This is a genomic window from Caulobacter sp. 1776 (assembly GCF_040545685.1).
In the GTDB taxonomy this organism is placed as follows: domain Bacteria; phylum Pseudomonadota; class Alphaproteobacteria; order Caulobacterales; family Caulobacteraceae; genus Caulobacter.
This window is the reverse complement of record NZ_JBEPMI010000007.1, coordinates 56538-171880: the sequence shown is the minus strand read 5'-3', so window position 1 is coordinate 171880 and position 115343 is coordinate 56538. Positions and strand designations below refer to the sequence as shown.

The 115343-nt window shown below is 66.9% G+C and carries 92 protein-coding genes, 1 tRNA gene and 1 pseudogene (2 of these 94 cut by a window edge); 50 read left to right on the top strand and 44 right to left on the bottom strand.

Going from position 1 to position 115343, the window contains the following annotated elements; genetic code table 11:
* Together ABIC66_RS19415 and ABIC66_RS19410 are read left to right on the top strand one after the other, a co-directional pair.
* On the top strand, nucleotides 1–703 hold the 3' portion of the coding sequence (locus tag ABIC66_RS19415; protein ID WP_354072271.1) for an HlyD family secretion protein. Its footprint begins 542 nt before the window's first position; 703 of the gene's 1245 nt are visible here — the last part of the coding sequence; its start codon lies off the left edge, out of view; its stop codon occupies nucleotides 701–703.
* Complete coding sequence (locus ABIC66_RS19410) at nucleotides 661–2871, top strand: peptidase domain-containing ABC transporter (RefSeq protein ID WP_502910376.1); 2211 nt, start codon at nucleotides 661–663, stop codon at nucleotides 2869–2871. The genes ABIC66_RS19415 and ABIC66_RS19410 overlap by 43 nt, the downstream gene beginning before the upstream one ends.
* Before the next feature lie 1491 nt (nucleotides 2872–4362).
* On the opposite strand, the gene ABIC66_RS19405 is transcribed toward ABIC66_RS19410, so the two are convergent.
* Entirely contained in the window at nucleotides 4363–7203 is a 2841-nt protein-coding gene (locus ABIC66_RS19405) for an ATP-binding protein (protein ID WP_354072268.1), read from the bottom strand.
* Between the two features lie 208 nt (nucleotides 7204–7411).
* On the opposite strand from ABIC66_RS19405, the gene ABIC66_RS19400 reads away from it, so the two are divergent.
* The 4 genes from ABIC66_RS19400 (at nucleotide 7412) to ABIC66_RS19385 (ending at nucleotide 10325) form a co-directional block, all read left to right on the top strand.
* Nucleotides 7412–8209 (top strand): type 1 glutamine amidotransferase domain-containing protein, encoded by a 798-nt coding sequence (locus ABIC66_RS19400; RefSeq protein ID WP_354072266.1) that lies wholly within the window; start codon nucleotides 7412–7414, stop codon nucleotides 8207–8209.
* A 55-nt stretch (nucleotides 8210–8264) separates the two neighbouring features.
* Nucleotides 8265–9023 (top strand): alpha/beta hydrolase, encoded by a 759-nt coding sequence (locus ABIC66_RS19395; RefSeq protein WP_354072265.1) that lies wholly within the window; start codon nucleotides 8265–8267, stop codon nucleotides 9021–9023.
* A gap of 41 nt (nucleotides 9024–9064) precedes the next feature.
* Complete coding sequence (locus tag ABIC66_RS19390) at nucleotides 9065–9361, top strand: putative quinol monooxygenase (protein WP_354072264.1); 297 nt, start codon at nucleotides 9065–9067, stop codon at nucleotides 9359–9361.
* A gap of 139 nt (nucleotides 9362–9500) precedes the next feature.
* Complete coding sequence (locus ABIC66_RS19385; RefSeq protein ID WP_354072262.1) at nucleotides 9501–10325, top strand: MBL fold metallo-hydrolase; 825 nt, start codon at nucleotides 9501–9503, stop codon at nucleotides 10323–10325.
* Nucleotides 10326–10782: 457 nt separating this feature from the next.
* On the opposite strand, the gene ABIC66_RS19380 is transcribed toward ABIC66_RS19385, so the two are convergent.
* Genes ABIC66_RS19380 through ABIC66_RS19360 form a run of 5 tightly spaced genes read right to left on the bottom strand, consistent with a single transcriptional unit; the run spans nucleotide 10783 to nucleotide 17201 of the window.
* The gene (locus ABIC66_RS19380) at nucleotides 10783–12006 is read right to left on the bottom strand and encodes a pectate lyase family protein (protein WP_354072261.1); all 1224 of its coding nucleotides are present in this window, start codon (nucleotides 12004–12006) and stop codon (nucleotides 10783–10785) included.
* Between the two features lie 26 nt (nucleotides 12007–12032).
* Entirely contained in the window at nucleotides 12033–15152 is a 3120-nt protein-coding gene (locus ABIC66_RS19375) for a glycoside hydrolase family 2 TIM barrel-domain containing protein (protein ID WP_354072259.1), read from the bottom strand.
* A 13-nt stretch (nucleotides 15153–15165) separates the two neighbouring features.
* Entirely contained in the window at nucleotides 15166–16125 is a 960-nt protein-coding gene (locus ABIC66_RS19370; protein WP_354072257.1) for a pectinesterase family protein, read from the bottom strand.
* Nucleotides 16122–16310, bottom strand: a complete 189-nt coding sequence (locus ABIC66_RS19365) for a hypothetical protein (RefSeq protein WP_354072255.1) — start codon at nucleotides 16308–16310, stop codon at nucleotides 16122–16124. Before ABIC66_RS19365 ends, ABIC66_RS19370 begins: the two co-directional genes overlap by 4 nt.
* A 21-nt stretch (nucleotides 16311–16331) precedes the next feature.
* On the bottom strand, nucleotides 16332–17201 hold the full coding sequence (locus tag ABIC66_RS19360; protein WP_354072254.1) for a rhamnogalacturonan acetylesterase: 870 nt from the start codon (nucleotides 17199–17201) through the stop codon (nucleotides 16332–16334).
* Nucleotides 17202–17617: 416 nt separating this feature from the next.
* Here ABIC66_RS19360 and ABIC66_RS19355 point away from each other — a divergent pair, with 416 nt between their 5' ends.
* From ABIC66_RS19355 to ABIC66_RS19345, 3 genes are read left to right on the top strand one after another with little or no spacing between them, the layout of a single operon-like run.
* Nucleotides 17618–18280, top strand: coding sequence for an RNA polymerase sigma factor (locus ABIC66_RS19355; RefSeq protein WP_354072252.1), 663 nt, complete (start codon nucleotides 17618–17620; stop codon nucleotides 18278–18280).
* Nucleotides 18258–19175, top strand: a complete 918-nt coding sequence (locus tag ABIC66_RS19350; RefSeq protein WP_354072251.1) for a FecR family protein — start codon at nucleotides 18258–18260, stop codon at nucleotides 19173–19175. Before ABIC66_RS19355 ends, ABIC66_RS19350 begins: the two co-directional genes overlap by 23 nt.
* Nucleotides 19172–22264 (top strand): TonB-dependent receptor, encoded by a 3093-nt coding sequence (locus ABIC66_RS19345; RefSeq protein WP_354072249.1) that lies wholly within the window; start codon nucleotides 19172–19174, stop codon nucleotides 22262–22264. The genes ABIC66_RS19350 and ABIC66_RS19345 overlap by 4 nt, the downstream gene beginning before the upstream one ends.
* Before the next feature lie 169 nt (nucleotides 22265–22433).
* On the opposite strand, the gene ABIC66_RS19340 is transcribed toward ABIC66_RS19345, so the two are convergent.
* The 4 genes from ABIC66_RS19340 to ABIC66_RS19325 form a co-directional block, all read right to left on the bottom strand.
* Nucleotides 22434–25880 (bottom strand): TonB-dependent receptor domain-containing protein, encoded by a 3447-nt coding sequence (locus ABIC66_RS19340; protein ID WP_354072247.1) that lies wholly within the window; start codon nucleotides 25878–25880, stop codon nucleotides 22434–22436.
* Between the two features lie 78 nt (nucleotides 25881–25958).
* Nucleotides 25959–28610 carry a glycoside hydrolase family 3 C-terminal domain-containing protein gene (locus ABIC66_RS19335; protein ID WP_354072245.1) on the bottom strand — a complete coding sequence of 884 codons (2652 nt, stop codon included), beginning with the start codon at nucleotides 28608–28610 and terminating at the stop codon, nucleotides 25959–25961.
* Nucleotides 28600–28905 (bottom strand): HU family DNA-binding protein, encoded by a 306-nt coding sequence (locus ABIC66_RS19330; RefSeq protein WP_354072243.1) that lies wholly within the window; start codon nucleotides 28903–28905, stop codon nucleotides 28600–28602. The genes ABIC66_RS19335 and ABIC66_RS19330 overlap by 11 nt, the downstream gene beginning before the upstream one ends.
* Before the next feature lie 870 nt (nucleotides 28906–29775).
* Entirely contained in the window at nucleotides 29776–30174 is a 399-nt protein-coding gene (locus ABIC66_RS19325; protein WP_354072241.1) for a PAS domain-containing protein, read from the bottom strand.
* Between the two features lie 236 nt (nucleotides 30175–30410).
* Here ABIC66_RS19325 and ABIC66_RS19320 point away from each other — a divergent pair, with 236 nt between their 5' ends.
* The 3 genes from ABIC66_RS19320 (at nucleotide 30411) to ABIC66_RS19310 (ending at nucleotide 34152) form a co-directional block, all read left to right on the top strand.
* Entirely contained in the window at nucleotides 30411–31931 is a 1521-nt protein-coding gene (locus ABIC66_RS19320) for a methyl-accepting chemotaxis protein (protein WP_354072239.1), read from the top strand.
* Between the two features lie 25 nt (nucleotides 31932–31956).
* Nucleotides 31957–32418 carry a chemotaxis protein CheW gene (locus tag ABIC66_RS19315; RefSeq protein WP_354072237.1) on the top strand — a complete coding sequence of 154 codons (462 nt, stop codon included), beginning with the start codon at nucleotides 31957–31959 and terminating at the stop codon, nucleotides 32416–32418.
* A 141-nt stretch (nucleotides 32419–32559) separates the two neighbouring features.
* Complete coding sequence (locus tag ABIC66_RS19310; protein WP_354072235.1) at nucleotides 32560–34152, top strand: methyl-accepting chemotaxis protein; 1593 nt, start codon at nucleotides 32560–32562, stop codon at nucleotides 34150–34152.
* A gap of 117 nt (nucleotides 34153–34269) precedes the next feature.
* On the opposite strand, the gene ABIC66_RS19305 is transcribed toward ABIC66_RS19310, so the two are convergent.
* The 3 genes from ABIC66_RS19305 to ABIC66_RS19295 all read right to left on the bottom strand — a co-directional run bounded on the left by ABIC66_RS19305 (nucleotide 34270) and on the right by ABIC66_RS19295 (nucleotide 38221).
* Nucleotides 34270–34482, bottom strand: coding sequence for a hypothetical protein (locus ABIC66_RS19305; RefSeq protein ID WP_354072233.1), 213 nt, complete (start codon nucleotides 34480–34482; stop codon nucleotides 34270–34272).
* 257 nt (nucleotides 34483–34739) lie between these two features.
* Entirely contained in the window at nucleotides 34740–35783 is a 1044-nt protein-coding gene (locus ABIC66_RS19300) for a LacI family DNA-binding transcriptional regulator (protein ID WP_354072686.1), read from the bottom strand.
* Between the two features lie 182 nt (nucleotides 35784–35965).
* On the bottom strand, nucleotides 35966–38221 hold the full coding sequence (locus ABIC66_RS19295; RefSeq protein WP_354072232.1) for a TonB-dependent receptor: 2256 nt from the start codon (nucleotides 38219–38221) through the stop codon (nucleotides 35966–35968).
* Nucleotides 38222–38461: 240 nt separating this feature from the next.
* Here ABIC66_RS19295 and ABIC66_RS19290 point away from each other — a divergent pair, with 240 nt between their 5' ends.
* From ABIC66_RS19290 to ABIC66_RS19225, 14 genes are all read left to right on the top strand, one after another.
* A complete protein-coding gene (locus ABIC66_RS19290) occupies nucleotides 38462–39259 on the top strand; it encodes a FadR/GntR family transcriptional regulator (RefSeq protein ID WP_354072230.1) in 798 nt (265 codons plus the stop codon).
* A 101-nt stretch (nucleotides 39260–39360) separates the two neighbouring features.
* A complete protein-coding gene (locus tag ABIC66_RS19285) occupies nucleotides 39361–42051 on the top strand; it encodes a glycoside hydrolase family 2 TIM barrel-domain containing protein (RefSeq protein ID WP_354072228.1) in 2691 nt (896 codons plus the stop codon).
* 288 nt (nucleotides 42052–42339) lie between these two features.
* Nucleotides 42340–43185 (top strand): sulfotransferase family protein, encoded by an 846-nt coding sequence (locus ABIC66_RS19280; protein WP_354072227.1) that lies wholly within the window; start codon nucleotides 42340–42342, stop codon nucleotides 43183–43185.
* Nucleotides 43186–43207: 22 nt separating this feature from the next.
* Nucleotides 43208–48865 carry a DUF4347 domain-containing protein gene (locus ABIC66_RS19275; protein WP_354072225.1) on the top strand — a complete coding sequence of 1886 codons (5658 nt, stop codon included), beginning with the start codon at nucleotides 43208–43210 and terminating at the stop codon, nucleotides 48863–48865.
* Between the two features lie 741 nt (nucleotides 48866–49606).
* Entirely contained in the window at nucleotides 49607–52084 is a 2478-nt protein-coding gene (locus ABIC66_RS19270) for a glycoside hydrolase family 3 N-terminal domain-containing protein (RefSeq protein ID WP_354072223.1), read from the top strand.
* Nucleotides 52085–52266: 182 nt separating this feature from the next.
* Nucleotides 52267–53280 carry an alpha/beta fold hydrolase gene (locus ABIC66_RS19265; protein WP_354072222.1) on the top strand — a complete coding sequence of 338 codons (1014 nt, stop codon included), beginning with the start codon at nucleotides 52267–52269 and terminating at the stop codon, nucleotides 53278–53280.
* A 9-nt stretch (nucleotides 53281–53289) separates the two neighbouring features.
* Nucleotides 53290–53799 (top strand): cytochrome P460 family protein, encoded by a 510-nt coding sequence (locus tag ABIC66_RS19260; protein WP_354072220.1) that lies wholly within the window; start codon nucleotides 53290–53292, stop codon nucleotides 53797–53799.
* Nucleotides 53800–53843: 44 nt separating this feature from the next.
* Entirely contained in the window at nucleotides 53844–55112 is a 1269-nt protein-coding gene (locus ABIC66_RS19255; RefSeq protein ID WP_354072219.1) for an epoxide hydrolase family protein, read from the top strand.
* A 23-nt stretch (nucleotides 55113–55135) separates the two neighbouring features.
* Nucleotides 55136–55540, top strand: coding sequence for an organic hydroperoxide resistance protein (locus tag ABIC66_RS19250; protein ID WP_354072217.1), 405 nt, complete (start codon nucleotides 55136–55138; stop codon nucleotides 55538–55540).
* Nucleotides 55518–56618: a redoxin domain-containing protein gene (locus tag ABIC66_RS19245; RefSeq protein WP_354072215.1), complete on the top strand. Its 1101-nt coding sequence runs from the start codon at nucleotides 55518–55520 to the stop codon at nucleotides 56616–56618. The genes ABIC66_RS19250 and ABIC66_RS19245 overlap by 23 nt, the downstream gene beginning before the upstream one ends.
* Nucleotides 56619–56694: 76 nt before the next feature.
* A complete protein-coding gene (locus ABIC66_RS19240) occupies nucleotides 56695–57477 on the top strand; it encodes an alpha/beta fold hydrolase (RefSeq protein WP_354072213.1) in 783 nt (260 codons plus the stop codon).
* A gap of 42 nt (nucleotides 57478–57519) precedes the next feature.
* A complete protein-coding gene (locus tag ABIC66_RS19235; protein ID WP_354072211.1) occupies nucleotides 57520–58365 on the top strand; it encodes an oxidoreductase in 846 nt (281 codons plus the stop codon).
* 57 nt (nucleotides 58366–58422) lie between these two features.
* Nucleotides 58423–58965, top strand: coding sequence for an RNA polymerase sigma factor (locus ABIC66_RS19230; RefSeq protein WP_354072210.1), 543 nt, complete (start codon nucleotides 58423–58425; stop codon nucleotides 58963–58965).
* Complete coding sequence (locus ABIC66_RS19225; protein ID WP_354072208.1) at nucleotides 58955–59953, top strand: FecR family protein; 999 nt, start codon at nucleotides 58955–58957, stop codon at nucleotides 59951–59953. The genes ABIC66_RS19230 and ABIC66_RS19225 overlap by 11 nt, the downstream gene beginning before the upstream one ends.
* A gap of 4 nt (nucleotides 59954–59957) precedes the next feature.
* Here ABIC66_RS19225 and ABIC66_RS19220 read toward each other — a convergent pair whose 3' ends face one another.
* Nucleotides 59958–62912: a TonB-dependent receptor domain-containing protein gene (locus ABIC66_RS19220; protein ID WP_354072206.1), complete on the bottom strand. Its 2955-nt coding sequence runs from the start codon at nucleotides 62910–62912 to the stop codon at nucleotides 59958–59960.
* Between the two features lie 189 nt (nucleotides 62913–63101).
* On the opposite strand from ABIC66_RS19220, the gene ABIC66_RS19215 reads away from it, so the two are divergent.
* The gene (locus ABIC66_RS19215) at nucleotides 63102–64598 is read left to right on the top strand and encodes an ATP-binding protein (protein WP_354072204.1); all 1497 of its coding nucleotides are present in this window, start codon (nucleotides 63102–63104) and stop codon (nucleotides 64596–64598) included.
* Nucleotides 64599–64704: 106 nt separating this feature from the next.
* On the opposite strand, the gene ABIC66_RS19210 is transcribed toward ABIC66_RS19215, so the two are convergent.
* From ABIC66_RS19210 to ABIC66_RS19180, 7 genes are all read right to left on the bottom strand, one after another.
* Nucleotides 64705–64911 (bottom strand): hypothetical protein, encoded by a 207-nt coding sequence (locus ABIC66_RS19210; RefSeq protein ID WP_354072202.1) that lies wholly within the window; start codon nucleotides 64909–64911, stop codon nucleotides 64705–64707.
* Between the two features lie 318 nt (nucleotides 64912–65229).
* A complete protein-coding gene (locus ABIC66_RS19205) occupies nucleotides 65230–65838 on the bottom strand; it encodes a hypothetical protein (protein ID WP_354072200.1) in 609 nt (202 codons plus the stop codon).
* A 70-nt stretch (nucleotides 65839–65908) separates the two neighbouring features.
* Complete coding sequence (locus ABIC66_RS19200) at nucleotides 65909–66715, bottom strand: MBL fold metallo-hydrolase (RefSeq protein ID WP_354072198.1); 807 nt, start codon at nucleotides 66713–66715, stop codon at nucleotides 65909–65911.
* On the bottom strand, nucleotides 66712–67500 hold the full coding sequence (locus tag ABIC66_RS19195; protein WP_354072196.1) for a TatD family hydrolase: 789 nt from the start codon (nucleotides 67498–67500) through the stop codon (nucleotides 66712–66714). Before ABIC66_RS19195 ends, ABIC66_RS19200 begins: the two co-directional genes overlap by 4 nt.
* Nucleotides 67497–68507, bottom strand: a complete 1011-nt coding sequence (locus ABIC66_RS19190) for a DNA polymerase III subunit delta' (RefSeq protein ID WP_354072684.1) — start codon at nucleotides 68505–68507, stop codon at nucleotides 67497–67499. The genes ABIC66_RS19195 and ABIC66_RS19190 overlap by 4 nt, the downstream gene beginning before the upstream one ends.
* Nucleotides 68504–69130 carry a dTMP kinase gene (gene tmk, locus ABIC66_RS19185; protein ID WP_354072194.1) on the bottom strand — a complete coding sequence of 209 codons (627 nt, stop codon included), beginning with the start codon at nucleotides 69128–69130 and terminating at the stop codon, nucleotides 68504–68506. The genes ABIC66_RS19190 and tmk overlap by 4 nt, the downstream gene beginning before the upstream one ends.
* 41 nt (nucleotides 69131–69171) lie before the next feature.
* Nucleotides 69172–70176 (bottom strand): septal ring lytic transglycosylase RlpA family protein, encoded by a 1005-nt coding sequence (locus ABIC66_RS19180; protein WP_354072192.1) that lies wholly within the window; start codon nucleotides 70174–70176, stop codon nucleotides 69172–69174.
* Between the two features lie 105 nt (nucleotides 70177–70281).
* On the opposite strand from ABIC66_RS19180, the gene ABIC66_RS19175 reads away from it, so the two are divergent.
* From ABIC66_RS19175 to ABIC66_RS19160, 4 genes are all read left to right on the top strand, one after another.
* Nucleotides 70282–70371, top strand: a tRNA-Ser gene (locus ABIC66_RS19175).
* 35 nt (nucleotides 70372–70406) lie between these two features.
* Nucleotides 70407–71315 (top strand): class I SAM-dependent methyltransferase, encoded by a 909-nt coding sequence (locus ABIC66_RS19170; protein ID WP_354072190.1) that lies wholly within the window; start codon nucleotides 70407–70409, stop codon nucleotides 71313–71315.
* Nucleotides 71312–72052, top strand: coding sequence for a pseudouridine synthase (locus tag ABIC66_RS19165; RefSeq protein ID WP_354072188.1), 741 nt, complete (start codon nucleotides 71312–71314; stop codon nucleotides 72050–72052). Before ABIC66_RS19170 ends, ABIC66_RS19165 begins: the two co-directional genes overlap by 4 nt.
* Nucleotides 72045–72278 (top strand): sulfurtransferase TusA family protein, encoded by a 234-nt coding sequence (locus ABIC66_RS19160; protein WP_354072187.1) that lies wholly within the window; start codon nucleotides 72045–72047, stop codon nucleotides 72276–72278. The genes ABIC66_RS19165 and ABIC66_RS19160 overlap by 8 nt, the downstream gene beginning before the upstream one ends.
* Here the strand turns inward: ABIC66_RS19160 and ABIC66_RS19155 are convergent.
* Both ABIC66_RS19155 and ABIC66_RS19150 read right to left on the bottom strand, forming a co-directional pair.
* Nucleotides 72247–73236 carry a YihY/virulence factor BrkB family protein gene (locus ABIC66_RS19155; RefSeq protein ID WP_354072185.1) on the bottom strand — a complete coding sequence of 330 codons (990 nt, stop codon included), beginning with the start codon at nucleotides 73234–73236 and terminating at the stop codon, nucleotides 72247–72249. The genes ABIC66_RS19160 and ABIC66_RS19155 overlap by 32 nt on opposite strands.
* A gap of 166 nt (nucleotides 73237–73402) precedes the next feature.
* Nucleotides 73403–74530 carry a CaiB/BaiF CoA transferase family protein gene (locus ABIC66_RS19150; RefSeq protein ID WP_354072183.1) on the bottom strand — a complete coding sequence of 376 codons (1128 nt, stop codon included), beginning with the start codon at nucleotides 74528–74530 and terminating at the stop codon, nucleotides 73403–73405.
* 229 nt (nucleotides 74531–74759) lie between these two features.
* Between ABIC66_RS19150 and ABIC66_RS19145 the strand changes: the two genes are divergently transcribed.
* From ABIC66_RS19145 to ABIC66_RS19120, 6 genes and pseudogenes are all read left to right on the top strand, one after another.
* The gene (locus ABIC66_RS19145; RefSeq protein WP_354072181.1) at nucleotides 74760–76085 is read left to right on the top strand and encodes a diguanylate cyclase domain-containing protein; all 1326 of its coding nucleotides are present in this window, start codon (nucleotides 74760–74762) and stop codon (nucleotides 76083–76085) included.
* Between the two features lie 118 nt (nucleotides 76086–76203).
* Entirely contained in the window at nucleotides 76204–76836 is a 633-nt protein-coding gene (locus ABIC66_RS19140) for a DsbA family oxidoreductase (protein WP_354072683.1), read from the top strand.
* A 62-nt stretch (nucleotides 76837–76898) separates the two neighbouring features.
* Nucleotides 76899–77423 (top strand): CcdC protein domain-containing protein, encoded by a 525-nt coding sequence (locus tag ABIC66_RS19135; protein ID WP_354072179.1) that lies wholly within the window; start codon nucleotides 76899–76901, stop codon nucleotides 77421–77423.
* 44 nt (nucleotides 77424–77467) lie between these two features.
* Nucleotides 77468–77822, top strand: a pseudogene (locus tag ABIC66_RS19130) (hypothetical protein); the annotation flags it as partial.
* Between the two features lie 336 nt (nucleotides 77823–78158).
* Complete coding sequence (locus ABIC66_RS19125) at nucleotides 78159–78596, top strand: hypothetical protein (protein WP_354072177.1); 438 nt, start codon at nucleotides 78159–78161, stop codon at nucleotides 78594–78596.
* Between the two features lie 232 nt (nucleotides 78597–78828).
* Nucleotides 78829–81087, top strand: a complete 2259-nt coding sequence (locus ABIC66_RS19120) for a DEAD/DEAH box helicase (RefSeq protein ID WP_354072681.1) — start codon at nucleotides 78829–78831, stop codon at nucleotides 81085–81087.
* A gap of 36 nt (nucleotides 81088–81123) precedes the next feature.
* On the opposite strand, the gene ABIC66_RS19115 is transcribed toward ABIC66_RS19120, so the two are convergent.
* Both ABIC66_RS19115 and ABIC66_RS19110 read right to left on the bottom strand, forming a co-directional pair.
* Complete coding sequence (locus ABIC66_RS19115) at nucleotides 81124–82305, bottom strand: BaiN/RdsA family NAD(P)/FAD-dependent oxidoreductase (protein ID WP_354072679.1); 1182 nt, start codon at nucleotides 82303–82305, stop codon at nucleotides 81124–81126.
* A 55-nt stretch (nucleotides 82306–82360) separates the two neighbouring features.
* Nucleotides 82361–84205 (bottom strand): methyl-accepting chemotaxis protein, encoded by a 1845-nt coding sequence (locus ABIC66_RS19110; RefSeq protein ID WP_354072175.1) that lies wholly within the window; start codon nucleotides 84203–84205, stop codon nucleotides 82361–82363.
* Nucleotides 84206–84402: 197 nt separating this feature from the next.
* Between ABIC66_RS19110 and ABIC66_RS19105 the strand changes: the two genes are divergently transcribed.
* The 3 genes from ABIC66_RS19105 to ABIC66_RS19095 all read left to right on the top strand — a co-directional run bounded on the left by ABIC66_RS19105 (nucleotide 84403) and on the right by ABIC66_RS19095 (nucleotide 88174).
* Nucleotides 84403–85746, top strand: coding sequence for an Hsp70 family protein (locus ABIC66_RS19105; protein WP_354072173.1), 1344 nt, complete (start codon nucleotides 84403–84405; stop codon nucleotides 85744–85746).
* Nucleotides 85747–85914: 168 nt separating this feature from the next.
* Nucleotides 85915–87510 (top strand): ice nucleation protein, encoded by a 1596-nt coding sequence (locus ABIC66_RS19100; RefSeq protein WP_354072172.1) that lies wholly within the window; start codon nucleotides 85915–85917, stop codon nucleotides 87508–87510.
* Between the two features lie 178 nt (nucleotides 87511–87688).
* Entirely contained in the window at nucleotides 87689–88174 is a 486-nt protein-coding gene (locus ABIC66_RS19095) for a hypothetical protein (RefSeq protein WP_354072170.1), read from the top strand.
* Nucleotide 88175: 1 nt separating this feature from the next.
* On the opposite strand, the gene ABIC66_RS19090 is transcribed toward ABIC66_RS19095, so the two are convergent.
* The gene (locus ABIC66_RS19090) at nucleotides 88176–89069 is read right to left on the bottom strand and encodes a LysR family transcriptional regulator (RefSeq protein ID WP_354072169.1); all 894 of its coding nucleotides are present in this window, start codon (nucleotides 89067–89069) and stop codon (nucleotides 88176–88178) included.
* Between the two features lie 129 nt (nucleotides 89070–89198).
* Between ABIC66_RS19090 and ABIC66_RS19085 the strand changes: the two genes are divergently transcribed.
* Together ABIC66_RS19085 and wrbA are read left to right on the top strand one after the other, a co-directional pair.
* Nucleotides 89199–89897, top strand: a complete 699-nt coding sequence (locus tag ABIC66_RS19085) for a pirin family protein (RefSeq protein ID WP_354072168.1) — start codon at nucleotides 89199–89201, stop codon at nucleotides 89895–89897.
* Between the two features lie 88 nt (nucleotides 89898–89985).
* Nucleotides 89986–90585: an NAD(P)H:quinone oxidoreductase gene (gene wrbA / locus ABIC66_RS19080; RefSeq protein ID WP_354072166.1), complete on the top strand. Its 600-nt coding sequence runs from the start codon at nucleotides 89986–89988 to the stop codon at nucleotides 90583–90585.
* Between the two features lie 247 nt (nucleotides 90586–90832).
* On the opposite strand, the gene ABIC66_RS19075 is transcribed toward wrbA, so the two are convergent.
* The 3 genes from ABIC66_RS19075 to ppdK all read right to left on the bottom strand — a co-directional run bounded on the left by ABIC66_RS19075 (nucleotide 90833) and on the right by ppdK (nucleotide 95099).
* The gene (locus ABIC66_RS19075; protein WP_354072164.1) at nucleotides 90833–91747 is read right to left on the bottom strand and encodes a DUF4861 family protein; all 915 of its coding nucleotides are present in this window, start codon (nucleotides 91745–91747) and stop codon (nucleotides 90833–90835) included.
* 16 nt (nucleotides 91748–91763) lie between these two features.
* Nucleotides 91764–92237 carry a heme-binding protein gene (locus tag ABIC66_RS19070; protein WP_354072162.1) on the bottom strand — a complete coding sequence of 158 codons (474 nt, stop codon included), beginning with the start codon at nucleotides 92235–92237 and terminating at the stop codon, nucleotides 91764–91766.
* A 174-nt stretch (nucleotides 92238–92411) separates the two neighbouring features.
* Nucleotides 92412–95099 carry a pyruvate, phosphate dikinase gene (gene ppdK / locus ABIC66_RS19065; RefSeq protein ID WP_354072160.1) on the bottom strand — a complete coding sequence of 896 codons (2688 nt, stop codon included), beginning with the start codon at nucleotides 95097–95099 and terminating at the stop codon, nucleotides 92412–92414.
* 323 nt (nucleotides 95100–95422) lie between these two features.
* On the opposite strand from ppdK, the gene ABIC66_RS19060 reads away from it, so the two are divergent.
* A complete protein-coding gene (locus tag ABIC66_RS19060; protein WP_354072158.1) occupies nucleotides 95423–95959 on the top strand; it encodes a GNAT family N-acetyltransferase in 537 nt (178 codons plus the stop codon).
* A gap of 127 nt (nucleotides 95960–96086) precedes the next feature.
* On the opposite strand, the gene ssb is transcribed toward ABIC66_RS19060, so the two are convergent.
* The 11 genes from ssb to flbT form a co-directional block, all read right to left on the bottom strand.
* Nucleotides 96087–96596: a single-stranded DNA-binding protein gene (gene ssb / locus ABIC66_RS19055; RefSeq protein ID WP_354072156.1), complete on the bottom strand. Its 510-nt coding sequence runs from the start codon at nucleotides 96594–96596 to the stop codon at nucleotides 96087–96089.
* A 159-nt stretch (nucleotides 96597–96755) separates the two neighbouring features.
* A complete protein-coding gene (locus tag ABIC66_RS19050) occupies nucleotides 96756–97157 on the bottom strand; it encodes a hypothetical protein (RefSeq protein WP_354072154.1) in 402 nt (133 codons plus the stop codon).
* A gap of 20 nt (nucleotides 97158–97177) precedes the next feature.
* Nucleotides 97178–97864 carry a hypothetical protein gene (locus tag ABIC66_RS19045; RefSeq protein WP_354072152.1) on the bottom strand — a complete coding sequence of 229 codons (687 nt, stop codon included), beginning with the start codon at nucleotides 97862–97864 and terminating at the stop codon, nucleotides 97178–97180.
* A gap of 59 nt (nucleotides 97865–97923) precedes the next feature.
* Nucleotides 97924–100788, bottom strand: coding sequence for an autotransporter outer membrane beta-barrel domain-containing protein (locus ABIC66_RS19040; protein WP_354072150.1), 2865 nt, complete (start codon nucleotides 100786–100788; stop codon nucleotides 97924–97926).
* 79 nt (nucleotides 100789–100867) lie between these two features.
* The gene (gene pseH, locus ABIC66_RS19035; protein WP_354072148.1) at nucleotides 100868–101422 is read right to left on the bottom strand and encodes a UDP-4-amino-4,6-dideoxy-N-acetyl-beta-L-altrosamine N-acetyltransferase; all 555 of its coding nucleotides are present in this window, start codon (nucleotides 101420–101422) and stop codon (nucleotides 100868–100870) included.
* A 77-nt stretch (nucleotides 101423–101499) separates the two neighbouring features.
* On the bottom strand, nucleotides 101500–102336 hold the full coding sequence (locus tag ABIC66_RS19030) for a flagellin N-terminal helical domain-containing protein (protein WP_354072146.1): 837 nt from the start codon (nucleotides 102334–102336) through the stop codon (nucleotides 101500–101502).
* A gap of 179 nt (nucleotides 102337–102515) precedes the next feature.
* Nucleotides 102516–102860, bottom strand: a complete 345-nt coding sequence (locus ABIC66_RS19025; RefSeq protein WP_354072144.1) for a hypothetical protein — start codon at nucleotides 102858–102860, stop codon at nucleotides 102516–102518.
* A gap of 116 nt (nucleotides 102861–102976) precedes the next feature.
* Nucleotides 102977–103798 carry a flagellin gene (locus ABIC66_RS19020; protein WP_354072142.1) on the bottom strand — a complete coding sequence of 274 codons (822 nt, stop codon included), beginning with the start codon at nucleotides 103796–103798 and terminating at the stop codon, nucleotides 102977–102979.
* Nucleotides 103799–104073: 275 nt separating this feature from the next.
* Nucleotides 104074–104895, bottom strand: coding sequence for a flagellin N-terminal helical domain-containing protein (locus ABIC66_RS19015; RefSeq protein WP_354072140.1), 822 nt, complete (start codon nucleotides 104893–104895; stop codon nucleotides 104074–104076).
* Nucleotides 104896–105144: 249 nt separating this feature from the next.
* Nucleotides 105145–105507, bottom strand: a complete 363-nt coding sequence (flaF, locus tag ABIC66_RS19010; protein ID WP_354072138.1) for a flagellar biosynthesis regulator FlaF — start codon at nucleotides 105505–105507, stop codon at nucleotides 105145–105147.
* Nucleotides 105467–105892, bottom strand: a complete 426-nt coding sequence (gene flbT / locus ABIC66_RS19005; RefSeq protein WP_354072136.1) for a flagellar biosynthesis repressor FlbT — start codon at nucleotides 105890–105892, stop codon at nucleotides 105467–105469. The genes flaF and flbT overlap by 41 nt, the downstream gene beginning before the upstream one ends.
* Before the next feature lie 211 nt (nucleotides 105893–106103).
* Here flbT and ABIC66_RS19000 point away from each other — a divergent pair, with 211 nt between their 5' ends.
* From ABIC66_RS19000 to ABIC66_RS18985, 4 genes are all read left to right on the top strand, one after another.
* The gene (locus tag ABIC66_RS19000; RefSeq protein ID WP_354072134.1) at nucleotides 106104–107870 is read left to right on the top strand and encodes a tetratricopeptide repeat protein; all 1767 of its coding nucleotides are present in this window, start codon (nucleotides 106104–106106) and stop codon (nucleotides 107868–107870) included.
* A gap of 102 nt (nucleotides 107871–107972) precedes the next feature.
* On the top strand, nucleotides 107973–108605 hold the full coding sequence (pseH, locus tag ABIC66_RS18995) for a UDP-4-amino-4,6-dideoxy-N-acetyl-beta-L-altrosamine N-acetyltransferase (RefSeq protein ID WP_354072132.1): 633 nt from the start codon (nucleotides 107973–107975) through the stop codon (nucleotides 108603–108605).
* Nucleotides 108606–108664: 59 nt separating this feature from the next.
* Entirely contained in the window at nucleotides 108665–109534 is an 870-nt protein-coding gene (locus ABIC66_RS18990; protein ID WP_354072130.1) for an AAA family ATPase, read from the top strand.
* A gap of 124 nt (nucleotides 109535–109658) precedes the next feature.
* Entirely contained in the window at nucleotides 109659–110471 is an 813-nt protein-coding gene (locus tag ABIC66_RS18985) for a hypothetical protein (protein ID WP_354072128.1), read from the top strand.
* Between the two features lie 115 nt (nucleotides 110472–110586).
* Here the strand turns inward: ABIC66_RS18985 and ABIC66_RS18980 are convergent, their stop codons facing one another.
* Together ABIC66_RS18980 and ABIC66_RS18975 are read right to left on the bottom strand one after the other, a co-directional pair.
* Nucleotides 110587–110961 (bottom strand): hypothetical protein, encoded by a 375-nt coding sequence (locus ABIC66_RS18980; protein ID WP_354072126.1) that lies wholly within the window; start codon nucleotides 110959–110961, stop codon nucleotides 110587–110589.
* A gap of 33 nt (nucleotides 110962–110994) precedes the next feature.
* Nucleotides 110995–111807, bottom strand: coding sequence for a universal stress protein (locus ABIC66_RS18975; protein WP_354072124.1), 813 nt, complete (start codon nucleotides 111805–111807; stop codon nucleotides 110995–110997).
* A 105-nt stretch (nucleotides 111808–111912) separates the two neighbouring features.
* Between ABIC66_RS18975 and ABIC66_RS18970 the strand changes: the two genes are divergently transcribed.
* Both ABIC66_RS18970 and ABIC66_RS18965 read left to right on the top strand, forming a co-directional pair.
* On the top strand, nucleotides 111913–112557 hold the full coding sequence (locus ABIC66_RS18970; protein WP_354072122.1) for a YfbR-like 5'-deoxynucleotidase: 645 nt from the start codon (nucleotides 111913–111915) through the stop codon (nucleotides 112555–112557).
* Nucleotides 112496–113548: an NUDIX hydrolase gene (locus tag ABIC66_RS18965; RefSeq protein WP_354072120.1), complete on the top strand. Its 1053-nt coding sequence runs from the start codon at nucleotides 112496–112498 to the stop codon at nucleotides 113546–113548. The genes ABIC66_RS18970 and ABIC66_RS18965 overlap by 62 nt, the downstream gene beginning before the upstream one ends.
* Here ABIC66_RS18965 and ABIC66_RS18960 read toward each other — a convergent pair.
* Nucleotides 113545–114456 (bottom strand): sterol desaturase family protein, encoded by a 912-nt coding sequence (locus ABIC66_RS18960; protein WP_354072118.1) that lies wholly within the window; start codon nucleotides 114454–114456, stop codon nucleotides 113545–113547. The genes ABIC66_RS18965 and ABIC66_RS18960 overlap by 4 nt on opposite strands.
* Complete coding sequence (locus ABIC66_RS18955; RefSeq protein ID WP_354072116.1) at nucleotides 114456–114839, bottom strand: hypothetical protein; 384 nt, start codon at nucleotides 114837–114839, stop codon at nucleotides 114456–114458. The genes ABIC66_RS18960 and ABIC66_RS18955 overlap by 1 nt, the downstream gene beginning before the upstream one ends.
* A gap of 150 nt (nucleotides 114840–114989) precedes the next feature.
* On the opposite strand from ABIC66_RS18955, the gene ABIC66_RS18950 reads away from it, so the two are divergent.
* Nucleotides 114990–115343, top strand: partial view of a DUF805 domain-containing protein gene (locus tag ABIC66_RS18950; RefSeq protein ID WP_354072114.1) — the 5' portion only. 135 nt of this gene lie beyond the right edge of the window; the window shows 354 of its 489 coding nt (coding positions 1–354); its start codon is at nucleotides 114990–114992; the stop codon falls past the right edge of the window.

Below are 115343 nucleotides of genomic sequence, written 5' to 3'. Positions count from 1 at the left end.
GACGGCCAGCGGCTTTGTCTCGCCCGCCTATGTCGACGCCAAGAAAGCGGCCCTGCTGGCCGCGCAGCGGGACGTTTCAACCGCGCGCTCGACCATTCTCGCGCTCGACGACCGCCTGAACGACGCCCGCGCGAAACTCGCGGCCAAACCGCGCGAGAGGGACGCGGAGCAGACCAGTGGGTGGGCGCGCAGCGCCCAGCTGGGCGCCGAATTGACGAGAGCGCGAGCTGATCACGGCTATGAACTCAACAGCCCCTTGGCCGGGCGGGTCGGGGTCCTGCCCGTCGCCGCCGGCCAGCCGCTCGCGGCCGGCGCCACCGTGATGACGATCACCCCGGCGGGCGGGCGCCTCCAGGCTGAAGTGTTCGTACCATCGCGCGCGGCCGGTTTCATCCGCCCAGGCCAGGTCGTTTCGCTTCGCTACCAAGCCTTTCCCTACCAGAAGTTCGGCGTGGCCCACGGCCACATCGCGTCGGTGTCGCGTACGGTCCTGTCGCCGTCCGACGTCCAGATGCCCGGCGCCGCCTTCGCCGAACCGGTGTTCCGCGTCCGGGTCACGCTCGATCGGGAATTCGTGGACGCCTACGGCGACCATATCGCCCTTCAGCCTGGCATGCTCCTGGCCGCCGACATCGCCGTGGAGCGGCGCACCTTGATGGAATGGCTGCTGGATCCGCTCTACGCCGTAGGGCGGCGGACGTGAACGCCCTAGATCCTCGACAGCTTGTTCGACGCGAGCGGCTACCCCTGTTCCGATCGGCCGAGGCGGCCGAGTGCGGGTTGGCCTGCCTAGCCATGGTCGGCGCCTATCATGGTCACGACATCGATTTGAACGGAGTTCGCCAGAGGTTCGCCATTTCGAGCTCCGGAACGACCTTGAGGGGCTTGATTGACCTGTCGCGGCAGTTGGGCCTGGCCGCCCGTCCGCTTCGCATCGACTTGGAGGGCCTGCTGAATTTGCCGCTGCCGGCGATCCTGCACTGGAACCTCAATCATTTCGTCGTCCTAAAGGCGATCAACAAGGGAAGGCTGATCCTCCACGACCCTTCGAACGGCGTGGTCAGCATGACTCTGAAGAGCGCTTCGCCTCACTTCACCGGCGTCGTTCTAGAGATCACGCCGACCGACGATTTCGCGCCGCTCAGCGCGCGCCTGCCTGTGGGCCTTGGCAGCCTCTGGCGGCGCCTGCGCGGCGGCGCTTCGTCGGCGGCCTTCCTCCTGACCGTGTCCCTGGCCGTTCAGGCGACGTCGTTCCTGGCCCCGCTGCAACTGCAATTGATCGTCGACGAGGTCATCGTCCGCAACAACGCCGACCTGCTGGTCGTCATCGCCTCAGCTTTCTTCCTGCTGATGATCGCGCAGGTGGCCCTGAGCGCGGCGCGGGACTGGAGCCTGCAGATCCTCGGCGGCCAGCTGGTGATGCAGATGGTGGGGAACCTATTCCGCCATTTGGTACGGTTGCCGACGAGCTATTTCGAGAAGCGCCACATCGGCGACATCGTCTCGCGCTTGGGCGCGGTCCGGTTTGTCCAGGACACGCTGACACAAGGCGCGGTAACCGTCGCGATCGACGGCCTGATGGCGATCGCGGCAGGTTGCGTCCTGTTTCTCTACGCTCCCAAACTAGCCCTGGCCGTCTTCGCTGGCTTGGCGGCCATCGTGTTGCTCAATCTGGCGTTCTACCCGCGACTAAAGGCGCTGACCGAAAATGGGCTGGCGCTCTCAGCCCAGGAGCAATCCTACTTGATGGAGACCGTGCGTGGGATCACGACGGTCAAGCTGCTGGGCGGGGAAGCGCAACGCGAAGGCGCATGGCGCAACTTGTTCGTCAACACGCTTAACGCCAACATTCGTTTGCAGCGGCTGGCGATCTGGCAGAGCAGCCTACAAAACCTCGTCCTGGGGACGCAAATCGCCATTGTCGTCTACATCGCCACCCGCGACGTGTTGGCGGCCAACGGGTTCTCTATTGGCATGCTGACGGCCTTCCTCGCCTTCCGCCAGATGTTCATGGACCGTACCCTTTCCTTAGTCGCCAAGGCTCAGCAGTTCCAAGTCATGGGCGTCTATCTCGATCGCCTTGGAGATATCGTCACCCAGGAGCCTGAAACGGTCGTCAGCGAGCCCGTCTCCGGTCGAACGCCTGGAGAAATTTCTATTCGTGGGCTGGGCTTCCGTTACGGCGCCACTGACGCCTGGGTGTTCCAGCGCCTCGACCTTGATGTCCGCGACGGGGAATTTCTCGCCATCACCGGCGCTTCTGGTATCGGCAAGTCGACTCTATTGAAATTGATGCTCGGCCTGCAGGCGCCGGTTGAGGGGGACATCTTCATATCGGGCGTTCGCGCGAGCGCCCAGCGTTGGCGCGGTTGGCGCGAACGCACGGGCGTGGTGACACAGGACGACCGGCTCATGTCGGGCAGCTTGGCCGACAACATCGCATTCTTCGACCCCGACATGCGTATGGACAAAGTGGTCGAGGCCGCCAAGGCCGCGGAGATCCATGACGATATCGAACGCATGCCGATGAACTACCGGACCCTGGTGGGCGACATGGGTTCCAGCCTTTCTGGTGGCCAGCGCCAGCGTGTGCTTCTGGCGCGGGCGCTCTATCGCGACCCCGCGATCCTTATCCTCGACGAGGGCACGGCCAATCTCGATCCAGAGGTTGAAGAGGCCATCGCGGTTCGGATCGGCGCCATGCGGGCCACGCGGATCGTGGTGGCTCATCGGCCCGCGCTGATCGAGCGAGCCGATCGGGTTTTGAAGCTGGTCGACGGTGAGCTGCGGGTGATCCGTGATCGTCGATCCCCCGCCGAACTCGACGACCGAGATCCTTTCAATCTTGAGTTCAATAAGGCCGCAACATGACGTTGCGGCGCGTGAAACCCTTTAGGCGATTGTGTCGCGCGCGCGGCGTTGCCGCGGATGGTTCAATGGACTGCGGGCTATCCGGCCAACTCGGAACGCTCCGGCTTCGCCATTTAACTGAATGTCCGCAAACTAACACCGCGCCACGTTCGGCTTCTGGTGCCGTCGGCCGGCCGATCGGACCTTCGAACGGGCAGAGCAGGGGGGCGGAAGTCTCCTTCCCGCAGGGGAAGGTGGCTTGGACGGTCGGAGGGGCAGCGCGACCTAGGCCCGGACGGCCCCTTCAAGATCGCCGGCGGGCAAAGCGTGTTCACGCACGCAATTCGTGATCCTTTATTTCTACTGACGACCGAGCTGCCGAGGACGATGGTCCTGGAGCTGAGCGAGCGATCAGAGCTTGGCCGGCGGATCTGCGTCGGCGCTGGACGTACGCCGCTGCGGTCGGAGCGGTCGGCGGGTTTGTCTCCTGAGTTCTGGGACGCCTGGACGCAGCGGCGACCGATGCTTGGGCGCACCTCGCCAGTCGCAGCAATTGCGATCAGCCAATCGCACGGTTGAAGTCAGAAAATCGCGAAAAACCGGAACGACAGGGCAACTCGTAACGGCCCAGCTGCGACTCGCAGAATTAGGAGTCACTGACAACAGAGACGATCGTTGAACTACAGAAAATATCGTCTAAGATATATTATCGGAAGATTGTGCCGGCGATGAGCAATTTTTGGCTGAATTTGTCACGGGTCACATTTGATGACCCCGTTAGTCGTTGTCCTAAAAACCCTCAGAGTTGATGGCCTTCTAGCGTCAAAGTTTCTGTCGTGAGGACACCAGCTGGTCGCGCGATGGCGCGAGCCTCGCCAAACCGACGTGTAAAAATTCGGCGTGCGCACCGCTCAGATCGCCATGCAGAATTCCGCAATCAGGTGACGAATGCCTCGCCAAATCGTAGCCGTTGAAGCTCTGCTAGCAATTGAGGATTTAGGGCCGGCTTCGCGGTTGTCCTTGGCCCGTTCTGTCGAGGCAGGCCTTCCCGTGGCGGCGCTAGAACAATTCACGGCAAACATTGCGCCAAATCACACCCGCTTCAAATATCGCTTGGTTCCGAAGGCGACGCTGCGGAGGCGTATTCGGTCGAGGAGCAACAATCGCTTGCGCCCGGAGGCTTGGGTTGAGGCGGGTCAGGTTAGCAAAAGCGATTTATCCACCCCGCTTGTAGCCAAGTCTCAGGCGAAGGACTGAGCATTCCCTCCCCTAGGCGGCAACCGAAGCTGCGCCGTCAAGCGCTCGCTCCAGCTCCCTCCCCCATCTCTGCACTGACTGACGGCAGTTTCCACGGCAGTGCTGCGCCATGAGCGAACCTCGGCATTCCCCCAGGAATACGACATTCAACCCGTAGAGCTTGGGGAGTCGCCGCCAGTTCTCCCTGCCATGATTGGGAGGTCTCGGTCGCCTGCGGGATAATCGTCCTCCCTGGTTCGCGGCCGGAGGAAGCGCTCAGGATATCTCCGTCAGGAACCTTCGGGCTGTGCGCAGATCTCGCGTCTCGTATTCGCCTGCGAATCTTTCGCAGATTGAAGCCAAGTCACACAAGCTCTCCTGCTCCCACGCCGTGCCACGCGATAGCGATGCCAAGTCGCTCACGGCGCGAAGGGTCCAGGCGATCGAGCCGCTCGCCCGCGCTGTCTCCACCGCCGAGAAAAGCAAGTCCCGCGCCTGGCTCGTGCGGCCGTGCGCCTGCTCGATAGCGGCTTTCAGGCGAAGGAGTTCGGACTTCCCCCAAGGCTCGGCGTTCGTGTCGAACACATGCTGGATGATCTCGGCTGCATCGCCCGCCTGACCATTGGCGATCATCGCATCGGCGATCAGCGTGAAGCGTGCATCATGCCGGATTTGAACGACCCCCGCGCGCACGCCGTAGAATGCGCTGCGCAGGCGCGCCGGATCGGGCCTCTGCCCAAGGTAGGCGGCGATCACCGCGGAATAGGTGTCCGCGACCGGGACCCACGCCGCGATGCCGTGACGATAAATGGCGCTTTGAAGTGTCTCGATATGCGGCAGGACGGCTTCGTACTCGCCGGCCTGTATCAGGGTCCAGACGACGCCCTGCGCGAGGCAATGGACCAAGGTCAGGCCATGCTGCACCTGCCGCGCGTCCACCGCCGCCGTCTCCGCGACGCGGATGGCGTCACGCGAGTGGCCCGTCAGCCAGTTGAGCGCCGCTAGCTGGACCTGGACGTTCATCTTCTGGTGGATCTGGAAGCTCGGCACGGCCCGCTGGGCCTCCCCCTGCATTTCCCCGAAGAGGCGTTGAACACGCGCGTGAGCAGCGTCGAAATCACAGATGCGAATCTCGTACTGCGCGCGAAGCTGTTCTTCTTCCCAAAGCGCGGCGGGTTGGTTCGCGCGTGCGGCAACCGGTCGCATGGCCATGAGGGCGCCGGCCACATTGTCCACGCGGCCGCGCATCAGCTCGTAAGTCGCGAACGCGCCGAGGGCGCGACACTCGGCCTGAGGATCTCCGGTCGCGCGCGCCAGTTCGATCGCTCTCTGGAAAAGAGCACTGGCTTGGTTGGAGTCGGTGGCGAGATAGGTGCTGACCGAAGCCAGCGCGACCACCAGCCTAAGCTCAAGAGAAGGCTCACGATCGCCGAGGCGGCGGAGTTCCGAAAGGGCCAGTTCGCAGTTGGCGCGTATCTCGCCGCTGAGCGAGAGATCGTGGCACAACGGTAGTCCGGCGGCCACCAGTTCGACCCCCAGCAGCCGATCAGCCGACCGACGTAATGTCCAGTCGAGCGCCTTTCGCATATCGTAGATCAGGTGAGCGTAGGCCGCACGCCAAAGGCGCGGCGACATCGCGGGCTGGTCGGCCGCCGCCTGGCCCAGCATCTTGAGAACCCAGCGCGCGTGAGCGGAATACACGAAAGCCGCTTCGTCACGGCGCTCGAGCAAAGCCTCCGCGAATGCGCGCGTGCTGTCGAGCAAGCGAAAGACCAATCCCCCCTCACGGTGCTCCACGGCGACCATCGACTTTGACCGGAGGCCGGCGAGCGCGTCGATGATCTCGATCGGCGAAAGCGCGACGCTCCCGGCCAGTTCCAAGACCGCCTCGTGTCCGAACACGCCGGCGAAGACCGAGCAAGCCTGCAGCGCCGAAGCTTCGTGCGCCGTGAGGAGGGAGTAGCTCCATTTCATGGTGTCTAGCAGCGTGCGCTGGCGACGAGGTTCTCCGCCGTGACGTCGCCGCAGAACCAGCACGTTGTTCCTGAGCTCAGCCAACGCCGTACGCGCGCCGCGCGCCGCGACGCGCGCCGCGACAAGCTCGATCGCCAACGGCGAGCCGTCCACCTCGCGGCATATTTGGACCAGCGCTTGCGCGTCGGAGTCTTGCGGCGCATGGCCGCGCTCCTCATAGGCTCGCCGAACCAAAAGTCGCGGCGCGGGGTAGCGCATTGCGGATTCGATCTCGTCGAACTGATCATTGGACGGGAAGGCTAGAGCGTTAAGCCACAACACCCGCTCGGATCGAGCGCGCAGAATCTCGCGACTCGTCGTCAGGATCCTGAGATGCGCGGTTCGCGCCAGCAGAACCTCGCAGATGTGCGAGACGGCGCTGAGGACATGCTCGCAGGTGTCGAGCACAAGCAGCATCCTTTGCCGCGCCAAGATCGAGCACAAGCCTTGGAGGCTGGCGCCGCCCGAGCTGACGGCTAGGGCCGTAGCCAGAGCGTCGGCGACGAATTCCTCTCGAGTGACCCCTGAGAGATCGACGAACGCGACGGGTGCGCCGGACTGCGCCGCAAGGTCGTGTGCGACCCCGCTCACCAAGGTCGTCTTGCCGATCCCACCGGCGCCGACGACCGATACCAGGCGGCTCACCCGGAGTAGGGCTTTAACGCGATCGATCTCGACTTCGCGTCCGATGATGTCTTGGCGTTGCGGGAGCGGCGCGGCGGCGAGCGCGCTCCGGGGCGGAGGGCCCTCGTCGGGCGGACCTTCGGCGCTGAGCCAATAGCCCCGCCCCACAATTGTCTTGATGAACTCTCCCGCGGGCGCATGGCGACGTAGCGCGCGGCGGATATAGGCGACCGTGACCTTCAGATTGGCTTCTTGGACAAAGGTGTCCGGCCAGGCCGCCTGGATCAGCTCACGTTTGCGAACGAGCTGGCCTTGCCGCTCGGCGAGCGCCACAAGGACATCCATCCCGCGGCCGCCAATGCGAACTTCCTCCGTCCCGCACAACAGTTTGCGGTGACGCTTGTGGAGATGGAAGGGGCCGAAACCGACGATGTGGTCGTGTCCACTGGTCTTCGCCTCGAGGGTTGGATCGTGTCCCAAGTCGCAGGAGCCTTCTTTCGCGCACGACTTGGGCTCAAACTACCATGGTTGCATGGGCGTCACAGAGCGGAACGCGCTCCGCCTACACCGAATGACCGTTCTTTACCCACTTTAACCATGGCGCCGCGCCACCCCGAGCTAACCTTCCAACGTCGTTCTTGAGACGCGGCGCTCGCCGCCGACGGGACAAAGCCGACGGAGGAAGGTCATGTCGAAAGGCACGGTGCTGGTCGTTGGCTCGAACGCCACGCGGATCGAAATCCAGGGCGGCGGGACCGGGCCGACAGGCCAATATCTGAACGAACTTGTCGTGCCGGTGATGGCGTTGCTGGCGGCCGGCTACGATATCGACTTCGCGACCCCCAACGGGACCAAGCCGTTCATTGATCCGGCCTCCGATCAGGCCGTTCATTTCGACAATGACAAGGCTGCCCACGCGCGAGCGCAGGATTTCTTCGCTAACCATCGCGCCATGAACAGGGTGAAAACGCTGCGAGCCGTGCTCGACGGTGGCCTCGACCAGTACGTGGCTTTTTTCACCCCCGGCGGTCAGGCGCCAGTCGTCGATCTCATGCAAGATTCCGAGCTGGGCGAGATCTTGCGTCACTTCCACGCGCGCAAGAAGCCCACCGCCTATCTCTGCCATGGTCCGATGGCGTCGATCTCGGCAATGCGGCACGCCCGCGAATTCAGGGCCGCGCTGATCGCGGGTGACAAGCCCAAGGCGGTCGAGCTCGCATGGGGCTGGCCGTACGCCGGCTACCGAATGACGGTCTATTCCTCGAGCGAGGAGAAGCCGATCGAGGACAACATTCTGCACGGCAAACTCTACTTCCACATGCCGGAAGCGCTGACCGCGGCCGGCGCCATCGTGGAAGTCGGACCCGATTTCGCGCCGCACGTGGTCGAGGATCGCGAACTGATTACCGGTCAGAACCCACGCTCCGATCACCCGATCGGCGAGGCGCTAATCGCCGCGCTCGGACGCGTCTCGGTCGACGTGTGATCGTGGCGCGCGGACCGCGCCGGCCCGCAAGACGCCCCTAGGAAGGAAAGCTCTGATGAAACACTTGATCGCAGGTATGCTCATGGCCATCGCCACCGTTTCGTCGTCCGAGGCCCAGCCGAAGCCGCCGACCCAACCCGTCTCGATCGTACTCGTGCATGGCGCCTTCGTGGACGCCTCGGGCTGGAAGGCTGTCTACGACAGCCTGACCCATGACGGTTACGAGGTGCTGGTCGTCCAGAATCCAACGATCACGCTCGAGGGCGATGTCGCTGCGACCCGCAGGGTCATCGCCGCGGCGACGAAGCCGGTCGTGCTCGTCGGCCATTCCTACGGCGGTGCGGTGATCACCGAAGCCGGAACGGATCCGAAGGTCAGGAGCCTCGTCTATATCGCCGCCCTCGCCCCCGATGTCGGCGAGTCGGTTTTCGAGCTCGCCACGCGGCCCGCGCCGGAAGGCGGCCCGCCGCTGCTTCCGCCAAACGACGGTTTCATCATCGTCGATCCGGCGAAGTTCCCGAGCGCCTTCGCGCCCGACGCCGATCCCAGCCTCGCGCGCTTCATGGCCGCCGCGCAGATCCCGTGGGGACTCGGCGCCGTCCAGACCAAACTTACGGCCGCTGCTTGGAAGGACAAGCCGGTCAGTTGGATGCTGACGACCGAAGACCACATGGTGCCGCCGTCCATCCAACGCTTCATGGCCGCGCGAACCAAGGCGAACATCGTCGAGATCAAGAGCAGCCACGCGGTCATGCTTTCGCATCCCCGCGAAGTCGTCGCCTTCGTCGAGAAGGCGGCGGCAGGGGTCAAGTAGGCTCCGTCCACGCCGGACTGCCAGGTCGGAGAGCGCTCATCATGACAGGCCAGGTGAAGACCATCGCGGTGCTCACCGCCCGGCCCGGCAGGGTCGATGCGCTGCGGGACCTGCTTGGAGAGCTGATCGAACCCAGCCGCGCCGAACCGGGCAATCGACGCTACGACCTATGGGTCGACCCGACTCAGCCCGGCCGGTTCGTGCTCGACGAGCTCTATGCCGATCTCGCCGCGGTCGAGGCGCACCACGCCACGCCTCACTTCCAGGTCTATCTCGCACGAATTGCCGACTTGGCGGAGCGTTGCGTTTGGACGCTGAACGAGGTCGTCGTCGCCTGACGAGATGAGTGTGGAAGCGTGACGTGGTTAGCGCCAGAAGCCGTCGTGAAGGAGAATCCAGATGGTCGATGCTTCACACACCCCGCGGTCAATGACACGGCGCCAGGCGATGACCAGGGGCGCTGGCGCTCTGCTTCCGTTGGCGCTGCTCGCCGCGAGCGGTTCGGCCGCCGCCGAGCGTTCGACACGAAGCGCCAGCCTAACCCAGGTGCGGAATGCGACCCTGCGCATCGACTATGGCGGCGTCCGCTTTCTTGTGGACCCAGTGCTGGCCGACGAGGACGCCTACCCTGGCTTCGAAGGCACAGCCAACAGCCAACGACGGAACCCTCTGGTACCGCTGCCCGTACCGCTCGCCTCGATCATCAACGTCGACGCCGTTATCGTGACGCACCTGCATCCAGACCACTGGGACGAGGTCGCGAAGATCAAGCTGAACAAGGCGCTTCCGATCTTCGCTCAGAACGCCGACGACGCTGGCCAGCTCAGATCCGCTGGCTTCTCGGATGTGCGATTGCTGACCGAGAACACCGAGTTCAATGGCGTTCGCCTGAGTCGTACGGACGGGCGGCACGGGACCGACGCGACACTGAAGGCGCTGCCTCAGATCCTCGGCCCCGTCAGCGGCTTCGTCATGAACCACCCCACCCACAAGACTCTTTATGTCGCTGGCGACACTATCTGGTGCGTCGAGGTCGAGCGCGCGATCGCTCGCCATTCTCCGGACGTGATCGTGCTGAACGCCGGCATGGCGACGGTGATCGGACTTGATCCGATCATCATGGGTCCCTCCGACGTCCTCGCCGTGCACCGCGCCGCGCCGAAAGCCATGCTGATCGCCAGCCACATGGAAGCGTTCAATCACTGCATCCTCAGCCGGGCCGATCTTCGCACCTTCTCGAAGCGGGATGGATACGAACAGCGCCTGCTCATCCCCGCTGATGGTGAAACGCTGGCGATCTGACAAAGCCGCCGCGATCATTCGCGCCTGTTGAATGCGTTTTGCACGCCGCAGGGGATCTTCTCCACCCTCCCCGGGTCGATCCGAAGGTATTGTCGCGCCAATAGCGGAAGTTAGCGCCCCGCCAGTTTCCAGACGTTCAAACGGGCTTCCAGCGGCAGCGCAATTCGGGGTCTGAGCCATTGGCCTGGCTCGGCCGCCCTTTATTGATTGCGCCGACGATTCCGGGCCTCGAGGAGATACAGCGTGCTCCCGGCCGACTGGAACCAGAGCGCTTACAATAAAGCAGCTCGCCGCCCCGCCTTCGCCGGGGGGCGTCGCCCCCAAGAGCTATACGACGTGAAGCGTGATTCAGGCGGCGCAGGCAGGACCCTTGCCCGCGTGCGTGACCATGGCTTCGGCGCGGGGCCTGCCGCCCGAGGCTGATACGCTCCATCTGACCACCGGGGGACAGCGCGTCCTACGGGTAGCCGCCAACCTCCTGCTCATCGTCGATCACCTGGCCCCTTCCGGCCTTCACCTCGCGAACGATCCGGCGATCGACCGCGTCGCGATCCCACGGCCGCGCGCCAGCGTTGGCCAGGACATGGGCCGCGACCTGGCTGGACGGCAACAGCTTCAGCCCCTCCGGCCAGAACGGCGGCTTGGCCAGGAGCTTGATCTTGGGGAACGGGTCGGTGTTGAGAATCCTCGCCGGCGGCATCTCGGTCCCGTCGGCATACCGGGTCATATTGTCGAAAGCGTAGAGTTCCAGGTCCCCCTGCCCCTCGACGATCAGGAACGGCAGGTCCGGCTTGGTCGAGGCTCCGCCCTTCACCACATTGCCAGCGATGACCAACTGACCGACGCGCCACTGGTGGCCAACCCACTCGCTGGCGTTCAGGGCGTAGTGCATGCAACGCGTGCCGGGATCGTAGATCAGGTTGTTGACGCTCACCGCCTCGACACCGCCTTTGAATAGCTGATTGCGCTCGCGGTTGTGGGCGTAGAGATTTCGGGCAATCAGCACCTCGTAGGCGTTGTCGTGGATCAGGCTGCCCTTGGAGTGCTCGCCCTTAATATGGCTGGCATTCGACAGCCCTTCCGCGACGATGTTGTTGCTGAAAGTGATCTGGTGCGAGGTCCCGTCGCGCCAGCCGGCCGGATCCTCGCCTCCCGTGAAGCGCGGGCCCGAGGCCGACAGGTTCTCGTCGGTGGCCCAGCTGGTCGAGCAGTGATCAACGATGACGTCGCGGGCCTTCCAACAGGTGATGCCGTCCACCTCCCAGCCGCTCTTGCTGGGCTCGCCGTCGCGGCCCGCGCGAACGCGGATATGGCGGACAATGACGTCGTGGCTCTCGATGGCCAGACTGCCCTTGATCAGGGTGATCCCCGGCGAGGGCGCGGTCTCGCCGGCGATGGTGAGGAAGGGTTCGGTGACCTTGAGGCTGTGGCGCACCAGGTCGATCACACCGCCCACGTCGAAGACGATCGTACGCGGCCCCTTGGCGGCAACCGCTTCGCGCAACGAGCCCGGACCGCCACCGGCCAGTGTCTTGACCCGGATGACCCTGCCGCCATCGCCACCGGGCGTTTTGCCCGCCCAGCCCAGGCGTTCGAACGGCGCCTTGCGCGGCGCGGCCATGACGAGACCGGGCGCCGCGCTCAGGGCGGCGGCCAGCAAGGTGTCGCGACGGGTGATCATGATTGCCCTCCCACCTGTTCTTGGTCTCAGACGCCGGTTGCCAGCCAGCCGATGGCGTTAGCCAGCCAGCGCTGCTGCAGCGGCTTCACCATGTCTGGGAGGCGATGGACCAGCACGCGCGCCTTGTCTTTTCTGACCGTGAAGCTGGCCGCGCCGTTCTTGCGGTCGTGGTCGCGGCTGTAGGCGGCGATGACCTCGATGCCCTCGCCCTCGATGACAAGGCCGTTCGAGGGCTGGCCCTCGACCTGATGCAGCACGCTCATGCCCATGTCGGTCGGCAAGCCGGCGAAGGTCGAATGCGCTCGGACATAGTTCCAGTTGCCCATCCACGGCGCTCGCAAGCCGCCGACTTGGCCGGCATAGTTGAAGAGACCCAGGCCCTGAAGCTGCCTGGCGACGCCGTCGGCCAGTCCATCCTCCTGAACCATGGCCAGCAGGGGCGTCCCCGCCTCGACGGCGGCCAGCACCTCCGGCGGCAGCTCGCCCAGGACCACGACGGGCTTCTCGCCCTTCTTGGGCTGAGCCTCCAGGCCAGTCTGCTCGCCCACCTGCCGGCGGACGATCTCGTCGGTCTTCAGGCCCGAGGCGACGATGCCCGCGTAGCGAACACCCGGCCTAAAGTCTTCGACCACTACGTTGGGCAAGGCCGCGAGCTGCTCGCGCAGGCTCTTGGCGACGCCCGAGACGCCGATCTTCAACGGCTTGACGGGCTTGGGCGCGGGGGCCGTTACCCAGATCTCCCGATCGGAGACGACATCGTCAAACGCCACGCGCAGGATGTTCAGCCCCGGACGGGCCAAGGCGGGCGTACGGAAACTCTCGGCCAGCAGATAGCTCAGCTGGTCCGGCGTCTGGGCCGGCGCGGACCAGCGCCCCAGCTCCTGGACTTGGCCGCCCTCGCCCACCAAGCTCAGCACGGCCTCCCCGGTCGCGGCTTGGCCGGTGTCATTGAAGAGCCAGATGTCCAGCTCAGCGGTCTCGCCGGCCGCATAGGCCAGAGCCCGAGGCTTGGCGATCGCCATCATCGGCCGCAGGGCCTGGCTCATAAACGTCGGATCGGCTTTGAAGCCGCGTAGCACGTCGACGATGCCCGAGTGGTTCTCGATCGAGGTGCTCTCCCAGCCCGAGATCGCCGCCACGTCGACGGTCTCGCCGAGGCGGATGTTTTCCAGGTAGTTGCGCCAGGACTCGTAGACCTTGCGGCCCATCGACAAGAACAGCGCCTCGCTGGTGGGGAAGGCCTGCTTGAAGCCCCAGCGCTCGATGTAGCTGTTGGTCGCCGCGACGATGTCCTTGTGGTCCCGCAGATCGTAACTCTTGCCGCCGTTGGCCAGGATCTCGACGACCATCGCCTCGTGATTGTCGGCCGTGGCGCAGCCCTGCATCTCGCCAAACTCGACGATGAAGGGCTTGCCCTTCTGCATGTGGATGTAGTCGTTCTTGGACCGGTAGAACTTGTCGTACCATTGGTCGCCGGCGCCCTGGTGCTCGACCCACCAGCCGCCCCATTCCTCGACGTCCGAGCGGTAGTAGTGATCGTTGTACGGCAGGTACATGGCCTGAGCCGCGCCGCGCTTGACGAAGCCGTCGTTCAGCACGACCGCCCGGCTGGGATCGAGGTCGTGCATGGCCTTCAGCACCGCCTGCACGTCGGGATTGGCCAGGTTCGCGCCGATCTCGTTCTGCAAGGTGTACTGCACAAGCGACGGCCGCGAACGGAACGCGCGGACCATGGCCTTGCACTTCTCGACCAGGAAGGCGCGGCTGAATTCGTCGGCCTCGGACAACGCCTCGCCAGGCTTGAGGTCGCGGCCGATAGCGTGCCGCCCCCCGCCAGGCTCCATGACCCGCAGGAGGCCCATCTCGTCCATCGCGTCGAATACCTCGGGCTTGCCGACGTTGCGGTGGAAGTGCAGCGCATTGAGCCCCAGCCTATGGGCCGACGCCACCTCTCGCCGGGCCAGTTCAGGCGTCGGCCACAGGCCGTTGAAACCCCAATAGCCCCACGAGATCGCCGAGTAGAGCCGCACGCGACGGCCGTTGAGGCGCAGCATCGCATCGGTCCCGACGCCCTCGACGCCGAACCACCGGAAGCCGAACCGAACCTCGCGCGTGTCGACGACGCCCTTCGCCTCGGTCCAGCGGAAACGTAGGCGATACAGGATGGGGGTCTTCAAATCCCAGATCTGGGCGTCCGGCGCGGCGACCGTGAAGCGCACCCTCAGGCGCCTGTCACCGAACACCTCGACGGCCTCGATCACCGAGGAGGCGGCGACGGGCGCGCCAGCGTCGTCGATAAGTTCGACGGCGGCCTTGGCCTTTAACCGTTCGCGGCCGACCTTCGGCGGCGGCTCGTCGAGCACGACCTCCATGAAGCCGGTGACCTGGCGCGGGTTGGGCGTGTTAAGGACCCAGGCGTCGTCGATCCGCGCCGCGCGCGGGTGGGCGCTGAGGGTGATCCCGCGATCCAGACCGCCAAAGCCGTGCGAGGCGAAGAACTTCAACTTACCCCACGTCATGGTCGTGGAGTCGCGCCAGTCGAAGCGCCCGCCTGGATTGGTGATGCGGATCGACAGGTGGTTACCATCGCCGGGCTTCATCGCCTCGCTGAGATCGCAGTGGATCGGCAGTTCCGACATGATCGAGTAGCCCACCAGCCGCTCGTTCAGGAAGACCTCGGCCCGCATCCGAGCGCCGCGGATGTTCAGCATCACCCGCTGGCCCCTGGCCGAGGCCGGGATATCGATCGTCCGGCTCCACCACGACACGCCCTTGTAGGCGCCGTAGCGCGGCACGTCGTCGTCCTCGGCGTAGCGGTATTCGTCCGGACCGTAGGGCCGCGTGCCGAACGTGCCCCAGAAGTGCTGCTCGACCGTCGTTGGCAGGGTGACCTTGATCGCCTCGCCTGAACCCAGCGCGCCCCATCCGCCAGTCGGCGGGTTTACCGGCAGCTTGGCCAGCTCAAACGTCCCCGGCAGATGAATAAGGTCGTCCTTCCAGGGCGCGTCTTGGTCGATCCACAGCGACCAGCCCTCGTCAGGGATGGCCAATGAAGACTCGGCGGCCAGGCTCGTGGTTGGCGCGAGACCCGTGACGGCAGCGACGCCCAGGCTGGCGGTCAGGAAACCGCGACGATCAAGATGCATCGGATACTCCGCCTTAAGGGGTCCAGCCGTCGGAACCGGCCAGGAAGGTCTTGCGGTCCCAGGCCTTGGCCTGGTCGGCGGTCAGTTGATGGCTGCGCGGTTCGCGGGTCTGGGGGCTCGCTCCCGGACCGGTCGAGGCGTACTCGGCGAAGGTGGCGGTGTTCAGGGTCTCGGTCTTGCCGGGCGTCCACTCCCGCCAGCCGGCCGGCTGTAGCGGAGCCTCGATGCGCGAGCGCATGAAGATCACCGTGGCCAGGGGCCGCCAAGCCCGTCCGAACCAAATCTCCTTGGCGTCCCTGTCCGCGGTGATCAGGCTGCGGTCGAAGACATAGGCGCTGTCCTGGTCGGGCCGCACCTTGCTCTGGGCGGTGATCATCACCGTCTCGTGGGCGATGCCGTGGATGTGGCAGCGATCGAAGAACGCCTTGGCGTCGCCGAAGATGAAATCGACATGGCCCTCGATGTAGCAGTCCTTGAAGTACTGCCGGCTGGGCTTGTCCTTCTTCGAGGCGGCGTAGAGCGTGTCCTGGGCCCCCAGCAGACGCACCCTCTCCAGCACGGCGCGATCGGCGGTGATGGCCAGGGCCACGGCCTGCGAAGGCTCGGGATCCTTCAGGTGATAGTCATTCTGGATGGTCAGGTTCTTGGCGCGGAAGCCGTCGCCCGAGACGTTCATCGAAAACGACTTGAAGGTTCCGCCAGCCGTGCGGGCGCCGTCGCCCCAGACGATGACCACGTCCTTGGGCGTGCGGCCCTTGCCAATCAGGCGCACGTTCGGCTTGGCGATCGTCACCTTCTCCCGATACTCGCCCGGCGCCAGCTCGATCGCGCCGCCGTCGGCCGGCAGGGCCTCCAGGGCGGCGGTCAGGGTCTTGTAGACCGCCTTGGGACCGACGCGCAGGGTCTGGGCCGCCGCGACCTGAGTCAGCGTCGTGGCCAGCAGAAGGCCCAGGAACAGACGCTTGCCGATCATGCGCGCACCAGGGCGCCGCCGCGGACGACGAGGGCGGAACCGGCATGGACGAGGGTGTGCTCGCCATCTGCCTTGGTGCTCAGCACCGCCTCCGGGAGCTTGAACCCGGCGGCAAGAGCCGACGTTCCAGCCAGGGCGGTCGTGGCGCCGAGGGCGCCGAGCGTGGAGCGACGGGTCAGGATCATGGGCGAAGGACTTCGGGAAGGTTACTGGATCAGGTAGCGGCGCAGCGCCGGAACGGTTTTCGACAGCTCTTCGGTGACGATCGCCGAGAAGTAGTCCGCGCCCACGACACCCAGGTGCGTGTAGTCGAACGACAGCTTGGCCTGTCCCATGGGTTCGACGGCGGCGTTGTTCTGGGCGCCCGGCATCGGCGCGGCTGGCGCGGCGGGAACACCCGTGCTGGCGGCGATGGTCGTGCCGGTCTTGGTGGCGGCCTCCACAACCTCGGCCGACGGCGGGCGCTGGGCGAATTTCATGGCCTCGACCGGTCCCATGGCCTGGACAGCGGCCCGGCTGCGGGCGTGCAGGTCGACCAGCGGCGTGTTGGTCTCGGCGGCGACCTTGCGAACCGCGTCGGCCCAGGGACCCAGGTCATCCTGCAGCTTGCCGTCAACGAACTGGCGACGCGTCAGGGGCGTGACCAGGATCGGCTTTCCGCCGGCGGCCCGCACCTCGTCGACATAGCGCTTCATGTTGGCCGGAAACTCGGTAGCCAGATCCGTCGAGCGGCCCGGCTTGCCCGGCTGGTCGTTGTGGCCAAACTGGATCAGCACATAGGTGTCGGTGAAGCCGCCAGACCTGATCTCGTCCATGGCCAGAGCCCATGAGCCCTCGGCCCGGTAGTTGCCGCTGGAGCGCCCGCCGCGCGCCAGGTTGATGCAGGCGGCGAACGAGGTCACGCGCCAGCCGCAGAAATTGGGGCCCCAGCCCCCTTGCACGGCCGTGGTGGAGTCGCCGATCAGCACGATCTTGATGGCTCTGAACTTGGGCGGCGCGACGTCCGCCGCCTGCGCGTGGGCCGCCAGCGGCGTCAGCGCCAGGGTGGCCGCGAGGATCATGGCCTTCAAACGCATGGGCTACTCCGAAGAAGGACGGGCGGCGCGGCGAAGGACCAGCGCCGCCCAGTTTGCGCCTCGGGGGGAGACGATCTGGCCCGCCTAGAACGGCGGTTTGTTCGAAGGGTGGATGGCTGCGGCGTCGGCGGCGACTGCCTTGGCGGACGCGCTTTCGGTGGCGCGACTCGACGGCCTGGACATCATGACCTCCCCTTTTTCTCGCGGTGGTTGAGACCGTCTTTCACCGGATTACTGTCACCGGTGTCATTTTCTATGATAAGCACGCCCAGGGGGCTGACAAAAGCGGAAAATGTCCGATAAACTTTTGTAATTATTGGATTTATTAACCGTGGAGGAGTGTGGTCATAACAACGAATTCCGCCCGCCGATCCGCACCAAAAAATCCCGGATCGCTCGAAAATATCGGCGCGCCATTGATCGACGAAGCGTTCGACCGCATCGTCACGCCCAACAAGAATGCCGAAAACAATCGGGGAGTGCCGGTGTCCCAGGCGGAGCGACCCAAGCTTCGAATCGTCCGGGAGGAGGTTTGGCGTGATCACCCGGCCTACCCCGCCGTTTACGCCAAGGATTGGCGAGATCTCTGCGCCTTTCTGCGCGCCCGGTTCGGCCCGGGCCCGCCCGACTGCGAGGACGTCGCCCAGCAAGCCTTCTTCAAGCTGGGCGAGCAGACCGCCGACCGCCAACTGCAGAGCCCTCGCGCCTTCGTCTTCCGGATCGCCATCAACCTGATGCATGACGCTCGCCGCCAGTTGCGGCGCGCCAACGCGGCCTTGGACGACACCGCCGTCCTGCCCGTCGACCAGGATCCCGATCTGGAGCGCGCCCTGATCGCCAAGCAGCAGGTGCGCCTGCTGCAAAAGGTGCTGGCCGGCCTGCCCGAGCGGCATCGCCTCTACCTGACCGCCAACCGCATGGACGGCCTTAGCTTCGCCGAAATCGCTCGCAGACAGGGCGTTTCGGAATCCCTGGTCCGCAAGACCGTGGACGAAGCCGCCGCCGTCTGCCAGCGCGCCATCGCGCGCGGAACCATCGACTATCGAGGCCTGTCGCGTGAACGCACCCGTCGATCCTGACACCCCGATCGCCGTCCAGGCCCGCGCGTGGGCCCTGGCGGTGATGGGCGAGGACTTTCCGCCTGGGCGCTCGGCCGAATTTGGAGCCTGGCTAAAGGCCGACCCGCGCCACGCCCTGGCCTATGAGCAGGCCGAGGGCACGCTGATGCTGCTGGACGAGGCCCTCGCCTCTACCCTGTCCGCCCGCCCTACCCGCTCCCCGGCGCGTTGGATCTGGCCCGGCGCGGCCGCCGCAGCGGGCCTAGTCGCCGCCGCCGTGCTGGCGACGCCGCCGGCCGCCATCCAGTCCGCCGCCGGCCAGACGCGCGAGGTCGCCCTCGCCGACGGCAGCCACGTGACCTTGGCGCCGGCCTCCAGCCTGCGTCCGACTTGGCGCTTGGCCCGCCGCGCCTATGTGCTGCAGCGCGGGGAAGCCTTCTTCGCCGTCCGCCACGATCCGGGCCATCCGTTCACCGTCGCCGCCGGTGACGCCAAGGTGCGGGTGTTGGGCACGCGGTTCGACGTGCACAGGACGGCGGGTGATCGCGTGCGCGTCGAGGTCGAGCAGGGCCTGGTCGAAGTGGCGCGGGGCGCATCGGTCGCCCGCGTCGGGGCCGGCCAAGGCGCCCTGGTCGACGCCTCGGGCGTCCGCGCCGCGAACCTGATCGCAAGCGACGCCGCCGGCGCTTGGCGTCGAGGCCGGCTGGCCTATGCCGCCGCGCCCTTGGAGGACGTGGTGGCCGACCTCAATCGTTATGGCCTGAGCGTTCGGGTCACGACGGGCGCCGCCAGCCTCAAGGTGACGGCGGGCCTGCGCCCCGACCAGGCCGAAGCCTTCGTAGCCGGACTGCCACGCGTGCTGCCGGTCACGGTGTTCCGGGAAGCCGACGGCGGCCTTCTGATCCACGCGCGATGAGGCGCGCGCTGGTTTCGGCCACGGCGCTGGCCATGGCGTCGGCGGTCGCCCCCGCCCTGGCCGCGACGCCACGCCCGTCGGTCTTCACCTTCGACCAGCCCGCCCAGTCGCTCTCCACCGCGCTGCTGGCCCTGTCCGAGCAAACCGGGGCGCCGATCCTGGCCCCCGCGGCCCTGGTGGCGGGCCGCCAGGCGCCGGCGGTGCGCGGAACCATGTCGCTGGAGGCGGCTCTGAACACCCTGCTGGGCGGCGCGCGGTTGTCGTTCGTGATCGGCGCCGAGGGCGTGGTCACCATCGCGCCGACGCTCTCGGGGGCCCGGCCCACGGCCCGCGCGCAACCGCCACCCGCCGCGCCGCATCGCAACGAGGAGCCGCCGGCCGAGGTGGACTCCGTGCGCGTGACGCCGTCGCCCGCCGCCCACCAGCCCGCGATGCTCAAGCGCCGCACGCCCTCCCCCATCGATATCCTGACCCAGGACGAGATCGCCCGGTCGGGGGCGATCAGCCTGGGTGACGCCCTGCGCGAGCTGCCCGGCGCGGCGGCGGTCAACGACGGCGGGGAGACGCGTCAGATCGCCTTGCGCGGCGCGGCCAGCCGCTTCACCCGCGTTCGCATCAATGGCATGGAGACCCTGGCGACCTTCGGCGGCGCCAACGCCGGCGGCGGCACCAATCGCGGCCGAGCCTTCGACTACAATGTCTTCGCCGCCGACCTCTTCCGCCAGATCCGCCTGCAGAAGACCGCCACGGCGGACATCGACGAAGGCTCGCTGGGCGCGACGATCGACATCTCGACCCGATCGCCGTTTGATCTGCGCGACAAGAGCGTCCTGTTGTACGGCGAGCAGACCTGGAACAGCCGCGCCGAGCGCCTGGCGCCGCGCGGCTCGATCGTTCTGTCGCGCCGCCTGGCCGATGATCGGCTAGGGATTCTGGTCTCAGCCGCATACTCTCGGCGCTACGCCGTCGACACGGGCAGCACCGCCGGAGGCTGGCAGACGGGCGAGGCGCTCTATCCCGGCTTTGGCGCGGTCACGGGCGGCGCCAGTCTAGCCGACGTCAACGCCGCCCTGCATGCCCGGATCCCGCGCCTGGAGCTGATGACCGCTGACCAGTCGCGCCTGGGCCTGACCGCCGCGCTGGAATGGCGGCCGACGGAGGGAACGCGTGTCGCGCTGGATCTGCTTTACGCGACCCTGAGGTCCAAGCGGCGCGAATATCTGTTGGAGAGCTTCACCTTCCGGAGTGCCGGCGCGTGCGGCCCGGCGGCGCCGCCGGCCTGCGGGCTGAACGGAGTCACCGCGATCGATCCGCAGTTCCGCCGTGGCGACGGTCCGGCCGTGCTGATCGCCGGAACCTTCGACGGCGTCGACGTCAAGTCCGAGGCTCGCTACGACGAACTCGACACCATCTTTCGCCAGGCGACGCTGTCGGCCACGCGCCAGCTTCCGGGCGGGGTCGACGCCACCGCCCTGCTCGGCTTTTCGCGCTCGGACTTCAGCAACCCGGTCCAGAGCACCCTGCACCTGGATCAGTACGGCGTGAACGGCTTCGCCTACGACTTCCGTGATCGCGCCCATCCGTTCGTCGGCTATGGCGATGCGGTGCTGGACAAGGCCTCGGCCTGGAGCCTGGCCGAATTTCGCAACGATCCGAACTGGGTGGACAACAGCTACAAGACCGCCGGACTGGACCTGAAGGGCGGGTCGGCCGCCTTCGAATGGCGCGCCGGCGTTCTGCACAAGGACTATCGTACCGAGGCCGTCGCCCTGTCGCGGTCCGACGGCACGATCGCCAACCTGAATGGCCTGCTGCCCGCCGCTCTGACCGCTGTCCCGGTCGCCGACTATGTCCGGATGGTCGGTGGCGACGTGTCGTATGGCGCCGTCGACCCGCCCGCCGGCTGGTTGGCGCCGGACATCCTGCAAGGCTTGCCTCCGCTACGACAAGCCTGCGCCCAGGCCGCCTGCGGCGCGTTCCGCCTGGGCCCCGAGCCCGTCGCCTCCACCAACTACGCCATCCGCGAGCAGGACGACGCGGCCTATCTGCTGCTGTCGCGCCCTCGCCGCGCCGGACGGACTCTGTGGGGCGACCTGGGTCTGCGCTTGTCGCGGACGGGTCAGGACGCCACGGGGTCACAGGTCCAGGCCGACGGAACACTGAAGCCGGTCCAGTCGCGCCGGAGCTATGGCGACGTGCTGCCGTCGGCCAACCTTGTCTGGGAGCCGTCCGACGACCTGACGGTCCGCTTCGGCGCGGCGCGCGTGATGGTCCGTCCGGATCTGCGCAGCCTAAGGCCCGGCTACACCGTCTCGACCACCAGCCTGAAGTCGGTTTCGTCGGGCGATCCCGACCTCACGCCCACCCGCGCCACCAATCTGGACCTGGTCGTCGAGTGGTTGGCGCCCAACGGCGGCGCGATCACGGTTGGGGCCTATCACAAGTCGATCAGTTCGGTGGTCCAGCAGACCATCACCCAGCCGGCCAAGTTCTCGGCCAATCCCTACGGCCTTCCTGACAGCGTCGCGGTTCTGGCGTGCGGCGGCGCGCTGGGATGTGACCCGGGCCTGCCGATCTGGCAGTTCTTGCGCCCAGCCAATAGCGGCAAGGGGCGCTTGGACGGTGTCGAAGTGTCGGCGGCCATCCCCTTGGGCGTCGCGCGGAGCAGGCTGGCGTCCTGGCGACTGCAAGGATCGCTGGCCTATGCGCGCTCCAAGGTTCGTTATCGAATGCCGTCTGGCGCATTCGAGCCCATCGAGGATGCGCTAGGCGGACCGCGCGTTGTCGGGAACCTCGCCGTCATCCATGACGGTCGGCGTTGGGATGCTCGCGCCAGCATCAACCACCGAGGCCGATACCTTTCAGCGATACCGGCTCTCACCGGCGGAGACGCTGACGGCTTCGCCGCGCTAACCACTTTGGACGCCTCGCTCCGATACAAGCTCTCCCCGCAACTCACCCTGGCGGTCGACCTCAACAACCTGACCGACGCCCCCGTGCGCCAATTCATCGATCGCAGCGAGATTCCGAACTATCAGCATCGCATCGGGCGGGACGCCCGGATCGGGCTACGCTTCCGATACAAATAGGCTGCTGGAAAGGCGAAGATCCAGGCTACGCCGAACCTGTGTTCGCCCACAGGGCCGCTAAGGCGGCTTCTAGACCTCCCACGTCAGCGGCTCCCCCAGCCTGATCGCCGACGCGCCTGTCGACCCAAGACGCCCCTCTGGAAGACGTCTTGGGCCAAAAGCGTCATGCCTAGAACTTGTAGCGCACCCCGACCCTGTAGTTCGGGCCGCTGGCGCCGTACGACTGGATCACGGGATCGGTGTAGCTGTAGCGGGTAGCGTTCTCGTCCGTGATGTTCAGCGCCTCGAAGGTGATGCTGACCTGCTTCATCGGCGAGTAGCGCACCGACATGTCGACGTTGGTTGTCGAGGCCGAGGCTCCGAACTCGTTGATCAGCGGGCTGTCGCACGCCGAGCCATTGGCCTGGAGGCCAGGATCGCAGTTGCCCGAGGTCAGCGGATAGGTGGTCTTGTAGGCGTCACGCTTGGCCATCGAGACGCGGGCGTTGAACTTCTCGGTCTCGTAATAGACCGTCAGGTTCAGGCCCTTGGGCGAAGCGCCCAGCCACGGACCGGTTCCGTAGGTCGGCTGCTTGGTGACGGCGCCCGCACCCGCGACGACCGTACCCGGGTCGAGGATGTAGGTCAGCTTGGTGTCCAGCTTGGTCATGTTGAATTGGACGCCCAGGTTCTTGAAGTACCAGGGCAGGAACGTCAGGTTCTGCTGGAAGTTGAACTCCCAGCCCTGCAGGTAGCCGCCGGGCGCGTCGCGGACCTGGCGGGCCAGGACCGGGTTGTTGGCGTCGATATAGGCGCGACGGAAGACGTCACCGCCGGTCTCGCCTGGGAACTGCAGCTTCAGGGCCGCGATGGCGTCGGCGTCCAGGAAGGTCGACAGCGGCGCCTCGTAGAAGACCGTCTGTGGGAAGCTGTCGATGTCCTTGCGGAAGTAGGCCAGGCTGATCAGCCCGCCCTTGTTGAAATACCACTCGGCCGCGACGTCGTAGGCCTTGCCTCGGAACGGCGACAGCTTGGTGTTGCCGACCGTGATCGTACCGCCGATCGACGAGCCGTCGCCCGGGATGCTGATACCGGTGACGGCTGGCGACAGGTTCCCCAGCAGCGGACGGGCCATCACCTTGGCCGCGGCGAAGCGGATGTAGAGGTTGTCGTAGGCCTCCCAGGTCAGGTTCCCGGACGGCAGGGTGTCCTTGTAGCTGTTCTCGCCGGTGATGCGACGCCCGGCGGTCGTCTCACCATAGGCCAGGACATCCGTCTGCGCCTCGCGCACGCCGACGTTGCCGAACAAGCGACGGCCGCCCCAGACTTCGTAGTCGAAGTTGAATTGCGCGTAATACGACAGGTTCTTCTCGGTCACGCCGAAGGTGGCGGTGCGGTTGCGCTTCCGGGTGATAGTGAAGTCGCCGTATTTGTTGATGCAGTTGCAGTCGAAGCCAAAGACGCTGCTGAACGCCTCGAGGTTGGGCGCGAAAAAGCTGGTCGTCGTGCCTGCCGGCACCTCAAGGCCGTCGCCGAACTCGATCTGCTTGCCCAGCGAGGCGACGGTGACCTTGGCCTCCTTCTCGGTCGGGTTCAGCAGATCGCTGTTGCGCTCGTACTGGTCGGTCGAGAACTCGAACTCACGTTTGGTGACGCCCGTCTTGATGGTCCAGTTATCGTCCAGCTTGTAGGTGAGGTCGATCTTGCCGCCCTTGTAGTCGTTGATCGTCGTGCGCCGATAGTTGCGCATGGCCGAGAAGCCCTTGACGATCCCCCACTGGCCCGGGTCGGCGGCGTTGAAGCCGACATCGAACTTGGGCATGGTCGTTGCGCCGCGTTCGTCGAAGACGAACGGCCCCTGCACGTCCATGGCGTTGAACTCGACCAGGGTGCCGACGTTGACGTTTTCAGAGCGCGAGGTCCCGACCGAGACCTGCGCCTTCAGCTTGTCACTGAACTCGTGGTCCAGGTTGAGCGAGAGTTGGCGGAAGTCGGTGGTATAGGCGCCGCGGTCGGCGCCCGAGCGCCAGTCGACATTGGCCAGCTTCAGGTATTCGGCGTTCTGGCCGACGACGTCGGCGTCCAACACTTTCACCGACGGACGGCCGATTAGCTGACCGCGGAAGGGCAGGCTCGCGGCGGGACCGGCGTAGCCGGGCGACAGCGGATTTGTGTAGTACTCGTAGGCGTCCAGATTGTTGGGATTGTAGCTGTACTGGTAGCCGGCCAGCGGGGTTGTCCCATTCAGGGACTGACCGCAATCCGTGCCCGGCGTCAGTTCGGTCTCGGCCGCGAAGGTGCAGGTGCCGGGATAGAGCGCGCGGCGCTGGGCGTCCGTCATCGCCGAGCCCGCCCGCGCCGTGGCCGTCGGAACGTTGGCCCCATACGAGTAGCTGGCGTTGGTGTTGTTGCGGTTCAGGCCGACCGCGCCGATCTGGTAGTTGGTGCTGACGCTGTCGAACTTGGAATACAGGCCGTCGACGGTCAGGCGCGTGCGCTCGGCCAGCTGCAGCTGGAACGAGCCGGTCAGGCCTAGGCGCTCGGTCTCGACGTTGCGCTGGTTGAGCGACGCCAGGGCCGGAAAACGGATCAGAGAGTTGTTGCAGCCCGGGGTGGTCGGGGTCAGGCCCGCGACCGCCTGGGCCGCGACCGCGGCGCAGCCCGGATAGAGCTTGGCGTAGGCCACCGGATCCGACCCGGTCATGGCGGCATAGGCGGCCGGGTTGGCCATCGGATTGTAGTAGTTGGCCGGGTTGGCCTTGTAGGCGTCCAGCGCCGAACCCGTCAGAGTGGTCGGGATCAGGGCGCTGAACACCGTGCCGGTCGGCGCGGCGAAGCCGGCGCGGCCGGGCAGTTCGTCGCCGGTCCAGGTCGAGCCGCGATAGACGTAGTCCGACGAGCCGGTGCCGCGGTTGTAGCTGTCATCCTCGGAGCTGCGCTTGGCCCAAGCGGCCGAGACCAGCACGCCCATCTTGCCGTCGAACCAGCGGTCGGAGAACAGGCCGGTGACGCGGGGCGAGTGCTTCTTGCCGTTCTGGTAGTAGGAGTCCTCGGCCGAGAAGGCCATCTGGCTCTTCTTGTAGTCGAACGGACGACCCGTGATCAGGTCGACGGTCGCGCCCAGCGAGCCCTCATCGGCCTCGGCTGACGACGACTTACGCACGCGGACCGAGCTGAACAGCTCCGAGGCGAAGGCGTTGAAGTCGAAGGCGCGCGAACGGTTCGGGCTGGAGCCGGCGTCGTTGGAGGCGCCCGTCGACAAGGCTTCCATGTTGTTGATGCGAACGCGGCTAAAATCACCTGATAGGCCGCGCACGCTGATGGTGCGGCCTTCGCCGTTGTCGCGGTCGATCGAGATGCCCGGCAAGCGCTGCAGCGACTCGGCCAGGTTGGAATCAGGGAAGTCGGCGATGTCCTCGGCGTTGATGGCGTCCATCATCACGTCCGAGTTCTTTTTCAGGTTCAGAGCGCTTTGCAGCGAGGCGCGATAGCCGGTGACCACCACTTCGCTGACCGTGTCGGCGGAACTCGTCGTGGCCTGCGCGGCGGCCAGGCCCGGCGCCCCCGCCATGACGGCGGCTAGGCAAATGCCAGTGAACAGTGCGGTCCGCCGGTGGTTGATTCTGGTGGTCGTCATTGGATTCCTCCCCAAAAGATGTGTCGGTGATGGCCCGCGGCTTTTCTGTTTTCTCCGCGCGCTGGTGATTGGCCGGTCTTAGTTGGCGAGCCCCTTTCGGCCGGTGATCTGGAGCTGAGCGGCGACGCCGGGCGGCTGGGTCAGTCCAGGCCGCGAGATCGGTTGGCCGCCGCCGATCCACAGCTCCGCCGGGCCCGGCTCGACCGACCGACCGCCAGCGGCGTCGACCGCGGCCAAGGCATCGGCGTCGAGGTCGAAGTCGACGGTGCGGGTCTGGCCCTTCCTCAGCGACACGCGTTGAAAGGCCTTCAGCGCCCGGATCGGCGCACCGGCGACGCTAGGACGCGAGACATAGAGTTGGACGATCTCGTCCCCGTCGCGATCGCCGACGTTGGTGACAGGCGCCTTGATCGTGACACGCTCGCCCGCCGCGGCGGCGGTCCGCAGGGTCGGCTTGCCGTACGAGAAGCGCGTGTAGGACAGGCCGTAGCCGAAGGGATAGAGCGCCTCGCCGCCGAAATAGCGGTAGGTGCGGCCCGCCATGGCGTAGTCCTTGAAGGGCGGCAGCTGGTCGGCCGACCGATAGACGGTCACCGGCAGGCGGCCGGAGGGGCTATAATCCCCCGCCATCAGGCCCGCGATCGCCGTTCCGCCCTCCCCGCCCGGGTACCATGCCTCGACGATGGCCGGCAGGCTCATATCCGCCCAGTTGGCCGCGATCGCCCCGCCGTTCATCAGCACCAGGACAACCGGCTTGCCCAGACCGTGCAGGCGCTCGAGCAGCCTTTGCTGCGGAGCCGGCAGGTCGAGGCTGGTGCGGTCGCCGCCGGCGAAGCCCGCGGCGTGCACGCTCATCTCCTCGCCCTCGACGCGGGCGTTCAGGCCGCCGGCGAAAACGACGAGGTCGACGTCTTTCGCGGCGGCTAGAGCCGCGTCGCCATCATCGGCCGGCTGGCTCCACGTCAGGGCCTGGGTCCCGCGCTCGCCGTCCTGGCGCGCCTCGATGACGACAGGGTAGGCCTTGCCCGCCTCGAGGCGGATGGTCTTAGCCATCGACGGATCGATCGTGGCGTTCCAGAAGTCGGCGATCACCTGGCCATCGACGCTGACGCGCCATCCGCCGTCGCCCGTCAGGGTGAAGCCATGGGCGCCGCTTTGGGTGGGGGTGACGAAACCGCTCCAGCGGATAGAGCTGTGACGTTCTTTGCGCGTCGGCCAGCCCCAGCGGAACTTGGCGTTGGCGTCGACGCGCGTCTCAAGCGGCGGGCCGGCCAGGTCGAGGTTGCCGAACTCCTCCGCCTTCAGCCCTTTGACCACGCAGGCGGCGTCCTGGCAGAAGATCGCGTCCGGCGTCGGCGTGCTGGACGGACCGACCAGGCCCGTTCCCGACACGTGAACGACCTTGGCCTCAGGGAAACGGGCTCGGATGCCGGCCAGCACCGTTACGGGTTTCGAAGGCGAGCCATTGTAGTTGCCGACCAGAGCATCGACGCTATCCGCGTTCGGCCCGATCACCGCGATGGTTCTCGGCGCGGCCCTCAGGGGCAGCAAGCCGTCGTTTTTCAGCAGGACTAGAGATGACTGGGCCGCGCGCAAGGATACCGCGTGATGGGCGGGCGTGTCGTTGTCAGCGACCGTGATCCCGCCCCAGGGGCCGCTGGTCGGTGGGTCCATCAGCCCCAGGCGGAAGCGCGCCTCAAACAACCGGCGCATGGCGACATCGACCTCGCCCTCGGTCACCAGGCCCGATCGAACGGCGTCTACGATGGCGGCGGGCTCGACGCCGCGCGCGCCGCCGAAGTCGCAAGCCAAGTCGGTGCCGGCCTTCAGGGTGGCGGCGAAGGCCTCGGCCGGCGTCTTGCGATAGGCGTGCGACGTTGGCAGGTAGAGGTCGGCCACCGCGCCGCAGTCCGAGACCACATGGCCGCGGAAACCCCAGTCGCGACGCAGGCGGTCGGTCAGCAGGGTCGGATTGGCGCAGGCCGGTTGGCCATCCACGGCGTTGTAGGCGCACATCACCGCGTCGACCTTGGCGCGCGTGACCAACGCCTTGAAGGCCGGAAGATAGGTGTCCTCCAGATCGTGACGCGAGGGGTGGATGTCGTCACGGTGACGGTCAGCCTCTGGCCCGCTATGCACGGCGTAGTGCTTGGCGGTGGCCATGGTCTTCAGGTTCTCGCGGTCGGGTCCCTGCAGGCCTTGCACGAACGCCACGCCCATCTCGGCGGTGAGGACGGGGTCCTCGCCGTAGGTCTCTTGTCCTCTGCCCCAGCGTGGATCGCGAAAGATATTGATGTTGGGCGACCAGACGGTCAGGCCCCGGTACTGCGCGGTCGATCCGTCGGCGGCGGCCTTCTCGACATACTTGGCGCGGAACTCGGTGCTGATGACGTCGGCGACCTCCCGCATCAGTCCGACATCGAATGTGGCGGCCAGGCCGACGGCTTGCGGGAAGACGGTGGCCTCGCCCGCGCGCGCCACGCCATGCAGCCCCTCGTTCCACCAATTGTAGGCGGGCACGGACAGCCGCGGGATGGCGGGCGCCGCATGGCGCAGCTGGCCGGCCTTTTCCTCCAGCGTCATCTGGGAGACGAGATCGGCGGCCCGCTCGGCCGCGGGCAGCTTGGCGTTGCGATAGGCCATTGCGCCTTGGGCGTCGGCGACGCTGGCCAGGCTCAGGCCCCCCACGGCGGCCGAAGCTTGCAGCATGATCCGGAACTCAGGCGACATCGTCGCCGCCGCGCTCAGCGTTGAGATCCTTCAGCAGCTGACGGTCGGGCCGGAACAGGATGATGCGCTCCCCGCCCAGAGCCCGCGTCTGGCCGCTGATCGGATTGACAAGGGCGTATAGGTCGCGTCGGCGGACGGTGAACTCACCGATGCCCGGCGCTTCCAGGGCGTGACCTTCCAGCAGGGTGTGACGCATGCGTCGCAGCAGCGACTGAACCAGCAAGTCGCTGAGCTCGCGGTCCAGCTCGCGGGAGAAATCCAGGAAGGGCTGCACGAAGGCGCCGTCAACGCGCATAGGCGACCAGCCCGTTCACGGTGCGGCGTGCCGCGTTCAATCCTGCTGCGAGGATTCCCATGCGCGCTTCCTCCTATTTCGCGGTCTGAAGTGCCGCGCCCCGGCCAGACACCGGTGTCAATCCATTTGACATAATCTCGCCAAACAGAATTCGAAAGAGAAAAGTTACCGCTCACATGCGAATTTTAAGACAAATTATGCCCCAAAACGTACGGGAACATAACGACGATCAAACATTGGCAATCCGCACCAGAAATTTGTTTGTTTTCGTCTTTCGCTACTCAAACCGCATCGCCGCGCGATCGTGCATGGTTTCCATGATCTCGAAGCGCCCGACGAGGACTGCGAGCTCTGCGATCACCCCGATATTCGCTACCAGTTCGAGATCAGGAACAGGTTCACCAATGCCCGTCTTCAGATCGGGTCACCACCCGCACCATCAGCGTGAAGACGCGACGAAGAGCAAAAAAAGCCGCAGTCGGGTCAGCCCGTCCCTTCGACCATCCGACGATCGCCGACACCGCCGCGGTTAGCATCACCGCCGCCGCCACGCATCCCAGCCAGGACAGCTGCTCCGTGATTCCAGGGCGCGGGCCGCCGCCCTCTTCATGCCGCTCTCTTCATCATGTCGCGCCACGGAGGCTCCCGGCAAAGGCTATCCTGCTGCGGCGATCGAGGTCGCCTTGGCGTTACGCCAAGCCGCCAGGAAAATCCGTCCGGCCAGCCCCTCGGAAAGGACCGGAAGCGCGAGCCGACACGGACGTCCATATCGCGGACCTGGACGCGCCATTGGCTGCCGTTGAACTGACTCCAAGAGGCGACATTCCAACACTGATTTTTGAGGTCGACGCCTGGGACCGGGGCGGCCGGTCAGTTTGTGTTGGGGCGACGTCCCGGCCCGCGCCGAACTTCCCTTTCCAGCGCAACGGCGTTGATCAAGGCCCCGTCCGCGCCGAGAATTGGAAACACCTCGACTTCACAATGATAGGGCTCGCCGGACTTGCGATAGTTCACCAGGACGACCTTCTGGCGCTGGCCCTTTCGTATCGCGCGGGCCAGAGCCCGACGCGCGGCAAGGCTCGTCTTGTCGCCTTGGAGAAGGCGCGGCGATCGCCCCACCAGTTCCTGGCGATCATAGCCGCTCATCCGTTCAAAGGCGGCGTTGACGTAGAGGATCGTTGGGCCAGGACCGGATAGGTCGCCATCGGTCATCACGACCGCCGTTTGCGAAGACTCGGTCAGAGCGGCGATCAATTCCTTCAGACCCATGCTCAACTCGTCCTAACGTCACGCATACACTTCGCCGTGAAGGTCAGTAAATGACCTCGGCCAGATTGCAATTCATTCATTGTTAACCGTGACGAAGCGTCGCTAGTCGTCGCGAATGCTCACTTTGAGCCAGTCCCGCCTGCGACAATCGGTCCGGCGAAGGCCAAATTAGGATTCAATTAGGATCTTACGGCAACGCTTAGGCAACATTGTTCCTCAAGCGAAAAAGACAACCGATGCTGTTTTCGAGCGCCGCCAAAACCAGACAGAGCGCCGTTGCGGCGGAGTTGCGTGACCTGAGAGCCCAAGTCGCGGCGATGGACCGGTCGCAGGCGGTGATCGAGTTCAAGCTGGACGGCACCATCCTGCGCGCCAACACCAACTTTCTGAACGCGCTCGGCTATCGGGCCGACGAAGTGGTGGGAAAGCATCACCGCATCTTCGTGCCGCCGGCCGAGGCCGCTAGCAGCGAATATCGCGCCTTCTGGGATCAGCTCAACAACGGCCAGTTCGTCGCGCGGAAGTTCCTTAGGATCGGCAAGGGCGGCGCGGAGTGCTGGATCCAAGCGTCCTACAATCCGGTGCTCGACGAGAACGGCAAGCCCTACAAGGTGATCAAGTTCGCCACCGACGTGACCGAGATCGAGCGTGAGCGGGCGCGTTCAGAGCACGAGCGGCAGCAGGCCGCCGACGAACAGGAGGAGGTCGTCGCCAGTCTCGCCGCCAGCCTCAAGCGCATGGCCCAAGGCGACTTGACCGCCCGGATCTCCGCCCAGTTCCTGGGGCGCTATGCGCAGATCAAGGACGACTTCAACGCCGCGATCGATAGCCTGCGCGAAGCCATGAGCGGCATCGCCGCAACCACCGGCGGCCTGCGGGCCGGGGCCGACGAGATTTCCACGGCGTCCGACGACTTGTCCCGCCGCACGGAACAACAGGCGGCAAGTCTGGAGCAGACCGCCGCCGCGCTCGACGAGATCACGGCCACCGTCAAGCGCAGCGCCCACGGCGCCAAACAGGCTTCTTTGAGCGCGTCGGGCGCGCGTGGCGACGCGGCGCGTTCGGGCGAAGTCATGCGCGACGCGGTCGCGGCCATGGGTGAGATCGAGCGGAGTTCAGGCCAGATTACCCAGATCATCGGGGTGATCGACGAGATCGCCTTCCAGACCAACCTGTTGGCCCTAAACGCCGGCGTCGAAGCCGCTCGCGCTGGCGAGGCCGGCCGGGGCTTCGCCGTTGTCGCCCAAGAGGTCCGGGCCCTGGCCCAACGGTCGGCCGAAGCAGCAAAGGAAATCAAGGCCCTGATCGCCAGCAGCACCGCTCAGGTGGAGCGCGGGGTCAAGCTGGTCGGCGATACGGGCCAAGCCCTGACGGCGATCGTGGACAAGATCGCCGAGATCGACGTCCTGATCTCGGAGATCGCCACATCCTCGCAAGAGCAGGCGACCGGCCTCAACGAGGTCAATACGGCCGTCAACCAGATGGACCAGGTCACCCAGCAGAACGCGGCCATGGTCGAAGAAGCCACGGCGGCCGCCGCCAATCTCAAGACCGAAGCGGCCGAACTGGCGTCGCTCGTCGGACGTTTCCAGACCGGCGCGGCGGCCGCCCGCCCGGCCGGCCGGATCGAACCCGCCCAATCTGGTCGCCACGCCCCCGCGCCGAATCCGATCGCGCGAAGCCAAGCCCGGATCGCCGCCTTCGCGCGGCCGGGCGGCTTTGCCCAGAACGCCGCCCAAGCTTGGGAGGAGTTCTAGTGGGCGCCGGAGGGAGATACGGCAAATGACCAATGACGCGCTGACCCGCGAGGGGAAGCTGGAGCTGATCTCGTTCGAGATCGGCGGTCAGGAATACTGCATCGATATCCGCAGCGTGCGCGAGATTCGCGGTTGGACGACGGCGACGCAGATGCCGCACACCCCTGACTACCTTCTCGGCGTCATCAATCTGCGCGGTGCGGTGATGCCGGTGGTCGACCTGCGCCGCCGTCTGGGACTTGGCCTGACCGAGATCTCCTCGCGCCACGTCATCGTCGTCATTCAGCATGGTGCGCAGTTGGCTGGCGTTCTGGTCGACGGCGTTCAGGAAACCTTCCAGGTGGACGCCAGCATCCTGCAAGAACCGCCCCAGATCGAGATGACCTCGCGGGATGTCTTCGTGGACGCGATAATTCCCATCGAAGACCGGCTGCTGAGCCGGCTCGTCGTCAGCGCGCTTCTGCCGACTCAGCCCATCGCCGCGTGAGCGCCCGTCCGGAGCGCCCCTTGGGCGTGGCGATCTGTCGCAAGGTGAAGCTTGCGGTCGGGTCAGGAAACCTACCGCCGCATTAACCATCGCCGGGGATAGTCAACAAAACGGCACTCATCGCTCCAAGGGAGCCAATCCATGTCCTCGCCCAACACCCTCGAGAGCCGCCTGCGGTTCATGAAGTTCGACGCCAAGACCAAGGCGCAGCTGCAAAGCGCCAAGGCTGTCATCATGCGCGAGATGCCGGGCGCGCTCGACGCGTTCTATGACCAGGTGCGCGCTTTCCCCGAGACCAAGGCGTTCTTCACCGGCGAGGCCCACGTCACCAGCGCACACGAGCGGCAACTACGTCATTGGGATACGATCTCCAGCGGCCAGTTCGACAGTGGCTATGTCCAGGCCGTGACCAAGGTGGGCCAGGTTCACGCCCGCATCGGCCTCGAGCCCAGCTGGTACATCGGCGGCTACGCCCTGGTGCTCGAACGCCTGATCGGCAAGGTGCTGGAAGCGCGCTGGCCCAAGGGCGGCTTTGGCGCGCGCGGGCCGGACGTCACCAGCGTGGCGGGCGAGCTGGGCAGCCTGGTCAAGGCGACCTTGCTGGACATGGACTATGCGATTTCGGTCTATCTTGAGACGCTGGAGACCGCGCGACAAACGGCCGACGCCGAGCGCGCCAAGAACGAGGCCGAGGCTAGCCAGCTGGTCGAGGCCCTGGCCGAGCGGTTGGGTGAGTTGGCCGGCGGGGATCTCACCGCGCGGATGGACGAACCGGTCGCGCCGCGGTTCGACAGGATCAAGAGCGACTTCAATCGCGCGATCGACGCCTTGCGCGAGGCGATGAGCGCCATCACGACCTCGGCCGACGGAGTGCAGGCCGGCTCCGACGAGATCGCCGCCGCCTCCGACGACCTGTCGCGGCGCACCGAACAGCAGGCCGCCAGTCTTGAGCAGACCGCCGCGGCCCTGGACGAGGTCACCGCCACGGTTCGGCGTAGCGCCGAGGGCGCCAAGCAGGCCAGCGCTGCGGCCGCCGAGGCCAGCAGTGAGGCCGAGCAATCGGGCAAGATCGTCAGCCAGGCGGTCGCGGCGATGGGCGAAATCGAGCGGAGCTCGGGCCAGATCACCAATATCATCGGGGTGATCGATGAGATCGCTTTCCAGACTAACCTGCTGGCTCTCAACGCCGGGGTCGAAGCCGCGCGCGCGGGCGACGCCGGTCGCGGCTTCGCCGTCGTCGCCCAGGAAGTCCGGGCCCTGGCCCAACGTTCGGCCGACGCGGCTAAGGAGATCAAGACCTTGATCGCCAGTTCCACCGCGCAGGTCGATCGCGGCGTCAAGCTGGTCGGCGACACCGGCCGGACGCTGAGCGGCATCGCCAGCAAGGTCAGCACGATCGACAATCTGATCCAGGAAATCGCCCGCTCGTCGGCCGAACAGGCCACGGGACTCAATCAGGTCAATGTCGCGGTCAACCAGATGGATCAGGTGACCCAACAGAACGCGGCGATGGTCGAACAGGCTACCGCCGCGGCGAGCAACCTGCGTGGGGAGGCTGGCCAGCTGCAGGGGTTGGTTTCGGCCTTCAGCACCGGGGCGCCCAGTGCAGTGGGCAGGTCCAGCCCTGGCGCGGTCGCCAGCCCGGCGCCAAGGCCCCGGGGACCAGCGCGCGCCGCCATGTCCGCGCGCGGCGGGGCGGCGCTGGCTGTCAACGAAGCCTGGGAAGAGTTCTAGCCGCCTCCCGATCGGAGACTGCCCCGGGAATAAGGAAGGTCAATTCGGATCGGCTGGCTCAAGCGCGTCTCCGGCCTCACGCCAGACGTTCAACCCGCGTTAGCCCCCTATACGGCCCTAGGCCTTGCGAACCATGTCGCTCGCCCGTGTCCTTTCGAGCTTGGCGAGCAGCCGATTGTAGGTCGACTGCCGTATCGGTCGTCCATCGCGCAGAGACCGCCACGTCGTTTCGCTCACACCCAACACTTCCTGCAGCCAGACCTTGGTCACCGCGGGCAGCGCCCTGCGAAGGACCAGGACCTTCTCTTGATCAACGAGCACCATATTCATGTGTCAGCTTCCAAAGATGCGCGGATAGACGGCTTGCGGCGCAAAGAGGCCTGACCAATTGGCGCTGGATGTCGCGCGCGGGGCATGGGTTCCTCCGATTTCCCTCGGCCTCCACGACGAAAGCCTGGCGATTCACCGCTTACGTGGCGGTGATGGGGCGTTTTGTAGCTTCGTACGAAAACGTTTTCTATAGCAAATGAAATTGGTCAGGCCTCTTTCTGGCAGACCGACGCCTGGACGCCTGCGAAACGGGGAATTCAGCGCGGAGGCGGCGCAGCCGACTGACGGGAAACCAAGCGATAGTCGAGCTTGCGGTCGTGGATCCGCGCGCGGAACCTTTTGTCGCCAAAACCGGCGATGAGCATGTCCACCGCCGCCTCTGCCATCTCCGCGATGGGCTGGTGGACCGTCGTCAGCGGCGGCCAGGATGTTTGCGCCGCCAAGGAATTGTCGAAGCCGACGACCGAGATGGCCTCCGGCACGCCGACCCCGTGCTTGGCCAATGCGGCGAGCGCGCCGATGGCCATCTCGTCATTGCCGGCGAAGATGGCCGTCGGCGGCGCATCCAGGGCCAGAAGCGTTTCGACCGCGCGGAAACCCGATGCGCCGAAGAAGTCGCCGCGGACGATCCACTCGTCCGGAACCGCGGCGCCGCATTCTCGCATGGCGGCCAGGTAGCCCTCGCGTCGGCGCACGGCGGCGCGATGGTCGGCCGGGCCGCCGATGAAGACGATGCGGCGATGCCCCATGTCCCACAGCCGCAGGGTCTGCTCCCGGGCAGCCTCCTGGTCGTCGATCCAGACGTAGGGCGAGCGCTCCAGATCGCTGTTGGGCGCCAGGCGGACATAGGGGACGCCCGCATCCTCGACGGCGGCCAGCAGGCGAGGATCGTCACAGAGCGGTGGGGTCAGGACGAGGCCGTCGAAGGCGGCGTTCCGCAGAATCTCTCCCAAGGCTTCAGGCGTGGTGACGCCTTGCGGCGTCTCGATCTGCTCGACGACGAGATGGTAGCCGGCGCGGCGACAGGCGTTCATGGCGCCAAGCTGGACCTCTCCGACGTAGTGGTAGCCGCCGAGGCGCAGAAACACGACGCCGATCAGGTAGCTGCGCCGCCCCGACAGCGCGCGCGCGGAGACGTTTGGCCGGTAGCCAAGGCGATCGACGATTTCGAGGACCCGGGCGCGGACTTCCGGTCCCGCCCCCTCCCCCCGGTTGAGAACACGAGAGACCGTCGCGATCGACACGCCCGCTTCGCGCGCGATGTCGATGATCGTGACGCTCTTGTCCTTGCTTTTCCCCATCGCCCGACGTCTAGCAGGAATTGCCGCCCGGAGGAGTCCCGGCCCGCCCGCCGCACGCCCGCGCCGACAAAAAAGCGACGCGCCGTTCAGGCGCGTCGCCGGTCGCCAAGGCGACAAGGGGCCCAGGACAGGGGGAGAAACCCTGGGCGGACGCGACGCAACCGGCCGCGCGGAGACCGCGGCTAGAAGCCCATCCGCGCCCGGATGCCGACATAGCGCTTGGAATTGCGCGGCAGCAGCTGGGCGACGGCGCCGGCGTTGGACGAGCCGGTATAGCCGAGCGAGGTCGCGTAGTGCTGGTCGAACAGGTTGTTGACGAACAGCGCCACGCGGTAATTGTCCGCGTCCCGGCCCGCTACGCCGAGACTGACATTGACGACGCCATAGGCCTTCTGGCGCGAGATCGGCGTGCCCAGAAGGTCGAGCATGACCGCGCTCTGATGTGTGTACTCGGCGGTGACGAAACCGTCGAAGGGCAGGCTCGGCAGCTCGACGTCATAGACGCCCGCCAGCGAGTATTTGAACTTCGGCGAGTTGGCCAAGGACTTGCCCGAAAGGTCCTGGAAGTTCGAAGCTCCCACCGGACGGCAGCCCTGCGCGAGCGTCTGGCCGGTGTAGCAAGGCGCGTTCGTGAATTCGCGGATCGTCGCGTCGGTGTAGGCGGCGGACGCGTCGATGCGCAGGGCGCGAACCGGCTTGGCCGAGACCTCGACCTCGACGCCCTTGCTCCGCAGCGAGCCGACGTTGCTCAGCTGCGGCACGATGGTGCCGTCGGGTTGGGTGACGCCGCCCTGGGCCTGGAAGTCGGTGAAGTCGGTCAGGAAGCCGGTGACATTGAGCTGGACGCGGTTTTCCAGGACCCGGCTCTTCAGGCCCAGTTCGTAGGCCTTGCTGGTCTCGGGACGCACCGGCTTGGCCGCCCGCCCGGGATTGAAGCCCGTGCTAATGTCGAAGCCCTGCCCCTTGTAGCCGGTCGACAGCGAGGCATAGGCCATGACGTTGTCGGCCAGGTCCTGACGCAGCGCCACCTTGTAGGTGACGTGGTCGTCCTTGGCCTTGCCCGAGCAGACCGACAGGCACGAGGCGTTGTTGGCCGGCGGCGTGGCGGTCGGCGTGCGGTTTAGGAAGGTCGCCTCGATGACTTCGTGATTGAAGCGCAGACCGCCGTCCAGGTGGGTCTTCTCGCCGATGTGGTAGGTCATCTGGGTGAAGGCGGCCATGGTCTTGGTGCCCGCCGTCGCCGCCCAGCTGGTCGCCGCGTTGGGGCCGCGCGAGAACGAGCGGTCGGAGTCGCCGTCGGCGTAGAACAGGGCGAACAGGTAGTCGAGCTTGCGCGCGCCACTGGAAACCAGCCGCAGTTCCTGGGTGAAGTTCGTCGAGTGGAACGGGCCGCCGGCCGTGGAGCCGTTGGGCAGGATGCTCGTCGGATCGGCCGTGTTCAGCAGCGTCGGCGTGCCCAGCGTGTCCAGGTCCTCCAGGAAGCGGAAGCGCCAATCCTGGTAGCTGGTGATCGACACCAGGTTGGCGCCGCCCAGGTCCAGGCTGGCGCGGCCGTTCAGCATGGTCTGCTTGCTGGTATTCTTCGGCTCGGTGTCCAGCCGGATCTTGTAGTTGCCATCGCCCGGCGTGATCCCGACGGCGGAGAGGGCGAGCGGCGCGCCGAAGGCGCTGGCGCCCGGATTGATGCTGCGGAACGTGCGCACCTGGCCGTCGGTCTTGGTATTGGTGTGCGAGGCCGTCAGGGCGATGTTGAGATTGTCGGTCGGATCCAGCTCGAGACGACCGCGAACGCCGTACGACCGGTCGCCGTTCAGCTTGTGACCGGTGTTGAGGTTGCGAATATAGCCGTCACGATCGCCATAAAAGGCGTTGAGGCGAAAGCCCGCCTTGTCCGAGATCGGACCCGAGACCATCCCTTCGACGCGCTTTTCGCCGTCGCTGGTCAGGGCTCCCCCGACCGAACCCGTCAGGGTCTTGGTCGGCTTCTGGGTGACGATGTTGATGACGCCGGCGGCGGCGTTCTTGCCAAACAGCGTGCCTTGCGGACCGCGCAGGACTTCCAGGCGAGCAATGTCGTTCAGGCCGGAGAAGGCCTGGGCCTGCTGCAGCAGCGCGACGTCGTCGACCACGACCGCGACGCTGGGCTCGATGCCGATGCTGAACGAGAACGTGCCGATCCCGCGCAGGTTGATGCTGTTGCCGGTGGCGTTGGTGTTTTCCGTGACCGTCAGGCTGGGCGAGACGCGAACCACGTCGGTGACCTGGACGACGTTGCGCGCTTCCAACTGCTCGCTGCTGACGGCGCTGACGGCGGCCGGCACGTCCTGCAGGTTCTGTTCGCGCTTCTGCGCGGTGACGACGATCTCATCCAGCGCGACGGCCTGGTTGGCCGGCTGCGGCGCGGTCTGGGCCCAAGCCTGGCCGGAAGCCGCGATCATGGCGGCGCTCGCCATCCAAAGAAGACGCCTGTTCATTTCCCCTCCTGTTCTTTTTTCGTGAACGGTCTGTCCGATCACGCTTGATCTGCCTGACCAATTCTTGGGGTACAGGCTTTGGCGTCAACCTCTTTTTGCCTGACAACTCGCTCGATCCGGACCACAATCAGCGGGCGCGCATTCGGGCGACCGCCAGAGGGCGCTCAAGCAACGCTGACGATGACGATGACAGGGAGATACGGAATGACGGCTCGCGCAAAGGGGAGCGCCAACAAGACGAGCCCCGCCGCCGACACCGCCACCAGCGGAGACCGCATCTACCAAAGACTGGCCCGCCACGTCTTCGACGACCTGATCGCGGGACGCTACGAGATCGGCAGCCGCCTGCCCGCCGAGCGCGAGCTCTGCGCCGAGTATGGGGCCAGCCGCCCCGCCGTGCGCGAGGCGCTGATCGCGCTCGAGGTCCAGGGCTACATCGATATTCGCGTGGGATCGGGCGCCTATGTTCGACGGCTGCCTGGCCGCGAAGACCACCCGGGCTTCGCGATCACGGCCTTCGAACTGACCGAGACGCGCCTGGCGTTCGAGGGTGAGGCCGCCGCCCTAGCCGCCAATCACATCACCGACGACGAGATCGCCCAGCTGGAAGGGCTCCTGGAGGACATGACGGCCGAAAACCTCCGCGCCAAGGTGACGGAGGACGCGGACCGGGCGTTCCACATGACCATCGCCCGAGCCACGCGCAACGCCGGAATCGTGCTGATGATCGAGGAGCTGTGGCGCCTGCGCTCGACATCGCCGGCCTGCGCCCTGCTGCACAACAAGGCCCGCAGCGCCAAGATTCGGCCCGTCGTGGCCGAACACCGCCGCATCGTCGAGGCGCTCAGAGCGCGGGATCCGCAAGCGGCGAGAGCCGCCATGCGCGCTCACCTGGCCGCCGTGATGGATCACCTGCTCTTCACGACCGAAGCGCTGGCCTTGGAGGAAGCGCGCAGGACCGCGGCCGGCGTGCGCGCCCGCTTTTCCACCGCTACTCAATAACCTGACTGACCAATCTTCTTAAATTGATCTGGCAGATTTGATTTGAGGCGCTAAGCTCACTCCAACGCCTCCACCAGGTGGCGAGTAGGGAGGGCTTGCCGATGAGACGACTGCTACTGGCCACGGCGATGACGATCCTCGTCGCGCCGGCGATCGTCCGAGCCGAGTCGCCGGCCGCCCCGGCGCGCGCGGAGACCGCCCTGGCCGAGAACTGGCGCTTTCGCCAGGACGACACGCTGAGCGGCGCCGAAAGCCCGAGCTTCGACGACCACGACTGGCAGCGCGTCGCCGTGCCCCACACCTGGAACCGCGTGGGCCTCTATCTGCCCGGCCCGGTCGAGCGCACGCACAAGGCCAAGACCATCGACAAAACCCAGGGCGTAGGCTGGTACCGGCTGACATTCTCCGCGCCCAAGCTGGAGGGCCGCCGCGCCTACCTGCAGTTCGATGCGGCCAGTCGCGCCGCCAAGGTCTGGCTCAACGGCGTCTATCTGGGCGAACACCAGGGCGGCTTCTCGCGCTTCCGGTTCGACGCCACGGACGCCCTGCGCGGCGACGGCCAGAACGTGCTGGCCGTGCGCACCGACAACAGCAAGCCCGCGCCGGGCGCCGCCACGGCCGACATCCTGCCCCTGACCGGCGACTTCTTCGTGCATGGCGGCCTCTACCGCCCTGTCAGCCTGGTGCTCACCAACGCCGCCCATTTCGACATGCTCGATTTCGGGGGCGCGGGAGTCTATGCCAGCACCACCACGCTTTCGCCCGACAAGGCCGAAATCCAGGTTCGCGCCAAACTCCTTAATGAGATGGCCGCGGCGCTGGCCGCCCGCGTGGTGACCAGGCTCCATGACGCCACGGGGCGCGTGGTCGCCCAGGCCAGCGCCCCAACCGCCCTCCCCGCCAAGGGCGCCCACGAAACGGCCCTCACCCTGTCGCTGGCCCATCCGCATCTCTGGAACGGCGTGGCCGATCCGTATCTCTACCGGTTGGAGACCGATTTGGTCGCCGCCAACGGCAGGGTGCTCGACCGGGTGACGACGTCCTTCGGCGTGCGCCAGATGGGCTTCGATCCGGACCGCGGCTTCCTCCTGAACGGCAAGCCTTACCGTCTACACGGCGTCGGCTATCACCAGGACCGCGAGGGCAAGGGCTGGGCGACCAGCCCCGCTGACGTCGAGGACGACATGGCGACCCTGCGCGAGATGGGCGCCAACACCATCCGCCTAACCCACTACCAGCACGGTCAGGTCATCCATGACCTGGCGGACAAGTATGGCTTCGTGCTCTGGGACGAAATTCCGCTGGTCTCGGCCTGGACGCTCGGTGGCGCGCTCGAGCCGACCCCGGCCCTGGTCGAGAACGCGCGTCAGCAGCTCAAGGAGCTGATCCGGCAAAACTACAATCACGCCTCGGTCGCCACCTGGGGCGTCGCCAACGAGGTCGATTTCGGCAACTCGTTCCCCGCCTTCCTGACCGGCTACAAGGACGGCAAGGCGCCGGACCCGATGCCGCTGCTGAAGTCGCTGAACGCCCTGGCCCACCAGGAAGACCCCGGACGTCCCACGGCCTTGGCGACCTGTTGCGAAGGCCGGGTGTTCGCTGCCGGCGTCGATGTGCCGACCACGGCCGAGGCCGCCGACCTGGGCGGCGCCAACCGCTATTTCGGCTGGTATTTCGGCGCGCCCGACGATCTGGGCCCGCACCTAGACGCCCTTCGCGCCAAGCGTCCGCGCCAACCCCTATCGGTGACGGAATATGGCGCCGGCGGCGCGGTGACCCTCCACACCGACGATGTCCTGGGCGGCCCGATCGACTCGCGCGGCCGCACTCAGCCCGAGGAGTACGAGAGCTACATCCACGAGACCGCCTGGGCGGCCCTGTCCCAGCGCCCCTATCTCTGGGGCACATGGCTGTGGAATGCGTTCGATTTCGCCACCACGATCCGTCACGAAGGCGACGCCGACGACATCAACACCAAGGGCCTGGTCACCTATGACCGCAAGATCCGCAAGGACGCCTGGTACTTCTACAAAGCCAACTGGGCAACGACGCCTACGGTCCACATCAATGGCAGGCGCTATGTCGACCGCGCCTATCCGGTCACCGACGTGCGGGTGTATTCGAACGGCGCCACGACCGAGTTGACGCTGAACGGCCGCTCGCTGGGATCGCGTGGCGACTGTCCGCAGCGGATCTGCGTCTGGCCGGCCGTGCGCCTGGCGCCGGGCGAGAACGTCCTGGCCGCCCGCGCCGCGTTCGGCGGCCGCACTGTCGAGGACCACATCACCTGGAAGCGTCCGGCCGACCCGGCCGCGCCGGTCCGCATCGACGCCGGCGCGATCGTCGGCGCGGGCAAGGCCGCGACGTTCGGTTCCGATGCCTTCTTCAAGGGCGGCGAGGCTCAGTCGGCCAATATGCAGGCCGACTACGGACGCCCCGCCGCGCGGGCGCAGATCAGCGGAACTGACGAGATCGACGTGGCCGCCAGCTATCGCCAGGGTCGCTTCGCCTACGCGGTCCCGGTCGCGCCCGGCCGCTATCGCGTAAGCCTGACCTTCGTCGAGCCGAAGCTGGCCAGCGGCGAGCGGCGCTTCGACGTCGTCGCCAACGGGGTGCGAGGCCTGGCCGACCTTGATATTTCGGCCCAGGCCGGCGGTCCGCTCAAGGCGTTGAACAGGGCGTTCGAGACCAGCGCCGGCGACCAGGGCCTGACGCTGGAGTTCGTCCCAACCAAGGGTGAGGCGATCGTCTCGGCGATCGAGATCACGCCCCTGCCCGCCTCCATGCCCTAGGAGCCCAAGACGTGTTGACGTCGCAGGCCGTGCGATGGCCGACCGTTCCGCAGATGCAGGCTAAGCGGAAGGATCGCCGGGCCTTCGTCGATGATGACGCCGCCCAAAGCGGGGGCAGTGGTGATCTTCGCCCTTCCATCAGTAAACGCGCTTGACATGGCCTTCGCCGTATTCGCGCCAAGATTGAGCTTGCTCAAATAGCGATAGAACCGCACCATACACTTAAGAGTTTGCTTCCAAGGTACATGAGGCGGTGGCTTTCAACGGACCATTTGGCGATTTGGCGCCGTGTTGAGCCCGCCACGTCACCATTTCATCTCGGGACTACCGAGATCGGGATCCACCTTGCTGGCGGCGCTCTTGCGGCAGAATCCGGCGATCAGCGCGGGCATATCCAGCCCCCTTGGCCCCCTCTTCCACGCGACGCGCAACGCCATGGGCGCTTGGTCTGAGGTTTCCAGCCTCCTGACCGACGCTCATCGCGAGCGGATCCTCAGAGGGCTCTTCGATTCCTACTACGCCGATCAGCGGGACAAGCGCCTCATCGTCGACACCAACCGAGCCTGGTGCGCCAGGCTGTCGGCGATCAAGCGGCTCTTTCCTGACGCCAAGGTGATCTGCTGCGTGCGCAGCGTCGCCTGGATCATGGATAGCATCGAGCGACTGACACGAGAGCATCCGTTCACCGAGAGCAAGCTCTTCAACAACGATTCCGAGCGCGCCACCGTGTTCACCCGGGTCGAGGCGCTGGCGCAGCACGATCGCTTCGTGGGCTTCGCCTGGGCGGCGCTCAAGGAGGCTGTGTATGGTGAACACGCCGACAGCCTCCTTCTCGTCGACTTCGATCTCCTGACCTCCGCCCCCGGCAAGGTCATGGATCTAGTCTACGATTTCCTGGGCGAGCCACGCTTCCAGCACGACTTCAGCGACATCGTGTTCGACGAGCCGATCTTTGATCAGCAGTTGGGCCTGCCGGGCCTGCATAAGGTGCGTCCCCGCGTCACGCCGATCCGGCGCACGACGGTGCTGCCGCCCGATCTCTTTGAGCGCCTCGACGCGATGTCGTTCTGGCGCGATCTGAAAAGCAGCCGCGTCCACTTGATCGCGCCGACGCCGACGACAACGCAATCATAAGAAATCCCGGGAGGATTCGCCCATGGCCGACACCGCGGCTTCCCTCGCTATCGCCCCGGCGTTCCCGCCGGCGACCGCCGAGATCGTATTCGTCGACAGGGGCGTGGCTGGCTACCAAACCATCGTCGACGCCGTCGCGCCTGGCGCGCAGGTCGTGCTGATCGATTCCTCGCAAAACGGCGTTCACCAGATCGCGCAGGCCCTGCAAGGCCGAAGCGACATTGCTGCGATCCATGTGGTCAGCCACGGCGCCGACGGCGTTCTGCTGGTGGGCTCCGAAGCGCTGCATGCGGGCAATCTGGCGGACCATGCGCAGGACCTCGCGACGATCGGCGCGGCGCTGGCGCCGGACGGTGACATCCAGCTCTGGGGCTGCGACATCGGTGCGGGGCCGAAGGGACAAGCTTTTCTCGAGGCGCTCGCCCGGGCGACCGGAGCCGATATCGCCGCCTCGTCGAACGACACGGGAGCCGCGTCCGGCGCCGATTGGACGCTCGAGATCTCGACCGGCGCGGTGTCGCCGTCGCACGTCCTGGACACGGCCGCGCTCGCGCACTTCGACGGCGACCTGGCGACCTTGACCGCCTCTACGCTGGCGGAACTCAAGTCGGCGCTGGCGACGGCCGCGTCGAACGGCGCCGCCGACACGATCACGCTCCTGGCCGACATTTCCGCGACCGGCGCTGGCGACACGGTCACAGGGTCCGACGGGGCGGCGACCCTGATCTCGATCAACATCACCGATGGCCAGACGCTGCAGATTGTCGGCGGCGGTCACACCATCGACGCCAATTCCTATGGCCGGGTTGTCGAGGTGCGAGCCGGCTCGGTCACCATGTCGGGTCTCACCCTGCGCGAGGGTTTGATCTCGGGCGACGGCGGCAATCCCGGCCAAACGGGCGGCGATGCGCTCGGCGCGGGCATCCGCAACGCGGGGTCGCTGACGCTGTCGGGCGTCACCGTCACCACCAATCTCGCGGCCGGCGGCGGCGGCGCGGGCGGCTTGAGCGCGATTGCCGCCTCTGGCGGCGGCGGCGGCGGCGGCGGCTTTGCCGGCCGCGGCGGGGGCCATGGCGGAGCCGGTGGTTATGGCGGCGGCGCCTACTCCGGCAGCGCCGCTAGCGGTGGAACTGGCGGCCATGGCGGCAGCGGAGGGGGCCTCACATTGGGAGGCGGCGGCGGGTCCGCTTCAGGCGGGGTCGGTGGGTCGACTGGCGGCTACGCCGCCGGCGGGGCCGGCGGTTCCGCTAACAATGGATCGATCTCGATCGGCGGCGGCGGCGGCGGCGGATCCGGCGAGAACAATGGCGGCGCCGGCGGCTCCGCGGTCGGCGGAATCTACAACACCGGCACGCTGACGCTGCTCAATTCGATCATCAGCAGCAATCTCGGGGCGGGCGGCGGCGGCGGCGGCGGCGGCAGCTTTGCGAGCGGCTACGCCGGCTCAGGCGCGGACGGCGGGCGCGGCGTGGGCGGTGTCTGGAACGCGGGCGGCGCGACGCTCAATCTGGATACAGCGACCAACTCGGCCTTCACGTTGAACGCCGCCGCCGGCGGCGCCGGCGGTTCGGGCAGTTCCAGCAACGGCGCGGCCGGTGGGACCACGAGCGTCCTCTTCAGTCAGGGGACACTGATTATAGCGCCGACCGCGACGATCGACTCGGCGCCTGACGTCACCACCTCGGGCGGGACGACCTACACCGTCCGGATCACCTATGCCTATCCCGGTGGCTCGGTGGCCAGCAGCTCGATCGGCGCGGACGACATCAAGTGGGGCGGCCAGACCGCGACGGGTTTCTCGATCATTTCCGGCGCCAACACCGCCTCCACAGTGGTCGACTATACGTTCGCGGCTCCGGGGGGCAGCTTCGATCGGGGCGACAACACCGCCCTTTCGATCACGCTGGGCGCGGGACCGGTGACCAACAACGTCGGCGCCGCGGTCATGAGCCTGACCGACGGCGCGGCCGACGCCAGCGTGGCCATCAACATTCCCAACGCCAGTCCGACGGGTTCGGTCACGATCTCCGGGACGGCGACCCAGAACCAGACGCTGACAGCCGCCAATACCCTGGCCGACGCCGACGGCCTGGGAACGATCAGCTATCAGTGGAAGGCCGGCGGGACCAATATCGCCGGCGCGACCAACTCCACCTATGTCCTGACCGAGGCCGAGGTCGGCAAGACGATCACGGTCGTCGCCAGCTATACCGATGGCTACGGCACAAGCGAAAGCAGCACCTCCAGCGCCACCGCCAGCGTCGCCAACGTCAATGACGCGCCAACCGGTTCGGTGACCATTTCGGGGACGGCGACGCAGGGCCAGACGCTGACGGCCGCCAACACCCTCGCCGACGCCGATGGACTGGGAACGATCAGCTACCAATGGAAGGCTGGCGGGACCAACATCGCCGGCGCGACGTCCTCGACCTATGTCCTGACCGAGGCGGAGGTCGGCAAGGCCATCACGGTCGTGGCCAGCTATACCGACGGACACGGGGCGGCCGAAAGCCTCGCTTCGAGCGCCACGTCTTCCGTCGCCAACCTCAATGACGCGCCAACGGGGTCGGTGACCATTTCGGGAACGGCGACGCAGGGCCAGACGCTGACGGCCGCCAACACCCTCGCCGACGCCGATGGACTGGGGACGATCAGCTACCAATGGAAGGCTGGCGGGACCAACATCGCCGGCGCGACGTCCTCGACCTATGTCCTGACCGAGGCGGAGGTCGGCAAGGCCATCACGGTCGTGGCCAGCTATACCGACGGACACGGCGCGGCCGAGAGCGCGGCCTCCAGCGCCACGTCCTCTGTCGTCAACGTCAACGACGCGCCGACCGGATCGGTGACGATCTCGGGGACCGCCAAGGAGGGCCAGACCCTAACCGCCGCCAATACCCTGGCCGACGCCGACGGCCTGGGCGCGATCAGCTACCAGTGGAAGGCCAACGGGACCAATATCGCCGGCGCAACGGCGTCGACCTATGTCCTGACCTCGAGCGAGCTGGGTCAGGTCATCACGGTCGTCGCCAGCTATACCGATGGCCACGGCACGGCCGAGAGCTCGACCTCGACCGCGACAAGCGCCGTGGGCCCAGCCAACAATGCGCCGACGGGCTCGGTGACCATCGGCGGCACAGCCACGCAAGGCCAAGTTCTTACCGCGAGCAACACGCTCGCCGACACCGATGGCCTAGGGACGATCAGCTACCAATGGAAAGCCGACGGAACCAATATCGCCGGCGCGACGAACGCGACCTTCACCCTGACGGAAAGCCAGGTCGGCAAACTCATCACCGTCGTCGCCAGCTACACCGACGGGCTGGGCGCTTCGGAAAGCGTGAGCTCGAGCGCGACCTCGGCGGTGGCCAACGTCAATGACGCGCCCACGGGCTCGGTGACGATTTCTGGGACGGCGACTCAAGGCCAAACGCTCACCGCCGCCAACACCCTCGCCGACGCCGACGGCCTGGGAACGATCAGCTATCAGTGGAAGGCCGGCGGGACCAATATCGCCGGCGCGACCGCCTCGACCTATGTCCTGACCGAGGCCGAGGTCGGCAAGACGATCACGGTCGTGGCCAGCTATACCGACGGACACGGCGCGGCCGAGACCAGCGCCTCCGCCGCCACCGCCTCCATCGCCAATCTCAATGATGCGCCCACCGGGTCAGTGACGATCTCCGGCGCGGCGACGCAGGGCCAGACGCTGACGGCCGCCAACACCCTGGCCGATGCCGATGGTCTGGGAGCGATCAGCTACCAATGGAGGGCCGACGGGACCGATATCGCCGGTGCGACGGCCTCGACGCTGGTCGTCGGCCAGGCCCAGGTTGGCAAGGTAATCACGGTAACGGCCAGCTATATGGACGGTCACGGCACGGCTGAAGGCCGCGTTTCCGCGGGCACGGCGTCGGTCACCAACGTCAACGACGCTCCCACCGGGGCCGTCACGATCCGCGGCGCGGCGATTGAAGGCTCGACCCTGATGGTGAGCAATAGCCTCGCCGACCTCGACGGTCTGGGCGCGATCTCCTACCAGTGGAAGGCCGCCGGCGCGAACATCGCGGGAGCGACCAACTCCACCTACCTGCTGACGCCCAGCGAGATCGGTAAGGCCATAACCGTCGTCGCCAGCTATACCGACGGCTTTGGCGCGGCCGAGAGCGTGTTTTCCGCGCCAACCGCGGCGGTCGATCCCGCACCGCCGCCACCGCCTCCCCTAGTGACGACCACGGTCGATGGCGTGCAGGTGCAGACCTCGACGATTACGAATGACGACGGATCGACCTCGTCGCAGGTCGTTGTCCCCATCGTCGCGTCGGGGCGGCCCGAGCAATCCGGCAATCCCGCGACGGCCGACATCCCTGTCACCCCCTCCGGCGCGAGCGGCGCGGTCATCCAAATTCCGGTGGGCGTCGGCGTGACGATCAGCGGCCCGGCCACCGTCCAAACGGCTGGTCAGGCGCTCACCGACCTTCTCCGTGAAACTAACGCCCACGTCACCGCAGGGTCCAGTGACCAGATCCTCCTCGGGGGCGCCGGCGGAGACTGGTTGAAAGATCAGCCCTCGAACACGCCCATCGTCGTCCGGTCGATCACGCCGACGGGCGCGGGAACGCAGGCCGGCGAAATCAGCCTGCTCGGCGCCACGACCCAGGTCGAGGCGTTGGTGATCGATGTCAGCCACATGCCGTCATCGACGGCTCTCACGCTGAACAACATCGAGTACGCGGTGATCGTCGGAGCCGCGACCGTCACGGGTGGCGAGGGCCGCAATGTCGTCTTTGGCGACGGCGCCAGCCAATACATCGTGCTGGGCCCCGACGACGACGTGCTGCATGGCGGCGGCGGAAATGACACCGTCGGCTCGAAGGGCGGCGACGACAAGCTCTATGGAGACGATGGCGATGACACCCTGTTCGGCGGGGCCGGAAACGACCTGTTGGACGGCGGCGCGGGCCGTGACACGGCTCTCATGGCAGGCGTCAAGGCAGACTACTACTTCGCCCACACCGCCCACGGGCTTCTGGCTTCCAGTTTCGACGGCGACGACACGATCGTCAGTATCGAAGCCCTGAAGATGGCGAACGGAGAGGTGATCACCGACCTGCCCAAGCTGGTGGCCGCGACCACCTCGGTCGCGGTGATGACCTACCAGTTCTTCACCGGCGCCACCCCGACCGGAGCGGGCCTGGAGTTCCTTCTCCACGCGCCGGACGCCGTGAACGCGGCCGATCTCAGCGACGCCTATTATCAAAAATTCAATGTCGAAAACCGCTACATCAACTTCGCCGTCAATCTGACCTCGGCCGCTGGCCAAGCCCACTCATGGTTCGAGAAGACCTACGGCGCTTTGAGCATGGAGCAGACAGTCGCCAAGTCGTACGCCGAGATCTTCGGCGTGACGCCGACCGCGGAGAAGATCGATTTGCTGCTTCATACCGACGTCGGCGGCATGACCCGGCAGGCCTATTTTGAGCATGTCGCGGGCTCGGTCGAGGGCGGCAAGGCGGCTCTTATCGGCTGGCTGCTGGCCGAGGCCGTGATCGAGGACACAGGTCGTTATGCGAAGGCCAACGACGCCTTCCTCGCGGACTTCTTCGACGGCGACGCCAAGCTCCACGTGGATCTCGTCGCGGTCTATGGCGATGGCCAGACTTGGAGCGGCCTTGGTTAGGGTTTTGGCTGTTGTCGGCGGTAGCCTCGCGCCAGAATAGGCCCAAAAACCAGTCGCGCATTCTGAAGTCTGATCGCGTCGGAAGCTGACGGTCGCGGGCCCGGCCCCATCGGATGAGCGATCAGGTTCGCGAGTGGCACGCGCCCAGAGACTCTACGCTCATCGGCGCCATGGATCTCGCTCCAACTCGGCTACGGTAACCTCCGTCCATGGCCGACGCCGTCGGCCGTCCCGGCCGCATCCAGACGACGAGAGCTATGCGCGGATGGTCCGGCGACCGACCTGGCGTTTTTCGGCTGCCGAGGAAAAGCGCGGCCCAACTTCCGCTCCAAGCCCGAAGCTCAGATTATTTTAACAGCAAAATTCATGTTCACTTATGAAGAAGATTGTTGACGAGCGGTGCTCAGCGCGCCACCTGGACTGCATATAAAAACGAAGGAGGAGGAACATGCGTTTGCACGCGTCGATGCGATTGGCATCGATCAGCGCCGCGAGCCTGCTGACGACCTCGCCCGCCCTGGCGCGCAGGGCGCGCCGCGGGCCCACACCGGGGGATGCAGCACGTCGCCCAGAATCGCCAGTACGCGCGCGTCAAGATCGGCGACCATTTCTCAGGCGGCTGGCGCCGAGTGGAGCCTGAGCGACGAACTCAAGATCGGCCTGACGGCTCTCCCCACGGGCCCAGAGGGCTTGAGACTTCCACCCGAGCCTGTTTCGGCTGTTCGCCGGGGAGACAAACTCATGAACATTCGTCGTCGGGTAACGGGCGTCGCCCTTTGCCTAGTCACAACGCTCGGAGCAGGCGCGCTTGCAAAAGCGCAATCTACGCAAGACGAGGTCAAAGCCTCCAAGGACTTTCCGACGACGACGAGCCTGACCGCCAGAGTGTCGCCGGTCTTCGCGTCACGCCGTGAACTCTATCGGCGCGGATGGACTGACCTCAACAAGAACGACAAAAAAGATATCTACGAAGACTCGACGCAGCCGATCGAGCGCCGGATCGATGATTTGCTGTCGCAAATGACGATGGACGAGAAGACGGCGCAAATGGTGACGCTGTACGGGTTCGGCCGCGTATTGCGTGACGAGCTGCCTACGGTCGAGTGGAAGCAGAAGATTTGGAAAGACGGCGTCGGCAATATCGACGAGATGCATAACGGCTGGGGCCGGGGATCGCGGAGCATTTACGCGACCGATATTCAAAAACACGTCTGGGCGATGAACGAGGTCCAGCGCTTTTTCATCGAGCAAACCCGGCTCGGCATTCCCGTCGACTTTACGAACGAAGGCAATGGCGGACTCGAAGCCGTCCACGCCACGAGTTTCCCGACCCAGATCGGCGTCGGCCATACCTGGGACGCGCCCCTTGTCCGCGATATCGGCAGAGTCGTCGGGCGCGAGGCGCGGGCGCTCGGCTACACCAATGTCTACGCCCCCATTCTCGACGTCGCCCGCGACCAGCGCTGGGGCCGCATGGAGGAAGTCTATGGCGAAGACCCGTTCCTCGTGTCGCGCCTGGGCGTCGAGATGGTCAGCGGCCTCCAAGAGGATCTGACCGTCGCGTCCACCGCCAAGCATTTCGCGGTCTATGGCGCCAACAAGGGCGCACGCGAGGGCGAGGCGCGCACCGATCCGCAAGTGTCGCCGCGCGAGGTCGAGAACATCCATCTGCCGTCGTTCGAGGCCGCGATCCGCGAAGCCAAGCTGATGGGGATCATGAGTTCCTACAATGACTACGACGGCATCCCCGTCACCGGCAGTCATTATTGGTTGACCGATCGCCTGCGCACCGAATTCGGCTTTCGCGGCTACGTCGTCTCGGACAGCCGCGCGGTCGAATATCTTTACAGCAAGCACAAGGTCGCCGCTGGCCCGGTCGAGGCGGCCGCCATGGCGGTCAATGCGGGCCTGAACGTTCGCACCGATTTCACGCCCCCCGAGCAGTACGTGACGCCGCTGCGCGCGGCCGTCGCGCGCGGGCTGGTGGCGCCATCGACGATTGACGACCGGGTGCGCGATATCCTGCGCGTCAAGTTCGCGCTCGGCATCTTCGACCGGCCCTATGTGAAAGACGCCGCCGCGACGGCTCGTCTGGTCGGCGCGCCCGAACATCGCGAACTGGCCCTGCGCGCCTCGCGAGAAAGCCTCGTGCTGCTCAAGAACAAGGACGCGGCGCTGCCGTTGAGCAAGGCGACGGACATCGTCGCCGTCATCGGGCCGAACGCGAACGATGCAAGCTATGCTACCCGCCGCTACAATCCGCATGGCGGCAAGGCTGTCACCGTTCTTGAAGGGATACGGGCAAAGCTGGGCGGCAAAGCCGAGGTGCGTTACGCCAAGGGCGTGGATGTGGTCAGCCCGAACTGGCCCCGTACCGAAACCTTGCCAGAGCCGCTGTCCGACGCGACGAGGACCGGCATCGATGAGGCCGTCGCCGCCGCGAAGGGGGCCAAGGTCGCCGTCGTGGTCCTCGGCGACAACGGCCTGACCGTCGGAGAAAGCCGGAGCCGCACCAGCCTCGACCTGCCGGGGCGTCAGTTGGAGTTGCTGAAGGCCGTACAGGCGACCGGGACACCGGTCGTGCTCGTGCTCATCAACGGTCGCCCGCTGTCGATCAATTGGGCTGACGAGAATGTGCCGGCGATCTTGGAGGCTTGGTTCCCCGGCGAGCAGGGCGGCACGGCCATCGCGGACGCGTTGTTCGGCGATTACAATCCGGGCGGCAAGCTTACGGTCACCTTCCCACGCACCGCCGGGCAGATTCCGCTCAACTTCCCGACCAAACCCAATGCGCAATGGGAGGGCGAACTATCGCGCGTGAACGGCGCGCTCTACGCCTTTGGCCATGGGCTGAGCTACACACAGTTCACTTACAGCAACCTCACCCTTCAGCCGGCGGCGCCGAACGGAGACGCGATGGTGACGGTGGGGTTCGACCTCACGAACGCCGGAAGTCGCGAAGGCGATGAAGTCGCGCAGCTTTATATCAACGATGTGGTGAGCTCGGTCATCACCTATGAGCAGCAGCTTCGGGGCTTTCAGCGCGTGCATCTGAACCCGGGCGAGCGACGCCATATCGAATTCACGTTGCGGCGGAAGGATTTGGCGCTCCTGAACGAGAAGCATCAATGGGTGGTCGAGCCGGGCAAGTTCAAGATCATGGTCGGCGCGGGATCGGATGACATAAGGCTGACGGACATTTTCAACGCGGGGCAATGATCGCCGCCTCAGTCGCCATGCCTGCACTGTCGCGGTGTGACATGGGCCTGCCGCCAATTAAGTTTTGAGCGACGTAGGCTTACGGGCGGGCGACGAACGATCACCCGCGCTCACAGTAGCTAACACCCATCGGGTGATGGCGCGGCCTAATCCTTCGGAGCCAGCAACCGAAGGAGCAGGCCATGTCGAACACCGAGGATCAAGATCCCAACCGCCGCCAAGTTCTGAGCGCCACGACCTTGGCCTTCACCTTCGCGGCCGTTGCGAGCCAGGCGCGGGCCGCGGCGGCGATCCCGGCGGCCTTCGGCGCGCCCAAGCAGATCGACGCTGGCGTCCTGAGCATCGGCTATGTCGAGATGGGGCCGACGGATGGCCCGGCGGTGCTGCTGCTGCACGGATGGCCCTATGACATCCACGCCTTCGCCGAGGTCGCGCCGCGCCTGGCCGCCGCCGGCTATCGCGTGATCGTCCCGCACTTGCGCGGCCATGGCACGACCCGCTTCCGCGCGACAGAGACTCCGCGCAATGGCCAGCAGGCCGCCCTGGCCATGGACGGTATAGCTCTGCTGGACGCGCTGGGCGTCGCGCACGCCATCGTCGCGGGCTTCGATTGGGGCGCGCGGACGGCCGATATCATGGCCGCGCTCTGGCCCGAGCGCTGCAAGGCGCTGGTCAGCGTCAGCGGCTATCTGATCGGCAGCCAGCAGGCCAACCGCGCGCCGCTGCCGCCCAAGGCCGAGCTAGCCTGGTGGTACCAGTTCTACTTCGCCACCGATCGGGGCCGCGACGGCTACGCGGCCAACACCGAGGCGTTCAATCGGCTGATCTGGACCCTGGCCTCGCCAAGGTGGGCGTTCGACGACGCGACCTTCGCCCGCACAGCCAAGTCGTTCGCCAATCCCGACCACGTCGACATCGTCGTCCACAACTACCGTTGGCGGCTGGGCCTGGCCGACGGTGAGACCCAGTACGACGCTCTGGAGGCCAAGCTGGCTGCGGCTCCGCCGATCACCATCCCCGCCATTACGATGGAAGGTGACGCCAACGGCGCTCCGCATCCCGATCCGGCCAGCTACGCCAAGAAGTTCACCGGCAAGTACGCCCACCGCCTGATCACTGGTGGCGTCGGCCACAACCTGCCGCAGGAGGCGCCGGCCGCCTTCGCCCAGGCGGTGATCGATGTCGACAAGCTTTAGGCGACCGACATGTCCCCCTCTTCCATGCTGACCGTCGGCGGCGCGGCCGCCCTGGCGGCCGGGCTGTGCTGGGCGTGCGCGCCCGTGCATGCCGATCCCAAGCCGGCCTCGCCGATCTATGGCGTGACCATTCCCGAGGGCTATCGCGACTGGACCCTCGTCGCGCCGGCCCAGGAGGCCGCGCCATTGGACGAATTGCGCGCGACAGTCGGCAACGCCAGGGCGCTTAAGGCCTATCGCGCCGGAACCCAGCCGTTCCCGGACGGGACGGTGCTGGTCAAGCTGGCCTGGAAGCAGGCGCCGTCGCCGGACTTCGCGCCGGCCTCGATCCCCGCCGCGGCGACCACGGTCCAGGTGATGGTCAAGGACTCCAAGCGCTACGCGACGACCGGCGGCTGGGGCTTCGGACGTTTCATCGACGGCAAGCCCGTCGATGTCGCCCAGCACGAAACCTGCTTCGCCTGCCACGCCGCCCGCGTGAAGGACCGTGACTACGTCTTCACCCGGTACGCACTCTAAGGGCGCTCCGGCCCCTCCCCTCACCTCAGCTTTATGGAGTTCCTGTGAAGAACCTCTTCCTCCCGGCCACCCGCCGCGCGGTGGTCGGCGGCCTCGCCGTGGCCGGTGCGGCGGCCTTGACGCCCGCCCTGGCTAGGGCCGCCTCGATCGCCATCCGGCCGTTCAAGATCGCCATTCCCGAGGCCGACGTCGCGGCCATGAAGCGCCGCATCTCCGCCACCCGCTGGGCCGACGCGGAACCGGCCATCGACGATAGCCAGGGCGTGCGCCGCCAGACGCTGGAGCCGCTGATGCGCTACTGGGCGACCGGCTATGACTGGCGCAAGGTCGAGGCGCGGCTGAACGCCCTGCCGATGTTCGTCACCGAGATCGACGGCCTGGACATCCAGTTCATCCACGTCCGTTCGCGGCATGACAACGCCCTGCCGATGATCCTGACACATGGCTGGCCGGGCTCAATCCTGGAGTTCCTCAAGGTCATCGATCCGCTGACCAACCCGACCGCCCACGGGGGCGAGGCCAAGGACGCCTTCCACCTGGTCATCCCGTCGATCCCCGGCTTCGGCTTCTCGGCCAAGCCCAAGGTCACTGGGTGGGGCTCGGACCACATCGGCCTCGCCTGGTCGCAGCTGATGCTGCGCCTTGGCTATGATCGCTACGTCTCGCAGGGCGGCGACTGCGGCTCGGTGATCTCTCAGCGCATGGCGCTGCAGAAGGTCCCGGGCTTGGCCGGCGTCCACCTGAACATGCCCGCCGTGGTTCCGGCCGAAATCGCCCGCGTCCTAGCGGCCGGCGATCCCGCGCCCGCCAGCCTGTCGATCAAGGAGCGCTACGCCTTCGACAAGCTGGAGGCCTTCTATCGCGACAACGCCGCCTATGCCGCGATGATGAACACCCGGCCCCAGACCATCGGCTATTCGCTCGTCGATTCACCGGTCGGCATGGCGGCCTGGATGTATGAGAAGATCGCCCAGTGGACCTATAGCGGCGGCGATCCGCTAAAGGTGCTGACCCGCGACGAGATCCTGGACGATTTCTCGCTGTACTGGCTGACCGCCACCGGCGCCTCGGCGGCCCGGATCTACTGGGAAGACCACACCAACAACTTCAACGCCCGCGGCGTCATCGACCTGCCGGTCGCGGTCAGCGTCTTTCCCGGCGAGATCTTCCAGGCTCCGAAGACCTGGGCGGAGCGCGCCTACAGCAACCTCTTCTATTTCAACGAGGCCTCGAACGGCGGGCACTTCGCCGCCTGGGAGCAGCCAGCGCTGTTCGCCCAGGAGATCCGCGCGGCCTTCCGCTCCCTCCGCTGAACCTTCAGACAGGACGACATCCCATGAGCCAGACCCTCTACACCGGCAAGGTCCACGTCACCGGCGGCCGCGAAGGCGCCGCGCGCAGCGACGACGGCCGGCTGGACATCAAGCTCTCGACGCCGGGCGGTCCCGGCGTCGGGACCAACCCCGAGCAGTTGCTGGCGGCCGGCTGGTCGGCCTGCTTCCAAGGCGCCATGACCATCGCGGCCAAGCAAATGGGCGTGAAGCTGGTCGACGTGGCCATCGACGCCGAGATCGCCCTCAACACCGATGGCGCCGGCTATTTCCTGGCCGCCCGCCTCAACGTCGCGACACCAGGCCTGGACCCCGAGGTCGCGCGCCAGGTGGTCGAGGCGGCCCATAGGACCTGTCCCTACTCCAAGGCCTTGCAGGGCAATATCGATGTCACGCTCAACCTCGTCTGATCCGGTGTCGCGCCGGACCTGGTTGAAGGGCGCAGCGGCGGGGCTGGGCCCGCTGTCCCTGGGCGGCGCGCTAGCCTTGCCACCGGCCCGTCGCGCCCTGGCTGGGGCCTTCGCGCCCGCGTCGGCTCTCGCGGCGCTGAAACTATCCGGGCCCTGGCTCAACAGCCCCCCCCTGGACGCCACCGTCCTGCGCGGCCGGGTCGTGATCGTTTGCTTCTGGACCTACTCGTGCATCAACAGCCTGCGAGTCCTGCCCTATCTGCGCGCGTGGCAGACCCGCTACGGCCAGCGGGGCCTGACGGTGGTCGGCGTCCACACGCCCGAGTTCGCGTTCGAGACGGAAGTCCTGAACGTTCGCCAGGCGGTGAAGGATCTGGACGTGAAGTTCCCGGTCGCCCTCGACAGTGACCGCCGAATCTGGAGCGCCTTCGGCAACAATGCCTGGCCAGCCTTCTACGTCATCGACGCCGACGGTCGCGTCCGGGGCCATGTCGACGGCGAGGGCCGTTACGACCAGATCGAACGGCTGGTCCGGAAGCTTCTGACCGATGTCCCTGGCCCCGCCATGGCCGAAGCCCTGTCCGTGGTCGCGGGCGCGGGCCCGGAAGCCGCGCCAGACTTTCCTGACCTTGGCTCGGGCGAGACCTATGTCGGCTACGGCCAGGCCAGCGCCTTCGTCTCGGCGGGCGGCCTGCGCCATGACGTCGAACAGCTCTACCATTCGCCACGCGACCTGCCGCTGAACCGCTGGAGCCTGTCGGGCGGCTGGACGGTCGGCGAGGAGTTCGCCACCAGCGCCACGCCGAAAGCCACGATCACGCACCGCTTTCACGCGCGTGACCTGCACATGGTGCTGGCCCCCGCCTCGCCCAATCGCCCCGTCCGCATCCGCGTACGGTTGGATGGCCAGGCGCCTGGGCAGGATCATGGTTGGGATGTCGACGCTGACGGCGCGAGCGTCGTTGATCGCCCCCGCATGTACCAGCTGATCCGCCAGGTCGGCCCCGTCGTCGACCGCGCGTTCCAGATCGAAGCGCTCGATCCGGGCCTGCGCGTCTACGCCTTCACTTTCGGCTAGCGGTTTCCTTCAAGACCGGCCCGCCGCACCGGCATCCTGCTCTCCCTCTCCATTTGCCCCTTAGAGGAACCCTCCCATGTCCAAGAAAGCCTTTGCCATCGCCTTGGCCTTCGGCCTGACCGGCCTCACCGCCGCCCACGCCCAAACCCATGCATCGACCAAGCCTACCGTGGTTCTGGTGCACGGCGCCTTCGCCGACAGCAGCAGTTGGGACGGCGTGATCGCCGACCTGACCCGCGACGGCTACCATGTCGTGGCCGCCGCCAATCCGCTACGCGGCGTGGCCAATGACGCCGCCGCCGTGCGTACGGTGATCAATTCGATCGCCGGCCCGGTGATCCTGGTCGGCCATTCATATGGCGGCGCGGTGATCTCGGCCGCCGCCGACGGCGCCGGTAACGTCAAAGGCCTCGTCTATGTCGCCGCGTTCGCTCCCGAGGTTGGTGAAAGTATCTTCGATCTGACCGGCAAGTTCCCAGGCTCTACCCTGCCGCCGACCTTGGACAAGCCCGTCGATCTGCCTGGCGGGGCTCACGACCTCTACATCCAGCAGGACAAGTTCCCGGCTCAGTTCGCCGCGGACGTACCGCTCGCGCAGGCCAAGCTGATGGCTGTCGCCCAGCGCCCGCTGACCGACGCGGCCGGCGCCGAAAAGGCCGTGGCCACGAGCTGGAAGGCCATCCCCTCCTGGTGGGTCTATGGCGAGGCCGACCGCAACATCCCGCCCGCCGCCATGAAGTGGATGGCCGAACGCGCCCAGGCGAAGAAGGTCGTCACCGTCCCCGGCGCCTCGCACGTGGTGATGATCTCGCATCCGCACGAGGTCGCCAAGCTGATCGAGACGGCCGCCGCCAACTAGTCCGGCGCCCCGACCGGACCGCTCAGGAGCAAGGAGAAAGACATGTCCCAGAGATGGCTCATCACCGGTTCCTCGCGCGGCCTGGGCCGGGCCCTGGCTGAGGCCGCCCTGGCCGCCGGACATCGCGTGGTCGCCACGGCGCGCGATCCCGGCGGCCTCGCCGACCTGGCCGAACATCATGGTCCTGCCGTGCGGCTGGCCGAGTTGGATGTCACCGATCCAGAGGCCGCCGCCCGCGCCGTGGCGCTGGCCGCCGAGGACTTCGGCGGCCTGGACGTGGTCGTGAACAACGCCGGCTATGGCGATATCGGCTCGGCCGAGGACACATCGCTCGACGACTTCCGCAAACAGATCGAGGTCAACCTGTTCGGCGCGATCATTGTGACCAAGGCCGCGATCCCGCTGCTTCGCGCCCAGCGATCCGGCCATTTCATCCAGTTCTCGTCGGTGGGCGGTCGGCTGGGCGCGCCGGGTCGGGCCGCCTATTCCGCCGCCAAGTGGGGCGTCGAGGGTTTTTCCGAGGTCCTGGCCCAGGAGATGGCGTTGGTCGGAGTCAAGGTGACGATCGTCGAGCCGGGCGGCTTCCGCACCGACTTCGCCGGCGCTTCGACCCGACTGAACGCCGGCCGCGCCGAGTACGATGCGGTCGTGGGCGCGGCGGCGCGTCGGCAGGCCGAGTACGATGGCCGGCAGCCGGGCGATCCCAGCAAGGCGGCGCAAGTCCTGCTGAAGCTGGCGGCCATGGCTTCCCCGCCCCTACGTTTGCCGCTGGGCAGCGATGCCGTCGCCGCGATCAGCGCGGCTGACCAGCGTCGCCTGGCCGAGCTCGAACATTGGGGCGCGCTCAGCGCATCGACCGACTTCGACGAACCGCTTGCGGCTCACTAGCCGAGGCCGCGCGTCATGTGGACGGCCCGGGCCGAATTACCTCATGATAGTCTCCGGATGCGCACGGGACCGGACGAGATTTCGAAGGATGACGACGAGAACGATCTCGCCGCGCGATCGCGCACGCTGAGGGGCGCGCTGACCCGCTACTTCCAGCGCCGCTTGCCCAACACCCACGAGGCGGACGACCTGGTGCAGGAGGTGTTTCTGCGCATCGTCCGGCGCGGCGACAGTCAGGACCTCGACCAGTTCGAGGGCTATGTCTTCCAGACCGCCGCCAGCGTCATCAAGGACAGGTTTCGCCGCCGCCGTACGCGCAAGAGCGACAGCCACGTCGTGTTCGAACCAGATCTGCACGGACAGAGCGACGTCTCGCCCGAACAGACGCTCCTTGCGCGCGAAGCTCTGAAATCAACCACCCGCGCGATCATGGCCATGCCCGAGCGGACGCGGACGATCTTCGTCCTGCGTCGCCTGGAAGGCCTTTCGCATCCCGAGATCGCCCGCCGCTTGGGTGTGTCGCTGAGCACGGTTGAGAAGCATATCCAGAGGGCCGCCAAGCAGCTTCTCTCGCTTGGAGGGGATAGTCATGACCTCTAGCCGAACGCCCCCGTCCGGAATGTCGGTCGAGGACGACGCCGCCTGGTGGCTGGCGCGCCACGACGCCGACCCGTCGACCGCCGCCGATCCGGCCTTCCTGGCTTGGCTGGCGCAGTCCGAACGCCATGCGCAGGTCTGGGCTCGCGCCCAGGCCGTCTGGCGCCGCGCAGGCCAGGACCTGAAGGACGATCCCCTCGCCGAGGCCCTGCGGGTCAGCGCCCTGGCCGTCCGCCCGCCTGTCTGGCCCAAGGCCCTGGCCGCCGCCTCGATCGCCGTCGTCGTCCTGCTGGGCGCGGCGGGTGGCTGGCGGTACTGGACCGGGCGGGAACACTCTGAGGTCATCGCCTCGGACGCCTTGCCCAGTTTTACCACCGGCGTCGGCGAACGACGGGCTGTCACCCTCTCAGACGGCACCCGCCTGGACCTCGACAGCGACACGCGCGTCGAGGTGGCCTTCGACGACAAGGCCCGTCGCCTGACCCTCGTGAAGGGCCGGACCTATATCCAGGTCAGGCGCGACCCGAAGCGGCCGTTCGCCGTCGACGCCGGCGACCAGACCATCGTCGATCGCGGAACCGCGTTCGGAGTTCGCCTGAGTCCCGACGTTGTCGCGGTGATGCTGGTCCAGGGCAGTGTCGCCGTCGGCGCGCGCGGCGCGGCTCCGGATCACGAGTTGCGGCCGGGCCAGCGTTTGGTGCTGCAGGCGGGCCGCCCCGCGCGCATCGAGCGCTTCGATCCGAACATCGCCCTGGCTTGGCGCGAAGGCTTCGTCGAATTCTCCGACACGCCGCTCTCGGAAGCCGTCGCCGAAATGAACCGCTACGGCGGGCGCAGGATGGTCATCACCGATCCGCGCATCGGGGACCTAAAAATCAGCGGTCGCTTCGAGCTGGGCGATCCAGACCGCTTCCTGCGCACCGTGGCGATGCTGCTGCCGGTGCGGGCTGTCCGGGTCGATGACACGCTGGAGATCCGACCGGCGACCTGAGGGGTCAAAACCGCCGCGTCAGGCTGATCTCGAAGCTGCGCTCGCGCGCGTCGCCGTAGGTGCTGTAACCCGTCGGCGCGGCCAGGGCCAAGGGCGGCGTGGCGTCCAGCAGGTTATGCACGATCGCCTGCACCTGCGTGGGCCCGCCGAGCGACCGACGCGCGAAAAGATCAAGATAGATCTGCGAACGGATACGCTCTTCGTGAGGCTGGGCGATCGCCAGGTTGACGGGCGCGACGGTGAAGCCCGACGTCGCCGCCCGGTAGCTTCCGTAATACTGGGCGTTGAAGCCTAGGCTCAGCGCCTCGCCAGCCCATTGCGCGCCCGCCAGCGCCTTGAACTTCAGGGGGCCATCACCGAAACCGGCGGTCTCGGTCCAGGGCTTTTCAGGATCGGCGATACGGCGGTAGCTAGGCAACCAGACACCGCGCAAATAGGCGCTGACGCTGCCCTGCCCCACCGTGCGGCGATACTCGGCGCTGGCGTCGAAGGTCTCGACGACCGAGCGCCCGCTGTTCAGCGCGCCAGTGTCCAGCAGGATGACGTGGCCAGCCGTATAGCCCTTGGCCCGATCGGCGTCGGTGAGCGGCGCGCGGATGACCCGGGTCGGATAGATCGCCTCCCGCGCCAGGAAATAGGCGACATCGCCGGCGGCGAAGGTGGTGATCTCGTGGCTTTTGACGGTGCGCAGAGAGTCGACCGAAAAGCGCGCACCCGCCAACCAACGCGGCTCCGCCACGACGCCCACGCCGTACGTGCGGGCCCGCTCCGGATCCAGCCCGGGCGATCCGTTCTGGATGATCGTCAACGGCCCGGCCGCGCCCAGGATCTCGTCCCCGCGCTGAGGATCCGTTCGCGGCCAAGCGCGCGCCGACAGGATCAGCGACTGCGCCTGGTCCGAGCGTGGCGGCAGATGGCCCTCGCTGTAACTGGCGCGCAGCATGACGCCATCGGCGACGAAGGTCTTGAGGCCCAGGGTCTTGGCCAGTAGCGCGTGCTTGGACACCGCCTGACTCGTCACCGTTGGCGCGCCGTCGCCAAGGAGGCTCATGTACGTCTGGGGCGAGGTCATCCGATAGGCGTCACCGCGCACCGCGACCTGAAGCTCAAGGCCCCGCAGCGGACGGAACGCATCCGGCGCGCCCAGCGGCGCGCGCCACTCGGCATAGGCCGAGCGGGTGTCCAGCCGCAGCCGGCCGCCCCGCACGCTTCGCGGCTCTTGGCTGACAGCGTCGAAGGCGAAGTGCTCGCCACCGGACGTCCGCTCGCGGGAGGCCTCCGCGGTGACGGTCATGGTCAGCGGCCCGCCTGGCAGGCGCCACAACGGTCCCGATGCGCGCAGATTGAAGTCGGTCAGCGTGTCGTCCGACTTCGTGAAAGCGCCGTTGGCCACTTGGTAAGCGCGATAGCCCCTAAGGAAATCCTCCTGGGAGGCGAACGGCGAAAGGCCCGGACCGGCATAGCCGTCGTACTTGGTCGCCAGTGTGGCGTTGATGGTCGCTCCACGCGCGTCGTCGGTGATCCGCACGCGCGATCGGCTGATATCGAGGTCGCTCTCGGCCATCCACCCGCGCGGCAGTCGGGCGATCAGGCCGGCGGTAGCGCGCTGACTGGCGCTGCGATTGCGCACGATTCCATCCCAAGGCACCGAACGCGACACGTAGACACTCTGTTCGAAGGGATTATAGGCGGACTCCGCCCCCAGCGAGAGAATCGCGTACCCGGCCGGCGCCGTGGCGCGTCCGCGATTGTCCAGGAATAGATAGTCAAAAAAGCCTTCGAGGTTTCCGATCTCCTGGCGCGCGCTGAGGATCAGCGAGCGCCGCAGCGTGCGGGTTGTCAGACTTTGTCGTTCGCCAAAGGCGTCGGCGGGAAGCTCTAGGTTCAGCTTGCCGGCGTTGGCGACGGCCTCGGCGACCGTGAAGCCCGATAGCGAGAATGTGGTGTAGGAGCTGCCGAGCGACGCGCCGCCATAGTCCGGCTTCAGTGTCAGAACACCGCGTGAACTGGCGACATTGACGGCCGCGCCAATTGGCACATAGGGCGCGATGATCTTTCCGACCGCGAAATCCGCGCCGTTGACGCCAAGCGCCCGCTCGCCGAACACACGCTCCCCGACGCTCAGCCCCTCGTCCTTGCCTAGACCGATCCGCACCGAGACGCCGCCTCGGCCGTCGCGGGAGGTTCGGCCGATCGACGCGTCGAGGCGACTGGCCAGGCCGCCGCCGTGCTGGGTGAACCCCTGCGTCACGCCGACCTCCGCGCCTTGGTAGTCACGCTTGAGGATGATGTTCACCACGCCGCCGGTGGCGCCGGCTCCGTAGAGCGCGCCCGCCGCGGCCGTAAGCACCTCGATCCGCTCGACGGCGGCCAGCGGGATCCCGTTGACGTCGGCCTGGACGAAGCCAGCGCCGTTGCCCACCGCTTCAGGGACGCTGGGCAACCGCCGCCCGTCGACGAGCACCAAGGTCTGGCCGCTGCCCAGCCCCAGCAGATCGATCCGCGAGCGCGCCGAGGCGGAATTGGCCACCGGCGCCTGGACCAGGGACGCAGACTGAGCGTCGGACGGCATCGCCCGGCGCATGAAGCCCTCGATGTCGGTGGCCCCAGCGGTCCGGATCGTCTCGTCCAGCGCCACGTCGTACGGCTGGATATCGTCGCGCGTGCGACGGATGCCCGTATTGAGATTGCGCCGACCCAAAACGAGGATCTCGGACACGGCGCCGTCCCCGTCGTCTCTCGGCTTGGCGGCGGGCGGCGTCGATACGGGCTTGACCACATAGGCGCCGTCGGAGGTTCGCTGGACGCCGAGGCCCGTGGACGCCAGGGCGGCGGCTAGCGCCTGATCGACCGTGAACCGGCCCTTCAGGCGGGGGGCGTTCAAGCGGTCGGTCACGGCTCGGTCGAACGCCAGCTCCACCGACCCGACCCTGGCGACCCGGTTGAGGGTTACGGACAAGGACTGAGCAGGCATGTCCAGCACAACGGAAGTCGCGGCGCAGCTTTCGGTAGTCCCCGCCAAGGCCAAGCCGATGCCCAGCGCCAGACCCAAGGCACACGCGCTCGGACGCGTCAGAAAAAGTTCGGCGGCGGCGTACGGGATCGCGGGGGACCTGCGTTCCTGGCTCGGATCGTGGAGTACGAACGAATGCGCCAATCCAGTCTCGTCACTATCCGCGCCGCCGAGGACGGGAAGGCTGGAACACGCCTGGCGACGCATGCCGACCGCGCGCGCGTCCCGATCGAGTCCGTTCCCACTCCCGCGCCGACGCTTACGTCACGCGCTCCTTCGATCGCAAGCCCAACCATGCCGAGTCGGGCCCGCGATCGGCTGTCCTTCGGCGGCTTCGTCCTCGCCCCGGAAGAACGCCGCCTGACCAAGGACGGCGTCCCGGTCGAACTGGGCGGCCGTTCGTTCGACCTGTTGCTGGCGCTGGTCGAACAACCCGGGCGCATCATCCCCAAGCGCGAACTCATCCGCAGGGTCTGGCCCGACGTGACGGTGGAGGACGTGGCGCTGCGCTTTCATATGACCCGACTCCGACGGGCCCTGGGCGATGGCGTTGGCGGCGGCCGCCTGATCACTACTCAGGTCGGCGTAGGCTACGGCTTCATCGGCGCCTTGAAACAGGCTCACGCCGCGCCGGCTCGACAGGTTGCGCCCTCCTCCCTGCTTCCCAGCAGGCTGGACCGGCTGATCGGCCGCGAACGCGACCTGCGCCAGTTGATCGAACGCGTCTCCAACGCTCGGCTCCTGACGATCGTCGGACCAGCGGGCGTGGGCAAGACCAGTCTGGCCGTCGAAGCGGCGCACGAACTGGCCTCGGACTTCACGGACGGCGCGACCTTCGTCGAGCTGGCGGCGGTCTCGGTCCCCGACATGCTCGTTCCCGCCGTCGCGGCCGCCTTGGGGCTAACCGTCGCGGCCAACAGCCCGGCGACGATGGTGCTGGACTATCTCAGAGGCCGGCGACTGCTGCTGATCCTCGACGCCGCAGAGCATCTCGCCCAAGCGATCGCGTCGCTGTGCGAAGCGATCTCCGCAACCGCGCGGGACGTTCGCGTCATCGTCACCAGCCGCCAAGCCCTGAGAGCGCGCAACGAGCAAGTCCATCGTCTGACGCCCCATGATGAGTCCGCGGCCATCGACCTCTTCAGGCATCACCTGGCGACGGCTGGCGGCGTCGATATCCAGCCGGAAGACGCGCCGATGATCGCCACGATTTGCGAACGGCTAGACGGACTGGCCTTGCCGATAGAGCTGGCTGCGCTGCGCGCCGCGACGCATGGGATTGGCGCGACATCGCGACTGCTCGGCGAAGGGCCCAGTTTGCTCTGGCCTGGACGACGCACCGCTCCGCCACACCAACGAACGTTGAAGGCGTCGCTGGACTGGAGTTTCGACCTTCTGGCCAACGGCGAGCGTACGGTCCTCGAGCGAGTTTCCAGACTCGACGCGCCGTTCACGCTGGAAGCGGCCCTGGAAATAGCCGTCGAGCGTGACCTTGACCGTGCGACCGCCAACGCGGCTCTAGACGCCCTGATTGAAAAGTCGCTGATCCTCGCGGACGCCGGCCAATATCGATTTCCCGAAACGGTGCGCCTTTATGCGCGCGAGCGCTGCGTGGACCTCGACCGCCGCTAGAGGCGCGCACCCACCGGCGCCGTACGTCGTCTGGTCAAACCCGCTCTCGAGCCGTCGGCTCGTCGATCTTCTCGGCCTCACGATCGCGCCGGCGGGATCGGTGAGGTCAGGCGGCCACCCGGGCGTCGAGCGCGGCCAGCTTGGCCAGCACCCGGTCCAGCGTCGAGCGCTTCACCGGCTTGCCGTCGCGCAGCTTGGTCCAGGTGGTCTCGCTGATCGCGTAACAGTCGAACAGGTGCTCGCGCGTCACGGCCGGCAGGCGCGAACGCAGGCGCTGGAAGATCTCTCGGGAGATGGTGACGGTTTCAGCCATGGAAGTCTGGTCGGTGACGCACGGGAAAGAAAACTTTACCGCGTCCCTATGACGGTGTTGTTGGACGAGCTTATTTCAACGCTGTTACGTATGGCCGAGTTTTCGTCGAAATTGGCCAAGTAAGCGACAAGAGCGCTTCGGGCGCCCTGTACGCCGCCAACAACGGCGACGCCTAGCCACCAAACCTACGCTCCAGGCGCGCCGTCAAAAGTGACAATGACGTAATCTAGCGCATCACGCCAAACAGATAGAGCAGCAGAATGATCGGCAGCGGGATGCCCAGCATCCAGAGCAGCAGGCCTTTCATGGCGATCTCCCTCAGACGGACGGGTTGAAGGTGTGGCGGTCACGGCGATGCCACTGCGGATGCTGCGAGCCGAGATAGCCGCCGGCCACGGCGCCGACCGCGCCCAGGGCCATGCTGGCCGCGCCCCACCAAGCCAAGGCGGCGGTGACCTTGCGCGCCGCGTCCGCGGCAGCCTTCATGTCGGTCTCGGTGACGTCATCGTCGCCTTGCGAGGCTTCGATCGTGGCCTGGGCGCCGGTGAGCAGCGAGCCGGCGCTAGCGCCGCCGCCGATCCCGGCCAAGGCGACGATAAAGGCCAGCCCCCAGACCGTCAGGCCGATCAGCGCGCCCTTATGGTGGTCCGGGAACCGGGCCGAGCGCGCGGCGACGAACGCGCCCACCTGCAGGGCGAAGGTGTTGGCGAACACGATCCAGAGCCCGCCGCCGAGGGTCAGGCCGGTCGCGCCGGCGTCGGTCAGACGGAACGGATTGGCCACGGTGGCCCCGATCGCCAGGCCAAGCAGGTTGAGCAAGGCGCCCAACGCGATGGCGACCACCACGCCAGCGAATACGCCGCTCCAGGAGATCAGCGGATGGGCGTAGGGATCTTCGTGGAATGCATAGACTTTCGGTTCGGCCATGTCGGCGTCCTCCCCAAGCATGGTTGGTCCAAGCGTGGCGGGAAAACTCCGGAGCGACCGAGAAAGTTGCCTACAGCGTGAAGCGCAGGCCGTCGTAAGCGGGCTCCACCCCTGCCGGCAGCCTGGCCGCCAGGGCGTTGAAATCCAGGTCGATGTGCAGATTGGTCAGGATGGCCCGGCGCGGCTTGGCGCGGGCGATCCACTCGAGCGCTAGCTCGACGTGGGCGTGGGTCGGGTGCGGCGTCCAGCGCAAGGCGTCGACGATCCAGACGTCGAGATCGGCCAGGTCCGTCCAACTGCCGTCCGGTATTGCGCGGACGTCGGGCGTATAAGCCACGCCGCCGAAGCGATAGCCGACGGCGCGGATCTCGCCGTGGTCGACATCGAAGGTGTGGACCGGGATCGCTCCGCTTGGCCCCTCGACCGTGAAGGCCTCGCCCAGCGGCGGGATCAGCCGCGGCTCCAGGATGGCCGGATAGCCGCCATGCGTCCGGAAGATGTAGTCGAACCGCGTAAGCAGGCCGTCATGCGTGGCCTGGTCCATATAGGTCGGGATTCGCGCCCGCTGGTTCAGGAAGAACGGCCGCAGGTCGTCGATGCCATGGGCCTGGTCGGCGTGGTCGTGGGTGAACAACGCCGCATCGACGCGCTTCACGCCCGCGGTGGCGGTCTGCAGGCGCAGGTCCGGCGAGGTGTCGACCACGACGGTCGTTTCTTGGGCCGGACCGCCCTCGCCTTTTCGCCGCACCAGCAGGGAGCAGCGCGAGCGATGGTTCTTCGGCTCGGCCGGATCGCAGTCGCCCCAGTTGCCGTCGGCGCGCGGCACGCCGCCGGACGAGCCGGAGCCCAGGATGGTGAACTCCAGCGGCCCGGTCATGGACGCGGGATCCGGTCGAACAGGGCGAAGAAGGCGTCCTCGGTCCGCGCCTCCGTATCGGCCCGGCTCCAGCCACGAATCTCGGCCAGCTTGTCGTAGATGTGCGGCAGGTAGGCCGGCTCGTTGCGGCGGCCGCGCATCGGCACGGGGGCCAGGTACGGACAGTCGGTCTCGACGATGATCTTGTCGGCCGGCATGTCGCGGATCACCGCCCTGACCTCTTCCGCGGCCTTGAAAGTCGCGATGCCCGACACCGAGAACCAGGCGCCCAGGGCGGCGGCGCGCGCGGCCAGCGCTGGACCGCTGGTGTAGCAGTGCATCAGGATCTTGAACGGTCCAGCCGCGTACTCGGTCTCGAGAATCTGCGCCATGACCTCGTCGGCCTCACGGGTATGGACGACCAGCGGCAGACCGCTTTCTCGGGCGGCGATGCAGTGCTGGCGAAACACGTCGGCCTGAACCTCGCGCGGTGAAAGGTCGTAGTGGAAGTCCAGGCCGCATTCGCCGATTCCGATGACACGCGGACGGCCGGCCAGCTCGACCAGGCGCGCGGCGGTCAGGCCGGGATCTTCCTTCGACTCGTGGGGGTGCGTGCCGACCGTGCACCAGATGTCGGGCTCGGCCATGGCGATCGCGTGCACGGCCTCGAACGACGAAACCTTGTCGCAGATGGTGACCATCAGGCCGATGCCGGCCTCGCGGGCCCGAGCGATGACGGCGTCCTTGTCCTCGGCGAACTGGGGCGCGTGGAGATTCACGTGACTGTCGATGAGCATGCGGCTCACATCGCCGCCTTGGCCGCCGCGCGCAAGTCCGAGATGACGCTCCAGAACACGTCGGCGCGGTCCAGGTTCACCGCCTCGGCCTCGCCCGGCCAACTGGCGAGGCGCTCCCAGGCGGCGGCCCAGCGGTCCAGGCCCGGCGAGTTCTTGCCGTCGGCCGCCACCTGGGTGGCGAAGATCCGCACCTGGTCGGCCAGGCGATCCATCAGCAGTTCGAACCGCGCCGCGCCCTCAGCGCCTCGGAAGGTGTCGGCCATGGCCAGCAGCGCACCCTCGTCCAGCTTAGGCAGGCCGCGCAGGATCTCGTTGGCGGCGTCGTCCATGGCCAGCGCCCCCGAGGCCGCCAACTGAAGCGCTCGTCCCGGCGCGCCGTGAGCCATGCGGGCCAGGCGCTCCGCGTCACGCGACGGGACGTCGGCCATGCGCTCGACCATTTCGGCCGCCGCCGCAACGCCCGGCGCAGGGATGACAAGGCGCCGACAGCGCGAGCGGATAGTCGGCAGCAGCTTGCCGGGCGCGTGGCTGATCAGCAGGATGACGCCGCGCGGCGGCGGCTCCTCAAGCGTCTTCAGCACCGCATTGGCGGCGTTGACGTTCAGGTCGTCGGCGGCGTCGATGATCGCCACCCGATACGGCGAGATGGCGGGCGAATTGGCGAAGAACTCCGGCAGGCGCCGGGCCTCGTCGACCGGGATCGATTTGCGGGCCTTGCCGTCGTCCGTCAGCCGCTCCAGCACCATCAGGTCGGGATGAGAACGCGCGGCGACCTGCCGGCTGACCACGTCGGACGGCGCGGCGCCCAGCAGGCCGTGGCTCGGATCGGGCCGCGCGCCCAGCAGCCGGCGGGCCATGCGGTAGGCCAGGGTCGCCTTGCCGACGCCCTCGGGCCCGGTCAGCAACCAGGCGTGATGCAACCGGCCACGCTCCAGGGCGTCGATGAACGCGGCCTCGGCGGCGGACTGGCCGTCCAGACGGTAGACGTCGCGGGGATGGGCCGGCGCGGCCATCAGAGGTCCAGACGCTGGGCGACGGCGTCGGCGATCGCGGCGGTGACGGCGTCGAGTTCAGCATCGGCGTCGATGACGACGCAGCGCTTCGGCTCACGACGCGCGATCGCCAGATAGCCGGCGCGCAGGCGTTGATGGAATTCCAGACCCTTGGATTCGAAGCGCGCCGCCCCGCCCCGCGCCTCGGCTCGCGTCAGGCCGACCTCGGCCGGTAGGTCCAGGATCAAGGTCAGGTTCGGAACCGTGCCGTTCAGCACATGGTCCTCGAGCGCGGCGATCAGACTGGCCGGCGCGTCGCCGCCCGCGCCCTGATAGGCCCGGGTGGAATCGGCGAAGCGGTCGCACAGCACGACCTTGCCCTCGGCGAGGGCCGGACGGATCACCCGCTCCACGTGGTCGCGGCGGGCGGCGTACATCAAGAGGGTCTCGGTGACCGGCGACCAGCGATCAGCCGCGCCGTTGACCAGCAACTCGCGGATGGCCTCGGCCCCTGGGCTGCCGCCAGGCTCGCGCGTGACGACGACGTCGTGGCCGGCCGCGCGCAGCCGCTCGGCCAGGCGGCGGATCTGAGTGGACTTTCCCGCCCCTTCCCCGCCTTCGAAACTGATGAAGAACCCGCTGGTCACCGGCCTCCATTCGACCGGTTTCCGAGGCTTGTCTAGAGGCTCTAGGGGCGAAGGACCGTCGCGCCGGAATAGCCGAGGGACTCGACCCGCTCGCGCAGGCTCCAGGCCTCGCCCTCGTCCTGACCGGCGGCGACGGTGACGCGGTAGAGCGTGCCGCTGGCCCGCTCTATGGCGTCGATCGTCGCGCTGCCCGCGCTGGCCAATTGACGTACGGCCTTCTCGGCGTTCTCGCGGTTCGAGAAAGAGCCGGCCTGGATGCGATAGGCGGACTTGGCCGGGACGAAGACCGGATCTGGCGGATTGATGGGCGGCGCCGACTGTTCAATGGCGGCATATTGCGGGGTCGGCGCGGGCGGCGGCGTCCAGGCCGGCTCGCGGCGCGGCGGCAGGACTTGCACGCGCTGCGGCGGCTCCTTGATATCGTCGAAACTACGCGGACCGGTATCGGCCCGAGCGTACTGACGCGGCGCGTCGAATGCGCTCTTGGGGGCCGGGCCGACATATTTGACCCGCACCCGGGCGACGCCCTGGCGATAATAGCCCAGCTGCTGGGCGGCGGCCTTGGACAGGTCGATGACCCGGTCGCCGACGAACGGCCCACGGTCGTTGACCCGCACGATCATCTTCTGGCCGTTGTCGAGATTGGTCACCTCGACCAGACAGGGCAGCGGCAGCGTCTTATGCGCCGCCGACGGGATGTCCATGTCGAAGATCTCGCCGTTGGCCGTGCGGCGATTGTGGAATTGCTCGCCGTACCAGGACCCGACGCCCACGACGTTGTAGTCCTCATCCGCTTTCGGATAGTACCAGACGCCGTTGATCTGGTAGGGCTTTTCAGTGCCGCGCAGCGCCTTGCCGTCGCGACCGACCGTCGAGCCCGCGCGCGGGGCCGAACCCCGCGTCGTGTCGTTGCGGGCCGTCGCCGTATAGCCCGACTTGCCGACGTCGTACTTGGGCGTGGCGCAGGCCGCGAGGCTCACAGCGGCCAGGGCCATGAGGCCGAAGGCGCGCAAGTTCCGCCAAACCTGATCGATACGCTGGTCCATCCGCTCGTCGTCCAGACGGGTCGAGCCCCTTCCGAGCGGACATCGTCGCCGGTTTGTTTTGAAGTCTGGTTAAGGCGCCGACGCGCTGATATAGCCGCCTGCTCCGGGCAGGTGGCCGAGTGGTTTAAGGCAGCGGTCTTGAAAACCGCCGTAGGTGAAAGTCTACCGTGGGTTCGAATCCCACCCTGCCCGCCAGACTTCAAATCTCGAAAATCCCTTTCAGGACAAGCATGTCGGCTCTCCGCACCGCGCTCTATGGCCAGGCCGATCACGACCTGGCGCCGTCCGCGCCGGACGCCGTCCAGCTGTCGCCCCTGGTTCCGGGTTCGACCGACATCGCCGGGATCGCGGACGAATCCTTTACCGCCGTGACCGTCCGAGCCCCCGCCGGGGCGGTGGAGCGACGATTTGTCCTCGCTCAAGCGTTGAGAATTCTGACGCCGAACGGACGCCTGACCGCCTTCGCGCCGAAGGACCGCGGCGGGCTGCGCCTGAAGAAGGAGCTCGAGGCCCTGGGCTGCGAGGTCGGCGAGAGCGCCCGGCGGCACAATCGCATCTGCCTGGTCGTGCGTCCGGCCGTGATCAAGGGCCTCGACGAGGCCATCGCCGCCGGCGCGCCGCGCCCGATCGCCGAGAATGGCCTCTGGACCCAGCCGGGCGTGTTCAGTTGGGATCGCCTGGACGCCGGCACCAACGCCCTGCTCCAGGTCCTGCCGCCGTTCGCCGGCGTCGGCGCCGATTTCGGCGGCGGCATCGGCCTCCTGGCGCTGAATGTGCTGGCCTCGCCCAAGGTCACCAAGCTGACCCTGGTCGAGCTGGACCGCCGCGCCTTCGACGCGGCCAAGCGCAACGTCACCGACCCGCGCGCCGCGTTCGTCTGGGGCGATGTCCGCCAGACCGACCTGAAGGACCTCGACTTCATCGTCAGCAACCCGCCGTTCCACGAGGGCGGCGGCGAGGACAAGACGCTGGGCCAGGCGTTCATCGCCTCGGCGGCGGCGGCGCTACGCAAGGGCGGCGTGCTGTGGATCGTGGCCAACCGCCACCTGCCCTACGAGGCGATCCTGGGCGAGAGCTTCTCCAAGGTCAGGCTGGTCGCGGAAGGCGGCGGCTACAAGGTCTTCGAGGCCCGCAAGTGACCAAGGCGCTGATGGCCCGATTGGACCGGCTGTTGGCCAATCTCGGCTATGGCAGCCGCAAGGACGTCCAGGCCCTGGTCGCCGGCGGCAAGGTCGTGCTGGACGGCAAAATCCTGAAGGACGCGGGCCTCCGTGTCGCCGTCGACGCCACCCTGCCCGAGCGCATGACCATCCGCGGCGTCCCGGTCGATCCGCCGGCCCCGCTGGTGCTGCTGATGCACAAGCCGCTGGGCGTGACCTGTTCGCACAAGGAGGACGGCGAGAAGATCTACGATCTCCTGCCCCGCCGCTGGCGATTGCGCGATCCGGGCCTGTCGACCGTCGGGCGGCTCGACAAGGACACCAGCGGCCTGATCCTGATCACCGACGACGGCGATTTCCTGCACCGGGTGATCTCGCCCAAACGGCATGTGCCCAAGACCTATTTCGTGACGCTCGATCGGCCGCTGGACGGTTCGGAGGGCGAGGTGTTCGCCGCTGGGACACTGATGCTGGACGGCGAGGAAAAACCCCTGCTGCCCGCCCGGCTCGACGTGGTCGACGCCAAGGCGGCGCGGCTGACGATCACCGAGGGCCGCTATCACCAGGTGCGGCGCATGTTCGCCGCCGCCGGCAACCATGTGCTCGCGCTGCATCGCGAGCGGATCGGCGGTCTTACCCTGCCGGCCGACCTGGAGCCGGGCCAGTATCGGATCCTGCCGGCCGTCGAGGCCGAGCGCGTGTTCGCCGATGTCTGAACCAGTTCTGATCGACGCCCGGGGTCATCATTGCCCCGTGCCGACCCTGAAGCTGCGCAAGGCCCACGAGGCCGCCGCGCCGGGGGCCGAGCTTGTCCTGCTGGCCACCGACCCGATGGCCCGGATCGACGTTCCGCATTTCGCCGGCCAGATCGGCGCGACCGTGCTGGAGATCGCCGACCAGGACGGCGGCGTCATCCGTTTTCGTATTCGGAAGGCGCCTTGAGCGGGATCGCCTTGGGCCCTTCCAGCAGGGCTCGGGGACGTTCGTCCAGCGCGATCTCGACCTCGGTCGCCAGCGCCCCGCCGAAGAAGATCGCGTTCACGCTCCACGACAACCAGATCAGGAAGACGATCACGGCCGAGATCGAGCCGTAGGTCGCGCCCAGATGCACGACCTTCTCGACATAGAAGGCGCTGGCCGAGGACATGAAGACGCACAGCGCCGCGGCCGCCGCGCCGCCGGCGATCGAGGCCCGCCAGCCGACCGGCTCGCGCGACATGGCGTAGCGATAGACTAGGCTCATGCCGAACACGATGCCGAGACTGGCCCAGGTCCACTCGCTCTGAATCCATGAGACCCCGGCCAGCGGCCGCAGGTTCAGGGCCGCGCCCAGCAGGCGCAGGACCAGGAAGATGCCCGACATCACGAACAGCAGGCCGAACGCGGCGACCAGCACCAGCAGCGCCATCAGGTTGAAGCCGAAGAAGCCGCGCTGATTCTCCTCGTCGTGGATGAACGAAAGCCCCGCCAGCAGCGCCTTGAAGCCGCGATGGGCGGCATAGGCGCCGACAATCAGGACGACGGCGCTCTGCAGCGAGACGGTCTGGCCGGGCGCGTGGGCCAGGCGGCCGAACTCGTCCTGGAACATCGAACGGGCCCCGGAGGGAATCAGTTCGGCCAGCTTGGCCGCCTGGCGCGCGGCGCTCTCGGGGGTCAGCAGCAGGCTGTAGAGCCCAATCAGAATCGCCAGGCCCGGGAAGACGGCCAGCAGGGCGAAAAACGAGACGCCGCCGACATAGAGCATGACGTCGCGACCCCACAGGCGCGACAGGGCCAGGCCCAGCACGCGGAGGATTTCGCGAACCCAGTGGATCGGATCAAGGTCGAGGTCGCGCCAGCGAATGCGGTGCAGCGGATCTTGCATCCGGCGGACCATGGCGATGTGGCCTCCCGAAGTCAAAGAGGCCCAGAGTCAAAGACGCGCCACCTTGGGGAAGGTGGCGCGTCTCCGCAGGACGTGCCTGTGAACCGATCGCCGCTTCGAGGGACGGATGGCGCGACGACCGATCGACGCTCGCAACCTAGATCCCGCCGCCTGAACCGCACCTGAACGCGGCCCTCAGGTTTCAGAGGGCTCCCGACGCCCTCAACGCCGCGATCGCCTCGTCCGAGAAGCCCCAGTCGGACAAGGCCTGGTCGTTGTCCGCCCCAATCTTGGGCGGCGGCCCCTGGATGGCGCCCGGCGTGGCCGAGAAGCGCGGCGCCGGCGCCGGCTGGATGACCCCGGCGACCTCGACGAAGGTTTCGCGGGCGGCGTTGTGGGCGTGCTTGGGCGCCTCGTCCATGGTCAGGACCGGGGCGAAGCAGACGTCGGTGGCGTCCATGATCGCGCACCAGTCGTCACGGCTCTTGGTCCGGATCACCGCCGCCAGCTTCTGGCGAAGCTCCGGCCAGTCCTCGCGGCTCATCTGGTGCTGGAACTGCGGGTCGGAAATCCCCGTCTTTTCCAACAGAAGCAGGTAGAATTGCGGCTCAATCGAGCCGATTGAGATCCACTTGCCGTCGGCGCATTCGTAGGTGTCGTAGAAGTGCGCGCCGCCATCGAGCAGGTTGCTGCGCCGGCCTTCGGTCCACATGCCGCCGGCCTTGAAACCGTAGAACATCGCCATCAGCGAGGCCGCGCCGTCACTCATCGCGCAGTCGATCACCTGGCCCTGTCCCGTCGAACGGGCGTGGATCACCCCAGCCAGCAAGCCGAAGGCCAGATAGAGCGCCCCGCCCCCGAAATCGCCGACCAGGTTCAGCGGCGGCACGGGCTTGTCGGTCGTGCCGATCGCGGCCAGCGCGCCAGTGATGGCGATGTAGTTCATGTCGTGGCCGGCCGCCTTGGCGTAGGGGCCCGTCTGGCCCCAGCCGGTCATGCGGCCGTAGACCAGCTTGGGATTGCGGGCCAGAACAATGTCCGGACCCAGACCCAGACGCTCCATGACGCCGGGTCGGAAGCCCTCGATCAGGCCATCGGCCTGTTCCAGCAGCTTCAGGCAGGTCTCGATCGCCTCGGGGGTCTTGAGATCCAGCGCCACCGAGCGGCGTCCCCGAGCCGTGACGTCGGCCGGTGAGCCCCTTCCCTGGCCCTTGCGGTCGATGCGCACGACGTCGGCCCCAAGGTCCGACAGCAGCATGCCGCAGAACGGTCCCGGACCGATGCCGGCGAATTCGACGATCCTCAGTCCCGAAAGCGGTCCCTGGCCCATGACGCGATCTCCCAGCTCGGCTCTTCGACGATGGCCGACGCGGATCACTAGAACGGCCCTGACGTTCGGTCATGCAAGCCTTGCCGCGCCGCTTTGGAGCGTTCTTTGTTTCAACCCCAGCCTGCGGCGTTCCGTACCTTTGACCGCGCGGAGCCTCTGCTATGGTGCGGCCTCGAATCTCGACTGTCGTTGTGGGATCGGCCAGGCGAGCGTTCGGGCGGAGGTTGTTTTGGCGGTTGACGCCCGGATCCTGATCGTGGCGCGCGACGATGTTCGCGCCGGACCGCTGGCCGAGGGGCTGGATCGGCTGGGCTGGCGCACCATCACCGCGCGCGGCCCTTATGCCGCGCTCGCCGCCCTGGGCGACCTGCCGATCGAGGCGGTGATCGTCGACCTGGCCAGCGCCGGGCCCGAGACCCAGACCTTGGCCCGCCGCCTGAAAGCCGCCGTCGCGCCGCGTCGCCTGCCGGTCATCGCCATCGGCGACCCCGACGGCGACTATCGCAACCAGGCCTTCGACCTGACCCTGTCGCCGCCGCTGCACCCGTCCCAGGCCGCCCTGCGCCTGGAGACCCTGGTGCGCACCGCCATCGCCGAGGAAGAGTTCGAGCTGCGCCTCGAGACCTTCGGCGAGCGCGGCCGCCGCCTGGACCTGCCGGAGGCCGCCGAGGCCCCCTATCGCATCCTCGCCGTCGGCGAGCCCGCGCCGCAATTCCTGGCCCTGGCCAACGCCCTGCAGAACAGCGGCGCCGAGGTGGTCGGGGCCTTCACCGCCTATACGGCCTTCGACTACCTGCACGAGCGGGCCTTCGACTCCGTCGTCCTGTGGGCCGGCGACAGCCAGCAGGAAGCCCTCTCGATCGCGGCCGGCATGCGCCGCAACACCCGCCTCTTCCACATCCCGGCCCTGCTGTACCTGAAGGCCGAGAGCTATGTGACGATGTCCGAGGCGTTCCATCGCGGCGTCTCCGACGTGGCCTCGCCCGAGACGCCCGAGATCGAGACCGCCCTGCGCGTCATGGAGCTGGCCCGCAGCTTCCGACGCGGCGAGTCGATCCGCGGCGCCCTGGAAAAGGCCCGCAGCTCGGGCCTGATGGACGCGGCCACGGGCCTGTTCACCCGCGACCTGTTCGCCGCCCACCTGGCGCGCCTGGCCGCCGCCGCTCGCGAGCGCAGCCGGCCGTTGTCGATCTGCGTGCTGCGCGTCGCCGACAAGCCCGAGACCGTCTGGGCCCGCAAGAACGGCTGGCTGGATCGCGCCATCCCGCAGATCGGCTCGATGGTCGGCCGCCTGGTCCGCGTCGAGGACACCCCGGCCCGCCTGGCGACCGAGGTCTTCGCCCTGGCCCTGCCGGCGACTAACCAGAACGCCGCCCGCGCCGCCGCCGAGCGCATCGCCGCCGTGATCGGCTGCACCGCCTTCGACGCCGGCGACGACCGCCCGCCGTTCGTCTGCGAGTTCGACATCGGCGTCGCCGAGGTCCAGCCGGGCGAAGGCGCGGTCAAGGCCTTGGAGCGCGCCGCCGCCAGCGCCCTGAAGCGCGACGCGGGCTGAAAGCTTCGCCCTTGGGCGCGCGCGGCCCGGGCCCTATATGGAACCTGTCCTGTAGCAGACAGTGTTTCGAAAGGCGCCGCCGGTGAGCCAGCCCCAAAATCCGACCGCGGCCGCGCCGATGGTCATCGACGTGGTGGCCGATGTGGTCTGCCCCTGGTGCTATCTGGGCTGGCGGCGGCTGAAGTCGGCCCTGGCCCTGCGCCCCGATCTCGAGGCGCAGCTGGTCTGGCGCCCCTACCAGCTGGACCCGACGCTTCCCGAGGAAGGCGTCGACCGCAAGGCCTACATGGCCCAGAAGTTCAAGGATCCCGGCAAGCTGAAGGCCGTCCACGCGGCCCTGGTCGAGGGCGGGGCCGAGGAAGGCATCGCCTTCGATTTCGAAGCCATCGAGATCTCGCCTAACACCAACGCCGCCCATCGCCTGATCCGCTGGGCCCTGACGGCCGGCGTCCAGGACCAAGTCGTCGAGGCGCTGTTCAAGGCCTATTTCACCCAAGGCCTCGACATCGGCGATCCGATGGTGCTGGCCGATGTCGCCGAGGCGGCCGGAATGGAGCGGCTGGTCGTACTGCAACTGCTGTCGGAAGGCGCCGACAAGGAGGCCGTGGCCCGCGAGCACGCCATGGCGGTTCAAGGCGGCGTCACCGGCGTGCCGTTCGTCATCTTCGCGGGCAAGGTCGCCGTGGTCGGGGCCGAGATGCCGGAACGCATCGCCGAGGCGATTGACCAGGCCCGGGCTTCAGGCGTCTGATCCGTCCGCGCGGATGGTCGCGCGAGTCGGGCCGGGATCGGGGCCGAGGTCGGGAACGGGACATGGGCCATCAGAACCAGCAGATGATCAGCTACGCCATCACGGGCGCGATCGTCGCGATCGTGTTGTTCTTCCGCATGCGACGGTTGACCCAGGAACGGCGGCTGAAGCTGGAATGGATGTGGATCATGCCGACCCTGATGGTCGCGGCCATGATCGCCCTGTTCCTGCAGTTCCCGCCCCACGGTTCGGACTGGGCCTGGCTGGGCGCGGTGTTCGCCGTCGGCGCGGCCATCGGCTGGATGCGCGGCAAGCTGATCCCGATCAGCATCGATCCCGAAACCCATTTCCTGAACACCAAGCCCTCTCCGGCCGCCCTGCTGTTCCTGCTGGGCCTGTTCGTGGTCCGCTTCGCCCTGCGCGCCTATCTGGAGAGCCAGGCCAGCGCCCTGCACATCAGCATCGGCCTGCTGACCGACGGTTTCGTCGTCCTAGCCGTCGGCCTGTTCGCCGTCTCGCGGGTCGAGATGGCGCTGCGGGCCTGGGGCCTGCTGAAGGCAGCCCGCGCGGCGAAGGCGGCGGCCTGAGGCACGACTGCGCCGCCTCAAGCGATCGCTCGCTGAAGTGATGGAAAGGGACGCGGAGCGCCGGACGCCGTCCGGAGTATGAGTTTGTAAGTACCGTTTCGACGAAGCCCGAACGCCCCGCGCGACCGTTATCCGCCAGCGTCCCGTCGGGTGGCCCTGTTCAGGCCTTACCGGGACCCGGACCTCGCCGTTTCCGGCAAGCTCCAGAGGTCGAAGAGGACGGGCTTGCAGCCTGACACGCCCTTTTGCCTTCGACCACGCCGACGGCGGGCGGGTGAGCCCAGCAAGCTCATCCCCGGACCGTCCGAGTATCCCCCTCGGACCTTCACCGCTCGATCGCCCCCCGCCGCCGCAATCGGTCGCTGGCCATGCGCCCTTTCCTCGCGACGAGGTGGGTAGAGGATAAGCGAGGTTTTCAAGCCGAGGATGAGAGAGGCTGAACGCCCATGCCTTCCATCACCCCTCTCTCTTTGAGAGAGGGAGGGGTCCATGCGCAGCATGGCAGGGTGAGAGGTTACACAGCCCACCGATAAATCTCGAAAACTCAGTGAGATGCGCGAAATCCCCACCGGCTACGCCTAACCTCTCACCCTCCCACGCCTAACGGCGCGGGCCCCGCCCTCTCTCGAAGAGAGAGGGATCAACACCCGCAGCCCGACGGGGATTGACTCTGGAAATTACACACGTAACTCTCAGCTATGATTTTATATGCGTAATCACAATTGGGAGCCATCCATGCGCCTACGCCATCTCAGCCCCATAGCCGCCGCCGGCGTCCTCCTGGCCACGCCCGCCCTGGCCTCGACCGGCAGGCAGCCGCTGACCTTCGTCTCGATCTTCGCCGACGCGGCCCTGCCCGTGAAGATGATCGCCGTGATCCTGATCGCTGGCTTGGTGGCCGGCCCCGTCATCGCGGTCACCCGGCCCAACGCCAAGTGGATCGCCGCCATCGCCAAGAGCGCCCTGCCCCTGGGCTTCGCCGCGGCGGCCTACACCTTGCTGGCCTGCGCGCTGGGCGTCGCCAATCTGGGCGTCACACCCAGCCTGCCGGTCCTGGCGCCGGGCCTGGCCGAAGCCCTGATGATGGCCATGCTGGGCCTGCTGACGGCGGGCGTCGCGCGCCTGGCCGGCGAGCTCAGCGGGCGTCGCCCCGAAGACACAGGCCTCGTCTAAGCGCGACAAACCCGATCCCCGTTCAGCGTCGGCCTTGCTTTTTGCACCGCAGCAAGCGCATAAGGCCACTCATCGAGCCCCCTAACGTCGCCTCGGCGGCGGAAGGGGGCTATTTTCGTTGGAATTCGACCAAGAAGCGGTCCGAGGGAAGCTCATAGGCTTCAGGGGCCCGATTTGGTCATTGGCGCGAGCCGCGCGTTTGTGTGTGCGGCCGCAAATGAACTGGACCCATATGCCCTTCCCCGCCTCCCACCCCGCTCTCGAGCGGGCTCTCGCCGCTCAAGGCTACCTCGAGCCCACCCCCGTCCAGGCCGCCGTGCTTGAAGCCGACGCCGAAGGCCGCGACCTGCTGGTCAGCGCCCAGACCGGCTCGGGCAAGACCGTGGCTTTCGGCCTGGCCGCCGCCCCGACCCTGCTGGGCGACGAGGAGATCTTCGGCCGCGCCGGCGCGCCGCTGGCCCTGGTCATCGCCCCGACCCGCGAGCTGGCCATCCAGGTCAATCGCGAGCTGACCTGGCTCTACGCCCAGGCCATGGCCGTGGTCGTCAACTGCGTCGGCGGCATGGACGCTCGCCGCGAACAGCGCGCCCTGAACTACGGCGCCCACATCGTCGTCGGCACGCCAGGCCGCCTGCGCGACCACATCGAGCGCGGTCACCTGGACCTGTCGGAGCTGAAGGTCGCCGTCCTCGACGAGGCCGACGAGATGCTGGACATGGGCTTCCGCGAGGACCTGGAATTCATCCTCGACGCCGCCCCGGCCGAGCGCCGCACCCTGCTGTTCTCGGCCACCCTGGCGCGCGACATCGTGCAGCTGGCCAAGAGCTATCAGAACGACGCCATCCGCATCGACACGATCGGCCGCAACGAGCCGCACCGCGACATCGAATACCGCGCCGTCCGCGTCGCGCCCAACGAGGTCGAGCACGCGGTCGTCAACCTGCTGCGCTTCTTCGAAAGCCCCGGCGCCCTGGTGTTCGCCAATACCCGTGAAAGCGTCCGCTCGCTGCACGCCAAGCTGCGCGAGCGCGGCTTCGACGTCGTCGGCCTGTCGGGCGAGCTCAGCCAGCGCGAGCGGGCCGACGCCCTGCAGGCTCTGCGCGATGGTCACGCCCGCGTCTGCGTCGCCACCGACGTCGCCGCCCGCGGTCTCGACCTGCCGGACCTGGGCCTGGTCATCCACGCCGAGCTGCCGGTCAACAAGGCCACCCTGCTGCACCGTTCGGGCCGCACCGGCCGGGCGGGCAAGAAGGGCGTCTCGGCCCTGGTCGTTCCCTATACCCGCCGCCGCAAGGCCGAGCAGCTGTTGATGGCCGCCGGCGTCGAAGGCCAGTGGGGCGGCGCCCCGACCGCCGACGAGATCCGCGCCAAGGACCAGGAACGCCTGCTGGACGATCCGATCTTCGCCGAGCCGGCCAACGAGGACGACGCCGGCCTGGTCGCGGCGATGCTGGAGAAGCGCACGCCCGAAGAACTGGCCGCCGCTCTGATCCGCGCCCGCCGCGCCAAGCTGCCGGCCCCGGAAGAGATCTATGACGACCCGCGCCACGGCGCCGATCCGGGTCCGCGCACGCGCGAACCGCGAGAGCCCCGTGACTTTGGCGGCGAGCGCGACTTCGGGGACCGTCCCGAGCGGGTCAGCATGGATGGTTCGGAATGGTTCCGCCTCAATACCGGCCGCCGCAACAATGCCGACCCCAAGTGGCTGATCCCGTTGATTTGCCGCCTGGGCCACATCACTAAGAAGGACATCGGCTCGATCCGGATCTTCGACTACGACACCAAGTTCGAGATCTCGGCCGAGGCGGCCGTGAAGTTCGGCGCTGCGGTCCAGCAGACGGTGCGCGAAGACGTCTCGATCACCCCGACGACGGCCCCCGCCCCGCGCGGCGAGCGTCCCCCCAGAAATGATCAGGCGCGGGACCCGAATGCGCCGCCTCGCGAGTTCAAGCCGCGCGCCCCGCGCGAGGATCGCCCCTACGCCCCGCGCGCCAACGCGCCGGGCTCGCGTGACCACACCCCTCGTCCGTCAAGCTATGGCGACGACGGCGTCAGCAGCGCCAAGCCCTACGGCCGCGGCGAAGAGCCCAAGGGCGACTACAAGCCCCGGGAGTTCAAGCCTCGCGACAACACGGCCCCGCGTGACTTCAAGCCGCGCCCGCCGCGTGACGAGGCCCCGCGTCCGTATTCGCCGCAGGATTCCGACAGCCCCAAGCGCGCCTACAAGCCGCGCGCCGAGGCGGGCGCCGACGCGCCGCGCGAGTTCAAGCCGCGTTCGCCGCGCGCCGATGGTGACGGCCCGAAGAAGCCGTTCAAGAAGGCTTTCAGCGACAACGCCGCCGGCCCGAAGCCGTATGCCAAGCCCTATGCCGGCAAGCGCGACGACGCCGGCCCCGGCAAGCCGTTCAAGGGGCCCAAGCCCTTCAAGGCCAAGAGCTTCGACACAAAGCCCGGCGGCAAGCCGGCCGGTAAGCCGTTCAAGAAGAAGTAGGCGACGAAAAGCCTCCCCTCGCGGGGAGGCTTTTTTCTAGGCCGCCTGTCCCGCGCTCCACCCCGAGGCCCAGGCCCACTGGAAGTTATAGCCGCCCAGCCAGCCGGTGACGTCGACGACCTCGCCGATGAAGTAGAGCCCCGGCACGGCCTTTGTCTCCAGGGTGCGCGAGTCCAGCCCGTCGGTGTCGACCCCGCCCAAGGTCACCTCCGCCGTGCGATAGCCTTCCGAGCCCACGGGCTTGAAGGTCCAGGCGTTGACCGCCGCGGCCAGCCGGCCCAGCACCTTGTCGGAACAGTCGGCGATATTGCCTTTCGCGCCCGCCTCGTCCTCGGCGATCAGCTGGGCCACGCGCTTGGGCAGCAGGGTCGACAGCACCGTGGCGACGGCCTGGCGCGGCGTGGCGGCGCGGGCCGCCTTCAGGGCCGCCAGCGCGTCGACGCCGGGCGCCATATCGACCCGGATCTCGTCGCCCTCGCGCCAATAGGACGAGATCTGCAGGATCGAAGGCCCCGACAGGCCCCGGTGGGTGAACAGCATGCCTTCGCGGAACCTGGTCTTGCCGTGGGCGACCACGGCGTCCAGCGCCACGCCGGACAGCGGCGTCAGCCGCGCCAGCATTCCGGCCTCGAAGGTCAGCGGCACGAGCGCCGGCCGGGTCTCGACGACGTTCAGCCCGAACTGCCTGGCGAGGTCGTAGCCGAGGCTCGTCGCGCCCATTTTCGGGATCGACTTGCCGCCGCTGGCCACGACCAGGGAGGCGCAGCGGACCTTGCCGGACGACAGCGTCACCTCGAAACCGTCGTCGGTCTTGGCCACGCCTTCGACGCTGGTCGTCAGCCGAAGGATCACGTGCGCGGCTTTCATCTCGGTCAGCAGCATGTCGATGATCTGCTTGGCCGAGCCGTCGCAGAACAGCTGGCCCAAGGTCTTCTCGTGGTAGGCGATGCCGTACCGCTCGACCAGCGCGATGAAATCCTTCGGCCGGTAGCGCCGCAACGCCGACAGGGCGAACTTCGGATTGGCCGACAGGAAATTATGGATCGTCGCGCCGGTGTTGGTGAAGTTGCACCGCCCGCCGCCGCTGATGCGGATCTTCTCGCCGGGGGCCTTGGCGTGATCGATCACCAGAACCGAGCGCCCGCGCTTGCCGGCCTCGATGGCGCACATCATGCCGGCCGCGCCCGCGCCGATCACCAGGACGTCGAAGTTTTCCAAGACCGTGCCCATCTCAACTCCGGCTCCTTCGACCGGAGCCGGGGAGACAAGTCAATCAGCCCGCGCGGCGATAGTCCGGCCGCGAGGCGACCTGCTGGCGTTGCGGGGCGGCCTTCTGGCTGACCTCGAAACGGCCGATCATGCGGACCAGGCCGGCGATGTCGTTTTTCAGGGCGTGGCTGACGGCCGTGGCCTGCTCGACCATGGCGGCGTTCTGCTGCACGCCCTGGTCCATCTGGTTGACGGCGGCGTTGACCTCGTTGAGGCCCGTCGCCTGTTCCCTGGCCGAGGCGGCCAGTTCCGACACCAGGGCGTCGATCTCGCCGACCTTCAGCACGATGCCGTCCAGGGCCTCGCCGGTCTGGCCGACCAGGCGCACGCCTTGGTCGACCTGGGCCGTCGAGGCGTGGATTAGGGCCTTGATCTCCTTGGCCGCGTCAGCCGAGCGCTGGGCCAGGGCCCGCACTTCCTGAGCCACGACCGCGAAGCCACGGCCGCTCTCGCCGGCGCGAGCGGCTTCGACGCCGGCGTTCAGGGCCAGGAGGTTGGTCTGGAAGGCGATCTCGTCGATCACCCCGACGATATTGCCGATCTGGGCCGAGGACTTCTCGATGCCGGTCATGGCCGCGACGGCGCCGCGCACGACCTCGCCCGAACGCTCGGCGTCCGAGCGCGTGGAGGTGACGACGCGGCTGGCTTCGCCCGCGCCCTGCGAGGCGCGGCGGACGGTGGCGGTGATCTCGTCGAGCGCCGCGGCGGTCTCTTCCAGGCTGGCGGCCTGCTGTTCGCTGCGGCGAGCGGTGTTGTCGGCGGCGGCGGCGATCTCGTCGGCGCTGGAGCCCACGGTCCCGACCACGCCGACAATGCCGCTCATGGCCTCGTCCAACTGGGCGATGGCGCCATTGAAATCGTTGCGGATGGCCTCATACCCCTTCGGAAAGGCGTCGCTGACTCGCACGGTCAGGTCCCCACTCGACAGCCGCGACAGGGCGTTGGCCAGGCGGTCCATGACGAACGCCTGGTCGCGGGCGGCGGCGGACGAAACGGCCTCGTTGCGGGCGCGCTCGCTCTCGCTGGCGGCGCTGGCGCGGGCCTGTTCGGTCTCGGCCGAGCGCAGGGCCACGGCGTTGTCCTTGAACACCTGGACGCTGCGGGCCATCAGCCCGACCTCGTCCTTGCGGCCGGCGCCGATCACCTCGACCTCCAACTGGCCGTCGGCGAGGCTGGTCATGGTCCGCGACAGGGCGCGCACCGGGCGCGAGATCTTGTACGAGCCGATATAGAGCGAGAACCCCAGGCCGCAGCCGGCGGCGCCCAGGCCGAACAGCAGGGTCAGCCACGAGCCGGCGGCGGCCGACTTGCTGGCGCTGGCGACCATGGCGGCCGTCTGCTTGTTGTAGCCGTCGCCCCAGGCCTTGCCCTTCTTGGCCAGGGCGTCGATGGACGGGTCCGTCTGGGCCATCACGCCCATGGCGCCGGCGTCGTCGTTCTTCAGCGCCAGGTCGGCGGCCGTGCGGGCCTGGGCGTAGACCGCGTCGAGCGCCGTCTTCACCTCGGCCGTGTAGTCAGCGGTCGCGGGATCGGCGGCGGTGATCTTGTCGAGGCTTTCCTTGCCCTCGCCATAGACCTTGTCGAGCTCCTTCGACGCGGCCGCGGCCTGCGCCGACGCCCCGTCATAGGTGATCGTGCGGTGAGCGGCGTAGCCCATCATGCTGAGGCGGCGCAGAAAGCGGGCGGACTGGACCTCGGCCGGCGACCGGTGGGCCACCAGCTGTTCGGTCGCGGCGTCCGCGCGCTTCTGCTGCCAGACGCCGAGACCGGCGCAGGCCACGGTGGCGGCGGCCAGCACGGCGGCGGGCAGCAGGACCTTCGAGGAGATCTTCAGATCGTCGAGCTTCACAGTGCTCCCCCCCAATAACCAACGGCGCACGCGCACGGGACACCGGTGTCAGGCGAATCGTCCTGGCCCGGGTCAGTTGCGCGACAGGATTCCGGCGCCGACCGTAAAGGACCGCTTAAATTGGTCATGCCGCTTGACGTTCTCGAGGGAGGCGTTACGACGCACGCCCCTTTCCGCCGACCATATCGAGCCTTCCCATGACGGCCGCCTCCCCCGCGACTGCTGGCGCGCCGACCATTGGCGTCGACTTCGGCACCACCAACACCGTCGTCTCGCTGACGCGCGGCGACGACCAGGCGCATCTGGTGCGCTTCTCGATCGACAACCGCGATCTGTTCGCCTTCCGCTCGGCGCTGAGCTTTCACAGCGTCCAGGGCGTCGGCAACCAGGCCAACGAGCGCGTGGTCGAGGCCGGCCCCTGGGCGATCGAGTCCTATCTGGAAGACCCGCTGGAGACACGGTTCATCCAGTCGTTCAAGACCTTCGCGGCGTCGGCGGCCTTTACCGAGACCCGCATCCTCAACAAGCGCTACCTGTTCGAGGACCTGCTGGCCGCCTTCCTGTTGCGCCTGAAGGATCATGCGGGCGACCAACTCTCGGCCCTGCCGCCGCGCATCGTCGTCGGCCGGCCCGTGACCTTCGCCGGCGGCTCGCCGAACGAGGCCCTGGCCTTGGCGCGTTACGAGGAGGCTTTCAAGCGCCTGGGTTTCTCGGACATCCGCTATGCCTACGAGCCGGTCGGCGCGGCGTTCTTCTTCGCCCGCCAGCTGAAACAGGACGCCACCGTGCTGGTCGCCGACTTCGGCGGCGGCACCAGCGACTTCTCGCTGGTTCGGTTCGAGCGCGCCGCCGACGGAACGCTGCGCTCGACGCCGCTGTCGCGCTCTGGTGTCGGGGTGGCCGGCGACACGTTCGACTACCGGATCATCGATCAGCTGGTTTCGCCCGAGCTGGGCAAGGGCTCGGAATACCGGTCGTTCTCCAACAGCCTGCCGATTCCGCAGCGCTACTACGCCGCGTTCGCCCGCTGGGACCAGTTGGCCCTGCTGCGCGCGTCCAAGGACATGCGCGACATCCGGGCCTTGGAGCGCACCGCCGTCGAGCCCGACAAGATCGCGGCCCTGATCGAGGTGCTGGACGGCAATCACGGCTACGCCCTCTACAAGTCGGTCTCGGCGCTGAAGGAGGCGCTGTCCAGCCAGACGGAGGCGACGTTCAGCTTCAAGGCCGGCTCGGTCGAGATCGAAAAGCCGGTCGCACGGGCGGATTTCGAAGGCTGGATCGCTCCGGAACTGGCCGCCATCGAGACCGCCGTCGGCGAAGCCCTGGAGCGCGCCAACCTGACCGAAGCTGGCGTCGACCGCGTCTTCCTGACTGGCGGCAGCTCGTTCGTGCCAGCGGTGCGCGACATCTTCCTGCGCCGGTTCGGGGCCGACAAGATCGAGAGCGGCGGCGAGTTCGAGTCGATCGCCTCGGGCCTGGCGCTGATCGGGCGCGAGAGCGACCTCGACCTGTGGACCATGCGCGCGCCACAAGCTTAGCCCTAGGTTTACCCAATCTGTTGCGGGCTCCTTATCGGTCTTTCGCCATATTGGCCCCGAGCCAGGGAAGCTACGCCAAGGACCTTTCGGTCGCATGGCCGCGCTCTCCGCCATCGTCTATGGTTAACGCGTAGATTCGCGGGGCGACCTTCGGGAGCAACGAGTCCAGTGCCGATTTCGTACCTCTCCGCCGCACAGATCGCCAACCTGTCGGCGACGACGATCACCAATCTCTCGACGACCAAGCTGGAGACCCTGGCCAGCACCCAGGTCGGCGCGCTGTCAAACACCGCGCTCGCCGGGCTTAGCGCCACCCAGGTCTCGGCCCTGTCCGCGACCCAGGTGAAAGGTCTGACGGCCGCCCAGATCCCGGCCTTCGCCCCGAACCTGATCTTCGACAGCGACCAGTTGGCGGCCTTCAGCGGCAATCAGCTCAACGCCCTGACCTCGACCCAGTTGGCCAAGCTGGACGCAAGCCGGCTGGACGTGCTGAGCGCCACCCAGGTCGGCGCGCTGGACGCCACCCACTTCATTGGTCTGGACGCCACCCAGATCAGCGCGCTGGACGCCACCCAGCTGACCAACCTGACCACCACCCAGATCAGCGCCTTGCGGCTCGAGGACCTGGGCGAGATGTGGCCCGATCAGTTGGGAGTGTTGTCGGCCACCCAGATCGCCGCCCTGCCCGCCACCCTGATTCCGGCCCTAGACGACCAGCAGTTCGCGGCGCTCGGCACGACCCAGATCAAGGGCCTGACGGCGACCCAGGTCGGAGCGCTGTCCACGACCCAGCTGGCGGATCTCGATACCGATCTTGGCGTGCTGTCGGCGGCGCAACTGAGCGGGCTTTCCGTGACCCAGGCGGCGTCGCTGTCCAACACCCAGGTCGCGGCCCTGACCGCCACCCAACTGGCGGGCCTCAGTGGCTCGGGGGTCGGGGGGCTTTCGACCACCCAGATCGCCAATCTATCCTCGACCCAGATCGCGGGTCTGACAGCCACGCAAGTCCGCTCCTTGAGCGTCACCGACTTCGGCAAGCTCACGGCGACCCAGGTGGCGCGGTTCACGGCCACCCAGATGGCGGCGCTGTCGGCGACCAACATTAGCGCGCTGACCGCCACCCAGGTCGCCAACCTGACCACGACCCAGTTCGCCAGCCTGGCGGCCACGCAGCTGGCGGGCCTGACCACCACCGACTTCGCCGAGCTCTCCGTCACCCAGATCCAGAGCCTGACCGCCACCCAGGTCGGCGGCCTGTCGACGGCGAACATCAGCGGCATGGACGCCACCGCGTTCCAAGCCTTGACGACCACCCAGGTGACGGGCCTGGCCGCCACCCAGCTGGCCGGTCTGTCCACCACGGACATCGGCGAGTTCTCCACGACCCAGGTCGCCACCTTGTCGGCCTCCCAGCTGGGCGCGATCTCGGTCACCGACCTGGCGGCCTTCTCGGCCACCCAGGTGAGTTCGCTGACGCCCACCGCGCTGCGGGGACTGTCGGCCTATCAGGTGCGCAGCCTTTCGACGACGGCCTTCGGCCAGCTGACCGCCACCCAGGTTCAGGGCTTGACCTCCACCCAGGTCGGCTCGCTGTCGACCTCGGTGATCGCCGGCCTGACCACGACCCAGGTCGGCTACATCCTGCCGGCCCAGATCCCCGGCCTCACCATCGGCCAGCTGGACTGGCTGTCGACAACCAATATCGCCGCCATGACCCCGCTGCAGGTCGGCGCGTTCACGCCGGCCCAGGTCGAGAGCCTGTAGAGCTTGGCAGCCGAAAGTGTGAGCGGCTTCGGCGCTCGCCACGCTCTAACGGTTTGAATAGAGCCTGTTTATCCGTTTTCGATGTTCCATCAGAAACGGACAGGTTCTAGCGACCGAAAGCTTCTAGACGGCGGGGGCCATGGGAGCTTTTGATCGTCGCGATCCCAGGAGGTTCGCCATGCCACGCCCTGCCCTCCCCGTTCTCCTCGCCGCCGGCCTGCTGGCCGCCGGCCCCGCCTTCGCCCAAAGCGGCCCGCTCGGCGCGGCCGGGCGGTGGACGATCGACCTCAAGGCCTCGACCTTCAACGAAGCCCTGACCGGCCCCGCGCCGCTGGCGGCAGAGGTCGACGTCACCAAGGACGACGGCAGAAGCTTGGCCTGGACGCTGATCGAGGAGGACGACGAAGGGCTCGCCGCCATCCAGTTCGCCGACGCGCCGCTGGACGGAGCGACTACCAAGGCCGTGGTCAACACCCAGATCGTGATGATCAGCGTCAAACGCGACGGCCAGAACGGCGTCACCGCTGTGACCAGCAACAACTCCGGCCGCAAGCAGACCATGAAGGTCTGGCTGGCGGATCCCGACACCTTGCGGGTCGAGCAGGACGTCGACGGCGTCCCGGGCCCGCCTGATCAGAGCCTGACGTTCAGGCGGGTGAAATAGCCTACCGGCCCAGCGTCTTGGCCAGATAGGCCGCCAGCGCCTCGACCCGGGCCGGCCTCGGACCGCCGGGGGGCATGACCAGGTGCAGGGCGATCGGCGCGGCGGTCCAATCGCTCAGGATCTCCTCCAGCCTCCCGTCGGCCAGGGCCGCGCCGACGATGAAGTCCGGCAGCACGGCCACGCCGACGCCGGCGATCAGCGATGGGACGAGCACATCGCCGTTGTTGGCCCGGATCACCGAGCGCGGTCGCACCGAAGCCTCCTCGCCGGCCTTCTGAAAACGCCAGGTCTCCGGCGCGGCCTGGTGGCCATAGGTCAGGCCGCGATGCTCAGCTAGGCCCGCCGGATGGCTCGGGCGCCCGTTCTGGTCCCAGTAGCCCGGCGAGGCCACCACATGGCGCTTCACCGCCCTCAGCCGGCGAGCGACCAGCGAGCTGTCCGGCAAGGCCGCGACGCGCAGGGCCAGGTCGAAGCCCATGCCGACGAGGTCGATCGTGGCGTCCGACAGGTGCAGGTCGACCGAGACCTCGGGATAGGCCGCGAAGAAGCCCGGCAGGACCGGACCCAGGCTGGTGATGCCCAGCGACATCGGCACGGCCATCCGCACCACCCCGCGCGGGGCCGAGGACTGGCTGGACGCCTCCTCTTCGGCGGCCTGGGCCTCGGCCAGCACACGGCTGGCGCGTTCGACCAAGGACTGGCCGGCGTCGGTCAGGGCCAGGCGTCGCGACGTCCGGTTGAACAGGCGCGCGCCCAGCCGTTCCTCGAGGCGAGTCACCGCTTTCGACACCGTGGCCTTGGACATGGCGAGGTCCTCGGCGGCGGCGGCGAACGAGCGCAGCTCCACCACCTTGGCGAACACGGCGAGGCCTTCGAGATCGGGAAGCTTGGACATGGAACTATCGTAGTTTTGGAAACGATGAGTTTCAACAGTTTCCATTTCGGAACCTGGTGGATCGCTTATCTTCTCTCTCGACAGGACGCGCCGACGCGGCGCGCCAGAGGGATCAGAAAGGTTAGAGCCATGATCGATCGCAGACCGTTCGACAGCCTTGGCGGCGCCGACCACGGTTGGCTGAAGGCCAAGCATCACTTCTCGTTCGCCAGCTACTACGACCCCAGCAACATGAACTGGGGGAGCTTGCGGGTCTGGAACGACGACGAGATCGCCCCCAACACCGGCTTCCCGCCGCATCCGCACAGCGACATGGAGATCATCACCTATGTCCGCGACGGCGCGATCACCCACCAGGACAACCTGGGCAACAAGGGCCGCACCGAGGCCGGCGACGTCCAAGTGATGAGCGCGGGTTCGGGCATCCGGCACGCTGAGTACAATCTCGAGGCCGAGACCACCCGGATCTTCCAGATCTGGATCGAGCCCAAGTCGTTCGGCGGCGCGCCGTCGTGGGGCGCCAAGCCGTTCCCCAAGGGCGACCGCTCGGGCAAGTTCGTGACCCTGGCCTCGGGCTTCGCCGACGACACCGACGCCCTGCCGATCCGCACAGACGCCCGCGTCCTGGGCGCGACGCTGAAGGCCGGCGAAACGACAACCTACGCCCTGGGCAAGGACCGCAGCGGCTATCTGGTGCCGGCCGCCGGCTCTATCGAGGTCAACGGCGTCAAGCTGAACACCCGCGACGGCGCGGGCATCAAGGACGAGGACGTGATCACCGTCACCGCCCTGGAAGACGCTGAACTGGTTCTGGTCGACGCGGCCTAGGCGCGACCGGTTCGTTCAATAAACGGCGCGAGGAAACGGAAATCCTCGCGCCGGCTTTCCTCCCCAACGTACCTTCAAGGAGGCCGTCATGGCCAAGGTTCTGGTTCTCTATTATTCGTCCTACGGCCACATCGAGACCATGGCCAAGGCTGTGGCCGAAGGCGCTCGCGAAACCGGCGCGACCGTCGATATCAAGCGCGTGCCGGAGACCGTTCCGGAAGCGATCGCCAAGGGCGCCCATTTCAAACTCGACCAGGACGCCCCAGTCGCCACTGTCGCCGAACTGGCGGACTACGACGCGATCATCGTCGGCACGGGCACCCGTTTCGGCCGGATGAGCTCGCAGATGGCCGCGTTCCTGGATCAGGCCGGCGGCCTGTGGGCCCGCGGCGCGTTGCACGGCAAGGTCGGCGGGGCCTTCACCTCGACCGCCACCCAGCACGGCGGCAATGAGACCACGCTGTTCTCGATCATCACCAACCTGCTGCACTTCGGCATGGTGATCGTCGGCCTGGACTATGGCCATGCCGGCCAGATGACCTTGGACGAAGTGACCGGCGGCAGCCCGTACGGCGCTAGCACCATCGCTGGCAGCGACGGCTCGCGTCAGCCCAGCGAGAACGAGCTGGTCGGCGCCCGCTACCAAGGCCGGAAGGTCGCCGAGACTGCGATCAAGCTGCACGGCTGATCCTTCTAGCCGTGACTAGGCCGCCCGCGCCCTCCCCCATGGCGGGCGGTCACGAACCGCTCCGAGGCTTTCCCTCCCAGCCTCGGAGCGGTTTTCGTTTGTTCCCGAGGCCGCTCTTCCCGGCGAAAGCCGGGATCCAGATGGAAGAGCGCCGGAGAGTCCGCCTCGAACGCCGCGCTCATCCCGTCAGCCCCAACGCATGGGATCTGGGCCCCGGCTTTCGCCGGGGAGAGCGGATTAGAAGCGCTCAGTGCTTCGGATCGAAATCCGCCTTGGCGCCGGTCACATAGGCGTCCCACTCGGCCGGTGTGTGGAAGTCCAGGCCCTTATCCCAGGCCGCGCCCATGTAGTAGACGAACGGCTTGCCCGGTTCGACCTTGATCAGCACCAGGTAGTTGTCGAAGTCCTGGCGCACCTCGACGACCGACTTGGGGTCGACCATCAGGGCGATGGCCATCGCGCCCTTTTCCGGATCGGCCGGCTCCCAGAAGGTCACTCGGCCGGGGGCCAGGTCCTTCTTGAACACGCCCGAGCCGCTGGCCCGCTTGCGCTTGGAGATGCCGATGCCCACCACCAGCGGGCCCGGCTTGTCGGAGCTGATGGTCGAAACCATGCGCGTGAAGTTGGTGCCCAGCGGCAGGGTGAAGGTCCGCGTCTCCCAGACCTTGCGATCCACGTCGACCGGCCAGGGCGCATAGTCGACGCTGAACGACGCCACGTCCGGCCCGTTCTTGATCACCTTCCAGCTCGACCAGTTGCGCGAGGTCCAGAGCTTGTTGTCCTGCCAGATCCCCAGCCCGCCCGCGCCCCGACCGGTGCCGACGTCGTAAAAGTCCAGGCCTTCGCCATGGTTTTGGTGCTGGTCTCCGGTCTTCAGCTGGCGATCCATATAGGGCCAGCGCTCGCTCTTGCCCCAGGCGTCGATGCCCGAGGTCGACGGCGGCTCCGCCTTCTCGAGGTCGCGGCTGTAGATCCGATGCGCCGTGCGATCGTTCTCCCAGAGGATATCGTTGAATCGGTACGGGGCCAGCACCACGGTCGCGCGCGGCTTCTGGCCCTCGGCGTCGGGCCTCTCCAGCGGCTTGGCGGGCGCGTGCTCTTGCGCGTGAGCGCAGCCCAGCGACAGGGTGAGAAGGGCGGCGAGGGCCAGGGTCTTTTGCATCGGACGCTCTCTGGACTCAGTGGAATTGCGGGAAACGGGCCAGGGCGGCGCGGGCGCACTGGTCGGCGGTCTCGTGGGTCGTGTCGGCGATCGCCAGCCCGCCAATCAGCGACGCGCCGGCGTGCAGCGGCAGCGAGCCGGCGTGTGGGTTCAGGTGATCGGGATCGGCGGCGATCCTGGCCGCGAAGTCGGGATCGGACTTCTCGCGCGGCTCCATCACGCTGCCCGGCAGATCGAAGACCACGGCGGCATTGGCCTTGCGCGGCGCGGCGATCGGGGCCTTAGGACTCTGCTCGTCGCGCAGCACGACCAGCGGAAGACCTTTCGCGTCGACGACGGCGGCGCTGACGTGCGCGCCCTTGGCGGCGCAGGCGTCGATCGCGGCCTTGGCCAGATCGATGGCGACAGGAAGGGTCAACGGCAAGGCGGTTTGGGGTTGTGGTTCAGGCGCGGTCGCCAAGCCAGCCATCACGGCCAGGGTCGCCAGCATTGTGCTTCCTCCCAGAAGTCTCGCTTCCGGATATAGCGCGCGCCGAAAATTGGTCTAGCCAAATTTTCGAATTGGATAGTCCAGCGTGGATCATCCCCTTCCGCGCCGTGGATGGAAAAAGGGCCCCGGACTGGTCGGTCCGAGGCCCCTTTTTGGCTCCTGGCGTTTGTTTCTCTACGTCTTGACGGCCAACGCCGCCTGGGCCGCCGCCAACCGCGCGATCGGCACCCGATAGGGCGAGCAAGACACGTAGTCGAGGCCGACCTTCTCGCAGAAGCTGATCGAGGCCGGATCGCCGCCGTGTTCGCCGCAGATGCCCAGCTTGACGTCCGGACGCGCCGCGCGGCCACGCTCGGCGGCCAGGCGGATCAGGTCGCCCACGCCGTCCTGGTCGAGGCTGACGAACGGGTCCTTCTCGAAGATGCCCTTCTCGATATAGGCGCCCAGGAACTTGCCGGCGTCGTCGCGGCTGATGCCGAACGTCGTCTGGGTCAGGTCGTTGGTGCCGAAGCTGAAGAACTCGGCGTTGGCGGCCAGGTCGGCGGCGCGCAGGGCGGCGCGGGGCAGCTCGATCATCGTACCGACCGTATAGGTCAGCGCCACGCCCTGCTCTTCCAGCACCGCCTTGGCGACACGGTCGGTCAGGTCGCGCAGATACTTCATCTCTTCGCCCTTGGCGACCAGCGGGTGCATGATTTCCGGCACCGGCGCGGCCTTGCCCGACTTGGCGATCTCGCAAGCGGCCTCGATGATGGCGCGGACCTGCATCTCGTAGATCTCGGGATACGAGACCCCCAGACGGCAGCCGCGATGTCCCAGCATCGGGTTGGTCTCGTGCAGCTCCTTAGCGCGGCGCAGCAGTTTGTCGGCGTCGAGGCCGGTGGCCTGGGCCACGGCTTCGACGTCCTCCTCGGTGTGCGGCAGGAACTCGTGCAGCGGCGGATCCAGCAGGCGGATCGTGACCGGCAGCCCCTCCATGATCGTGAACAGCTCGACGAAGTCGGCCTTCTGGAACGGCGCGATCTTGGCCAGCGCCGCGCGGCGACCCTGCTCGTCGTCGGCCAGGATCATCTCGCGCACGGCGGCGATCCGGGTGTCGTCGAAGAACATGTGCTCGGTGCGGCACAGGCCGATGCCTTCCGCGCCGAACTGGCGGGCGGTCTTGGCGTCCAGCGGCGTCTCGGCGTTGGCGCGCACCTTCAGGCGGCGGACCTGGTCGGCCCAGCCCATCAGGGTGGCGAAGTCGCCGGTCAGCTCGGGCTCGATCATCTTCGGCGCGCCGGCCAGGATCTCGCCGGTCGAGCCGTCGATGGTGATGATCTCGCCGGCCTTGAACTCGCGGCCACGAGCCCGGAACAGGCCTTCCTTGGGGAAGATCGAGACATCGCCGGCCCCGGACACGCAGGCCCGGCCCATGCCGCGCGCCACGACGGCGGCGTGGCTGGTCATGCCGCCCCGGGCGGTGATGATGCCGCGCGCGGCGTGCATGCCGTGGATGTCCTCGGGCGAGGTCTCCTCGCGCACCAGGATCACCGACTCGCCATTGGCGGCGGCCTTCTCGGCCGCGTCGCTATCGAACACGATCTTGCCGGTCGCCGCGCCGGGCGAGGCCGGCAGACCCGTGGTGATCACGTCGCGATGCGCCGAAGGATCGATGGTCGGGTGCAGCAGCTGGTCCAGCGAAGCCGGCTCGACGCGACCGACGGCCTCTTCCTTGCTGATCACGCCCTCGGCCGCCATGTCGACCGCGATCTTCAGCGCGGCCTTGGCCGTGCGCTTGCCGTTGCGGGTCTGCAGCATATAGAGCACGCCGCGCTCGACGGTGAACTCGATGTCCTGCATGTCGCGGTAGTGACGCTCCAGCGTCTCCACGACCGACTTGAACTGGGCGAACACCTCCGGCATCGCCTCTTCCATCGAGGGGGCGACGTCGCCCATCTCCTCACGAGCGGCCTTGGTCAGGGACTGAGGGGTGCGGATGCCCGCCACCACGTCCTCGCCCTGGGCGTTGATCAGGAACTCGCCGTACAGGCGGTTGTCGCCATTCGACGGGTTGCGGGTGAAGGCCACGCCGGTCGCCGAGGTGTCGCCCATGTTGCCGAACACCATCGACTGGATGTTCACGGCCGTGCCCCAGCTTTCGGGGATGTCGTGCATGCGGCGATAGAACTTGGCCCGATCGTTCATCCAGCTGGCGAACACGGCGCCGACGGCGCCCCATAGCTGCTCCTGGGCGTCCTGCGGGAAAGGCTTGCCCAGCTGGTCGCGCACGGCGGCCTTGTAGTCCTTGATCACCTCGGCCCAGTCGTCGGCCGTGAGGCCGGTGTCGACATGGACGTCCAGGCGATCCTTGTGATCGTCCAGGATCTCCTCGAACATGTGATGCTCGAGGTTCAGCACGACGTTCGAGTACATCTGGATGAAGCGGCGATAACTGTCATAGGCGAAGCGGCGATCGCCCGACAGCTTGGCCAGGCCCTCGACGGTCTCGTCGTTCAGGCCCAGGTTCAGCACCGTATCCATCATGCCCGGCATCGACGCCCGGGCGCCCGAGCGCACCGAGACCAGCAGCGGATTGGCGACATCGCCGAACGACTTGCCGGTGATTTCCTCGACCTTAGCGAGGCCAGCCTTGACTTGGTCGGCCAGCTCGGCCGGGTACTGCTTGCCGTTGGCGTAGTAGTGGACGCAGGCCTCGGTGGTGATCGTGAAGCCTGGCGGCACCGGCAGACCCAGGGACGACATCTCCGCGAGATTGGCCCCCTTGCCCCCGAGGAGGTTCTTCATCGAGGCGTCGCCGTCCGCGCCGCCTCCACCGAAAGCATAGACCCAGCGGGCCTTCGTGAGCGTATCTACCGGCATCTCGTGTTCACCCTGCGATAAGTGAAAAATGGCCGCGCCCCTCTGATGGGGGTCGTCTCGCCTTGGAACAGCGCTGCTTTGTTGTGATCCCGCAGTGCAATATCCGGGCGTTTCACTAGCACTTCGTCCAAGAACGCGTCCACTGGCGGTTCGCGTTCCAAGCGGTAACAAGAGAATTCGGCAAATAATTCCAATGACAACGTTGTCCGCTCGACGGTCTTGGCGAGCTTTCGGGCATCGGCGCCGGAAATCCGCGAGTTGAGCCGCGGCCGGACGATTGCCGCCGCTTGTCTTCGCGACGCGGAACGCTTCTCCTGGCGTCCGTGAAGCCGCACATCGCCCGACTCGGGGCGTCCCGAAATGACGCGGACGCCATCGCCGACCTGCACACCCGCAGCCGCCGGATCGCCTATCGCGGCCTCTATGGCGACGCCTATCTCGATCATGAGCTGTTCGACGTCTCGCGCGCGGTCTGGCGCGAGCGGTTCGCGACGTTTGATCCGGCGACCGACCTGATCCTAGCGGCTATGGAGGCCGGCGCGCCGATCGGCCTGGCCTACGCCTCGTTTCGCCTGAAACCCGAGATCGGCGCTCTGCTCGACAACCTGCATGTCGCGCCTGAGCGCAAGGGCGGCGGCCTGGGCTCGGCCCTGCTGGCCAGCGTGGCGCGATGGCTGGTCGAGGAGCACGACGGCGCCGCGCTGCATCTCGAGGTCTACGCGCCCAATATGGCGGCGCTGGGCTTCTACCGGCGCAAGGGCGGTGTGGAAGTCGCGCGGTACGCCGAAGTCGTTCCCGGCGGACGGGAGACGGACGTGGTGCGGTATCGCTGGGAACGGCCCTCCGACCTCCGCGCGTAGCGACGACGCTGCGCCCCCGAGAATCTCACACGAAAGCGGCGGGCGCCCGTCCCCGGTTCGCCCGCCGCTCGCCCCCGTGAAGGCGCCGTCGTCGGCTGTCAGCGGCCGCTGCACGGCCTTCACATCTCTAGAAGGGGATTTCGTCGTCCAAGTCGGCCGAGAAGCTCTCGCGCGGGCCGCTGGGCTGGCTGCGTTGACCGCCACCGCCGAAGCTGGAACCGCCGCCGCCCGAATAGCCGCCGCCGTATTCGTCGCCGCCGCCCGCCGAAGCGCCGGCGCTGTCGCCGCGACCGCCCAGCATGGTCAGCTCACCGCGGAACTTCTGCAGCACGATCTCGGTCGAATACTTCTCGACGCCAGTGTTGTCGGTCCACTTGCGGGTCTGGATCGCGCCCTCGATGTAGACGGTCGAGCCCTTACGCAGGTACTGCTCGGCCACCTTCACCAGGTTGTCGTTGAAGATGACCACGCGGTGCCACTCGGTCTTCTCCTTGCGCTCGCCGCTGGTGCGATCGCGCCAGCTCTCGGAGGTGGCGATGCGGAGATTGGCGACGCGGTCGCCCGAACCCAGGCTGCGGATTTCGGGGTCGGCCCCGAGATTGCCCACCAGAATGACCTTGTTGACGCTTCCCGCCATCACTTGACCTTGCTCTCGCCCGGCGACCCTCGCGCCGGAATCTGAGGCGAGACGTTAACGGCCAGCTAACGCCGATGCAAGTTTTGTTCTCACAATGTTCTTGTGGACGAGAAAAACGGTTGTGGACGGACGAAGCGCCCTGCCCTCGCGGTTTAAGCTCTACTGGGCCGGAACGCGGCGGATCGCGCCCGGCACGGCCAGACGGCCATCGCCCGTGCGGACCAGCGACATGAAGCGCGGCCCATCATAGGTCTGGCCGACGTAGATGCCTTCCTTCTCGATGAAGATGAAGGAGCCCTGATAGGCGCCGACCATGCCCTGGCTATTGGACTGGCCCAAGCGCACGAAGCGGATGCGCATGCCTTCCAGCGTGGCCGCGCACTCCTCCAGCTGCGGCACGTTGGTGGCCACCGGGTTGAAGCGCAGCGTCTTGTCCTTGTTGGTCGCGACGTGGAAACAGACGCCCGTCTCGAACGGCGCCTTGATTTCTTTCTGGCAACCGGCGAGCGCGAGACTCGAGGCGGCGAGGACGACGGCGGCGGCGAGGACGGTCTGCTTCATGGATTACACTTATAAACCTATCAGCCGTTCGGGATAGAGCAGTTGGGGCCCTGATCGAACGCGGTGTGGAAGCTGCGGTTGTCCGACGAGATCTCGACGCGGCCCGGCACCAGGCGCAGCGTCTCCTCGCCCCAGCGGCCATAGGTGGCGCCGCCCGAACGCTCGCAGCGGCCGCCGAACAGCTGCTGGGCGCAGGCGTTCAGGGTGATGTCGCCGGGCAGGCGCCGCCATTCGTTGCCGGCGTAACGCCAGCAGGCGCCCAGCGGGGCGTTGGCCGAGGCGCTGGTCGGCGTCGACGGCGAGGCGGGGCTCGAGGGCGTTGTCGCGGCGGGCGCGGTGACGGTCGGGGTCGGCGGCAGCGGCGTCAGGACCGTGCCGGCCTGGTCGGCGGCGGCCAGGGCGCCGGTCTCGTCGACGCCGACGTCCAGGGCGCCGGTGGCGACGCCGTTCTTCTTGGCGCACTCGGCCAGGGTGATCTCGCCGACGAAGGTCCCGCCCACGAAGCAGCGCAGCGGCCGCGCGGGATCCAGCTTGCTGTCGTCGTCGCGTCCGGTCTCGACGATCAGCCCGGCGCGCGAGGCCGGAGGGGCCTCGTCCGGCTTCTTGTCGTGGCCCGTCATGAGCGCCACGGCGATGCCCAGGCCCGCCAGCAAGGCGAGCGCCGCGCCGCCAGCCAGGATGATCCGTCGATCTTTCAGAAAGTCCATGCCCCTGGCTACGACGCGTCGATGACGCTTTCAAGCACGACGGGGCGGAAAGCGGCCGATCAGCCGCCGGTGAGGCGGGTCAGAGCCGCCTGATAGTTCGAGATCTGGTTCTTCAGATAGGCCGGCACCTCGCCACCCGTCTTGCCCGCGCCCGCCGAACCGTCGCTCTTGATCCCCATCGCCGTGTCGGCGATCTCGCGATAGCCGCTGCGCACCGCCGACATGGCGCGCTGGATGACCATGCTGGCGTTCTTGCGCCCCGCTTCGCTGGTCAGGTCCAGTTCGGGGGGCAAGCTCAGGCCGTAGACCGGACCGCTGCCGTCCGCCGAGACGGTCTTGCCGTCGTCGGTCTTGGTGGCGCGCACCACGCCGCCGGCTAGGCCCAGGGAACTCAGAACGTCGGAGCCGCCCTTGCCGGCCACGATCTCGATCGTCGAAGTGTTCGTGGCCGGACTGATCTTCAGCACCCGGCTGTTGCCGTTGGTCGCGACCTCGACCTTGGCGCGATAACCCGAAGCCTTCTTGATCTTGTCGGCGAGGGTTTCGAGCGTGTCGCTGGCCTCGATCTTGATTGTCGTCAGCGCGCCGCGCTCGCGCGTGCGGATCTGGAAGGTGTCGCCCGCCCGGGCCGCGGTCGCCGAGACGATGCGGTCGGACTGGGTGAAGTCCATCTCGCCGCTGGGCAGGCCGAACACGTCGAGGGCCGACGCGCCGCCACTCGAGACCGCCAGCGAGGTCGGTGTCGCGTAGCCGTCCTTGCCGGTCAGGCGCTGGCTCCAGTCGACATTACCGGTGCCGACATTGACCTGGGCGACGTAGCCGTCCTTGGCTCCGATCGTGGCCTCGCCGTCCAGGTTCGCGCCGGCCGAGCCGGTGAACCAAGCCGTCCCGTTCGAGACCGCGAAGCCGGTGACCGTGTCGTCGCCAGTGCCGCCGTAATAGGTCAAAGTGTCGGCGCTGTTGTCGCCGATGTTCAGCGACATGCGGCCGACGAAGGCGTCCATGCCGCCCGACGGCGCGGTCGTCGCACCGTTGATCGACATCAGCGTGTTGGCCGTATAGCCGCCGACATAGAGCTGGCCGCCGTCGATCTTCAGACCGACCAGATCGCCGCCCTTCAGCGAGCCCAGGTCGCGGGTCGCGCCGGCGGTGAGGGTGGCGGTCTTGGTGTAGGTGACGGGCGTCGACTCGTAGGCGCCGTATTTGTTCAGTTGGTTGACGTTCTCGGTGACGACATTGGTGGCGACGTCGAAGCTGCGCAGCATCGCTTCGCCATTCTCCTTGGACCCGACGATGACCTGCGAGCCATTGACGACGATATCGGACACGGAGTCGTTCTCGGCGCCGCCGAACTTTTGGGTGAACAGCGCCTTGGGCTGGCCGCCGGCGTCGGTGGCGAAGGCCGAGAGATAGGCGTCGTAGCCGCCGCTGGGATCCGCGCCCACGGCGCCCGGCAGGTCCGACTTGCTGCGGCCGCCGACATAGAGGACGCCGTCGGCGCCGAAGGCCAAGGCCGTGGCCTCGTCTTCCTGCAGGCCGCCGCGGCGCACCGTCCACTGCTCGTCGCCGTTGGAGTCGTAACGGGTGACGAAGCTGTCGGCGGTGGTCGAGCTGTCGCCGTTGTTGATCGGGCCGTTGACGGCGCCTTGCAGGCGGCCGCTGACCGAGCCGGCCACGGCGACGCTGCCGTCGTCGGCGACAGCGAGCGACAGGCCATTGGCCTCGTCGGTCGCGCCCAGGGTGCGGGCGTACAGCAGATGGCCGGCGCTATCGTACTTCAGCAGGGCGACGTCGCTGTCGCCCTTGATGACCTGCCCGTTAAGATCGGTCTTGCCTTCCACCTGGGTGTCGACGTCGGCCAGCATGTAGATCGAACCGTCCGCCCCGGCGACCGATTTGCGAACGCTGGAGATCGTCCCCTGAAGCGTCTCGCTGAAGACCTTGCCGCCCGGCGCGCCCGCCCCGGCCCCGGCCCCGGTTCCGGCCGAGCTGTATTTGGTCAGGGTGTTTTCGTAGACGGCGTCGTCGGTCTCGGTCTTCTTGTCCGGATCCGGATCGCCCGCCTTGGTCGTGACATAGACGGCCGGCGCCGTGGTCGGCGCGCTGAACGTCAGCTGCTCGACGGAATCGCCCTTCACCTTCAGCGCGAAATCATCGCCGGTGGCCGGCAGCTTCACCGGTTTGCCACCGACCTGAACCGTGCGCTCCTCGCCCGGCGTGCGCTGGACCGCGAAGCTCGTATTGAAGCCCGCGGCCTTCATCTTGTCGTTCATGTAGGTGACGACATTGGCCATGGTCCGGGGCGTCGCGCCCATCTCGGACAGGTCCATGGTCACGTTCGAGGTCACGCCGAAGCTCTTCACCGCGACGTTGAACGAGGCGTTGCCCTGGAACCTCGGCACCTCGTCATCGACCTGCCCACTGTAGAGGGTGTCGGTCGTGTAGGTGTAGGTCGCCTTGGGAACGCCCACGGTGCTCTTGGCGCTGGTCGTGACGGCGCCTGTCGTCAGACGCATCTGATCCAGCGACAGGTTCTGGACGTAGCTGCTGACCTCGCCCAGCCCCTTGGTCAGGGCGGTCTGCAGGCGCGTGATCTCGCCGTCGGTGACACCCTTTTCGCCGGCGCGCGCCGTCAGGGCCGACAGCGTGTTCAGCGCCTGATAGGTGGCGAACAGTTTCTTGTAGTCGGGGCTGACGCCCTTGAGGCTCGAGGTGTTGGCGCCTTCGTCGACGAACTTGCGGCCGCTCAGGGCCGTGCGAACTAGTTCGCTTGGCGCGGGCGCGGAGCCGCTCAGCCACGGCGCGTTCGGAACCACGGCCTTGGAGCCCGAGGACGCGGTGGTCGTTCCAGACGCGGCGGCACCCGTCACGCCCGAGCGGGCCTGATAGTAGCTGAGCAGAATGCTGGAATCGAAGCTGATCACGGCCTGTCCTGAGCGGGACGCAAAATCCCCCGCTCGTACCTTTGTCAGAGGATCGCTGACGACTCGTTAACGATTGGATCTAGGCGGCGATAAGGTTGGCGTCCGAAAGGGCCCGGCGGGCGGCTTCGCGCAGCAACAGCCATTCCGAAGCCAGAATTCCCAGCAGAACCACGTCGCGGGGCTGGCCGTCCTTCAGCACGTGGCCGCGCAGATAGCCCTCGCGGCGGAAGCCGGCGGCGGACTGGGCCTTCAGGGCCGCGTCATTGTCGGCCATCACCTCGGCGAACACCTTGTGCAGGCCCAACTCGCCGAACGCGTGATCCAGACCCAGCACCTGGGCGGCGCGGCCGACGCCCCTGCCCCTCGCCTCCGCCGAACCCAGAAACCAGTTCCAACTGGCGCGGCGGTGATGGCTGCTGAGACCGGTCAGGGTTAAAAGGCCCATAGGCGCTTCAGCGCGCGTGATCATCCAGCCGCGCATGTCGGGGTCGCTTCGCAGCGCCCGGAACCAGGCGGCGTGAGCCTCGCGGCTGGGCAGGTCGGCGTCCGACATCCAGCGGTCGACCTCAGGCTCGGAACGCCACTGAAAGAGGACCGCCTCGTCTTCGTCCCGCAAGTCGCGCAGCTCGATCATACCCGCCGCCGAATCCCCTGTAAGCCCTGCGGGAGCTTAGCCCGGCCAGGCTTGCAGACCTAGCGCCTGGGTTGGGCCTACGAGCCCTTGAACAGCGACAAAATGATCTGCGGCGCGCCGTTGGCGATCGAGAGCGCCTGGGCGCCCAGCTGCTGCTTGACCTGCAAGGCTTGCAGGCGGGCGCTTTCCTTGGCGAGGTCGGCGTCCACCAGGTTGCCCACGCCCGTTTCCAGCACGTCGCTGAGCTTGGAGACGAAGTTGCTGTGGGCGTCGATCTGCTTGGCCTGGGTGCCGATGTTGCCGACAGCCTGGTTGACCGCGCTCATCGTCGCGTCGAGGCGGGTCAGCACGCCGGCGGCGTTGGCCGAGGTCAGGATGTCGTCGGTGGCCGTCAGGGTGTTGATCGTGCCGCCCAGCGTCAGGTTCTGCAGGCCGAGCGTGATGGCCTGGGCAGCGTCGGCGTCGGCCAGGAACGACATGTCGGCGGCTTGGCTGCCATCGAGCAGGTTGGCGCCGTCGAACACCGCGCTGGAGATCACCTGCGTCAGGTTCTTCAACAGACCCTGGAAGTCCGAGTTCAGCGAGGTCAGCGACGACGTGGTCAGCGAGGTGTCCTTGGCGGCCACCACCTTCTCGCGCATCAGCTTCAGGAGATCGGAGACGGACTCGCCGGCCGCCAGGGCCACGTCGGCGATCGAGGTCGCGCGATCCAGGCTCATCTTGACCGCGCCGAGGGCGCTCATGTCGGCCCGCTGTTCCTGAGCGATCGACCAGACGGCCGCGTTGTCCTTCGCGGTCGAGATCGACTGACCCGTGTTGATGCGGGTCTGCACCGACTGCATGTCGTCGTTGGTGCGGTTCAGGTTCTGCAGCGCGATCAGCGCAGGCTGGTTCGTGTTGACGCTCAGCGTCATGCGCGGCCTCCGGTCGGCGATTTTGCCGTTGGTTGCGATCGCGCGTGATTCGACGTGCGATCCGGTCGCCGCCAAAATTGAGGTCAGAAGGTAAGATTATGGTTAACGCTTATAAACCATATCCATTAATCGGTGCGGCCCGCCGTCGCACCCCCGCCTTCCGCCTTAAGGCCTAGGCTTCAGGCCTGGCCGTCGAAGACCGCGCCCAACGCGTAGCCGGCTTCCTCGCGGAGCTTCAGAACCTGCTCGCGGGGGAACTGCTGCAGCGTCTCGCCGGTGCGGCGATCGACGGTCTTGTAGATGTATTGGCCGGTCTCGCCAGCCTGTTCGATCACCAGGCGCAGATCGCCGGGCTGCGGCCCGTCGTCGACCGGCTGGGCCGAATCCGTCTGGGCGGCCTGAGGCGCGGTCGCGCGCGGTTGGCCCGAAACGGCGATCGCGCCCTCGGACGGATCCGGGGCGTTCGATGGGGCGACGGTGGCGGCGAAATCTCTGATCGCCGACAAAGCGGCTTTGGGTTCCATTCTCTAATCCGCCGGCGTTTTCGTGCCGGCCCTCCTCTTCTGCTGAAATTCTCCCCGCACATTGATCCCTGGAAAGAGCGGAGGCGGGCCCCGCGGACCCGCCTCCTTCCCGTTCCTTAGCGGAACAGGCTCAGGATCGACGACGAGGACTGGTTCGCGATCGACAGCGCTTGCACGCCCAGTTGCTGCTTGGTTTGCAGCGACTGCAGCTTGGCGCTTTCCTTGGCCAGGTCGGCGTCCACCAGGTTGCCGACGCCGGCTTCCAGGCTGTCTTGCAGCTTGCCGACGAAGGTCAGGTGGGTGTCGAGGCCCGTCGACGACGTACCCAGCGAGGCCAGCTTGTTGGTGGCCGTGCCGATCGCCTTGTCGATTTGCAGGAGCTGCGACTTGGCGTTGGCGGCCGAGGTGAAGGTGAAGGCGGCCGACAGGCCGATGCCGGTCAAGTTCAGGCTCTTGGCGTTGACCGTGAAGCCCGAACCGTCAGTGTTGGCCAGGAAGGTCAGCTTGGTGGTGCTGCCGTCGGCGATGCTGACGCCGTTGAACTTGGCGTTGGTGGCGGCCTTCTCGATCTGGTCGCGCAGCGACTCGAAGTCGGCCTTCAGCGCGCTGAACGAGGCGGTGTTCAGCGAGGTGTCGGAAGCGGCCAGGGCCTTTTCCTTCATCTTGCCGAGCAGGTCGGTGATGGTGTCGCCAGCGGCCAGGGCCACGTCGATGGTCGACTGGCCGCGTTGCAGCGAGTCCTTCACGGCGTTCAGGCTGTTGGCGGTGGCCGTTTGGTTCTTGGCCATGGCCCAGATGGCGCCGTTGTCCTTGGCGTTACCGACCTTCTTGCCGGTGTTGATGCGCTGCTGGACGGTCTGCAGTTCGCTATTCGTGCTGTTCAGGTTTTGCAGGGCGATGAAAGCGCCGGCGTTCGTATTGATGCTATTCAGCGGCATACGAGTAGGTTCCTTTTCAAGGTATCCGACGCCATTTTGGCTGCCGGGAGCATTTTGCTCGAAAAGGTCTGTAGCAATTGCCGGGCCAATATTGCCCAGCGGCAGAGGTTCTTTAAGTCACTGATTTTATTACGTTATAGGTCCGTTAACGACGAAGGCCCCCGGCAATTTCTGCCGGGAGCCTTTCGACATGGGCAATTATTGCCGGGCACATTGTGCGCACCCAGCGGAAAGAGGCGCCGGACGGCTTTTGACAGCCGTCCGGCGTATCGGGCTCACCCCTTGAACAGCGACAGGATCGACTGCGGACTTTGGTTGGCGATCGAGAGAGCCTGGACACCCAGTTGCTGCTTGGTTTGCAGCGACTGCAGCTTGGCGCTTTCCTTCGCCAGGTCCGCATCGACGAGGTTGCCCACGCCGGCGTCCAGGCTGTCCTGCAGCTTGCCCACGAAGGTCAGGTGAGTATCCAGACCGCTCGAGGACGTACCCAGGGAAGACAGTTTGTTCGTCGCCGTTTGCAGCGCGCTGGTCATCTTGGCGATGATGCTCTGCGCGTTGGCCGCCGACGTGAAGGTGAGGGCCGCCGACAGCGACAGGCCATCGAGATCGATGGTCTGGGCATTCACCGTGAAGCTGCCCCCGTCCGAATTGGCGAGGAAAGCAAGACGCGTGGTGCTGCCGTCAGCGAGGCTAACGCCATTGAACTTCGCATTGTCCGCGGCCTTTTGGATTTGGTCGCGCAGCGATTCGAAGTCCGCCTTGAGGGCGTTGAACGAGGCGGTGTTCAGCGACGTGTCGGAAGCGGCCAGGGCCTTTTCCTTCATCTTGCTGAGCAGTTCGGTGATGGTGTCGCCCGCGGCGAGAGCCACATCGATCGTCGATTGACCGCGCTGGAGCGAGTCCTTCACGGCGTTCAACGAGCTCGAGCTCGCGCTTTGCATCTTGGCCATCGACCAAATCGCGCCATTGTCCTTGGCGGTTGCCACCTTCTTACCGGTGTTGATCCGGCCTTGGGTGGTGGTGAGCTCCGTGTTGGTTGCGTTCAGGTTTTGGAGCGCCAGAAGCGCACCAGGATTGGTGTTGATCGAGTTCAGCATTGGATACCTACCGTTTTGGTCGGATTTGTCCGGCGCATTGCCGGGCGGGCGTTTTGCCCTGCGCGTACCAACGCAAGCGGCGGGCCAGTCGAGCCGCGTTCGACGCCATCGACTAAAGCAATGATTTTATTGAATTTATAGAATTACACGGACCAAAAACGACACCGCCCGGCGAATGCAAGATTCGCCGGGCGGCAGGTTTTTCCGGAGATGATAGGCAAGACCTTCAGTCTTGCGGAATTCGAAGAATCAGGCGGCCTCGGGACGCCCGGACAGGCCCTGCATGATCATGCGGTTGATCTCGATCAGGGGCTCGAAAGTCTCCTCCTTGCGCATCACGGCGCTGGAGTGACGCCCAACCCACAGGCTCAGGGAGATGATGCTCGCGCGCATCTGGATCGGCAGCTGGTTTTCAGGCAAGGCGCAATCGGTCGCCAAGGCCGACCAGACCTTGCGATTCCAATCCAATGCGTCAATCCGCGTGGCGATGTCGTCCACCGGGGCCTGCGACGCGTCCATGAGGGCGCGCGTCACCTGCCCGAACAGGCGGTACTCCATTTCACGGGGATTCTCAGCCCGCGTCGCCGCCTGCTGATAAGCCCGAAGAGACATGCCCCAACCTCTCGTCTTCGTATTCAATCAACTTACGGCTCAACATTAGAGCCTTGTAGTACTCACGCGCCATAACGTGCTTCGAAATGGCGATGCAGTCCTGAAGGACCGTAGGATTGCGCACAACACCCATAAAATCGTTAAGGCGCGTCGCGAATTCCTCGTAGAACTTCTCCGCCACTCCTTCTTCGAGGTACATCATCATTACCGGGAAATAGATCCGACGCGCGGGCGTCGTGACCTGGTCCGGTTGCATGATGTCCTTTTCGCGAAGGACAGAGGCCTTGTTCTGGAGCACCAGAACACCGCGCCGGTCTCCGTTCTGGACCACGGCGCCGTTGAGAACGAATTTTTCGCCGGGCTTCAGCGACAGCTTCAAAGGCACTTAAGGCCGCTCCTTCATTGACGCCGCTTCGCCCGGTTCCGTCGATGACGACGGCTTGAAAGGCAAGCTAGCCGCGCACGTGTTAACGCTGTCTTGCCGTCCTTGCGACCGTGAGCCGCAGCTTAGGACTCAATTAAGCATAGCGCCTCAAAACATGGTTAACACCAGAGTCTAAGGTCAGCTCGCCATGCCTCGCAAACGCGCCCTCGAAATGTCCGCCAGCGCCCTCGCCCAGGCCGACGCCGGCGCCGCTCCGATCCATTCGGGCCAGATAGCCGGCGCCATCGGCGATTCGGCCTCGACCGAGGCCATCGAGCGCCTGAAGCAGGCCACCCAGAACGTCAAGAACGCCGAGAACAGCAAGCTGCTGACCCGCGCGATCAACGCCGTGCACACCGGCGCATACGATAAGGCCGACAAGCTGGCCCTCAAGCTGCTGAAAAGGGACGAGCAACTAGGCTTGGCCTGGCACATCCTGGGCATCGCTCGCGAAAAGAACGGCGACTACGCTTCGTCCCTCCGCGCATACGAAGCGGCGTTGAAGCTCCTGACGGATCACGCCGCGGTCGCTGGCGACCTCGGACGCCTAGCCTTCCGCATGAATATGCCAGACCTCGCCGCCAAGTTCTTCGCCCACTTCCGCCTCAGCCGCCGGGACGACGTCGAGGCGTCCAACAACCTGGCCTGCGCCCTGCGCGAGCTGAACCGCGAAGCTGAGGCGATCGAAGTCCTGAAGGAGGCGATCGCCGCTAACCCTACCGCGCCCGCGCTGTGGAACACGCTAGGCACGGTGCTGTGCAACGCCGGCGATGCGGCCGGCTCGATGATCTTCTTCGCCGAGGCCTTGAGCCTGAATCCTGACTACACCAAGGCCTGGCACAACCGTGCGTTCGCCAAATCGGACCTGGGGGACGTCAAGGGCGCCCTGGCCGATTGCGACGAGGCGATGAAACGCCCCGCCCTGCCCCAGGACCTGGCGATCATGCACTTTGCCCGGGCCACCCTGTTGCTGGCCCTCGGCCGTCTCGAGGAAGGCTGGAAGGCCTACGAATCGCGCTTCTCACACGAACTGTCGGAAGCGCCGCATTTCTATATCGGCGGCACCCGCTGGGCGGGCCAGGACCTGAAGGGCAAGCGCACCCTGATCATCGCCGAACAGGGTCTCGGGGACGAGATCATGTTCGCCAATCTGCTGCCGGACCTGCTGGAGGACTTGGGTCCGGAGAGCGCGGTGACCTTGGCGTTCGAACGACGCTTGGTCCCCCTGATTCAGCGCTCGTTCCCCGGCGTCGAGGTCCTCCCTCACCGGACCGTGGCTTACGAAGGCCGCGTGTGGCGCACCGTCCCCAACGTCGAAGATTGGGATCAATTCGACTATTGGACCGCGCTCGGCGAGTTCCTGAGCAGCCGCCGCGGGTCGCTGGAGGCGTTCCCCCAGCGCAAGGCGTTCCTCACGCCTGACCCGGAGCGCGTCGCCTACTGGAAGGCCGAGCTGGAGAAGCTGGGTTCGGGTCCCAAGATCGGCATACTGTGGAAGAGCTTGGTCCTGAGCGCCGAGCGGGCGCGCCAATTCTCGCCGTTCGAGGATTGGGAGCCCGTGCTGCGGACCGAGGGGGCGACCTTCATCAACCTTCAGTACGGTGATTGCGAGGAAGAGATCGCCTACGCCAAGGAGGTGTTCGGCATCGAGATCTGGCAGCCACCTGGTATTGATCTAAAGCAGGACCTGGACGACGTCACCGCCCTGTGCGCGGCGGTCGACCTCGTGGTGGGTTATTCGAACGCCACGATGAACCTGGCCGGAGCGGTCGGGACGCCATGCTTCATGCTGACCGGCGCCTCGGCCTGGACGCGTCTGGGGACCGACTATTACCCCTGGTACCCCAGCGTCCGCTGCTTCGTGACCCAGCAATATGGCCACTGGACGGAGGCCATGGCCAATGTCGCCGACGCCTTGCGAGACTTCGTGGCGCGATAATTATGTTCGATCGCACATTGTATTTCGCCACTACATAAATCGTCCCATTTCCGGTCCAGTTAACGAACTTGACCGGCCTGGGCTGGAGATAGGACAGCAACGATGGCGACAGTGAACGTTCGGCTGCGCGACGTGCGGGAGGAAGATCGCGAGCGGCTGCTGGACTGGCGCAACAGCCCCGACGTCGCCGCGTACATGTATTCCGACCACAAGATCGGCCGCGACGAACACGATCACTGGTTCGACGTCGTTCGTCACGAGGCTCGCCGCCGCTACTGGATCATCGAGGTCGCCGGCGAGCCCGTGGGTCTGGCCAACCTGGCCGATATCGACATGGTCCACCGCCGCTGCGCATGGGCCTATTACCTGGCCAGCCCCAATGTGCGCGGCCTGGGCGTCGGTTCTTTCGTCGAGTTCTGGGTGATCGAGCACGTGTTCGGCGACCTCGGCCTCAACAAGCTGTGGTGCGAGGTCCTGATCTCGAACGAGAGTGTCTGGCGTCTGCACGAGCTGTACGGCTTCCAGCGCGAGGCGCTGTTCCGCCAGCACGTCATCAAGAACGGCCACGCGATCGACGTCGTCGGCTTGGGCCTCCTGGCCGACGACTGGGCCGAGCGGCGCGAGGCCATGGCCCAGCGGCTGCGCGACAAGGGGTTCACGATCGAAACCCGATCCCCGGACCAGCTAAACCGCCTTTCCCATCGTGACACTTGCCAACGGCGTCCGCACCGGTAGTTTGATCGGCTCATTTTGAACAACTGTTCGAACCGGACTCGATTCCGGCGGAGATGGGCATGAGCCAGCGCTTCGAAGGCACTTCCGACTACGTGGCGACCGACGACCTTAAGGTCGCGGTGAACGCCGCCGTGGCGCTGGAGCGTCCCCTGTTGATCAAGGGCGAGCCGGGCACTGGCAAGACCGTGCTGGCCTATGAGGTGGCCAAGGCTCTGAACGCGCCGCTGATCACCTGGCACATCAAGTCGACGACCAAGGCCCAGCAGGGCCTCTATGAGTACGACGCCGTCACCCGTCTGCGCGACAGCCAGCTGGGCGACGAGCGGGTCAAGGACGTCAAGAACTACATCAAGAAGGGTAAGCTCTGGGAGGCGTTCGAGAGCGACCAGCGCCCGGTGCTGCTGATCGACGAGATCGACAAGGCCGACATCGAGTTCCCGAACGACCTCCTGCAGGAGCTCGATCGCATGGAATTCTTCGTCTACGAGACCGGCGAGACCATCAAGGCCAAGGTCCGGCCGGTGATGATCATCACCTCGAACAACGAAAAGGAGCTTCCGGACGCCTTTCTGCGCCGCTGCTTCTTCCACTACATCCGCTTCCCCGAGGAGGCGACGATGCAGGCCATCGTCGACGTCCACTTCCCGGGCATCAAGCAGAAGCTCGTGTCTGAGGCGCTGCGCATCTTCTACGACATGCGCAAGGTGCCGGGCCTGAAGAAGAAACCCTCGACTTCCGAGCTTCTCGACTGGTTGAAGCTGCTGCTGGTCGAGGACATCGACGACCAGGTCCTGCGCGAGAAAGACCCGACCAAGCTGATCCCGCCCCTGCACGGCGCTCTGCTGAAGAACGAGCAGGACGTCCATCTGTTCGAACGCCTGGCCTTCCTGGCTCGGCGCGAGGGCTCGGGCGCGCGACCCGGACAGTAGGGCCGCGGCGAAAAGGCCGTTACTTGGATTTCACTGGACGCGCCCAGGGCGCGCGCCCACCTTCCCGCGCAAACGAGGCCTCGCGTAAACAAGGCCCCGCGCAAACAAGGGAAGACCGCTACCCATGCGTCATTCGAAATGGCTGGCCGCCACGCTGCTAATCGGCGTCGGCGTGACGGCCCTGACGGCCTGCCATCGCGTCGAGCCGGAAAAGCGCGACCATGCCGAGCGCCGGCTGGGCCGCCGCGAGCCCATGCGCGTCATCGGCCGCCTCGACTGCCCCGAACGTCAGGGCGAACTCAAGCGCGTCAGCGTCGCCGACGATGGCCAGGCCTGCGCCTATGCGTCCGAGGAGGCCACGGTCGACCTGCGGCTGATCAAGCTGAACGGGGGCGACGCCGAGGCGGCCCTGGCGCCGATCGAGACGGAATTGAAGACGATCATGCCGCTGCCGCCGGCCGCCCCCAAGCCGCTCCACGGCAAGGCCGCCAAGAACCGCACCAGCATCCATCTTCCCGGCGTCAATATCGACGCCAGCGACGACGGCGCCGATATCCGTATCGGCCACCTGACCATCAACAGCGACGGCGGCGCCGCCGAGGTGAAGGTCAACAAGAACGTCAATTTCAAGAGCGACGACGCCCACGGCGCGGTCAGCGTCCATACGGACGACGAGCACGAGGGCGACGTGACGATCAAGGCCGACGACCACGCCGCCGAGATCCGCGCCAAGAAGGGCGGCGACGCCGTTCGCGCGACTTTGATCCTGGCCAACGACAAGGCCCCGAAGGGCTATCGCCTCGCCGGTTACGAGGCCCGCGGCCCCAAGGGCGGGCCGTTGGCCGTCGCCGTCGTCAAGGCCAAGACCCGTAACACCGACGACCACGACCTGTTCAAGGACATGAAGGCCTTGGTCCGCCACAACGTCGGGGGCTGACCATAAAAACTGTCATCCCGGCCAAGCGCGAAGCGCGCCGAGCCAGGACCGCCGGAAGCGTTCAGCCTGTCGCGGTCCCGGGTCTACGCTGCGCTTCGCCCGGGATGACAGGATTTTATTGTACCGGAACGACCTCCATCACCTTGTAGGTCAGCGGTCGGCCGTCCTCGTCGGTGACGGTGACGTATTCGCCCAGGGCGAAACGGTGCTCGCCCAGGCGGTGTAGCGGCTCGTCGTCGGCCTGGTCCTCGTCGTCATAGTCGAAGAACCAGCGCGCGCCCCGCTTGGCCAGGCGGCCGTCCACGGCGTCCTCGTCGGGCGCGAAACGGCGCACGCTGCAGGCGTCCTTGACCTTGGCATAGGCCCCCTCGTCGATATGACCATCCTCGGTCAAGGGCGCGGTCAGGGCGTAGCCGCGATGATCGTCGCCGCCGGCGAACTCGGTGCCGGGATTGCGCGCCAGGCGCATGACGATGCGGGACAGAGACATTCAAGGTCTCCCTTCTTTTGAAGTTTCAGTACTTTAGTGCGACAGGAACAACGAGGGCCCGTCGCTGTTCAGCAGCGTGCGGGTGGTGCCCCCGAAGATGAATTCCTGCAGCCTGGGATGACCGAACGCGCCGGCGACCAGGAGGTTCGCGCCGGTGTCCCGCGCCGCGCCCAGCAGCAGGCCGGCGGCGTCGCCATTGCCCTCGAGAACCTTCACCGTCGCCTTCACGCCGCGCGCGGCCAGGAATTCCACCAGACGCTCCAGCTCGAACGCCCGCGAGGAGGCGCCGGGCGCGCCGGCCACGATCACCGAGCCCGCTTTCTGCAGCAGCGGCAGGGCCGTACGCACGGCGCGGCTGGCCTCCTTGCCACCGTCCCAGGCCACCAGGGCCACGCCATCGACCTTGAAGCCAGGGCGCGTCACCAAGGTCGGACGCTGCTCGTCGGCGACCAGTTGCTGAAAAGATTCCGCGAGCGGTCCCTTGCCCCGCGCCGAGGCGTCGTCGAACACGATCACGTCCGACAGCCGGCCCTCCATGGCCAGGCCCGCCCAGACCGGCGAGTCCAGCGTGACCACGCGCGTGCGGGCGTAACCCGTCTCGGCCGCCAGCTTGCCCACGGCGCGCGCGCCTTCCAAGGCCGCTTCCTTCAGGCTTTCCAGAGCGGTGACCTGGACGCCGCCCATGAAGCCCTCGCCCATCCAGGGCATCAGGTCGGCCATGTCGGCGGGAGCGTGGACACAGGCCAGTTCGGCCTGGAACGCGCCAGCCAGAGCCGCGGCGGAGGCCAAAACGCCCTGATCGTTCGGGGTTCCGGCCAGCGGAACCATGATTCTCGCCCAACTCATGATCGAACTCCCTTCAGGGGCATTTCCACAGATGACGGCGACGCGCTCATTGATCTTTCTCAATCGATGGGCCAGTCAACCACCTTCACCGTAAGGAACGATCTCGTGGCCAAAGGGCTGCATAGGGGCGGACCGCCCCGCGCTTGGCAAAGGATGCTCTCCGGACGTCGGCTCGACTTGCTCGATCCGTCGCCGATGGACATCGAGATCGAGGACATCGCCCACGGCCTGGCCCGTGTCGCCCGCTGGAACGGCCAGACGGTCGGCGACCACGGTTTCTCGGTGGCCCAGCACAGCCTGGTGGTCGAGGAGATCGCCGCGCACATCAAGCCCGACCTGGAGCCGCGCTGGCGCCTGGCCGCCCTGCTGCATGACGCCAGCGAATATGTGATCGGCGACATGATCAGCCCGTTCAAGGCGGCGCTGGGGGTGAGCTACAAGGATTTCGAGGCTAGACTGGAGGATGCGATCCACATCCGCTTCGGCCTGCCCGTGAAAACCCCCGCCCCGATCAAGAAGCTGATCAAGCAGGCCGACCGGGCCTGCGCCTTCTTCGAGGCCACCCAGCTGGCGGGCTTCGAGCACGCGGAGTCGTTGTCGATCTTCGGCGCGCCGCCGGCCGGCTATGACCTGCGCATCGTTCCGCAGCCGCCATTCGAGGCCCAGGCGCGCTATGTGCAGCGCTTCCATGTGCTCTCGCGGGCGGCCGGTTACGAGTCCGCTCCGGGCGCGGCGTTCGAGACCGAATGAGCACGCTGGCATGAGCACATCGGTCGTCATCGGCCTGTCGGCGGTGGTCGTCGCGATCCGCGATGGCGAGGCCGTCGTCCTGACCGTGCGACCGCACGACGCCGTCACCGACATCGCCTCGCCGCTGTCCGGCCTGCCGTTCGGTCCGTTCGACCCCGAGGCGCACCGCACCTTCGAGCTCGGCCTGCGCGCCTTCGTGACCGCCCAGACCCGCTTCCAGCTCGGCTATGTCGAGCAGCTCTACACCTTCGGCGACAAGGGCCGCGACGCTCCGCGCGCCGAGGTCGGGGCCGGCGCGGCGCGGGTGGTCTCGGTCGGCTATCTGGGCCTGACGCCCAAGGCGGTCGACACCGACGCGCCCGACACCGCCTGGGCGCCGTGGACGCGGTTCTTTCCCTGGGAGGACTGGCGCGCCGGCCGCCCGGCCCTGCTGGACGAAGCGATCGCCCCCGCCCTGCGCCGCTGGGCCGGCGATGACGCGGCCAAGTGGTCGCGCGCCCGCCTGGCCTTCGCCCTCGAGGACGCGCCATGGAACGAGGAGCGGGTGCTGGAGCGCTACGAGCTGCTCTATGAGGCCGGCCTGGCCCCCGAGGCCGCCCGTGACCGAGCCCGCGCCGACGGCCATGACCCGGCTGAGCCCGCCGCCCTGTCGGCGGCATTGGGCGAGCCGATGATCTCCGATCACCGGCGGATCCTGGCCACCGGCCTCTCGCGCCTGCGCGGCAAGATCAAGTATCGCCCCGTGGTGTTCGAGCTGACCCCCGAGGAGTTCACCCTCTCGACCCTGCAGCGCACGGTCGAGGCCATCGCCGGCGTGCCGCTGCACAAGCAGAACTTCCGCCGCGTCGTCGAACGTGAGGAGCTGGTCGAGGGCCTTGGCCGCCTCGATGCCGAGACCGGCGGCCGCCCGGCCGAGCTGTTCCGCTTCCGCCGCGAGATGCTGGCCACGCGGCAGGCCACGGGCCTGTCTCTGCCACTGCTCCGGGACTAGCCGCCCTTCTCCGCCTCTACCCTCGCCCGCCACTTGGCCTTCAGCGTGCGCGAGGTGTCGCGCGAACCGTCCGGGCTCCAGCCCGGCGGACCAAAGACGTAGCCCAGCGCCTCCCGCGGCGACTTCGCGCCGGCCAAATCCTTGGCGATGCCGATCCACTCGTGGAAGACGTTGTACAGCAGGTTGAAGTTGCCGAGGTTCTTCACCGTGCCGTAGCGGCAGGGCTCGTCGTCGACCTCTGGAATGAAGGTGCCGAACAGGCGGTCCCAGACGATCAGGATGCCGGCGTAGTTGGCGTCCAGATAGCGGGCGTTGCGCGCGTGGTGCACGCGGTGGTGCGAAGGCGTGTTGAACACCGCCTCGAACCAGCGGGGCATGCGCTTGATGGTCTCGGTGTGGATCCAGAACTGGTAGACGAGACTGATCCCCTTCTGGATCGCCACCATGGCCGGAGGAAAGCCCAGGAACGACAGCGGCAGCCACAGCAGCCAGGTCCCGGCGACGCCGCCGGTCCAGGTCTGCCGCAAGGCGGTCGACAGGTTGTAGTGGGTCGAGGTGTGGTGGTTGACATGGCTCGCCCACCAGAACCGCCGCTCGTGGGCGATGCGGTGGAACCAATAGTAGGTCAGGTCCTCCAGCAGGAAGACGGCGATCCAGGCCCAGATCGCGGTCATCGGGATCGTGAAGATCCGATGCCGCCAGACCCAGACCGTCGTCGCGAAGATCACCCCGCCCAGGATCAGGCCGGCGACCGTGCTGCCGAAGCCCATCGACAGCGACAGGGCCGTATCGCGCGTCTCGTAATTGGCCTTCGCCTTGCCTAGGCGCCCCAGCAGGATTTCCAGGATGATGGCCAGCACGAAAAAGGGAATGGCGAGCTGGACGGGGTCGAACGCGGCTTTCAGCATCAGACGAACTCTTTCGGCGGCCAGACGGCGTCGTTGACGGCGAACACGGGACGGGCGTCGGCGAGGCGAACCGTGAGGCGGCCATTGGTCGGTTTCAGAGCCGCGACGACCGACCAGGGCAGATCCCGCGCCACATAGCCGTCGCCCCGCCGGTACAGCACCAGCGCCAGGTCGCCTTCGCGAGCGATGACCCCCGCGCCGTCGGCGGCGATCCAGACGGCGTCCGGCCTATGGTCGGGGAACTCCAGATCGAGCAACGCGCGGGCTGACTCTGCATCGAGCGGCGGGGTCGCCCGCGCCACGCCCAGCCACGCCGCGAACGCGACGAGCAGAGCCACGGCGACCACGGAACCGCCCAGCTGAATCAGCATCGCCTTGTCCAAGACCGGCGCATCCCCCCGTAACTTATTGCCGTTCAGATTGACGGCTCCGCGCAAGCCGTCAAGGCCCAGGGCTTTACGGTCACGCCTAGCGCCGCTTATCCTGCCCGGAGGTTGAGTTGGCGCGCTTGCGTCATCCGGAGGGAAAGTTCCATGTCGTTGATGTTCGAGCCGCTTCGTAAATTCGCCGTTTTCGAAGGGCGCGCCCGGCGGTCGGAATACTGGCTCTTCGCGCTGTTTCAGATCCTGCTGATCGTCGGCTTCTTCATCTTCGCCGGGATCGTCTATGCCGCGTCCGGCGGCTCGACGAGCGAACACTGGGAGGGTCCGGGCGCGATGCTGGTCGGCGGTGTCGGCCTGCTTCTGTGTCTGTTCGCCATCGCCCTGATCATTCCCGGCTTGGCCGTCAGCGTCCGCCGGCTGCACGACAGCGACAAGTCGGGCTGGCTGCTGCTGCTCAGCTTCATTCCGTTCGGCGGCTTCGTGATCCTGATCTTCACGCTCATG

Bases quoted from the DNA above. Each gene is read 5' to 3' on its own strand.
- ABIC66_RS19410 (WP_502910376.1), top strand. From the start codon at position 661: ATGGCTGCTGGATCCGCTCTACGCCGTAGGGCGGCGGACGTGAACGCC.
- ABIC66_RS19400 (WP_354072266.1), top strand. From the start codon at position 7,412: ATGTCGAAAGGCACGGTGCTGGTCGTTGGCTCGAACGCCACGCGGATC.
- ABIC66_RS19395 (WP_354072265.1), top strand. From the start codon at position 8,265: ATGAAACACTTGATCGCAGGTATGCTCATGGCCATCGCCACCGTTTCG.
- ABIC66_RS19390 (WP_354072264.1), top strand. From the start codon at position 9,065: ATGACAGGCCAGGTGAAGACCATCGCGGTGCTCACCGCCCGGCCCGGC.
- ABIC66_RS19380 (WP_354072261.1), bottom strand. From the start codon at position 12,006: ATGATCACCCGTCGCGACACCTTGCTGGCCGCCGCCCTGAGCGCGGCG.
- ABIC66_RS19375 (WP_354072259.1), bottom strand. From the start codon at position 15,152: ATGCATCTTGATCGTCGCGGTTTCCTGACCGCCAGCCTGGGCGTCGCT.
- ABIC66_RS19370 (WP_354072257.1), bottom strand. From the start codon at position 16,125: ATGATCGGCAAGCGTCTGTTCCTGGGCCTTCTGCTGGCCACGACGCTG.
- ABIC66_RS19365 (WP_354072255.1), bottom strand. From the start codon at position 16,310: ATGATCCTGACCCGTCGCTCCACGCTCGGCGCCCTCGGCGCCACGACC.
- ABIC66_RS19360 (WP_354072254.1), bottom strand. From the start codon at position 17,201: ATGCGTTTGAAGGCCATGATCCTCGCGGCCACCCTGGCGCTGACGCCG.
- ABIC66_RS19345 (WP_354072249.1), top strand. From the start codon at position 19,172: ATGAGGCGCGCGCTGGTTTCGGCCACGGCGCTGGCCATGGCGTCGGCG.
- ABIC66_RS19340 (WP_354072247.1), bottom strand. From the start codon at position 25,880: ATGACGACCACCAGAATCAACCACCGGCGGACCGCACTGTTCACTGGC.
- ABIC66_RS19335 (WP_354072245.1), bottom strand. From the start codon at position 28,610: ATGTCGCCTGAGTTCCGGATCATGCTGCAAGCTTCGGCCGCCGTGGGG.
- ABIC66_RS19330 (WP_354072243.1), bottom strand. From the start codon at position 28,905: ATGCGCGTTGACGGCGCCTTCGTGCAGCCCTTCCTGGATTTCTCCCGC.
- ABIC66_RS19325 (WP_354072241.1), bottom strand. From the start codon at position 30,174: ATGGGTCTGAAGGAATTGATCGCCGCTCTGACCGAGTCTTCGCAAACG.
- ABIC66_RS19320 (WP_354072239.1), top strand. From the start codon at position 30,411: ATGCTGTTTTCGAGCGCCGCCAAAACCAGACAGAGCGCCGTTGCGGCG.
- ABIC66_RS19315 (WP_354072237.1), top strand. From the start codon at position 31,957: ATGACCAATGACGCGCTGACCCGCGAGGGGAAGCTGGAGCTGATCTCG.
- ABIC66_RS19310 (WP_354072235.1), top strand. From the start codon at position 32,560: ATGTCCTCGCCCAACACCCTCGAGAGCCGCCTGCGGTTCATGAAGTTC.
- ABIC66_RS19305 (WP_354072233.1), bottom strand. From the start codon at position 34,482: ATGAATATGGTGCTCGTTGATCAAGAGAAGGTCCTGGTCCTTCGCAGG.
- ABIC66_RS19300 (WP_354072686.1), bottom strand. From the start codon at position 35,783: ATGGGGAAAAGCAAGGACAAGAGCGTCACGATCATCGACATCGCGCGC.
- ABIC66_RS19295 (WP_354072232.1), bottom strand. From the start codon at position 38,221: ATGATCGCGGCTTCCGGCCAGGCTTGGGCCCAGACCGCGCCGCAGCCG.
- ABIC66_RS19290 (WP_354072230.1), top strand. From the start codon at position 38,462: ATGACGGCTCGCGCAAAGGGGAGCGCCAACAAGACGAGCCCCGCCGCC.
- ABIC66_RS19285 (WP_354072228.1), top strand. From the start codon at position 39,361: ATGAGACGACTGCTACTGGCCACGGCGATGACGATCCTCGTCGCGCCG.
- ABIC66_RS19275 (WP_354072225.1), top strand. From the start codon at position 43,208: ATGGCCGACACCGCGGCTTCCCTCGCTATCGCCCCGGCGTTCCCGCCG.
- ABIC66_RS19270 (WP_354072223.1), top strand. From the start codon at position 49,607: ATGAACATTCGTCGTCGGGTAACGGGCGTCGCCCTTTGCCTAGTCACA.
- ABIC66_RS19265 (WP_354072222.1), top strand. From the start codon at position 52,267: ATGTCGAACACCGAGGATCAAGATCCCAACCGCCGCCAAGTTCTGAGC.
- ABIC66_RS19260 (WP_354072220.1), top strand. From the start codon at position 53,290: ATGTCCCCCTCTTCCATGCTGACCGTCGGCGGCGCGGCCGCCCTGGCG.
- ABIC66_RS19250 (WP_354072217.1), top strand. From the start codon at position 55,136: ATGAGCCAGACCCTCTACACCGGCAAGGTCCACGTCACCGGCGGCCGC.
- ABIC66_RS19245 (WP_354072215.1), top strand. From the start codon at position 55,518: ATGTCACGCTCAACCTCGTCTGATCCGGTGTCGCGCCGGACCTGGTTG.
- ABIC66_RS19240 (WP_354072213.1), top strand. From the start codon at position 56,695: ATGTCCAAGAAAGCCTTTGCCATCGCCTTGGCCTTCGGCCTGACCGGC.
- ABIC66_RS19235 (WP_354072211.1), top strand. From the start codon at position 57,520: ATGTCCCAGAGATGGCTCATCACCGGTTCCTCGCGCGGCCTGGGCCGG.
- ABIC66_RS19230 (WP_354072210.1), top strand. From the start codon at position 58,423: ATGCGCACGGGACCGGACGAGATTTCGAAGGATGACGACGAGAACGAT.
- ABIC66_RS19225 (WP_354072208.1), top strand. From the start codon at position 58,955: ATGACCTCTAGCCGAACGCCCCCGTCCGGAATGTCGGTCGAGGACGAC.
- ABIC66_RS19215 (WP_354072204.1), top strand. From the start codon at position 63,102: ATGCGCCAATCCAGTCTCGTCACTATCCGCGCCGCCGAGGACGGGAAG.
- ABIC66_RS19210 (WP_354072202.1), bottom strand. From the start codon at position 64,911: ATGGCTGAAACCGTCACCATCTCCCGAGAGATCTTCCAGCGCCTGCGT.
- ABIC66_RS19205 (WP_354072200.1), bottom strand. From the start codon at position 65,838: ATGGCCGAACCGAAAGTCTATGCATTCCACGAAGATCCCTACGCCCAT.
- ABIC66_RS19200 (WP_354072198.1), bottom strand. From the start codon at position 66,715: ATGACCGGGCCGCTGGAGTTCACCATCCTGGGCTCCGGCTCGTCCGGC.
- ABIC66_RS19180 (WP_354072192.1), bottom strand. From the start codon at position 70,176: ATGGACCAGCGTATCGATCAGGTTTGGCGGAACTTGCGCGCCTTCGGC.
- ABIC66_RS19170 (WP_354072190.1), top strand. From the start codon at position 70,407: ATGTCGGCTCTCCGCACCGCGCTCTATGGCCAGGCCGATCACGACCTG.
- ABIC66_RS19160 (WP_354072187.1), top strand. From the start codon at position 72,045: ATGTCTGAACCAGTTCTGATCGACGCCCGGGGTCATCATTGCCCCGTG.
- ABIC66_RS19150 (WP_354072183.1), bottom strand. From the start codon at position 74,530: ATGGGCCAGGGACCGCTTTCGGGACTGAGGATCGTCGAATTCGCCGGC.
- ABIC66_RS19140 (WP_354072683.1), top strand. From the start codon at position 76,204: ATGGTCATCGACGTGGTGGCCGATGTGGTCTGCCCCTGGTGCTATCTG.
- ABIC66_RS19135 (WP_354072179.1), top strand. From the start codon at position 76,899: ATGGGCCATCAGAACCAGCAGATGATCAGCTACGCCATCACGGGCGCG.
- ABIC66_RS19125 (WP_354072177.1), top strand. From the start codon at position 78,159: ATGCGCCTACGCCATCTCAGCCCCATAGCCGCCGCCGGCGTCCTCCTG.
- ABIC66_RS19120 (WP_354072681.1), top strand. From the start codon at position 78,829: ATGCCCTTCCCCGCCTCCCACCCCGCTCTCGAGCGGGCTCTCGCCGCT.
- ABIC66_RS19105 (WP_354072173.1), top strand. From the start codon at position 84,403: ATGACGGCCGCCTCCCCCGCGACTGCTGGCGCGCCGACCATTGGCGTC.
- ABIC66_RS19095 (WP_354072170.1), top strand. From the start codon at position 87,689: ATGCCACGCCCTGCCCTCCCCGTTCTCCTCGCCGCCGGCCTGCTGGCC.
- ABIC66_RS19090 (WP_354072169.1), bottom strand. From the start codon at position 89,069: ATGTCCAAGCTTCCCGATCTCGAAGGCCTCGCCGTGTTCGCCAAGGTG.
- ABIC66_RS19085 (WP_354072168.1), top strand. From the start codon at position 89,199: ATGATCGATCGCAGACCGTTCGACAGCCTTGGCGGCGCCGACCACGGT.
- wrbA (WP_354072166.1), top strand. From the start codon at position 89,986: ATGGCCAAGGTTCTGGTTCTCTATTATTCGTCCTACGGCCACATCGAG.
- ABIC66_RS19075 (WP_354072164.1), bottom strand. From the start codon at position 91,747: ATGCAAAAGACCCTGGCCCTCGCCGCCCTTCTCACCCTGTCGCTGGGC.
- ABIC66_RS19070 (WP_354072162.1), bottom strand. From the start codon at position 92,237: ATGCTGGCGACCCTGGCCGTGATGGCTGGCTTGGCGACCGCGCCTGAA.
- ppdK (WP_354072160.1), bottom strand. From the start codon at position 95,099: ATGCCGGTAGATACGCTCACGAAGGCCCGCTGGGTCTATGCTTTCGGT.
- ssb (WP_354072156.1), bottom strand. From the start codon at position 96,596: ATGGCGGGAAGCGTCAACAAGGTCATTCTGGTGGGCAATCTCGGGGCC.
- ABIC66_RS19050 (WP_354072154.1), bottom strand. From the start codon at position 97,157: ATGAAGCAGACCGTCCTCGCCGCCGCCGTCGTCCTCGCCGCCTCGAGT.
- ABIC66_RS19045 (WP_354072152.1), bottom strand. From the start codon at position 97,864: ATGGACTTTCTGAAAGATCGACGGATCATCCTGGCTGGCGGCGCGGCG.
- pseH (WP_354072148.1), bottom strand. From the start codon at position 101,422: ATGATCGAGCTGCGCGACTTGCGGGACGAAGACGAGGCGGTCCTCTTT.
- ABIC66_RS19030 (WP_354072146.1), bottom strand. From the start codon at position 102,336: ATGACGCTGAGCGTCAACACGAACCAGCCTGCGCTGATCGCGCTGCAG.
- ABIC66_RS19025 (WP_354072144.1), bottom strand. From the start codon at position 102,860: ATGGAACCCAAAGCCGCTTTGTCGGCGATCAGAGATTTCGCCGCCACC.
- ABIC66_RS19020 (WP_354072142.1), bottom strand. From the start codon at position 103,798: ATGCCGCTGAATAGCATCAATACGAACGCCGGCGCTTTCATCGCCCTG.
- ABIC66_RS19015 (WP_354072140.1), bottom strand. From the start codon at position 104,895: ATGCTGAACTCGATCAACACCAATCCTGGTGCGCTTCTGGCGCTCCAA.
- flaF (WP_354072138.1), bottom strand. From the start codon at position 105,507: ATGTCTCTTCGGGCTTATCAGCAGGCGGCGACGCGGGCTGAGAATCCC.
- ABIC66_RS19000 (WP_354072134.1), top strand. From the start codon at position 106,104: ATGTCCGCCAGCGCCCTCGCCCAGGCCGACGCCGGCGCCGCTCCGATC.
- pseH (WP_354072132.1), top strand. From the start codon at position 107,973: ATGGCGACAGTGAACGTTCGGCTGCGCGACGTGCGGGAGGAAGATCGC.
- ABIC66_RS18990 (WP_354072130.1), top strand. From the start codon at position 108,665: ATGAGCCAGCGCTTCGAAGGCACTTCCGACTACGTGGCGACCGACGAC.
- ABIC66_RS18985 (WP_354072128.1), top strand. From the start codon at position 109,659: ATGCGTCATTCGAAATGGCTGGCCGCCACGCTGCTAATCGGCGTCGGC.
- ABIC66_RS18980 (WP_354072126.1), bottom strand. From the start codon at position 110,961: ATGTCTCTGTCCCGCATCGTCATGCGCCTGGCGCGCAATCCCGGCACC.
- ABIC66_RS18975 (WP_354072124.1), bottom strand. From the start codon at position 111,807: ATGAGTTGGGCGAGAATCATGGTTCCGCTGGCCGGAACCCCGAACGAT.
- ABIC66_RS18965 (WP_354072120.1), top strand. From the start codon at position 112,496: ATGTGCTCTCGCGGGCGGCCGGTTACGAGTCCGCTCCGGGCGCGGCGT.
- ABIC66_RS18960 (WP_354072118.1), bottom strand. From the start codon at position 114,456: ATGCTGAAAGCCGCGTTCGACCCCGTCCAGCTCGCCATTCCCTTTTTC.